Below are 115343 nucleotides of genomic sequence, written 5' to 3'. Positions count from 1 at the left end.
GCTGGCATCCCCAACCCCAGCCGTCACCTTCAAAGCTCACTTTAAGATTCTTACGAATTAGAACACCAGCTTGTTCCGTTTCCTTAAATTCTCCACCAGCAGCAAAGAGGCCTTCGCAGTCAATACCGCCTTCCCAACCCGGGCCACTGCAAATCAAGTCGCTCAAAGCAACACCCTCAGTCGGGTGAATCGTACGGAGACCTTCTGGAGTCGTCGTTTTTGAATTGTTATAATCAGGGCAGAAGAATACGGGGCCTTCAGCTCGACGTTTGTTTTCGGCTGCAGGCAGGCGTTCCGAGAGCATCACCGGCTTGGTAGGGTCTTTCATGCCCATTTCGAGAGGAGGTTCTTCCGCAGGGTAGAAGCCACCGACAGCAGTCGCACCTGGGCTCCTATAAGTATCTGATTCAAATTCGTACTTGCCATCAGGAGTCTGTTCAAAGGTCATGTTAAAGCAGTACTTTTCGTTCACGCCCGGCGTATAGTTGAACATGGCCTTGAAAGCGTTTTCGGCATCAGAACCGAAGCATGTCTTACCTTTAGCGGTAAGCTTCATGTATTTTTTGCCATTTCCATCACGGTAAAGCGTATCTTCGACCATGCCCTTTTTCACGCCAATACAAGGCACGACTTCCGAAGCATTCGGAACAACATTATACTTAGCAGTGCTATAGAAGCAGGAGTTGTTCTTACAAACATCAGGATTGCCATCACACTGCTGTTCATAATGGCTACAGGTAAATGCACCGTGGAGCGAAGCATCAGTATCGTAAATGAAAGCTGCCAAAGGATAGCTACAAGTTCCCGTAACAGGGGGGCGTTCGACATACCAGCCGGGCACATCACTAGGATTGTCTTGGGCTTTTGCACCATCAGCAACAAAGAAAACACCACCTTGGAACTTAGCATCCTTTTCGAAAGCCTTGTAAATAGAACCCAACGCAATAGGAGTCAGGGCCCCGGCCGCACCAGTTTGAGCATCACCATCCATGCCCATCATATCGGCTTTATCTTCATCATCATCACGACGAATAAAAATGCTGGACGGGAGAGCTTCATCCACATAGCGCCTGAAATACCAACCGCAGTTGTCCGGGTCGATATTCATTTCGTGATCCTTGCCATCTTCAACAAGCAACGGCACGGCGCTCTTCCAAGTTTCGTTATTCGGCAAGAACACATAGAAATACTTTACGTCAGGAGGTTCTCCTTTGACATAAGGCTTGGTAGGATCGTCAAAATCAGGCTGAATCCAAAGTTCATTTGTATTCTTCCCGAAATCCTTACAGGTAAAACCCGTTCCAGTTCCAAACTGAACATTGGAACCGATTACAGTCCTCGTTATGCCACCGGTCTGACCATAGTCATTCAAAGCCTTCGAGATATTGAATTCATTTTGCGGATTCGCGCCACCAATTAAAGCAGAAGAAATTTCATACCAACTTGGGTATTGCGTACTCTTTTTGAACCCAATGAACTGACCTCCAGCAACGGAATAAGCGGTCGTCCAACCTTCAGGGAGCTTGAGATAAACGGTTCCCTCGCACCCAGCCAAGGATGCCGATGCACTTTGGACACCGGCAATGAGCATTGCACAGCTCAACACCCACAATCTTAAGGATTTGATTCTGTTCTTCATTGTATTTCTATCCATTTCGGTTCTCTCCGACCACGCGGAATATCAAAAAGACCAGCCTTCTTGATAGACCACACCATGCGAAATCTACTTTTTTTAAGGAAAAAAGGAAATTTTTTCTATTAAAGAAATGTGAAAAAAAATTTATATAAAGAAATCCACAGACTTAATCACATTATTTCAACAATGTTTGTATTAAATATTTTACAAACAAAAATTTAGTAACAGAAACTTTACAATCAACGTTGCATACGCCGTATCATAAGCGTATTATATATAGTTAGCTGTTTTTGATTTTAGAAGGGGGAACGACAGCTCCGAAGGCGAGGACGACATTGTCAAAAGGTCCTATATTTGGACAGGGATTAACAAGGGATTTTATGGAAATTTTAAAACCGATGACCGTTCATCCGCACTTGATCGTGCTGTACCCTCAAAGCGAGTTCGCAGAGCTTCCGCTCGAATTAGGGACCGTGGTGCTCGGTCGTGGGCAAGACGCCGACATCCGCTTTGAGGACGAACTGGTAAGCCGCAGGCATTGCGCGCTCACGTTCGACGGCCAGAGCGTGACCGTCGAAGACCTCGGCAGCACGAACGGAACATTCGTCGACGGCAACTACATCCACAAGCAGATTCTCGATTCGGACAACAGGCTCCAGATTGGCAAGATGGTGCTGAAGATTGCCTACAAGGATCCGAACGAGGAGGCTTTTAGCCGCGAACTTTACGAAGCGGCAACGATGGACTCGCTGACGGGAATTCTGAACCACCAGGCGTTCATGGACCGCTCGGCAGGTGAACTCGTTTGCGCCCGCCGTGTGGGCGCATTTATCCATGTGGCATTGATCCGCGTGGACGACTTCAAACGTTTCACGGATTCTTGCGGTGAAATGTGCGGTAACCTGATTTTAAAGGAAGTCGCGAGGCTCTTGAACGATGAGAAGCGCGATTCCGACCTGCTCGCACGATACGACGGCGAAAAGTTTTTGCTCCTCATGATCGGGATTTCTCCCGATGACGCAAAGAAACGCATCGAGAAGTTGCGCCTTGCCATTGAGCGCCATATATTCTCGTGGATGGATTCGAGAATCCCGGTGACGATTTCAGTAGGGCTTGTGTCGCGCCAGAGCGCCGAAGTCACGCAGATGAACGAGATCATCGCCGAAAGCGATGGATTGCTCAACACTGCGGGATAAACGCGACAAGATGGAGATTCCCGCTCGGAGGCGGGAATGACAAAGGAGCCGAGTGATGCAGAAACATGCTTGCATGTTTCTATATCCGAGGCGAACAAGTCAAGCCCCGTTAGGGGAATGACAGGGCTAGATGCGCGGGATGTTCTTGAGTTCGGCGCGGAGCATGATGATGGCGATGAAGGCCGTCACAAAGTCAGCGATAGGCTGCGCCATGAACACGCCACGAAGCCCGAAGAAACGCGGCATAATAAACAGGAACGGAATCAGCAAAATGAGCTGACGGCAAGCGTTCAGGAACATCGAACGCCAAGCCTTGCCCGTTCCCTGGAAAAAGTTACCCGACACCATACCCAGCGGTACAAACGGCATCATGCAAATGAAGGTGCGGAGCGCCTTGCACGTGAGCTGTTGCATGTTCTGGTCGTTCGGCACAAAAGGCGCCACAAACGCAAGCGTATTCGTCATCACGAGAATCCACGCAATCACGATGAAAGCGGTAGCATAGAGCATGGTGAACTTGAGCGTGTCGCGGACACGGTTATTGTACTTTGCGCCGTAATTGTACCCGATAATCGGTTGAGAGCCCGTCACAAAGCCCATGAGTGGCAAAACAATCATGGAAACGATGCTCATCAGGATTCCAAATGCGGCAATTGCCTGGTCTCCACCCGTCATACCGTTCACTATCGGCAAGTCACGAGTACCATACGATGTGAGGCTGCGGGCCAAAATGGCGTTCACAAGGCTGTTGCTAATCTGCATGATGCTCGGCGGAAGGCCAAGAATGAAGATTTTGCGCACGTACGGGAGGCGAAGCTTCATGTAACGGCGGTTGACCTTGATAGGCGTCGTCTTTTTCACGAAGAACTGCATCACGGCAAGGCCGCCGATGAACTGGCTCAAGACAGTCGCCCAAGCAGCGCCCTCAATGCCCCAGTTGAACTTCATGATGAAAAGCCAGTCTAGAATCACGTTACTGCCAGCGCCAATCATCACGCGGGTCATGGCCGTTTTCGGGTGGCCCATACTGCGAATAAAATGGTTCATGCCAGGGACAATCGTCTGGAAAATCGCACCGCACAAGATAATGCGCATGTAGCTCGAAGCCACGGGCAAAAGCTGATCGCTTGCGCCAAAGAGCTTGAGGAGCGGCACCATGAAAATTTGGCCGAGCGTAAAGGAGCTCACCGCCATCATGATGAGCAATACAAAGGAGTTGTTGAGGATGATGGCCGCCTGCTGGTACTTGCGTTCGCCGAGGCGGATGGCAAAAAGCGTGTTGCCGCCCACGCCAATCATCATGGACATGGCCATAATGAAAAGGGCAATCGGAAAGCAGATGGTGATGCCGCCGATGCCGAGGCTACCGACGCCCTGGCCTACGAAATAGCGGTCCACAATGTTGTAGAGCGCTTCGACGAGCATACTGATGATAGCCGGGACCGAAAACTGCAAGACAATCTTCGGGATGCTAGCCGTCCCCATCGCGTTAAGCTTTTTGTTGTTTATGACATCTTCCATTAAACACCCGTGAGGCCAGCAAGACGCAAATGGGTGGCGCTGGATGCGCAGAGCCGCTCAAGATAACCGCAAAATGCGGAAAACGTTGCAAAATCCTCGTTTTTTCGCGCGCAAAGATAGAAAATTTGGGGGCAATTGCCAAGCTTTTAATTTGAATATTAAAAACACCTCTTAGCTGTCATGCCCGCCAATGAGCGGGCACCTCCATTCCTCTAAAGGAGATTCCCGGTCAAGCCGGGAATGACAAGGTCAGCAAAGCCTAGTGCTTTTTCTCAAGAATCTGGAGGGCCTGCTCGATGATGGAAGGCGAAAGCTTGAAGATATCGCTGAGGGTCTGCACGCGATCGGCGGGCTCAATGCGCTTCATTTGCGAGCCTGTGCTGCTGCGAACGACGAGGTTTCCCTTCTGGTAGTAATACTGGATGCCTTTTTCGCGGTCAAGGCGGTTCAAGACCGGGTAGGTCATCATTTCGCGGTAGAAACTCTCGTTCCAGTGGTGCTTGAATTCTTCGACAGCGACGCCTTCAACGGGGTACTCGAAGCGGAGCTTCATTGGCGCGCCTGCGCCACCTGTCCAGAGTTCCATCGATTCAAGCGTCGGGCGCACGAGACGCACGCAGTTCGGGGAAAGCGGGAAAAACGCTTCGCCGGTGCCAAAAGGCTGCGGGAGCGGCATCTGGAGCGGATCGAAAATCAAATAACCGGGATCGAGGAGGTAGGAATTAGACGAGAGACTAGAGACTAGAGATGAGAGAGGCGCATGCAGCGCAGTGTCATCCTGAGCGGAAAGCCGCAGGCTTGGAGTCGAAGGATCTGGATCGGGCAAGATAAGCGCGCAGTGGATGTTGCGTTCCTTGCGTTTGTGGCCCATCACAAGGCGCGGCTTGAACCCCATGTCCGTGAGTGCCTGATACATGTGCCACGTCATGCTGAAGCAAGTGCCCCCGCCCATCCAGGAATCGATATCGTTCTGGTCGCTATCGTCGAGCTTGCGAGCGCCGGTGGCGCTCCCCGTCTGTTCCAGACGGATGATTTTCGTCAAATTCTCGTAGGTGATGTTCGAAATCTGGTTGCAGAGATCGACGACCTTTTTCATATTCTCGGGAGTCATTGTCGCACCTAGTCCATTTCGGTGGGAATGCCACCGAGCATGCTGCAAATTTCAGGGCCGATGACGCCATTTTGGATAGCGATGGTGAGCAAGCGCTGTTCAATTTCTTGCGGCGGAAAGCGAAGTCCGGCGGAATTTTCAGCAGAAGCAGCATCGGAAGAGTCTTCAAGAGTCGCGGCTTCTTGAACCAAGCGTTCGGCAAGGGCAGCATGGAGCGCAAGTGACGTATCAATGTACTTCAAGTGCGTAGGCTCCTCAAGAATGAAGTTCAGCGGACCTTTATCATTGAGCACTTTTTCGGCGGGAACTGATTCGCCGTATTCATCTTCAACGCCCATATTGGCGAGATTTGCCTGGGTCGAGAGAAGTGCTTCCGTCAATTCCGGGGCAGCAAGGGCATTTTTGACACCCGTCGCCGTCACAACAAAATCCGTATTTTCAATCAAGGCGGCGACCATCGCATAATCGTGGCAATCCACGACAGCCACGTCATTTTGCTCAAGGACGGCAGAAAAATCGCCTGCGGGCATTGTTTCAGGAGCCGCGGAATGTTCAGCGTTTTCGGAATTCGCGGTTTGAGATTGTCCGCGTTTTAGGTCCGTCACAACAGTCACATTGCAGCCTCGGCGCACACCCTGGAGCGCAATTCCCGAACCGACTTTGCCACTACCAAAAACCAATAACTTCTTGCCTTCGAAATCGCCACCAAAGCCCAGCTTTTCGAGAGCGCGGAAATAGCCATCGCCCGTGCCCAAGGAGGTTTCGATTCGCTTGACGATACCGCTATCGGCAACGTAAACCGGTTTTTCGGCATTTTTATAATAGTGTACACCCGAACGCGTGAGTTCCACAAAGCCAATTTTCGGATGGAGCACCGCAAAAGGCCCCGCACAGTCGAGCACCAAGTCCACAAATTCGCCGCGAGATTCCGCTTCGAGCATTTCGGCAGGCGTTACCACAGGCACGCCCCATTCCCTCATAAAGTCCACGACATCGGGGTCGTTCATTCCCGAAAAGCCCACGAGAAGGTCCGCACCGCCCGCCACGAGAGCACGGTATTCGGTCATAGTGTTGCGGTAAATCGGAGTCGCCACCAGCACACGGAAGCCATCAAACGGGCGTGTGTGCGTCCATTCGCTTTCGAGCGCCGCAAGTGCAGGGTATTCATTTTTTTCGTAAACTTCATCCAGAACGGAGGAGAGAATCGATTGCAAGTCCATGCGCGGAAATATAGAATTTAGAGCGACTCTTTAAACTGTCATGCCTGCCACTGAGCAGGCATCTCCTATTTCTTCAAACAAGTCTTTCCATTGCGGATTAAACTTTTCAATCAATTCCATCTTCCATTTACGTTTCCAACGCTTTAGTCTTTCTTCTCGCTTTATAGCATCTGTAATATTGAAAAAGAGTTCATAGTAAACAAGACAATCTGCATTATACTTTTCAGAAAAGCCATCATTAACTTTCATTTTATGTTCAAGAGTTCTTCTATACAAATCATTAGTTACACCTGTATAAAAGACGGTCTTGTATTTATTCGTCAATATGTAAACGTAATAGTTATTATTCATTGTTTCTCCTAATGTCTACTTATTTAACACGCTTTTTTCAGAGAAATTGATCAAGATTTATTGATAAATAAATGTTACAAGAAGGAGATTCCCCATCAAGTGGGGAATGACAATGCAAAAACGCTACAAGAGGAGATTCCCGGTCATCCCCGTCAAGCGAGGACAGGCGCCGGGAATGACAACGCCTACCGTTGCATTACTATACAACAAAAATAAATTTAACATAGGACGCTTCCTTATATATGGAGCTAAATTACCTTTGCATAATACATATTAACAAGGTGTGGATATGAACTACAAAAAAATTTCTGTTGCCTCTGTCGCAGTTGGAATGTTCGCAGCAAGCGCTGCTTTCGCTCAGAATGCAGAAATTGCAACCTGGTCGGGTTTCCGCAAGGGCGCAGCGTCCTTTACATTTGACGATGGCGCACCGAGCCACGTGACCGATGCAGGTCCGACATTCAAAAAATATGGCTACAAGGCCACCTTCAACCTCGTTGTAAACTGGAACCCCAACTGGAGCGGATTCCAGGGTTTGGCCGACGAAGGTCACGAAATCGCAAGCCACAGCAATAGCCACGGCAACAACATGAGCGGCGAAGAAGCCTCCTCCAAGAAAAATATCGAAGGCAAAATCAAGCAGAAGTACGGCATCGTTACGGTCGCCTACCCGAACTGCAACGTACCCAACGAAAGCGCTGTTCTCCAGAACTACATCGTGGGCCGTATCTGCAACGGTAGCTGGCAAGGCATGTCCGATGCCATGGGCAAGGACGGTCCTTCCAACTGGGCAAAGACCCCGGCAATCATGACAGGTTCCGAAGGCCAGCTCAAGAGCACAAACGACTTTACCGGTCAAATGCAGAACGTCGTGAAGAGCAACGGCTGGGTCGCATTCCTCACGCACGGATTCCAGGGCAAGACCAACGGCAACGCCAACTACTCCCCGACCGACCTCAACGCTATCGATGGAGCCCTCAAGTGGGCACAGCAGAACGACAAGGACATTTGGGTTGCCCCGATGGGCTCTGTCGCCATGTACATCAAGGAACGCAAGGCTTCTAAGATTGAACCGCAGGACGGCGGTGCCGCAAACACCATGACGTTCGAACTCAAGCACAGCATCGCAGACAACATTTCCAAGTACGACTATCCGCTTTCCATCAAGGTGAAGACCGACTGGAGCAAGGTTGAAGTCACGCAGGGCGATGCCAAGCTCGAATCCAAAGTCGATGGCGGTTATGTTTACTTTGACGCCGTTCCGAACGCAGGCAAGATTGTCGTGAAGAACGCCGACGCCGCCGCTCCGGAATCTTCTAGCAGCGCTCCAGAAAGTTCCTCCAGCGAAGCAGAACTGTCTTCGAGCAGCACAACAGGACTCATAGAACAAGCATTTGACGGTCGTCATCTCGCCGCATACGTAGACGCTAGCGGTTACATCACCGTCCAGAACGCACAAGGATTAAATATCACCGTATTCAACAGCCTCGGAAACATCATTCGCACAACGAAAGGCATCGGTTGCGAACAGAAGGTTTACACTGGCGCGAAGGGTGTATATGTGGTAAAAATCGGCAACAGGGCCTGGTCTTTAAAGATCAAGTAAAAAATTGCTGATTAAGGAAAAACTCCCGCTCAGTTGAGCGGGAGTTTTTTTGTTTTAAGGAGTTATAGGATTATGACATTGCAAGCGACAGACATGACGTTCTATTTTCTAAATTTTGAACATGAAACCGTGGAAATTGTTGAGTTCGGAATTTTTGGTGGATGCGCCGTGGTTAAAGGTCGCAAAAGAAACATGCGAGCTGCCAAGCGGCAAGGCTTGGACCTTGAATATCAAGTAATTCAACAAAATTGTGGTTTAGGGAAAGCCCGCTCCAATCGGAGCGGGCTTCTACGTTTTCAAGGAGTTCTTAGAGGATTTCCTCTTCGGTTTTACAATGATCAATAAGCTTTGAAACCCATTTTTTCCAATATGGATCATAATAGACATCCGTTTTCGCAAAAACTTTGCAAACAGCATTCGCTCTAAAGGTTCCATCATCAAGATCAACCCACCCTACTGCAGATTCTGAATAAGAGCCGTTTTCGATAATACAATCCGCCTTAAATTCCATCTCATCGTCAAAATCGTAAGTGTACAAGGACTTGTAAAAAACGACTCCATCCGCAGTAGCAACCGCACCAAGCTGATACAATTCGGGTCGTTTTTTTTCAAGTTTAAACTTCAAACTACATCTAAATTCTTTTAAAGAAGCATAACTTATCATTTCCACAGGCAAATGCACAACACCAGATTCTTCCTTCATCGAGACAAAAGAAAAATAGTACAGCGGATCAAGATCAGGATTATCAGCCGGACTCGGTTCGCAAGACATACAAGAATCAACAAAACCATTTTCCAAAAACGACTGAACCAATCTATTATAGGATTCTTGAGCATCAACAGAATCAATAAATTTCTGACTGCCTACGCCTCCCATAGCATACGCTTTACCAGATTGAGTTTTATAAATATCAACCATCATTTCTGGTGCTGTATTTTCCAGATTGGAACAAGCACAGAATGTCGCCATGACACTCAATGTTACAATCGAAAGAAAAATGTTTTTTGAAAGATTCATAGAAATTTGTATTCAAATGAAAGCCCACTACGATAGAAGTGGGCTTCTTGTTATGGTGATAAGGTTAAATGAACAGCCCCCGCTCTCATGAGCGGAAGCCTGCTTTATTTCAGGAGATATGGGATACTAATTTTTAAAGATCGATCCAATCAAAATATGAATCAAGATTTTCCGTGGTGGACACGCAACCTTCAGCAATACCCGTTGCGAACTTTTTCCAATTAGGATCCTTGTAAGTCGGATCACTATCTACCTTTTGGGGCGCAACCGTACAATATATTTCAGGAATATAAAAATCAGCAGAGTCCAATATTCCATTTTCAAGGGCACAATCTTGCTTGAACAGTTCCAACAAAGTAGTATCGGCCGAACGCAAGTATTTATTAACTTCAGTGAAGTTGTTTTCGTTCCCCCAATCTACACTATAGATGCTCCTTATATCTTTCTCTCCATTGCAATATATACTATAGGACAATGGAGCTATATCTCCATGCAAGGCAATTTCTCCATACGTCAAGCCATTTTCGTCCTTCATTATCGCATAGGTTGAGGAATTAAAAGGATGTTCAAAAGCAGGCATAGCAATGGTATCGTACTTAATATCAAATTCAGCAACTCTTAACGTTACATCGTAATCAAGTATTGATTGAACCGTCCTGTCATAAGATTCACGAGCCGTCACAGAATCGACTTCAACAATAGAGCTTCCCATCATATGAAAGACAGTTGCCGCAGTGCCTTGCGACACGCTTCTGAGAATGGTCCTAGCAGACCATTGAACCCCATGTTCATCCAAAGAATTCGATGACCCCGGCCCTACAGACGAACTAGAACGTTCAGCCACAGTATTAGACTGTTCATCAGCCCCCACCACTTTATTATCGGAACAAGCGGTAAAGGCGCCCATCACGCTCATGGCTGCGAGCGAAAGCAGAATGATTTTTTTGATATTCATGGTTTCCTCCTTATACTTTTTCCGACAGCGGGAAAAGCTGTAAATTTAAACGATAAACTTGGTTGATTTTTTTTGATTCGCCAGCAATAGCAATAACTTGTTTGCGGAAACGGTCCACCTCTTCGGAGAGGCGTATTACCGTAGCTTCGTCCACGCCAATCGTCACACCCGAGATGTTGCGTTCGCCCGGAGCGATTTTTTCAATAGCTTCGCGGGCAAGATCAATCATTTGACCATTCATGGAACGGAGAGCCAGCGTAAGAGATTCTCCAGAACCCGTAATAACTTTATCCGTTTGTTCGTAAACGTTTTCACCAAGCGCCTTGAGCAAATCGAATTTCACCAAAAGCTTTAGCGAATCGCGGACTTGCTGCGCCGTAAACGTATGCTTGATTTTCTTGGCAATTTCACCAGGGAGCGCGCCAGGCATCATCGGCGCAAGTTCACGGACAACAGAATTCACCGCCGATTCATAATAATCAAATGCATCCGCATTCAACACTCGAGCATGCTGTTCACTTGCAAGCCCCTTCATCTTGAGGAACGCCTCTTTTTTCTTGTCATCGTCTTTGGCATTCGTGAATTCAACCATGAGCTTGAAATACTCGCATTCAAATTCATTCAGCCCCATCGCAGCAGCCACAAGCGGGACGCCCACGCGACTCAGCGAGCTCTTGCCATCACATACAAGTTTTAAGTATGATGGCGACGAGAACCCGGCGATCTTGGAAAATTCGCGCCACGAAAACGCAGAACTTCTCTTTCGCCAGTCAAAATAATCAAGCATGTACTTTCGGTAATCTTGATATTCGGTTATCGGTTTCATGTTTTAACCTCCTTACAAACTCAAATATACGTCATTTAAATGCGCCTTACAATAGATAAAATGATACAAAAATCTCGATTTTTCGCCGAAATACGCAAATTTTGCAAATTTCAAAAATTTTTAAAATTTAATGAATCAGTAGTAAATGTAGATGAATCAGAGACGAAAAGGAGATTCCCCATCAAGTGGGGAATGACAAAGCCGGGGTTCGCTCAAGATGACGATGCATAACGAGGGGGTGGTGCCCGCTTACTTCGACTGCGCTCAGCACAGGCTCTGGCGGGCATGACGTTCTATTTTCTAAATTTTGAACATGAAACCGTGGAAATTGTTGAACTCAGAATTTTTGGTGGATGCGCCGTGGTTAAAGGTCGCAAAGGAAACATGCGAGCTGCCAAGCGGCAAGGTCATCGACGATTTTTATACGTTGTGGCAACCCGACTGGGTCTTGATTCTTGCCCGCACGACAGAAGGCAAGTGGGTCATGACGGAACAGTACCGCCACGGAACAGGCAAGATTGCGCTCGAGTTCCCGGCAGGGATTATAGACAAAGGCGAAACACCGAAAGAAGCGGCCATAAGAGAACTACAAGAAGAATGCGGTTATTGCCTCGAAGAAGGGAGATGCCCGCTCAGTGGCGGGCATGACAAATCAAACGGAGACTTTACTGGATCCTTCGCTTCGCTCAGGATGACGAATAGCGCTGTAACATACATCGGGTCGTTCCCGGTGAATCCGGATAGGCATCGCGGAAAATTCCATGTTGTGTTCATCGACGGTGTGAAACGCCTTGGCAAAACAAGCTTCGACGACACGGAAGATATCGAGACGTTCCTGTACACGGACGAGGAATTTCAAGCAAAAGTTGCAGACGGCACGTTCAATCACCCGCTTCAAATCGCAGGCTACTTCAAGTGGAAATTATCGCAATCCGCCTCCCGATCTTAATTCTCGGGCTGAATGGCGTTCCCGGCTTTGCGCTTTTTAGGCATTTCAACAAGCTGTACGGCAGCGTGACCGTTCGCGAGAACGTGCCGGGCGTTATTGGAATCCGCCCAATCAAGCATCCCTGCGTTTTTGGCGAAAACGTCTTTGGCGTAGATGCCGAAGAAACAGAACGCTTAGGTGAACTTTTCGAGAAATTCCGCTTTGGGACCGTCATTGACGCCAGCGGAAACTGCGCGCTCAAAGCTTGCGAATGCGACCCCGCCCGCAGCAGGCTTTTGAATTACAGCCAAGGAGTCGATGCAGCCACGTTTGCGGCCCGCTATAACGCGACACTTATCCGCATTTCAGCCGACATGGTCTTTAGCGGTGACGAGAAGACAAAGCCAAACCGCCCTTACGTCGAGACCGACCCGAAAGACCCCATCCACAATTACGGCAAGCACCAGGCCGAAGCCGAAGATGCAATTACCGCCATCAAGCCTGACGTCGTGATTCTCCGAGTGCCACTTCCAATGGACTACGCACCTGGCGGATGCGCCGGCGCCATTGACTGGATCACGTACCGGTTCCGCCCCGGCCGCCCAGCGACCTTGTTCACCGACGAATACCGCAATCCGCTTTCGGGTCCGGACCTTTGCCGCACCGTACAATACATCCTGGAACATAAATTTCCCGCAGGCATTTACAACTGCGGCGGTCCACGTCGCGTTTCACTCTACAATGTCGGCCAAATCGTAAATGCCGTTGGCGGCTACCCCGCCGAACTCCTCCACGGAGTGCCGCGAATTGAAGGCGGTCCGATGCCTCCACGCGTGGGAGATATCAGCATCAATTCAGAAAAGCTCTACAAATTGCTGCCGCCAGGATTCATTAAGCCTTGGCCCGCTTTCGACTGGCTCGTGCCCGACAGTTTCGACTGGCATAAAACTTTTGGACGCAATATTAAAGACAAACGTAAAATGGGCAGCGACGAAGCAATCACCAACTTACTTGTCAACGGGATCGAAGTCCAATAACAGCAAGCTTAGCACAGCACAGAAAATTATTCTGAAACGGTCAAACGGCCACCACCCCGCTTTTTCGAAGTCCTCATAAGATTCTCGGCGGCTTCGATGAGTTCATCATAGTTCTTCGCCTGGTCGCAATCAAGAACGGCACCCATCGATAGCGTCGGCGCATCCGCCTCCGACGAAACAGTCACAGAAACTTTATCATAAATCTGCTGCGCACGGTCGTACATATAACCCGGTGGAGAGTTCTTTTCAAAGAACAGCATTGCCACAAAAAAATCTTTGCCCAAACGACAAGCCATATCATGTTCGCGCAAGGAATCATTCAACGCTTCGGAAACAAGCAGCAAAAAGCTCTCGCCCGTCTCGCGTCCCTTGCTTTCGCAGAACTTTTCATAGCCGTCCACATCGACAGCCAGCGCCATCACCCTGTATTTGCCATATGTTATTTTTTCTTCGGCATCTCTCCGGAATGTTTCTGGATTCAGGAATCCCGTAAGCGAATCCCTGCTGGACGGATTTTCCAGAAGTTTCATACGGGCAGCAGCAGATTCCTTCGCTTCGCCCTTCATCATCATCATGGCATAGGTGTTAGAGCTGTTCGTAACGATAATCTCGGAACGCGTTTCACGGCTAACGGAATCATAGAACACCTTTCCAATACAGAACACGTAAATAACGGTTCCGTCCTTACGCTTGAGGCGGTGTTCGCAATACAGCATCGGACTTTTGGCAAGGACTTCGGAAACAAGGCAGAGGTACTCCGTCAGGTCTTCTTCTGGAATCAAGTCCAGCTGCCTCAACGATTTCGCCCTGACATCATCCATCGTAAATCCCGTCATTTTTTCGAAGTTTTCATCCACTTCGATAATGGAGTTATGAATGTCTAGAACGTATCGGGTAAACATCACATTGTGGACACGATGCAACGATCTATTATTTTCATCCCCGTTCTTTTTCGTCCGATTGACAATTTCATCAAAAATGGGATCGAACCTGCCCTCGTCAGGTTTTACATCCTTCGCTATGTCACGGCAGATTGCAACAAACTCAGAAACAAGATACGGATCGAACTGCGTACCGGCACAACGTTCAAGTTCAACTATCGCTTCTTCGATAGGGCGCGCCGCCCTATAAGAACAATTACTGACCATAGCATCGAACGAATCGACAACAGCAATAATTCTGGACAAAAGCGGAATCTGTTCGCCCTTGAGTCCATCGGGATAACCGAGACCATCCCAGCGTTCGTGATGGTGCAAAATCATATCTGCAATTTCGACCAGCCCCTTGGAACTCTTTGCAATCTCGTAGCCCTTTTTCGCATGGGTCTTGATGGTATTCCATTCTTCTTCCGAAAGCTTGCCCGGCTTATTGAGGATATCCAGCGGGATACCGATTTTACCGATGTCATGCAGCAAGCACAGGAGCGAAAGATTACTTTGCTGCTTATCGGACAATCCAATTTTACGACCCAGCGCGGCCCCCATACGCTGCGTACGTTTCACGTGAGCCTCGGTATCGCTATCACATTCTTGCAAGGCACGCACTAACGAAGTCAAAAGTTCCGAATGGGCAGAACTCCTGTCAAGCAGCTTCTTTTGCATCAACGTGTGCGTTGCCGAATCAATCGCATCAACAATGTCTGTATTCCACGTTGTGGCGCCATCGACAGCATACTGGAAACTCGACTGCACCTTTTTCTTTACGATTTCCATTCGCTCGTTGACTTCGGCAAGTTCCATATAATCGCAAATGACGATGAGCTTTGCATCTTCACCACGTACAAAGCAGGAACCCTGCGGGAAAGCCTCGCGTAAGGCATCAGCCATACCGATCAGCAAACGGTCGCCAACGTTATGGCCCTTCATATTATTTAAGCGGGACAGGTTATTCAGATCACAGACAACAACCGTCAACGGATAAGTAAACTGCGAAGCGTCCTTGGCCACAAAATTCTTGAAGTGTTCCCAGCTATGGAACCCCGTCAATAAATCCGTACGAGCCACAGTATCAGAAATTACAAATAAATTCCCTACCAAACAGTCGCCATCCCCTTTGATTTTACGGAAATCACAACGTATTGGCTGGATTCTATCGTCACGGTTCACGAAGCCCTGAGTAGAATAGACCTCGACCGACTCCGAATAGAAATCCGAGATATTGCAAAACTTCATAAAATCTTTTTGCGTCAACGATACATTAAGGTCAATCCCCGCCAAAAGCTGTTCCGCCATTTTATTGAAAACAACCAATTTGCCCTTATAATCAAAAAGGACTACCCCTCGATCAATATTCTTAAAAATGTTGTCATTAAAGTAATTGATCAGGTCAATCACTGCAAACCGACAAGAATACCAATACACGCAAACCGGGAGCAGGCAATAAAATTCAATGGAATAATCCAGCTCAAGATCCGTAAACTCATCCAGCAGGACATTAATCAAAAGCAAAACGGCCACAATGATGCTCGGCCCGATGTAACGTTTTCTGTAGACCTTGGGCTCGCGAGCATAACGGAAGAGCATGAGTCCAATGGAAGTTGCAAACATTGTAAACACAAGCGCAAGATGAAAAACGTAAAATGCATTTTTGTCTGAAACGGACAGGAGCATACGCTCTGAAACCGATTCAAGCCTAATGGCCCACGGGTAAAACGGGTTGACAACCCAGATAACAGCATCGAGAACAAGACCCAACGAAAAACAGCGCAACAACAAGCGAGCCCACTTATTCTCGGACAGGCAGGTAAAATGCACCGAGAACTGGGCAAAACAGAACATCGCCACGGCAACGCTTATAAGGCAAAGGCTAGTCCACACCATGAAGGCGCCGCTACTTTCAATAAAAAGTCGCCCCATGTAAAAAACGACAGCAAATACGCCAAAAACGGTCCCGGTCGCAAGACGATTCAGCTCTACACGCTTTGACCGAAACGAAACTACAGCCTGATACAATGCTGCTGCAATAAATACAAGGGATATAACTATAAAGGTAACAGTACTTCTATCCATAATCTCCCCGTCCGATTATTTTCTGAAACTCTTTTTGAAAATAATCTTTTCTAATCACATGTGAAAAAGAAATCGCACAAAAAGGCGTTTTTTTAAGCCCTAAAACGGTGTTTTTCGAGCAGGACCGCCGTTTTAACGAAATTTTTCAATAAATTCGTTATGGATTTTCTTGTCGCCGTACTTATCTTCGGGCGAGTAGAGTTCTTCGGGAGTGTAACCGCTGCGGAGGCTTGTCAGGACAATTTTTCGCGACAATTCATCGTAGCTGAAATCGACGCGGAACGTGCGGTAGGCAAGTACGCCCGTTTTTGCAGTTTCATCGATTTCGAGACGGCGGCGGGTATCGTCAAACGGGCCACGCGTGAGCTGGATTTCGACAAAGCTCAAGATGTCGAACGGTGAATTTTCGCAGAGCCATTGGATGCGCTCGTCGAAATCGGGAGTCGTCTCGATATTCCACAAGTCGCGTTCCTGGTCTTCGACCCAGCCCGCCTTTGCATCCGGGAAAGCATCGGCCATCGGGATGTACGGCTTGATATCAAGCACAGGCGTTCCGTTCAACAAGTCCGCTTCATCGACATAAAGCGTAAGCCCTTCAACTTTCAGGAGTCGCACACAGCTAAGTCCAATCGGATTCGGACGGTACGGGCTGCGGCTTGCAAAAGTGCCCACGCGATCTTTGCCCTTGGGCGGTACCGGCGGACGCGTCGTCGGGCGCCAACCAGCGTTTTCGTGGAACTGGAAAATCACCCAAAGGCGCTCGAAGCCATCAAGGTCGCGGAGGGCCGTTTCGAAATTCATCCCCGGATTCAGCACAATGCGGCCGGGATGCCCAGCAAACAAGCGCCCCTGTCGAGGAGCGTCATACTTGTAAACGGCATCACCGTAAAATTTACCTATCGGACAAATCTGCACAGCGGAAATATAGATAATAGAGGGCGCTGCAAAGATGTAGAGGATCAAACGCCTTTATGTCATTTGCTGTAGTAACCGCGAAGGTCGTAAACCAAGTTGACCGAAATTCGGCCAGATTCGGAAAAAGACTGGCTCAAAGTCCAATCGTAGCGCAACATCAAGGACAGCCAATGAGACTTGGAACTAGACGCTAAAAAGTTATACCCTATATCGCCACCCATGAACCAGCCTTTATACACTCGATCATGTGCGCCGCCCCAAACAATATCGACAAAAAGCCCCTTACTCTGCGAGAACCTGTGGACAGATTCAAACGCCCATCTGGATTGAGTCTTTCCCATGGTGCCCGCATAATCCAGTTCCCAAAGCCATGAGTGATGATCCGAAAAGCCCCACACAAAAGCGAATCGCATATTCGGGTACCATTTACCATAAAGATCCTTACCACCAGCGGCCACTTCAAATCCAACATAATCAGAAAGATAGCACAACAAATCAACGAAAAGACCAGCAAAGACTCCATCGACGGAACTTGCAGATTGCGTAGCGCGGCACCGAGCCTCATGGGTATTGGAGTAATCTACCACTTCGGTATCAGGGCTATCGAGTTCCACATCCTGATCCATGACCAGACTCGTCAACGAATAAACGATAGATTGCAGATTTTCGTCTTGCGAGAACTTTTTATGAACGCCCTTGACAACCTTGGAACCGTGCAAGCGCACCATCCCCGCCCAATAATAATCTTTCAATTTTATCAGGAATAGCTGAACATTGACCTTGTTGCTGTTTTCGGAAAGCTTATACCCAAGCACCCCAAGAGCCGATTCCGCCCTTTGAGTTGCAAGATTCGCCTTACGGTCTTCAACATCTACAAATACGGGATCCATAAAATATACTTCGTCCGGTTTTTCGCCTTTGTAAATCTTTGACGCCTTTCCAAAAGACATCTTGAGCATGGTTTCCACGGCGTTGTCAACGTCATCCACTTCCGCGACCACAGAAGAATCCGTTTCGATTTGACCATCTGCCAAGAACTTTTTCATCTGTATATGATGCATCACAGGGTTCGTTGATGAAAAAGAAACCCCAACCTTTTCAATATGATGGCTAGGAACATAGCCCAATTCCGCCAAATAGACCGTCGCCATAGCCTTCAGCTTTTTCGCCGAAAGGTCTCGTGGACCACGGCTATCGCCTTCAATGACCTGCACTTCAACCGCTCCCGCAAATGCAGCAAGGAACACCAACAAAGAAAAAATACGAGAAAACAAGGACATTGGATTAAAATACTAAATATCAATTGCTAATTCGCACAAAATATAGATAAAAGAGATGAGTGGTAAATTAGGATAGATGATGTACAAAAAAAGGACTGCAGAGATGCAGTCCTTTGAATGTTTTGATACGCTTTGTTAGAGATTGACGGCTACGCCGTCCGTGGCTTCGGCTCAGCCATGCCAGAGTGCAAGCACTCTGTCGCGGCGTTCGCCTTGCACACTTTTGCTTCGGGGCTATTCGCCCCTCGCAATGACGCACTGAAGCGGCCCTTCGGCGGTTCGACAGGCTCACCGACCTTAGGGACCTTACACCTCTTCGATGCTTGCGTGATACTCTTGGAGAGACTTCACAGCACCATGACCATTACGAGCGGCGGCGATGCCCTTGACGGTGTTGTAGGCACCGGCGAGGGTCGTGATGTACGGGACCTTGTACTTGATGGCGGCCTTGCGGATAGCGCTTTCGTCCTTGATGGCGTCGCGCTTTGCCCACGGCGTGTTGATGATGAGGTTCACCTGCTTGTTCAGGATGATATCGAGAACGTTCGGGCGACCTTCAGCAATCTTGTTCACCACTTCGCACTTGACACCGGCAGCTTCGTAGAACTTGGCGGTACCTTCGGTTGCGTAAATCTTGAAGCCAAGCTTCTGGAATTCCTTACCGATTTCAATTGCCTGTTCGGAGAGGTTCACCTTGTCAGAAAGGCTGATGAGCACAGCGCCTTCGGACGGGAGGAAGGAACCGGCGGCTTCCTGGCTCTTGTAGTAAGCGAGGGCGTAGTCGTCGGAGAGGCCGAGGACTTCGCCGGTGGAGCGCATTTCGGGGCCGAGAACCGGGTCCACCTTCGGGAACTTGTCGAACGGGAACACGGCTTCCTTGGCACCGTGATGCTTGAACTTCTTGTCCTTGAGCTTCAAGTCTTCGAGCTTGGCGCCGAGCATCAGGCGGGTTGCGAGGCGGGCCATCTGCGTGTTACAAACCTTGGAGACCAGAGGCACCGTGCGGCTTGCGCGCGGGTTTGCTTCGAGCACGAACACCTTGCCGTCTTCGATGGCGTACTGCATGTTCATGAGGCCGCAAACATGGAGGGCTTCGGCAATCTTCCTGGTGTAATCCTTGATGGTTGCGAGGTTTTCCTTAGTGATGGTCACCGGCGGGATAATGCAAGCGGAGTCACCGGAATGGACACCGGCAAGTTCGACGTGTTCCATCACAGACGGGATGTAAACATGTTCGCCGTCAGAGAGGGCGTCGGCTTCGCATTCCAAAGCGTTGTGGAGGAAGCGGTCGATGAGGAGCGGGCGATCCGGGGTCACGCCCACGGCCTTCGCCACGTATTCGCGGAGCATGTTTTCATCGTAAATGACTTCCATGCCGCGGCCGCCAAGCACGAAGCTCGGACGGATCATCACCGGGTAGCCGCCGATCTGCTTGACGCAAGCGAGGGCTTCGTCGATGTTCGTGGCCATGCCGCTTTCCGGCATCGGGATGCCGAGCTGGTCCATCATCTTGCGGAACAGGTCGCGGTCTTCGGCGATATCGATGGAGTCGATGCTCGTACCAAGAATCTTGACGCCTTCGTCGCTCAAAGCGCGGGCGATGTTCAGCGGGGTCTGGCCACCGAACTGCACGATCACGCCAGCCGGCTTTTCCTTGTGGTAAATCTGGAGAACGTCTTCGAGGCTGACCGGTTCGAAGTACAGCTTGTCGGAAGTATCGTAGTCGGTAGAAACCGTTTCCGGGTTGCAGTTCACCATGATGGTTTCGTAACCCATTTCGCGAAGAGCCATTGCAGCGTGGCAGCAGCAGTAGTCGAATTCGATACCCTGGCCGATTCTGTTCGGGCCACCGCCGAGAATCATGATCTTCTTCGGGTTGTTAGAAGCGGTAGATTCGTCCTTGCAGTTGTAGGTGCTGTAGTAGTAGTACTGGTCCTTCACGCCGCTAACCGGCACTGCGCACCAGCCTTCGACCACGCCGAGTTCGGTACGCTTCTTGCGCACGTCCTTTTCGCGGATGCCGAGAATCTTCGCGATGTACTTGTCGCTGAAGCCGTCCTTCTTGGCCTTGATGAGGAGTTCATCGGCAGGCAGGCGGCCCGGAGTCTTGAGCATTTCTTCTTCGAGTTCCACGAGTTCGCGCATCTGCTGCACGAAGTAAGCCTTTTCGTAGGTGGCGGCGAAGATTTCTTCGTCGGTAGCACCCTTACGGATGGCTTCGTACATCTGGAAGTGACGTTCAGAAGAAGCGGTCTTCATCATTTCGAGGAGTTCTTCCTTGCTCTTCTTGTTGAAGTCCTTCGCAAAGCCGAGGCCGGAGCGACCGTTTTCGAGGCCGCGGATAGCCTTCTGGAGGGTTTCCTTGTAGGTCTTGCCGATAGCCATGACTTCGCCCACGGCCTTCATCTGGGTGCCGAGGCAGTCATCGACGCCGCGGAACTTTTCGAATGCCCAGCGAGCAAACTTGAGCACAACATAGTCACCGCTCGGGGTGTACTTTTCGAGGCTTCCGTCGCGCCAGTACGGAATCTGGTCGAGGGTGAGGCCTGCGGCGAGCTTTGCAGAAATGAGGGCAATCGGGAAGCCGGTAGCCTTGGAAGCGAGTGCAGAAGAGCGGCTGGTACGCGGGTTGATTTCGATAATCACCACGCGGCCGGTCTTCGGGTCGTGAGCGAACTGGACGTTGGTACCGCCAATCACGCCGATGCTTTCCACAATCTTGAAAGCCTTTTCCTTCAGTTCTTCTTCGAGCTTCTTGTCGATGGTGAGGAACGGGGCTGCGCAGAAGGAGTCGCCGGTATGTACGCCCACCGGGTCGATGTTTTCGATGAAGCAGATGGCAATCATCTGGTTCTTGGAATCGCGAACCACTTCAACTTCGAGTTCTTCCCAACCGAGGATGGATTCTTCGATAAGGCACTGGTGCGTCATCGAGAGTTCAAGACCGTTACTGCAAATGGTGCGGAGTTCTTCCACGTTGTAGCAGAAACCGCCGCCTGCACCGCCCATGGTGTATGCCGGGCGAACCACCACCGGGTAGCCGATTTCAGACACAATCTTTTCGGCTTCTTCCACAGAGTGGCAAATGCCGGAGCGCGGGGTGTCGATACCGAGCTTCTGCATGGTTTCCTTGAAGATTTCACGGTCTTCGCCGCGTTCGATAGCGTCGAGATTCACACCGATGACCTTCACGCCGTACTTGTCCAAGACGCCAGCCTTGCTCAAAGCAGAGGCGAGGTTCAAACCAGTCTGGCCGCCCAAGTTCGGGAGGAGAGCCTGCGGGCGTTCCTTTTCGATAATCTGCGTGAGGCGGGCGACGTTCAGCGGTTCGATGTAGGTGGCATCGGCCATGACCGGGTCGGTCATGATGGTAGCCGGGTTAGAGTTCACGAGCACAATCTTGTAACCCTGTTCGCGCAGGGCCTTGCAAGCCTGGGTGCCGGAATAGTCGAATTCGCAAGCCTGACCGATCACGATCGGGCCAGAACCGATGATAAGGACTTTGTCGATGCCTTCAATCTTCATTTTTTATCTCCGTTGACTAATTATTTATTAAAAAACAAAAAAAGCTGAACCAAACGGCTCAGCATCTTTAAAATCAAAAATGGAAATAGAGAAACCAGCAAACGGCGCAACATTGTGCATGTCACAGGTGTACATTACATTTTTTGCAATCGCGTTCATCACTTTCCTACTTCGCAAAGACTTAAACTTGTGCAAATATAGAATATGTGAACGAACCTTTCAATAACAAGATATAAAAAGTCTTTTATAAACCAGACTAATTATAAATCTTCATTCATCGAAGGATTTGATTCCGGTTCTTCATCCCCTGGATTTTCTTGGCACACCGGAAGATTCGGATCCTTCAAGCACTTTTCATGAATATCCTCGTCGTCACCTTCATATTCAGCGCAACCTACAAATCCGCAAAGCGACACAGCGAGAATCATTCCCAAGAAAATTCGTTTCATAATAAACCTCTAAGTTGTTATCCCTCAATATAATAAACAATTAAAGTAATTTACAGGACATAACAAAAAAGCAACAATAAAAAAAGGGCCGCCGTATAGCGACCCACTCTTTGCCAAAAGCAAATCTAGCTCAGAAATTACTTCTTAGCCGGCTTGTTCTTAGCAGCAGTTTCCTTGAGAGCTGCACCAGCCTTGAAGCCGACAGTCTTGGAAGCCTTGATCTTGATGGTTGCACCAGTCTGCGGATTGCGGCCAGTACGTGCAGCGCGGGACTTCACAGAGAAAGTACCGAAACCGATGAGCTGGACGTTGCCATCCTTCTTGATGCCAGCGGCAATGCCATCGAGAACTGCGTCGATAGCGCGAGCTGCAGCAGCCTTAGATTCAATGCCAGCTTCCTTGTTAGCGAGCACGGCTTCAATGAGATCTTGTTTGTTCATTTTATAACTCCTTGAGTCAGATTTGTGAATTGTTTGGTAATATTATACTTTTTTTTTCTTAGATAAGATGGTTTTTTATTGAAAAAAGTTTTTAAAACCCTATAAAATCAAGCCTTTGGCGCCAGTCTGCCCGCATCCTCCACATATTGATCAGCCCTAGTCCTTAATTTCTCTACATACACAAGGCAGATGCACGTGAACGGGATCGCCACCAGAAGGCCCAAAAAACCAAGAAGCTTTCCCCAGATCGAAAGGGACAAAAGAATCCCAACTGGAGGTAGATTCATGGACTTGCCGACAATGTGCGGCACCAAGAAGAAGTCCTGGATGATCTGCACAACAAGGTAAATCGTGAGAATGATAAGAGCCACTTCCCAGAACGGCATTCCCTTGTCCAGAGCGTAAACCACCGCCAGTAGTAAGGCGAGCGGAATGGTCGTCAGCTGCATATAAGGGATCATGTTCAACGCCCCAGAGAAAAGTCCAAAAGCCATTCCCATCGGGAGTCCCATCACGCTAAAACCGATTGCATAAAGAACGCCGACCGTAAAAGCAACCATCGATTGCGCACGGAAGTACGTTCCCATAAACTTGTCCGTAGCGCTAGCAAATTCTCCAGCTTCACGACGGTAACGTCTCGGAATCAAGCGGCGAATTCCCTTTCTTATTTTATGCATATCGAGCATAATGAAGACAAGGTACATAAACACAACGGCCGCACTGGAAACGCCCATAATGATTGTCGATGTTTTTGAAAGGACATCCCAAGCACCTGGCAAAATTCTATCCGAAACAGTCTGGACAACGCTCCACACATCCAGCGATTCCATCGCCTCGGCAATGCTATTCCAGGAAATCATGGCCTTAACAGACGCCCACGTATCCGCAGGCAAGAAAGTCATGATACGGTCGCTCCAGGTCGAATCCGTAAAAATCCTGGAAATAAGTGTTCCAAGATATTGAACTTCATGCACTACTTTAGGAACAAAGAAATACATACAACCGCCAATAATTACGGCTGCGCCCAGCAACACTACCACAACGGCAATTACGCGATAGCGAAATTTTATCTGCAATCTACAGACAAGCGGGTCCATAATATAGGCAATCAAGAACGCCGCAAAAAACGGGAACAAGACCCCACTCAAATAATTAAGTACAACAAGGGAAACCGCTACAGCCGCAGCAATCAGCACATAGCGCATCACCCTATCAAGCGTCCAATTTCTTTGCATCTTCCCTCCTGCACAATTTCGCAGAACATCCTAAAAATAGCACAAATCCAAACAAAATGGCTCCTAGTACAATAAGCAGAGTTTTCTTTTCATCTGCGTTATGGCCCCAAATACGCACATAGCGAATTTCCATTTCATCAGGAATGCCACGAAGCGTCGAGGCGCCACTTACTATTTCAAAGAAGGCGGCACGGTTCAAGTACGTTTTGCCGTCGTCTTCTTCAAGCCCCTGCTGCGAGAGCCACCATTCCGGCACACGAAATTCGCTAAGCGAGAACTTGCTCACCGCAAAGCGCTCCTTCGAGCCGCCCATCAACATGTATGGCGCCGACGGGATTTCCTTTTCCAGAACGCGAAGCGTCGCATAATCGCCATTACGCGTATAGACCGGGTCATCCGTCAAAATGCGGAGTTTCATGGAATTCATACGTTTTGAAGCGACTTGAACTTCCATGGAATCAAACTTTGTCAGGTCAAAAACGCTACCGGGGCGTTTGTCCATAGACCTCAGATTAAAGCCGACGCCCGCATACGTAAAAGCCTTGCCAGAATGAATCACAACAGTAGAAGTAAGGAGAGTATCCACCGCCTGCACTTCACTTGTCGAAAATCCACCGACAACGCTATCGTTCAACGGGAAAAATTCAAACGTCCGCTCAGGGAAAAGCACCACAGCCACTCCCCCACAGCGTGAATAGAAAAAGCCCCAAGCAATAAGCAGGACCAGGAAAATCGAAATTCCAATCCACCTACTTTTTTTCATCGTACTCCTTCACTGGGTGGCTACGTCCAATCGCCACGATCATAAGTCCAAGAATAATAAACAGGAATATACCATAAGCCCTGTTGCTCGTCCCGCTCACCGAAATTTCACGGACATTTACAGTAAAATTTTTACCGCGTGGCTGATTCCAGCCTGCCGAGATTTCTACGCGCGCAACGCTCTCATGATGCGGGCGATTACGGGAACGCTTTACGCCACGGTCATTGTACCAGAAATCAGGAATATAAAGTTGTTCAAACGGAATTGCAATCTGGTTACGGCCCGGCTTTACCGGCACTTCCTTCAGCAACAACCGGAATGTCTCGGGATGCTTCAAGTCCGTCACGTCAGGGTCAAAAGTCCACGTCTTTACGTTGATTTCATTCGTCCCAGCAATATCGATATCCAGATAAAGCGTATCGACATTTTTCCAGTTGTGATACTTCTTTTCACCATTCGGGTCAAAGTTGAAAACAAGCCCACACCAGGCAGACTTCTTTTCGTCCAAGCCCAGCGCACACTGGAACGACACCAGTGAATCAGCTGACTTAAACTGGACCGCAGACATCCCCCCGTCTGCATTATCGTCATAAGCAGATACTTTTGCACCATCCCCTAGTGGAAACACCGTTTCAGCAAATCGCTCTTTCGGAAGCATGACATAGATGGCAACAACAATAATCGCAATGATTGCTAAAATCGTATATGATTTTTTCATTTACTCAAAAAATTTCCTTAAAGTTCTATTGTACTGAATGTAGTCCAGCGGATCTTCTTCCACAGGCTTTTCACCAAAAATCTTGTTCACAAGCGAATCAATCCAATGGATAAAGAAGAAGTGGTGTTTGCCTTCTTTTGCCTGCGGTGCGGCCTTGATATCCAAGGACCACTGCAAAAGCTGTTTCACCGTCGAAGGAGGCATGTGGAATGTCTCGCAGCAAGTCGTCACATAGCCGTCGAAACCGTAATGCGGAAGCTTGCCTTTCACAAGCGGCTGACCGTGATCGATGCACACCGGATTTTCGCAGGGCGGATCCTGCACGTTTTTCTTTTTCAAGTCGTTGAGCCACAGTTCGCGCGTCTTGTCAGAGAGTCCGCCGTAAAAGGCAAACGTCTGGTTGCACGGGAAATAGATGGAATAACACTTCGGGCAAATTCTCAGATCAAGATTGACAATTCTGAGGGACTCGACTTCTGAACCGCAAAAAGAACATTTACTCATGTTTAGGAATATAGTAAATAGAACATTTCGCTTTGAGCTATGAGGTCGTTCCCTTCGGTCACTTTGAGGTATGGGGTTTTTATGAGGCGCCTTTGGCGCGATTATAACAGCTCAAAGGCACGTAGTGCCGTGCCCATAGCCCAAAGGGGCTAGGCCCCGAGCCCATACCTTTCTATATTTACTCCCATGGCTAAAGTAGTTCAAATTACAGCAGAAAATTTTGAAGAAGAGGTCATCAAGGCCTCCGAAACGCGCGCTGTCGCGATTCTTTTCTCTTCCGCAGAATACCCGGATTGCGCCCCGTACTCCCAGTTGGTAGGCCAGCTATCCACAAGCATGGACTTTACGCTTGGTGTCGTAAGCTGCGACGACCGCGAAAACATGCGCCTTATCCAGATGTTCCGTGTGCAGTCCGTTCCCGAGATTCACGTGGTCGATAAAGGCCAAATTGCAGACGTCATCCAGGGAGTGCTCCCCGAAACAGACCTCAAGAAGCGTCTCGAAAAGTTCTACGTCTCCGAAGAAGCCCGCTTCCAGACCGCTCTCGAAGACGCTATCGCACAAAAGAACTTCGACCAGGCGCTCCCGATGCTCGACGAAGCTCTCGCCAAGAACCCAAACGACAAGAAACTCCAGCTCCTGTGGGCAAAAGCAAGCCTTGGTCTCGGCGATACAGCAAAGGCAAAAGATATCCTCTCCAAGTTTGTCGAAAGCGACGACCAGTACCGCGAAGCCAAATCGCTTTTGGAACTTCTCGACTTCCACGCTGAAGTTGCCAAGAAGGATGTCCAGGGTAAAGAAGCTATCGTCTATCACGAAGCTTGCAAGCTAGCCTGCGCCGAAGATTTTGAAAGTGCTCTCCAGGCATTCCTGAACCTGTATATCGAAGCTCCAGAATGGAATGACGGCGCCGCCAAGAAAGCCATGCTCACGCTCTTCGGCGTTCTCGGCCCAAAGCACGAACTCACCTGGAAGTACCGCGCAAAGCTCAACACGATGATGTTCATCTAAAATTAGACGAAAGAACGCTCACGTTGTTCGCTACAGACGAGAGACAAAAAACGCAGCTCATTGAGCTGCGTTTTTTAATTCGTTGACCCCGTCATCCTCGAACAGTCATCCTCGGAGCGAAGCGTAGGGGATCCATTATTTCTCGCATTTAGCGTTTCTTTTATCTGCACTTCGAATTTGCAAGGTCCAGCAAGTTCTTGTATGCAGCCATGCACCTTCTGTGGTCCTTAGTGCCTTCCATGTAAGAATAGCATTCACCAAGCTTATTGTTTGCCATATCGCGTTCCTTGCACTTTTTCGGAGCAGGTTCTGCAACAGATTGAGATTTCTGCTGAGAATTTTGCGGTTGCTTAGCCTGAGAAGGTGCATCAAACGAATACACAAACACTTCAATACGGTTATTCTTCATTCGGTTATCCGGAGTCGTATTCGGGACGAGCGGTTCATCGCCACCCTTACCCGTCGCGATAACATCCTGACCAGGAATGCCCGACATCACCAAGTAGCTTTTCACTTCTTCGGCGCGTTTCAGGGCGAGAACACGACTTCTTTCCGGGCGATCAATGTTGTCCGTATGAGAGACAATTTCAATTTTCTTGCCGTGGTAATTTCTCAGATGGTCAGCAAGCCTATTCAAGCCATCCGTAGATTCACGGGTAAATCTGGATTGACCAACGCCAAACGTCACGCCCTGCAAAATGAACTTTTCCAAGACAGTCTTATTCGCAGCATTATTAGCGGCATTTGCCTGAGATGCAGGCTGAGACGTCGTCACCTGTGGCTTCGGCGCACCGTAAGAAGGCGTGTTTTTGATGCAGCGGAGCTTGTTTGTATAAGCATCACCATGCTTAAAGTACGGCGTACCCTTTTCACGGATAGCATTGTACTTCCAGTCCACATACGTCATTTCGCTACCGTTCTTCGAAGAAGTCCAATAGCCGCGCTTGAAGTCAAAATTCATGCTGCACGGGTTCACCTTCGTATCGCGATTGTTTCTCACGCGCTTGTCATTTGCATGAATTTCAAATTCAGTCGCCTTCGAGAAGAGCTGTTCGTATTCATTCTGTTCCGGAACATGCCAACCACGCGGACAGGCACGGTCAAGATTGCGGGCTTCCATTTCATCCAGGCGGTCGAGAATCACGTCTTCAGCCATCCAAGTCTGATCACCAATCTTAAGGGTCCTGTAAGTCTTTCCTGCATTATCCATCACGCCACCAAGACGTTCCTTGCAAGCGGCTTCCCAATTCTGGATGCAGCGCACAGAATAAGCATTCGCCTTGCGTCCCTGGAACGCGAAAGTTTCAAGGTTCTGGCCTCTAAAGCTCATGGCATCGGCGCGATCACCCGGCTTTTCGTCGCCAAGCCAGAAGAACGCACGGTTTCCTAAATCAATATAGCGGTCACCATCAACGTAGTACCCCCCATTGACCACTCTAAAATTATTCAGATTGAAATCCTGGTAGTTGAGGTCATCACCCATCGGCAGGCTCCAACCATCAGGGCAAGCCCTCTTTGCGGCACTCCACGTATAAAGTCGTCCGTAACTATCACAGTTCTGGGTTACATTGTCATAGCAGTAACTTTCCGGCAAGCGGAACTTCAGGTTTTCAGCCATCCATACACGGCCGCCAATCTTCACCGTAGAATAGCGTTCGCCATCACGGTTATCGATCAGGAGATTCCTCGATTCATCATAGGTCGAAGTATTCTGGTACTTGTTCGAAGCATACTGATTCGGCTGGGCCGCAGGCTGAGTCGGTCGAGAAGCCTGCATCGCACGTTCTTCATCAGAAATACTACAATCAAATTCCTGCGGAAGCTTTCCAAAGTAATAGTTGTACTTATCCGGAGTAATCCAAATCTCGCTACTCCCCACAGACGAACGCATAAAAGAACGCGGATAATTGACGCATCTGAAAAGCACATTGGCGCAACGATTGTCCTTCTTTTCCGTTCTAAACGTATCGTCCATATCCGGGCAACGCCAGTAGCAAGAATTGCCGAACATGTCGTCAAAGCTACAGGCAATCACTGTTCTATCGCCTGACGGAGCGGCAAAAACCGATTCCGCGGCTAAAAAAGAAGTCGCTATCGCAAGAGCGTACTTTTTATTCATAAAGACTCCGTATTCCAACACAATTTGGTGTGTATTATATATGATTAGGACAAAAATACATTTTTCACAATGCGTATTTTTTAGATGATACAATTAAATAAAGAGTTTCTATAGTTCTCCGCAAAAAGAAAAGTTTTATTTACAAAACATAACGTGTACATTTCCTCTTCATTTCTCTTCCTACTTCCTACCTCCTACTTCCTACTTTTTCTATCTTTGCTCCCGTATTTTATTGTACAGTAAAAACAAGGGATTAAATCCCACAGGAAAACATTATGAAAAAGATCAAGTTCCAAGACACCTCGTTCCGTGATGGCTTCCAGTCCATCTTCGGCGCTCGCGTGTTCATGAAGGACTTCATGCCTGCCGTTGAAGCAGCTGTGAAGGCTGGCATCACCCACTTCGAAGCAGGTGGCGGCGCCCGTTTCCAGGCTCTGTACCAGAACTGCGGCGAAGACGCATTCGACATGATGGATGAATTCCGTCGCGTTGTCGGTCCGAAGATTCGCCTCCAGACTCTCGCTCGCGGTATCAACGTGGTCGCTCTCGCTCCGCAGCCGCGCGATATGATCAAGCTCCATGCCGACATGTTCAAGAAGCACGGCATGACCCGTATTCGTAACTTCGACGCTCTTAACGACGTCAACAACCTCATTTACTCCGGTAAGTGCATCACGGACGCAGGACTTGAACACGAAGTCGTCGTCACCATGATGGAACTTCCTCCGGGATGCGACCTCAACGCCGCCCACAATCCGGAATTCTACGAACGCATCCTCCGCAACATCTTGGACGCCGGTGTTCCGTTCGCTTCCGTCTGCTTCAAGGACGCTTCCGGTACGACGAACCCGACCAAGGTTTACGAAACATTCAAGCGCGCACGTAAGCTCCTCGGCGACAACGTTGAACTCCGCATCCACAGCCATGACACCTGCGGTACCGGTGTGGCTCAGTACAAGGCTGCTATCGAAGGTGGCGCTGATGGCGTCGACCTCGGCCGCAAGCCGCTTTCTGGCGGTACGGCTCAGCCGGACCTCTTCTCCATGTTCCACGCCCTCAAGGGTACGGACTACAAGCTCGCCCTCGGTGAAGACAGCATCGTTGACGATCACATTCCGGAACTCATGGAAGCCAACAACGTCGCTGTTGAATGCCTCAAAGACTACAACTTCCCGCCTGAAGCTCGTCAGATCACTACCGACGTTATCTTCAGCCCGATGCCGGGTGGCGCACTCACGGCTAACACGCTCATGATGCGCGAAACCAAGACCTTCCACCTCTTCCCGAAGGTTATCGAAAACATGAGTGAATGCGTACGCCGCGGTGGCTTTGCTTCCTCCGTGACGCCGGTTTCTCAGTTCTACTTCCAGCAGGCTTACATGAACACATTGAACCAGGCTGCAGGCCGCGGCACGTGGTTCAAGATGACGGAAGGCTACGGCAAGATGCTCCTTGGCTACCAGGGCAAGACTCCTTGCGAACCGGATCCGGAACTCGTGAAGATTGCAGCCGACCAGTTCGGCATGAAGCCGTTCAAGGAAGCCTATCCGGGCATCCAGTGCGCAGAAGAAATTCTCGAACCGGGTATTCCGAAGGCAAAGAAGCTCCTCGAAGAAAATGGTCTCCCGGTCAACGACGAAACCATCTTCATCACGGGCTGCCTCCAGACGAAGGCTGGCAACAAGGGTATCGAATTCCTCAAGGGCAACCGCCACATTGGTGTGCCGAAGAAGGACCCGAATGCAGCACCTGCTGTCGACACCAAGAACATGAAGGCAGGGGCAGCAAGCACCTACCGTATCGCCCTCGGCAACCAGAGCTGGGACGTTCAGGTTCAGACCCTCAGCAAGTAAGAGGCTTTCGCGAAAGTCTAAAGACTTCGCCCCAAGCATTGAAAAGGCTTCGAGCAAACGCTCGAAGCCTTTTTTGCGTCAATCCAGCAAGGACGTTTAGCCTGTCGAACGGTGCCTTACTTTACGACCTATCAAAAGCTAAATGTCTTGCCGACATTCACGCCATAGCCAACCTTTTGCGCCGCAAAGATACCGCCATGGAATCCAGACGGATGGAAGTAATTGAGCATAAATCCGACATTCAGCGTCTTGAGCCACATGAAGTCGGCATCAAAAGCAATCACGCCATATTGCCCAAGTCTTGCTCCAATGCGAGCCGTAGAATAAAGTTTTGCACCATACCCTTCGTCGTCATTTTCAGCAAGACTATTCCCGAGATAGTCGCGAATATCGTCATAATCGCCACCGCCTTCAAATGTCTGGATTCCAGCACCCACGCCTAAGATTACAGGGCCTACGTCAAAGTCAGCGCCGATGGCGATACGTTCTTGCACGTTCCAGAACGAATACTTTTTCCTGCCGTCCGGAGTTTCAAGCCAGGCCATATAGCCGTCATTGCACTTGCCCGCCTCTGAGCAATCGAGCGATACATTGCCACCCTTGCCCCCAAAAGCGGCCTCGACATATAACGGTGAAGAATATCCGAACGGTCTGTAATTCAGCGCAGCCGTTGCCCCAGCGGAAAATCCGTCCTTAACATTTCGCCCTTGCATCTTGGCTCCGCCAAAAGCATCAACAGACAACGTCATCGCAGAGGAATCCCCGTTAACAGCAAGTCGTGGCTGATGAGCGACAATCATCGTCGAAGCCCCCATCGAACCCAAATGCGGGTTCAGGCAGCCGCACAACGACATCGCAACTGCAGACAGCATTCCTAAAAGAATCGTTTTTTTCATTTTTTAATTCTCCTACTTATTTGTTTTGCAGAAATAATATACCATAATTTGTTTAGCATATCAAGACAACGTTACTCCAGCCTTATTGACTTTACAACACATCGTTCATTTGCAAAAGACGATTGCAAATTCAAGCGGTGAGCGGATTTGGAGCCATGTGGCGTAACATTCAAATCCATGATTTCGGCCAAAGGTAAAATTTTGCGTACAAAGCCATTTTGCAAACTACCGTTTGCAAGATTAGCCTCAGTCAATTTTTTCGAATCAAAATAAGCATACGTCCGCTGGCAAGTTCCAGGCCAATAATCAACAACAAGATTTCTATAGTCATCCATCGAGACCTGCTTTCCAAAGTCCAAATGCGCACCTTGTCGAGCCCTGTCATAAAGGATCTCAACTCCAGAACCACTCCCATCCACATACGGATTCACATGGACTTCAGAACTCCACGGAACAAATTCATAATTACCCGGATATATACTTGCCGAACTGATCTTTGGCGGAACAGGGACATCTCCGCGTGTATTCAGGACCATGTGCGGACTTGCAATGGTCACATCGCCACCATCAGAATTAAGCACTAAGCGAAACCAACGCATTCCATTTAGCGCCCCATCATTTGCGGGCATCTGCCAACGAAGTGTATGCGTTTTTCCATCAACAGGGACAGGCACTTCCGTCAACTGCAAATAGCCCGAACAACTTTTCAGTCTGCAAACCAAAAGTTCCGCCTTCATCCAGTTACCGTTCAGGTTATTCACTTTAACATCCACTTCAAATGAAGAATTTGCCTGAATGTTTACACCATGGTCCCAAAGAGACACCTTTTTCCAGCCTGCCGGAAGCTTAAACCTCACAGCAGCATTCTTTTCCGAAGCATCTGCATTGTAGTCATAACGCGCATAGGCAAAAGGATATTCTTGGACAGCGCCCGCATTTCGGATGACATCTGGCATCTTGTTCGCATCCAGGCACTTTGTATCTGGAGAAAAGAACCCAACCAGCTTAGGATTTCTGAATTGCCCCAATTGCGAATCAAAATCATACTTGGCAACCTCGCATAGGATTCTCCACAAATCGACCTGCATGCCATTCAGCACAGAAGCATTGACACTTCCATTTTCAAAAGGCATTTCCACATGACGTCCGCTAATCGCTTCATTATAACGCGGATGCGTCGGATCCACAGCAAAAGCAGCATTCGCCGTACTTCTGTTGCCCGGATTTTCAAACGGGAACCCTACAGAAGACTGCGTAAAGCCACAATCCGACTTGACCGCCAAATCGCCATTGCATTTCAAGTCCATCGCACTTACGGTCGGGATAAACGTGCTGCGATCTTGAGTCAGAATATCCTTAGTCCAGGAAGCATTCAATTTTATGCTTATCCCAAGCAAATTCAATTTCATGTCTTCCGGCATCGCATCGAGAAATCCCTGACGGAACGAATTGTAAAGCGTCGCTGCAAAAGGATACGTAGAACCTTGAATAAAATCATACTCCGTCCTTCCGCGAAAATCAGACTTGCTCTCATCTTCCGTTTTTTCCTTCTTGCGATTATAGGCTATCTGACCGTTTTCCGCGTCCGAATAAAACATACGACTAATAGCAGATCCAAGCGTAAAAGGACCTTTTTCCACATGACGTTCCAAACGGAAATACTCATCCTTATGTTCAGGGCTAAAACCTTTCAACTGTCCCTGGGCAATCAGCACTGTCGGAAATCCTTTGTATTCCGCCGCTTTACGATAATCCTCAAAAAGGAACCGTCCCTTCGTATTCACTTCCGACTTACAGGATTTTCCTTCACACTTGTTTTCATACAGCAAAAGATCTGCGGCCCCTTTCGCAAGCAAGACATCCTTAAACATCTCCGCAGCAGAAGAACCTCCCTCATCGCTCCAGAAAGCAACTGTATTAAAAAGGCCCTTCGGCATAACGGCGCCCTGATGAGGAGAATCCAGCGATGAGAACAGCCGAATCGGAGCATCCTTTTTACTGCGATGAGTATCGTACAGATATGCACCATAACGTCCAATAACGCCACCTTGGCTTATGCCCATCACAACAAAGCCGTCTTCTTTTGCACCCGGAAACGGAATTTGCTTATTGTTATTCAAGAAAGAAAACAGCAGACTCAGCACCTTCGAATTTTCCTGTAATGAACGACGCACCGTTTCCGTAAATTGGACAAGGACCGGCGTATAGCCAAGACTCTTGAGAATCTTTGGAAGACCGACCTGCTGGACTTCACCTTCTAAATCCGTCAAAGTTTTCTTTTCGACCGGATCCAAATTGATACCATCAATAATCATAAACGGACGTTCCAAGTACACGCCTTCTGAAGAACTTTCATCAACAGGAGCATCAACAATTCGGATCCGAACCGATTCCGTTATACCATGGCAAACTTCTCCGACAGCATCAACGCCAAATACATTTATAAAAAATTTACTCTTTTCCATGCATAGCCGGTCTTGACTATCAACAAAGAACGAATAATCTCTATTTTCTGCCATAGCATTTGTCGAAAGCATGGCAACAACGGCAAGCCATATATAGCGCATCATTATTTTACCTCCACAAAAAGATTCTGTTCAACAGTTCTTTCACCGCGCTTCATCTTAACAACAATCTTTTGCGTTCCCGTCGAAGGAAATTCCAATTCAAGCTTTCCATTAACCGAAAGGACATTGCACTTTCCAGAAACGCAAACAGAAATAGAAGGCAGATCCCTCTGTTTCGTCACAAAAAAATACGGGTCCAGCACAAGAATCATTTTCGACCCCCGCACAAAAGAAGTCGGCAATCCCGCCGTAAGTAAATGCACATTCACGTTTTTAGACGTCGAGCAGTCCGCATCGGCACACGCCCTATATACATAATCCAAATCAGCAACAAGCAATGGGATTACCGTATAATCAGATCTCGCGGCAATAGCCTCTGCCTCAAAATAAAGCTGCTTTGGGTTCGCAATTACATTTTCGCGCAACCGGTTACGTACGACTGAGTACAAATTATCATACCATGTTGTCCTTGATTTTTGGGGAGACATTTCAGCTGCGTGAACAGTATTCACAATTTTCATATGCTCTAGTTCACTTACCAGGAAATCACCATTCGTACTTGAAATAAGCGCGTTTCTCAATTGTGGAGAATACGCTGCGCTAAATTCCGTTTCCACGGTCGGTAAAAGTCGCGCATTACGTTGACTAGACCATGCATCTACATTTGAATATTCATATTCCAAATCGCCCGGTGAATCTGTCGCCGTGACTGAAGACGAAGAACTTCCTGCACTAACGCCGTTCTTGACACAGCTGAATTCAACATCGTCGATAAAGAGCGTTGTATATTGGTACTGCGGAACATTAAACAATCCCACACCAATATTTGCAACTTCAAACGTCCCCGCCACGCCAAGACTTGCAAGCGGAATTTCAAGTATTTCCGTTTTTTCCGCAATCAAATTCGTGTAGTAAACGCGGCTCTCCGAAGCCTTGCCTTTAAGCCAAACTCCAAAAGTTGCATTTTGTGTAGAACGTACTTTTAAAAGCAGTTCTCCTGCATCAACGCGCAATGGCAAAGCTGGAAACCAAAGCAGGCCTTTCCAGTCATCCTGCACGTTCTTTATGCCCGACAATCGGATATACGGGGCATTCATTGCACCGAAATTTCCCCAGTTCGCCCTCCATTCCGGCGGCTCGGGGAATGTCCTCCCCGTTTCAAGCATTTGACCTCTGTTGCTGCCGTTCGAATACAGCGCAACGCCCTTACATTCTTCGGCATGGCTATTAAGAAAGCACAAGGCTCCCGCTAAGGCCATACCCTTAAACATCCTACAAAGCATAGGATTTTCCTTCTATTGATTTTGAGAATAAAAAGGCTTATTCAGCCGTAAGGATTTATCAATTGATGTAAGGAAGGAATGTAAGCAAGAATATAATAAACCGCCCCGGCAAAAATGGAGCGGTAATTAAACTACAATAATTTTTTTAAAGTGTAAAGGGGATTTTTAATAATTTACGAATTTTCTTCTTTTAGATGAATAATCAAATCGCTAATATAAACATCATCGACAATATTCACAGAATACTCATAGGAGCCAGAATAAATTAAATCCAAACGCTTTTCAAAAGTCGAAAGGCCAAGCCCGCTATCCTTGCGACTGGACTTCCTCGGGAAATTAGAATTCTCGGAATGGAACCGAAGCTCATTTCCCTTTTGCACAATTGTCACATGCGCAAAGCTTTTGCCTTTGGGATTAACGCAATGCTTCATCGCATTTTCCATCAAAGGCATTATCAATAAAGGTTCAATCATCAAGTTTGGATTTTCGAGATGCACATTAAATGAAAAATCAAAACTGTCATCCAGGCGCAACTTTTCCAGATCTGCATACTTTTGCAAAATATCCACATCCTCCTGCAACGTGATATATTTATCCTTCACCTGATAAAGCATGACTCTCAAAAGCTGCGAAAGCTTATTCATAGAACTTTCAGCGCGCTTCGAATCGATCTGGATAAGCGCAGAAATATTATTCAAGGTATTAAAGAGAAAATGCGGACTCAGCTGGTTCTTCAAGAAATCAAGTTCATACTGCAATTCCATCCGTTTCCGTTCACGCAGCACAAACGCGCGCACAATCTGGCGAAACATCAAATGGTACAAAACACATAGCACACAGACAAAGCAAACCAATATTACAAAAGATACAACGGCACTTAAACTAAAGTGCCCTTTAACAAACGAAAAACAATATGTTTTAAAAAATTCGCTTACACCTTCGCCAGGCATTCGCTCCATTAAAAAGTACGTCACCTCACGAATAAACAGCGCAACGACCACGAGTAATGAGTTTAGAGCAAAATAACTAGCATAGCGTTTTTTAAACACATACGATGGAACAAGGAATTTTTGGTTCAATGCGAAAATAAACAGAGAACTCAATAGCGGAAAGTAAAAGCGGATTATACCTTCTAAGCGAATAGCAAAGTGCGTCGAGTTCGACGTATCAAGAATCAACACCAGCGGGAACAAAATCATAAAAAGCCAGACAAAGAGGACCGGCATGAACAAAGGAATCGGGAACTGGATCAATTCTCGTTCGTCTTTCAAGAGTTCGCGCAACTTCTTTTCATTACGTTCAAAGTCACTTTCTTGTAATACAGCAAGCTTATCGCGTGTCTTTTGGAAAAATCCAGCACATTTTTCTGTGCAATTTGTAGTGCAATTGTCTTTCATAGCAAAAAATTTAGTCATTTGACCACTATTTTTGACGGTCATGACAATTTCGTGACAAAAATCACGAACTTTTTTAACAAAAACTCAATTTAACTTTTGCACGCAGCACTCTAAGTAATGACACAAGGATTTCAAACTAGAGGTAAATTTGATGATGTAAAAATGAGGAGGTCACCATGAAAACCCTTAACAATCGAGATCAGAAAGACATCTACATGCAATACCTGAATGACATTTCACGCTATCCTTTGCTCACTAGAGAACAGGAAGCCGTATTGCTCCAGAAGTCCGCCGAAGGCAACAAGACCGCTTTGGATATGTTGGTCAACTCCAATCTCCGCTTTGTCGTGAACATCGCAAATCTCTATAAGGGCCGTGGTCTCGACATCATGGAACTTATCAACGAAGGGAACATGGGACTCATCGAAGCAGCACGTCGATTTGACCGCTCCCAGAAAATCAAGTTTATCAGCTACGCCGTGTGGTGGATTCGCCAGAACATCACTCGCGCCCTTTCTGAAAAAGGCCGCATGATCCGTATCAGCGCCGAAAAGGAACTGATGCTTCGTCGCTTCAACCGCCATGCAAAGGACATGCACCAAGTGATCGGCGGAACATTCACCGTCAACACCCAGAATCTCGAAGGGCTCTCCAAGTACAAAGCCGATGAAATCGAAAAGATCCTGATGATGGGCAGCTCCGCTTCTTCGCTCGACGCTCCGGTCAATGAAGATGGCGATGCAACGCTTGGCGATACCATTTCGGATACGCAGAACCGCACCGACGAGCTTGCCGACAACAACAACCGTGCAGAAGTGTTCGACAAGGTGATGGACAAGAACCTCTCCAGCCAGGAAAAAGAAATCATCAAGCTCTATTACGGTTTCAAGATGGATTCCGACCTGAACTTGAAGGAAATCGCACCGATGGTGGGCCTTTCCAAGGAACGCGTACGCCAGCTCAAGGAAAACGCCTTGAACAAGCTCCGCGAAGCCGACGTCGAACGCCTCCTCTGCGAAGCTGCATAACGCCCTTATTGCTCCAAACAAGTTTCATACTCTCTCCTTTCATAAAAAACCGGCTATTCATAGCCGGTTTTTCCTTACAAGGTGGTGTTTTTTTTTAGGAAATTGTATTTTTAACGTATGATGTTTAAATCTTTTTGTTTCCGCTCTGTATTTATGGCAACGCTGTCCGCGCTTTGCATCGCGAACGCAGCAACCGACAAGAAAACTCCTCCCGGAGATTTCTACGACGAAGTTTCACGATTGAACAAGGTCCTTTCCGAAGTCAACCGCAAGTACGTTGAAAACGTCAACCCGACGGAACTCACGGACGCAGCCATCAATGGCATCAGAAACATTCTCGACCCACACACGACTGTATTCTCCCCCAAGGACTACGAAAGCCTCCGCGTTTCCATGGAAGGCAAGTTCGGTGGCGTGGGTATTACCATCAGCCTCCGCGACAACATCCTCACCGTCATTTCGCCGCTCTCTGGCACACCGGCATTCAAGCTCGGCATCCGTGCGGGCGACCGCATCCGCAAAATCGACGGCAAGGAAACGAAAGGCATGTCGCTTGATGACGCCGTCAACAAGCTCCGTGGCAAGATCGGCACAGACGTGACCGTCGCCATTGAACGCGAAGGCGTTCCCGACCTCATGGACTACACCATTACAAGAGCCGAAATTATTGTACATGCAGTTCCTTACTACGGCATGGTCACTCCGGAAATCGGCTATATCAAGCTTGCGACCTTTAGCGACAAGACCACAAGCGATGTCGAAAACGCCATCCGTGGTCTCCAGAAGCAGGGCATGAAGAAGCTCATCCTCGACATGCGCTACAATCCGGGTGGACTTCTGAACCAGGCTATCGAAATCAGCGAACTTTTCCTCAAGCCGGGTAACGTGATCGTGAGCACTCGCGGCCGAACCCAGAAGACCGAAAGCGCCGCCCGCAGGACTCCGCTCGTGAAGCCCGAAGTTCCGATGGTCGTCCTCGTAAACCAGGGTTCCGCAAGCGCTGCAGAAATTGTTTCCGGCGCACTGCAAGACTGGGACCGAGCCTTGATCGTCGGTAAGACCTCATTCGGCAAGGGTTCCGTGCAGACAATCTTTCCGCTCGACAATCAAGGGAACGCCCTCAAACTCACAACTGCATTCTACTACCTCCCCTTCGGTCGTTGCATCAACAAGCCTGAAAATGGCATCAAGGGCCTGACCTTGCAAGACGAAGAAATTGAATCCGAAGAAAAAGATGAAACTAAAGTCGATTCCGTGAAGGCCGATACAGCAAAGCGCGACACGTTCTACACGAACAACGGCCGCATGATGTTCGGCGGTGGCGGCATTACGCCGGACGTCGATGTGGAACTCGATCCGATGCCGTGGGTCGTCCAGGTGCAGGAACGTATGGCCATGTACTTCAAGTTCGCCGTCAAGATCCGCCCGAGCCTCGAAAAGGCAGGCGTCAAGGTAAACTCCGAATGGACCGTGCCGGATTCTCTCTTTACGCAATTCAAGGCATTCTGCAAGAAAGACACGAACTTCATGAAGGTGAAGAGCAACGCGCTCGTCGGCGTGGACCAGCTTGAAAAGAGCATCATCCGCGAACAGAACTACATGGGCGACAGCGCAAAGACCATCTCGGATTCTACGCTCGTGAAGCGTATCAGCGAAATGCGCAAGGCTCTTGAAGACAACCGCGACGCCCAGTTCGAAGCAAACAAGGACTACATCAAGGATGGCATCAAGCGCGAACTCCTCACGGCATTTGTGAACGACTCCGTCAGCACGGCATTCTCGCTCAAGCGCGACAAACAGCTGAACGAAGCCATCAAGTACCTGAGCGACACGCAGCTTTACAAGAAGGCCATCAGCGCTCCGCCGAAACAGAAGAAGAATGCTGCAAAGCCAAAGAAATAACGGTTCAATTTGATTTCTTTAATGAACAAAATGGCCGAGGGCCTCGGACGAGCAGTAAGACGCTTCCTCAATAAGGTTGTAGGTTACGTGCTGTTCATCTGGGAACTGTTCAAGAACATTCCCGGGGCTTTCACCAACTTGCACACGACTGTGGAACAGATGCACCACGTGGGCATCACGAGTATTCCCGTGGTGTTCGCCGCCTCGCTTGCAACAGGCGCCATCATGTCTTGGCAGCTAGCCTACCAGTTTGGCGACATGATCCCCATGATGTTTGTGGGTATGGCCGTCGGAAAGTCCGTGATGGTGGAACTCTGCCCAATCCTTACGGCGATGGTGCTTGCAGGGCGTATCGGCGCTTCGATGTGTTCGGAACTTGGTACAATGGCGGTTACAGAGCAGCTTGATGCATACAAAGTATTAGGACTCAATCCTTACAAATACTTGCTTGCGCCAAGACTCATTGCAACCGTCATCATGCTTCCGGTGCTTACAATTTTGAGCATCTTTATCGGCATTGTCGGCGGTTACGAAGTCGCCCACCTCTACAAGGAAGTTTCGTGGTCGGTGTTCTTCTACGGCGTACGCATGTTCTACCAGAACTGGGACCTGGTCGTTGGCCTTATCAAAGCAACGCTTTACGGATTCTTCATTTCGAGTTACGCTTGCTTCTTCGGATTTTTCACCCATAGCGGTGCAGAAGGTGTGGGCAAGAGCACCAAGGCAACCGTGGTTGCAGGCATGACAAGCATCCTTATTGGCGGGTTCACCCTCTCCAAATTGCTGCTTGTTTAACGCGATAAATTTGTACAAATGTTCGAAACAAAACGCACGAGCAACAAGAGCTATACGGGGAACAAAGTTCAGGACATCCAGGTCCTTTTAGAGCGTGTTCTCCAGAAGAACCATATCACCGAAGATATCAACTTCAAGACCATCTCGGAGCGGTTTTCGGAAGTGGTTGGTTCCCTCCTGGTAGGCCATGTAAAGCCCGAAAAAATCGACAAAAATATATTGGTGCTCAAGGTCGCCAATTCGGCGTTAAAGTTCGAAATGAACCTCCAAAAAAAAGCTATTATTGGTAAGTGTAATGCCCTCTTAGGGAAGCCTTTTATTCAAGGAATACGATTCATCTAAGAGGGGTTTAAAGAGGAATTATGGCAGAAGAAACAGAAGAAGTAAAGAAGGCGGAAGCAGATTATAGCGGTTCAAGCATTACCGTTCTCGAAGGTCTAGAAGCAGTTCGTGTCCGCCCTGCAATGTACATTGGTTCCACCGATATTCGCGGGCTCCACCACCTCGTTTGGGAAGTGGTCGATAACTCCGTGGACGAAGCTTTGGCTGGCTTCTGCAACCATATCGAAATTTCGATTTTGCCGGGTAACGGCATCCGCGTCACTGACAACGGCCGTGGCATTCCGACCGACATCCACCCAAAAGAAAAGGTGGGCACCATCCAGGTCGTGATGACCAAGCTCCACGCCGGTGGTAAGTTCAACAACAGCTCTTATAAAGTTTCCGCCGGTCTGCATGGCGTGGGCGTGAGCTGCGTGAACGCACTTTCTAACAAGCTTATCGTAACCGTGCGCCGCAATGGCCGCGTTGTCCGTCAGGAATTCGCCCGTGGCATTCCATGCGGCCCGCAGGTCGATATCGGAGAATCCGACGGTACGACCGGTACATCTGTTGAATTCTATCCGGACGATACAATTTTCTCCGAAACCGTTTACGTGTACGACACGCTCGCCACGCGTTTCCGCGAACTCGCATTCCTCATGAGCGGACTTCGCTTGACGCTTACCGACGAACGCGATCCGGAACACAAGCAGACCGACACGTTCTGCTTCCCCGGTGGCGTTTCTGAATTTGTGCGCTATGTCGATGAACACCGCACTCCGCTCTTTAACGAACCGATCCACTTGCTGCTCCCGGATGGTCAATACCCGCTCGAAGTCGCCATGTGGTACAACGACGGCTACCAGGAAAACTTCTTCAGTTTCGTCAACAACGTAAATACTTACGATGGCGGTACGCACGTGACGGGTTTCAAGACGGCCCTCACCCGCGTCATCAGCAAGTTTGCACAGGACATGCCGAAGGGCAAGAAAGAAGCCCAGATTACCTCGGACGATATTCGTGAAGGCCTTACCGCCGTTATCGCCATCAAGGTGTCGCAGCCGCAGTTCGAAGGCCAGACCAAGCGCAAGCTCGGCAACTCCGAAATCGCTGGTTACGTGGCATCTGCATTCGGCGCCAAGCTCGAAGAATACTTCCAGGAAAATCCGGCCGCTGTCAAGATTATCCTGGACAAGGTTTACAACGCCGCTGTGGCTCGTGAAGCAGCCCACCGTGCACGTACACTCGCCCGCCGCAAGAACGTCCTCGAAAGCGGCGGCCTTCCAGGCAAGCTCGCCGACTGCTCCAGCCGCGACCCGAAGGAATGCGAAATGTTCATCGTGGAAGGTGACTCTGCAGGTGGTTCTGCAAAGATGGGTCGTAGCCGTGAATTCCAGGCCATTCTCCCTATCCGCGGTAAGATTTTGAACGTCGAAAAGGCAAGCCTCCATCGCGTGCTCGACACCGAAGAAATCCAGAACCTGGTGAACGCTATCGGTACTGGCATCGGCACGGAATTCAAGATTGAAAAGCTCCGCTACGACAAAATCATCATCATGACCGATGCTGATGTGGACGGCTCTCACATCCAGACACTTCTCTTGACGTTCTTCTTCCGCTACATGCGCCCGCTCATTGACGCTGGGCACATCTTCCTTGCCATGCCGCCTCTGTACAAGTTAAAGATTGGCCAGAAAGAACGCTACCTGTTCGACGAAAACGAAAAGGACAAGGTCATGGCCGAAATCGAAGACAAGAAGAATGTCGCGATTACCCGATTCAAAGGTCTGGGCGAAATGTCGCCGGAACAGCTGAACGACACGACCATGAACCCGAAGACACGATTCCTCAAGCAGTGCCATGTGGAAGACAGCGTGCTTGCCGACCAGATTTTCAGCATGCTCATGGGCGAAGACGTGGAACCGCGCCGCAAGTTCATCGAAACGAACGCATATAAAGTCTTGAACGATTTGGATATTTAAATGAGTCCGACAAAGGCAGACTTCAAAGCCGTTTTATCCCAAGCTCGTGACTTGGTTAAAGTGGAGCTAGACAAGACAGAACAAGTCATCATGCAGGTGGCCAAAAACGCCCCCGCAGGGATTAGTGACCGACTTGTAACACTTTTTAGCCGCAAAGGCAAGCGCATCCGTTCGACACTCCTTTGCCTGCTCGCGAACTGCGGGACGCAAAAGCCGGACATCGACCGTGTAGCACACGCCTGCGCCGCTGTAGAACTATTGCACCTCGCCAGTCTCGTCCATGACGACATCATCGATGGGACGGACGTTCGCCGTGGGCAAAAGACGGCTCACCGTGAATGGGGTACTCAAGTAGCCGTGTTGATTGGCGACTATGTGCTTTCGCAGTCTATGCGCTGCGTCATTGACGAAAAAGCCCGTAACGTGCCCGTCATTATCTCCGATGCCGCAGACAAGCTCATCATCGGTGAAATCATGGAACTCGACCATTGCGGCGACATGGGACTTTCCCGCAAGTCTTACAACGAAATCATCGATGGAAAGACAGCAGCGCTCATTGACGCTGCAGCGCGCATCGGCGGCATTTTGGCAGGTTTCGATCAGCCGATGGTTGATGAATGCGCCAAGATGGGAACGCACTTTGGCATCGCCTTCCAGATTATCGACGACCTGCTGGACTATGGCTACGGTTCCGTGAACATGGACAAGGCGAAGTTCACCGACCTTTCTAACGGCCTCATCACATTGCCGCTCCTCTATTACTTCGAGGACTGCACCGTAGAAGAACGCCGTGAAATGGAAAGCTTTATCGCAAAGGCTTCTGCAGAAGGCATTCCCGAAAAGATTCAGGACCGCCTGTTTGCAAAGAAGAGCTTTGCGAAGGCAAAAGCCGAAGCCCAGGAACACTTGGAACAAGCGCTCGCCATTGCCGACAAGTTCCCGAAAAGCAACTTCACCGAAGAAATCACCGCCATGTTCGCCAGCATGTCGGAACGCGGGAACTAAGGCGGCTACGCCGCTGTAGACAGTAACTAGTTTTTTACAACGCTTTCTAAAAAAGACAACGTGACATGCGTTGTCTTTTATATTATTTTCTTTACAAGTGTTATGGGGAGCAAGAAGGAGATTTTATGAAAAACAAGCTTTGGGGGCTTGCCGTTTTGGCGTTTTTCTTTGTAGGCTGTGCACAAAATAATCCAACCGTATCTATAAACCCGACCTGGACTGAAAAACCAACAAAAATTACCGTTGTCTTTACAGAACCTTTTGTTGACAATGTTGACGACCTCGAAGACGATCTAGAAGAATACACCGAAAAATTTACCGACTGGTACAAGGCTGAACTTAAGAAAAACTACGACAGCCTCGTCCATAAATCCATCGACGTGGATTTCAGGCAAGTCAATATTGCAGGCATGAGCATTGAGCACGATTCCGTCGGAACAACGGAATTCAACATTCCAAAGCCGTCTACGATAAACATGAACGAAGGCTACTACATCGCCATTTCAAATGCGGGCTTCAGCCGCAAAGAAGAAACATACGCTTACCAGGCTTATAGCAATTCAAATTATTTATTCGGTAGCGCACTTGATTCTAGCTACGTAAAAAATTCAGGAAACGTCATTACAGACAGGGGACTTTGGTTCTTCGCCGATTACGCCATTTACAACCAGTCCGGCGAACGAGTCGCCTTTGGGCACGAAGCGTTCCACAACAAGTTCCCATACGCCATGCACCGCAAGCACTGGGAAAAATGCGTCGCTGAATTTGTGAAAAAGAGCCTCGAAGAGACTCCAATTCTGAATTAAGCCATCAAAAAACGCGGCCAGAACGGTCGCGTTTTCAATTCAAATGCCGAAATCCAGTTTATTTCTTGCGCATCCAAACAGCAAGGAAAACAAACACGGAGAGGAAGCAGATCGCGATAATAATCCAGAACGCCACCGGGGAGCCGACGGTCGCATCGCCGTTCATGCCAAACGGGAGCTTCACGTTCATACCGAACAAGCTTGCGAAGAACGTCGGGAGCGATATAGAAATCGTCACGATAGTGAGGTTCTTCATCAACTGGTTCACGTTGTTGTTGATCACGCTTGCGCGAGCATCCATCATAGATGTCAAAATGTTCGCGTAGATGTTTGCCTGTTGCAGGCTCTGCCCGTTTTCAATCTGGATATCTTCCAGGAGTTCACGTTCAGCTTCGGTCCAGTTGAGGCTGCGGCCAAGCTGCAACTTGCGAAGCAGCGTATCGTTACTGTTCAAGGCGCTCACGTAGTAAATCAAGCCCTTGTTCAAGCTGAACATCGAGAGCAAATACTTGTTTTCCATCGACGTGTTCAGACGCTGTTCCAAGTCGTCGTTGATGCGGTTGATGATCTTCAAGTGTTCATTGAAGTGTGCAATAGCAAAACTCAACACACGGAGCACAAACGTATTCAGGCTGTCGATTTTCGAGAACTTGCGTTCATCCATCACCGGGATGTCGCTGTCCGTAAGGAGCAAAACCCAGTCCTTGAAAATGAAAATGCCAAAAGATTCCACGCGGAACTGGAAATTATCCTCGGCAGAATAATTCTTGGGCTTCTTAAACACGATGGTCGTAAAATCATCGTCGTATTCGATACGGGAAAGTTCGTCCGAGTCAAATGCGGAGGCAATCGTATGTTCCGTTATCTCATATTCCTTAACAAGGATGCTGCGCTGTTCCTGGCTTAAAGAACCCATCATAACGATGTCAGCAGCTTCTTCGTTCGGAGCTACTGAGAGACGACCGGATTCGATTTTGTAATACTTGAGCATACCGCCCCCTTTATCGAACAGGCACAATATAGTAAATAGTGGGCAGTAGGAAGTAGGCGGTAGGAAGAAAAGCCAATAAAAAAAGCTGATAATAGTAAAAGCCCCGGCTTTCGCCGGGGCAATTTCTTAGATCCTTCGACTCCGTGCTTACGCACTTCGCTCAGGATGACACATGTGAATTACACACCCTTCTTGAACTTCTTGCTCCACCAGAGAACGATCGGAGAGCAGACGCACACAGAAGAGTAAGTACCGATGAGGATACCGAAGCACTGAACGAGACCGAAGTCGCGGATGGAAGAGCCACCCTTAACAGCGAGAACCACGCAAACGAAGAGCGTCGTGAGAGAGGTAATCACCGTACGGCTGAAGCACTGGTTCAAAGAGCTATTGATGGTCTGTTCGTACTTGGCAGAACCGAAGAGAGCGGTATTTTCACGGATACGGTCGAAGTTCACGATGGTGTCGTTGACAGAGTAACCAATCATCGTGAGGAGCGAAGCGATCAAGGCGCCGTCGAAAGAAAGGCTGAATGCCGAGATGAAGCCGAGCGTGATGATCGTATCATGAATAAGGCCAAGCACAGCAGCAACGCCGAAGCCAAGGCCGAGCTTACCGAATCGGAACCACACGTAGAGAGCGATACCGAGCCATGCAAGAATCACAGACAAAATAGCGTTGAAGCGGAGTTCCTTACCGATGGTCGGACCGACAGCGTCCTTAGCCACGATTTCGCACTTCTGGTTAGCGGCTTCGAAAGCCTTAGCCATGGCGAGTTCGAAGCTCGTGTCATCACCGCGAACGCTGATCTGGTAGGAGTTAGCAGACGTACCGCCGAGAGAGCGGACGCGAGCACCCTGGATGCCAGCCTTGCTCAAAGCCTTGTTCAAGTCGGTTTCGTGCTTGGCGTCATCCTGATACTGGATCGTATAGACCTGACCACCCGTGAAGTCGATGCTAAAGTCAAAACCCTTCACAGCGATGCAAGCGATGCTTGCAATAAGAAGGATGATAGAGAGAGCCTTGAACTTGCCGCGGTTCTTCATGATCTGGAGGTTAGCATTGTTCAAAGTCTTGAAGCCAGAACCGATAGAGAGCGTCGTTCTGTCGCGCTTAGCAAGTCTCCAGTCGAACACGGCGCGGGAAATCGTGATAGCGCAGAAGAGAGAAGTGAGGATACCGATCGTAAGAGTAAGACCGAAACCCTTGACGGAACCCGTACCAATCTTGTACAAAATAAGACCCGTCAAAACAGTCGTCAAGTTGGAGTCCAAAATGGCGCTGAAAGCACGTTCATAACCCTTGGCGACAGCGGCGCGAGCCGTGAGGCCGTTCTTGAGTTCTTCACGGATACGTTCGAAAATAATCACGTTCGCGTCGAGAGACATACCGACGACGAGAATGAAACCAGCAATACCCGGGAGAGTAAGCGTGGCGTTAAATACAGACATCACAGCGGCAGTCACGAGAGCGTTGACCATCACGCCGATACTTGCAATGAAACCACCGAGGCGATAGTAAGCAACCATGAACACCAAGCAGAGCAAGAGGCCGATAGCACCGGAACCGAAGCCCTGGACAATGTTTTCTTCACCGAGGGTTGCACCGACGCTACGGCTTTCGATGATCTGCATCGGAGCCTTGAGGGCACCAGCCTTGAGCACAACAGCGAGGCGGTTTGCTTCAGCCATGTCGTCGAGACCCGTAATCTGAGCTTCACCGTTCGGGATACGGTCACGGATAACCGGAGCGCTGATGACCTGGTTATCGAGAACGATGGCCATCTGCTTACCGACGTTAGCAGCCGTAACAGCAGAGAACTTCTTAGGACCGATGCCGCCGAACTTGAGGTTTACGGCAACTTCACCGGCGCTCATACCATCGCTGACGCGGTACGGACGAGCATCCGTGATATCGTCACCGCCCATTTCTGCACGGCGCTTGAGGAGGTAAAGACGCTTGGCCTTGATGTTAGCATCGCGGCGGAGCTTTTCAAGACCGCTACCGAAAGCGAAAGCGACATCGCGCGGGATGAGCTTCTGGACACCTTCAGTGGCGAGGAGCTTCTTCACCTTTTCGACGCTTTCTTCAGCAATGAAACCGCCATTGCCGAAAGAGATGAAGAAAGAGGAAAGGGACTGTCCGACCACGTCTGCCGGAGCGGCTTCAGCAGCAGCGGTGTCCTTCTTTTCAGCGGATTCAGCCTTTGCAACACCACCAGCGAGAAGTTCATCATCAGACAAGGTTTCCTTCTTCACAGAGTCAGTCTTGACGGAATCTGTCTTAGCGGAATCAGCAATGATGTCGGTCGTCTGGCGAGTGAGGTACTGGTCGATAAGGCCAACAACCTGCGTAAACTTTTCAGATTCGGCGAGAATCTTGAATTCGAGCTTAGCCGTAGAACCCACAAGAGCCTTAGCCGTAGAGTCATCCACACCAGCCAGTTCAACGACAATGCGGTCGTCGCCAGTCGGAGAAATCTGCGGTTCAGAAAGACCATACTGGTCAACACGGTTACGAATAATTTCAAGAGACTGAGCCTGGATGTCCTTAATATCTTCGCCATCCTTGAGGCTAGACTTGTCGATCTGAAGCGTAATGCTCGTACCACCGGCAAGGTCCAAACCGAAGTTGATGGACTTTGTGCCCAGCTTCGGATTTTCCTTGAGGAAGGTCTGCTTAGCTTCACCCTTCTTGGAGTGAACCTGAATAGAAGGCCATACAGTGTAGGCCGAAAGAATGATGACTGCGAGAATGATGAATTCTCGGAAGCCGAATTTATTTTTTTTCATTTGTAATCCCTTAATAAGGCATTATACATACTAGTTGCGGGGTCAAATTTAGAAAAGTAGGAAGTAGGAAGTTGGAAGTAAGAAGTAATTTTAGGCTTAAAAAGGGGGAGAAGTCCCCCTGATTGCAGCCCCTACGGGTCTTCCATCACCCCTTCAAACGGGCTTCAAACGCCAGCCCGTAACGCCCGGCTTATTTTATCTCAAACGCAGGGTCCGGTTTTGCCGCCGAAATCGCAAGCGTCATCTTCTTCTTGCCGAGGGTACGGACAATATCCAGGCGCCCAGCACTATAAGCAATCTCCAGCGAACCATCGCGCAGCACCTGCGACTTTCTACGAAGCTCGATCAGCTCCTTGATAAAGCCGAAAATCGGCTTTTTCATGCCTTCCTCAAGTTTATCCCACGGGAATGCCCGGCGATTGTCAGGATCCTTGCCCCCCAACATGCCGATTTCGTCGCCATAATATATACAGGGAGCGCCCGGCAAAAAGAACAACAGCGTAAGCGCAAGCTTCACGCGCTGCAAATTTGAGCACGGAAGCGACGCCAACCGAATCGTGTCATGACTCCCGAGCAAGTTCATCTGCACACCGAAACGCCCTTCCGGGAACGCCTCACGCAAACGAGTCGCAAACTCAGCAAGCACAATCGGACTTTCGTCAAAGAGGTACTTAAGTACCGCCTTACGCAAAGGATAATTCATCACGCCGTCAAACTGGTCGCCCTGCAGCCAGCGCGAAGGTTCATCCCAAATTTCGCCGACAATATAGGCATCCGGGTTAATCGCCTTGATGCGGCGGCGGAATTCCTGCCAGAAGCTATCGTCGTCAATCTCGTTCGGAACATCGAGGCGCCAGCCGTCAATGCCGCGTTTCATCCAGTACTCGCCCACCGAGAAAAGGTAATCGCGAACATCGGGATTGTCGGTATTGAACTTCGGGAGCGCAGGGTAGCCCCACCAGCAATCGTAATTGGGCTTGCCCGAATACGCATGGAGCGGCCAGCCGTGCACATGGAACCAGTCCACGTACGGAGAGTTCTTGCCGAGTTCCATCAAGCTGTTAAACTGGAAAAATCCACGCGAGCAATGGTTGAACACGCCATCCAGAATCACGCGAAGCCCAAGCTTGTGCGCCTTCTTGACGAGCTTATCAAAATCCCTGAGCGTTCCAAGCACAGGGTCAATTTCAAAATAATCGACCGTATGGTAGCGGTGATTCGAATTGCTCTTGAAAATCGGGCAAAGGTAAATGGCATTCACGCCCAAAGACGCAATGTAATCAAGCTTTTCGCAAATGCCAGCGAGGTTTCCGCCGAACATGTTTTCACGGGTCGGGAGAGTATCCCAATCCACAAACTTTCCGACCGCCTTGTACTTTGCACTACGGCAAAAGCGGTCCGGAAAAACCTGATAGAAAACAGCGTCCTTAGTCCAGGCGGGAGCGTTAAATTTTCCAGAGGGCACGGGACTTACGTTCTTCGACAAGTTTGCTAATCTCCGAAATCAAGCCCGCATTGGCGAGCAAGTCCTCGACACTGCACGGAGTGCGATACGTCCAGTTCTTGCCACCGACCGTTCCCGGAATGTTGACGCGTTCTTCCTTCGGGTCACAATCAGAAAGCGAAGCCGAAAGCGCAAAGTAATCCTGAATCGGCGGGATGCAGAACAAACTATTTGCAGTAAACACATGCGACAAGATATCGTGCACCACCGGCGGCGTAAGCTTTTCAGGGGCAACGCCCGGCAAGCCTGCATGAGACCAGTAGAAGGCCCTATCAAAGTCCGGCTCTTCCCAAAGACCGCGGAGTGTCGAAGTATCGTGGCAACTTGTCGTGCAAACGGAGAGACGCGGGTATTCATCCATGCTGTAGTACGGAGAATACGGAACGCTCCAGTTGCGGGCCCAGCGTTCAATGCGCAGCGACATGATGTCGAGCTTCTTGAGCACGGTCGGCACACACGGCGGCACAGCGCCAAGGTCTTCGGCGCAAACGAGCATGTCGGTTTCGTTGGCGAGTACAGACAAAAGCTTCATGGCATTCTGTTCCCAGAGTGCGTTCTGGGCCTGTTCGTTCTGGCCAATCAAATCGTGCAATTTATCTTGTTCGTTCTGCGGGAGCGTAAAGAGCACCGGCTGGTTGTACCAGTACCAGTACGGGTAGAATGTATTTTCGTCACCCGTCGGGATAAACACGCGGTTCCAGTAAACGCGGAGCATGGAATCCTTGACTTCTTGCGGTTCATCCAGTGCAAGGATTGCGCGTTCGGACAAAAGATCAGACTTGATAACAAAGCGGTCGAACTTTCCCGGCAAATTTTCAAAATACAGAGAGATAAGCCTGTCCGTTTCGCTGCCGAGGAATTCGCGGAGCTGGTCCACAGAAAAATTCGGGCGACGCAAATATTCAAGCGTTTCGCGGTAGAAACCCGCATTGCGCAACACGTCCCACGTCAGCGGGATGGACGGCTGGAAGCGGCCCAGGATGCCCGTCGATTCAGATTCAGGAATCGCCCAGATGCGGAAGAATCCGAGCACGTGGTCAATGCGGTAAGCGTGATAGAACTTGCTCGCCTGAGCCAAACGGCGACGCCACCAGCCAAAGTCATCGGCTTCAAGTACGTCCCAGCGGTAAGTCGGGAAGCCCCAGTTCTGGCCACCGTAGCTGAACATGTCAGGAGGTGCACCCGCGCGGTCAGCAAGCGAGAAGTACTTGCGGTCAAACCACACGTCGGCACTGTCCTCGTTGATGAGGATAGGCACGTCGCCCTTCAGGCGAAGCCCGAGTTTAGAGACTTCGTTCACGGCTGCGGTAAACTGACCTTCGGCGGTGTACTGCATCCACGCCTGGAACAGCACGTCCCTGTAGTTTTTCATCCAAAGTTTATCGACATCGGCAGCGGAGGGATTCTGGAACTTTTTCCAGTCCTTCCAGCTTGCTTCGTTGTTTTGCGCCTTGAGTGTGCAATAGACACAGTAGGACTTGACCCAGGCATTCTGCTCAATCCAGGCAAGCAATTTCTTTGACGTCTTGAGATTTTCGTAACAGGAATCAAAAATCTTACGCAGAATGGTGCGCTTCCAAGTCGTAATGCGGTAGTAGTCTACACGCTCAATATCCGCAAACTGTTCGCGAGCCTTTTCAATTTCATTTTCAAAATTAGAAGCACCTTCAACAGACTGCACATTGATAAACACCGGATTCAACGCAAATGCGCTGCGGGCACTGTAAGGACTCGGCTCGGTGCCGGTATCGTTTACAGGCAAAAGCTGAATGATATTGAATCCGCAGAACTTGGCCCACTGGGCGAACGGAATCAAGTCCAGAAATTCGCCAACGCCAATGCTGTGCTTGCTGTGAAGACTGAAAAGGGGAACGGCTACGCCGGTTTGAAAGGAAGTTAAATCACCATATCGCATGCTTCAAATATAACTCTAATTTTGTAAAAGAATCTTTCAAATTGCTAGCAAATAAAAAAAGGCTCGGAAACCCGAGACCATTTCTTATTCTTAATCGACCTTTATAGAAATTAAGCGCGCTTAGCGTACTTTCTAAAGCTCTTGATCAAGAGGGCGGCGAGAATGCAGTACATTGTTTTGACTCCTTGTTTTGACGGCGCCAATATTAACAAATTTTTACTAACACGTCAAGGTATTTTAGTATATATTTCGGCAACTTTTTTGGACATTTCGTCCATACCAAAATGCATCGCCAACCTTGAACGATTTTAGCCCTTAAAAAAGCAAAGCCACGGCAAATCCGTGGCATCGCGATCGTTAATTGGAGAGAGAAATTCTTTTTCGATTAAGCACGCTTTGCGTATTTCTTAAAGCTCTTAATCAAGAGGGCGGCGAGAATGCAGTACATTGTTTTGACTCCTTGTTTTGACGGCGCCAATGATAACATTTTTTTACTAACGTTTCAAGGGGAAAAAGTATATATTCCGCGAAAATTTTTCGAAACCGTTTTTACGACTGTCATGCCCGCGAAAGCGGGCACCTCCTCCTTGTATTGAAAAGGAGATTCCCGGTCAAAGCCGGGAATGACAAAACCCAAAGAACACAATTCTTGCGATTGTTCTATATATATTGCAATCTCCGGGGTGGAAATTTGGTAAATTATGGGCTATGAAACGATTTTTGCTTTTATGTCTCGGTTTAACAGCATTTGTAAACGCAAAGCCATCTCTTCAAGTCGATAGCGACCGCATCGAAGCGGGTCAGACATTCAATTTGCAGTTCATCGTTCCGATTCAGGAACTGCCGCAAAACAGAGGCGCGCTCCGCCTCGAAACACGCAATAACTTTAAGCTCCTCGGGCTCGACAGTGCCGATCAGGTGATGCGCCCGGACATGGACGACATTTTCAACTCGTTTTTCGGCGGTGGCGGAAGAGCCTACAAAGCCCGCGTCTATTCGTTCAAGGTCAAAGCCCCGAAAAAGACAGGCACGCAGGACCTCGGTACACTCACATGGATGATTGGCGGCGAAGCCAACACCATCAGCAGCAAAATCCCGGTCACCGTGCAGCGCTCCTATAACGACGACGCTCTCGCCGCAAGCCTTACCCCGAGCAAAAAGTCCATTTACGAAGGTGAACAGTTCAGCGTCACCTTGAGCCTCCACACTTTTGAGCACTTCCAGGGCGGCCTCCAGGCTACCGACATGAGCACCGGCAACGACTTCATCGTCCATCGCAACGACCTTTCGAATCTAGATTTCAAGCCGGTCGAAGGCGCCCGCCGCGAAATGAAGGCATCCGCCAAATACGCATGGCTCAGCCCTACCAAGAGCGGTACGCTCCAAATTCCGTCCTTCAAGTTCAAGTACACCAAGCTCGGTGAACCCAAAGTCGTCGAAGAAAAGAAGCAAATGGGTGGCATGTCGTTCTCGAGCCGCAGCGTAAAGCAGGAATCCATCGAAACGGAAACCTCCACCGCCCCGCTTTCCATCACCGTTCTCCCGCTCCCGACCGAAGGCAAGCCCGCCGATTTCTCGGGAATGGTCGGCAACTACAGCTTTAGCGCCAACTTCGACCGTACAAACCTCAAGGTCGGCGAAGCGCTCACACTTGCGATTAGCATCAAGGGCGATGGCACTCCGGGAACCATCACGGACCCGAAACTCCCCGACTTTAGCGAATTCCGCTCTGTTCCACCCGAAAACAGCATCAACAAGAAAGTCAAGGGCAACAAGGTCATTACCTCGAAGGATATCAAGGTTTTCCTCTACCCGAAGAAAAAGGGAACTTTCGAAATCCCCGCCATTACCTATTCCTGGTTCAACCCGGCCAAAAAGAAATACGAAACCGCTTCAGCAGGCCCATGGACCATCGAAGTTGAAAAGAGCGACGCCCCCGCAGAACCCGTTTACCAAGCTCCGGTTTCCGCAGGCACTGGCTCCTCGGCACCAGTCGTCCAAAAGCAAGAAATTGAATTCCTCGGCAGCGACATCCGCTTTATCCATGCCATCACGGACAAGTCCGAATCTAGCGCCCCGCACAGGAGTGTGCTCTTCTGGATTCTATTTGCAGCCGCCATCCCGTTCTACCTGATTGCAAACTTTGCCATCACGAGAAACCGCAAGCGCAACAGCAACACGGCGCTCGTCCGCAAGGGCAAGGCTAACAAGCTCCTCAAGGAAAAATTCGCGAACGCCCGCACCGCCCTCAAGAACGGTGACGGCAAAGCATTCTTTGCGGCACTCGAAAATGGCCTCATCGATTACCTCAGCAATTTGACGAACGTCGAATTCAAGGGCATGACCCGCCCGCAAATGAAGCAGGAACTTTCAAAGCGCGGCGTCAAGGAAGAAACGATCGAAGCCATCAACAGCTGGCTTGAAAAATGCTCGTTCGTGCGATTTGCTCCGGTCACGGCATCAACCGAAGAACAGTCCCAAATGCTCGCAGATGTCGAAAAACTATGCGAGGCGCTGAAGCTATAAGAACATTTAACAAGTCCCGCCTACCAGTCCTCGCTTGACGGGGACGCGCGGGAATCTCCAATGGACGCTTTTATGAAACTGAATAGAATTATTTTGACGATCGCCGCAGCGCTCCTCCTCACATCCGCAGCAAGCGCCGCCGACAAATGCAACGGCCTCGAAGCCGGCACCAAGGCATATAACGAGAACGACTTTGAACGCGCAATTGACGAATGGCGCACATGCGTTGACGAAGGCATCGTCAATGCGGATCTCTATTACAACTTGGGCAACGCCTATTACCGCAGCGGCAAGCTCGGCTTTGCAATTTTCTACTACAAGTCCGCGCTGCGTTTGCACCCAAGCGATGACGACATCCAGCACAACCTGAATTTCGCACAGACTAAAACTCGCGATAAGGAAGGTGACGAAGAAGAGAACCCGATTCTCGAAGGCTTGATGGACTTGCACCACGCGCTTTCGCTCAAAAGCCAAATGAACATTTCGCTCATTCTCTTCTGGGCAATTGCGCTCGTGATTCTCGCCCGTAGATTCGTAAACGGCAGCCGCGGCAAGAACATCTGCACAGGTGTCGTATTCGGCATGAGCGTCATCCTCTGCACGATTGGCGCAAGTGCTCTCTACAAGATGTACACGCTCGAAACGGACATCACAGGCGTCGTGACCGCATCAAGCGCCGACGTGACAAGCGCCCCGAGCGACAAGTCGCAAACGCTCAACACGCTCAGCGAAGGCACGAGCTTTGAAGTCATCGGCGAACAAGGGAACTTCGCAGAAATCCGCCTCGGTGAAAAAATCCGCGGCTTCGTCAAGCTCAGCGAAGTCGGGATCGTGAAGTAAGTTAGTCCCAAGGACTAACCCATGTAGAATCATTTCGCGTAATAGGAATAGTTACTCCCGCAGGGAATTTTCCTGATTCCTTTGTCGGAATGATAGCTGTTGCAACAGCAACAGGAAGCGCAATCATATCAAGAAACGCAAAAGTCATCACAGTGCTTGGGTGGCCTCGACCATCAGAAAAGAACGGCCAGTAGCGCAACAAGCCTGCGCTAAAGTGATATGTGGACTCGCCGCGATTCACTAGCAAGCTGCCGTAAACAACTTCATTTTTTCGGGCTTCCAGATAAATCGTATCCTCGCTTGTTGAAGATTTAATGCGGCAATTATCGCTTGTCGGGCAAACCTGTTCCCCATCGCAATAAATGGAATAGTCTCCTTTGCCATCGGATACAGAAACCCACATCTCATAACTAGATGCACACCCTACAAAAAGTAAAGATATTGCAAACACTAAAACTGAAACAACATATCGAAACATATTGCGCTTAAAATACAAAGGTTAAACAATCTGGCCGCCGCCGAGGACCATGTCTCCATCGTAAAAGACGGCACACTGGCCCGGAGTCACGGCAAAGAGCGGCTCGTCAAAAACGGCGACCGCCTTATTTGTATCGACAATGGTAATTTCGCAGCCAACCGCCCGCTGGCGGTAACGCACCATGCCTTCGGCGCGGAACGTCGTCCCGACCTCCCGCGCGCCGCCGTGCCATTCGCAGTTCACCATTTCCACGCGGTCAAAGCAGACCGACGACTTGTCGCCCGTCACCAGAATGTCACCCGTTTCCGGGTCCACATGCTTCACGAACGCCGGCACACCTATCGCCACGCCCAGACCTTTGCGCTGACCGACCGTGTACTTGTGGAACCCATCGTGCGTATTCCACACCTTGCCCTTTTCATCCACGAAGCGGCCCGGGCGCGTCATCTCGCCAAAACGGTCCTTCAAAAATTCGGTGTATTGCGAGCCGTAAATGTCAAAGCAAATATCCTGGCTGTCGCCCGTCTTCGCGTTCACAAAGCCATTCTGCTCGGCGATTTCGCGCACTTCGCTTTTCACGTACGTTCCAAGCGGTGTAAGCACGTGATTGCGGCGTTCATCGGGAACCCAGAACAAAAAGTAACTCTGGTCCTTGCCGGGGTCTCGCCCGCGCAAAAGCCTGCGCACACCGTTCACTTCTTCGATGCGCACGTAATGCCCTGTCGCCAAGAAGTCCGCGCCGAGCGATTTGGCGTAATCCATCATCCAGCCGAACTTGATAAAGCGATTGCAGTAGCAGCAAGGGTTCGGCGTACGCGCATGCGAAAAATCCGCATGGCAGCGCTTTAAGACTTCTCCCGTAAAAGCATCGGAGCAATTCGCCACATGATGCTCGATGCCGAGCTTTTCGGCAATCGCACGTGCACGAACGACACTCGGGTCGTTTTCGGCGTCAAAGGCGCCATCGACATCAGGCAAAACGCGAAGCGTCACGCCCACGACTTCGTAACCCTGCTGTTGCAAAAGAAGAGCGGCCACAGACGAATCCACGCCACCGCTCATGCCGACTGCGACTCTAGTTTTAGACATGATGCAAGCGCTCCTAGTCAAAACGCAACATCAAAGCAAGTTCGAACTGGAGGATCTGGCGCATGTGAGCCGTTTCGTCATCCAGCTTTTCATAGATCTGCCTATACTCGATGTACGAACTCAGCGAAGCCATCTTGTTGAACGTGTAAGATGCACTCGGACGGATAAACCATTCATGCGTTCTCGACGGAACCGTGCGATAGCTAAGTTCAAGCTTCGGCTTATAGGCAGTAAAATCAACACCCCACTGCTTATAGATTCCATCCGTGCCGGATTCCTTGTTCGTCATCTCGTAGCCGTTCACAGGTTCATACTCCTTGCGAATGGTCTTCTTGTAATCATAACCGGCCGTAAGCTTCAGGTCGATATCGTTCTTAAGCTTAAAGAACCATTTCCAAAGCTGGAATCCCTTGTCAAGCTTGAGCGGGTACGAAATCGAGAAATCATCACCGATGTTGATACCAAAGTCGTTGTAAAGTGCGGTCGGCATCCACGGTGTTTCAAGGAAGTACTTCGTCGTATCAGAACAATCTTCGCGTTCAGGATCATCAGGCAGCCAGCACGGATTTGAAATTACTTCCTGCTTCGGACGGCGGTCTGTCGATTCGATTTTCATACGGACGCTATTTTCGATACGCAAATTATTCTGCGTAAGAATAGAAACTCGAATAAGCGGGTTAAAGTTCCAGACCCTGGCCCAAGAATCTTCGGCACTCTGGAACGGACGCCTAACCACAGTACGGGAATAATCAAAACGGCTATTCAAGCTCACACTGCGGAAGTCATTGAGGAACGACACCTTCTGGGAAATATTCGGAATTGAAATACCGATGCCAAATTTCGGAAGAGTCGTCGTCGTGTCAATGTACAACGGGTATTCACGGGACTGCGAGAAGTCCTCTTTCCACTGGAAATCAGTCGTCAATGAAATATCCCAAATCGGCAAAGTGAGTCCCGTGTTGATCTGCAACGAACGAGACACAGAATTGCGGAAGCTGCCCTGATAGACAAGAGTATCCACGTGCTTGTTACGATACTGGGCAAAGCCGGTATAATCACCACGATCGGTAAGACCCATGTTACCCGTCATGATATTCCAGAGGCCACGGCCGCCATGGCCATCGCCAAGACCCAGGCCATAGAGATAATACTGGAACGGAGTCACACCCTGTTCTTCATACAGCTGGGCAAGCGTAAAGTTTTCACCGATGGTATTGGTACTTGCGTTCCAGTTGAATTTGATTTCACGCCACTTCAGCTTGTCAAAGAAACCGGCAACCGCATTTTCCTTTCCAAACAAATTGGCAAGATCCATAATCTTAAGGGCCGGAGTAAACTCAAAACGGTTCGTCTGCGAAATCGTCCAGTAATTTTTCTCAATATTGGAAGGATCCTTGAAACTGAAGTCATTCGGAATGGTCTTCTGCTGGTTAAAGTCAGACGAGAACTGCATATTGAACGGAATGAAAGGAATCAGCTTGGGATTGAAGGTCAACCTGAACTGCTGATTTCTTGAACGTTCATTACGCAAAATTCCGTAAGCACGGCCATATTCGCGATGTCCGACGCTATCCACCTTGTAGAAGGCCGTCGTATCGTAACGAATCTCATAAGAATCCGGATTCTGCATGTCAATCGCAAGCGGCTTGCCATTTGCATCCGTCTTAGCAATCGTATCGACCGGGAAAACCACAAGGCTGTCACGAGAGACATAAACCTTTCTATCAGAATGGTCATGGTCAAAAATGTAGCCGCTTGCAAAAAGACCGCCCTCGGAGAACGTAAAGAAGTTTTCCTTTGTGAAAGCTTCACGGTCACCGCCGCCAAACATGTCACGCTTGATATTGACAGAATAGCTAGTCGTCAAGAACGAAAGAATATTCCAGCGCAAATTCAGCTTATGGTTGAGTTCTGCGGTGTAGGTCACGACCTTGTCCACCTGCGGTTCCACAAAGTCCGGATCGCGGGTCTGGTTCACATAGCGCACATAGTTAAAGTCAAAGAGCGTCAAGTCGAAAGTTTGCGGCCACGGCTCAAACTCCGTCTTTGCAATATCCTTCAACCAGGAATACTTAGCAAGCCCTTCGAACGGCTTGAACTTAAACATGCTAAACGTACCCAGCTTATATTCGAGCATCGTGTGGTACGAATAAGTAGAGTCCGACGCAGTCGTTGCGCGACCTTCGGTCTGGTGGTAAGAATAGCTAAGGGCCGGACGTTCCAGGAATGCCTGCGAGAAGAATTCTCCAAGCTTCGTTTCACTGGCCTTGTAATCCTTATGGTAGCTAACGCTAAAGCTCAAGTCCTGTTCATAAGATTCATAGCCCTTAGATTCCGCACTGTCACGCAGCGCGTTCTCTTCCTTGTCCGACTTCACGGCGAGATCGCTCTGGAACATGTCTCCCGTAAGGTCCACAAAGCTGCTCTTTTTAAGCATCATGTCATCCGTAGGCTTCATGTACGGGCGCTTTGTCGTGCTATGGTATCCGAACGACATCGGAATATGGAATCCCAGAGAATCGTTCAGGAACTTGTTCAGCGCAATCGAGATGTCCGCCGAGACGTCAAGCTGCGATGCGGCCGTTGCAAGATCCGGCTTCGGGGAGCGTCCAGAATTGGAAAGTGTCGCGAAGTCGCCATCCTGGTAGCGCACAGCGCCAGAAAGCGAAATGAAATCAGCAAGGTTCACCTGGGCATTCACACGGGCTGCATAACCCCATTCCGTATCCATGTCAGAAAGGCGGAGGTCATTGACCCAGAATGTACCCTTGAGGTCACTGGGCGAAGCCGATGAATCGGCGATAATCACAAAGCGCATCCAATCGACCTTGGTAATCGACGGGTTACCGACCAGGCGAATGACTTCTTCGCGATCGCCATCAAGCTTTTTCACAACAGGTTCCAAATACGGCGGGTGGCGTCCACGCTTGAGGTCCGAGAAATCAGACAAATTCATTGCAAAGGCATTGTCAAGCCAGTTCTGCTCGTGGCAATCTTCTTCACGGGAGCAGTCGTAACGCAAAGCCTTCGGACGGAAGCTCCATTCGTAATAGTCCTTCGAACCATCAATCGAGCCTTCACCAAACTGCATGGCAAAACGCACAGGCACCTTATCGGTCTTTGCGCCATTCACATAGTGAATTTCCATTTTCAGAGACTTGTACGACGAGAAGTTTTTCGTGTCCGTATCAAAAATTCGGGTCACGCCAACTTCCTGGCCTGGATTCATATTGTGGTAATCCAATACAAGCGCCGTTTCCTTGAGCGGGGCATTGGAATCGGCATCACGTTCCGTCACCGTATTCGGGGACTTGTAATACGTTTTTGCATTTTCACGGTTATTGATCGTAGAAACCTTGACATATGTCGTATCATGCGTCGAAACAGATTCGCTGATTCTATTTTCAGCACCATTAACTTCGACAATCTGCGAATTTTCATTCGTAGAAGTACGATAGAAATCGGCAACCGTAGTTTCTTCCCAGGCGTTACCCATGACGCCAAGACTTACGATCTGCACTTTCGCTTCGGAAACGCCCGGACTCAGCCTGCCAAGCCACATACGCGTATACTGGGCTTCCGAAAGAATTTCCTTGTAACTGTTCCCCGTCGGAGATACAATTGTATCGTACTGGTTCAGAGGAATACGCCACCTACGCCAGCCATTCTTCAGCTTATCCACATACAACGATGACGTATCCGTCAAGTCGATGCGGTAACGGACAAAGCTAATATCGGTGTCGAGGGAACCATTCTTGTTGATATCTTCGGTATCATACGCACGTTCACCCAGGTTACCTTCCGTTCCGTTAATGCTCTTCGGCGGATCGCTCTCATCGTCAAAGTCCTTGAAGTTATCCCCTGCAATGTCCCTTGTCGATGGATCGACATTTCCCTGGTTGTATTCCTTACCCTTACAACCGGCAACACGGCAATCCCATTCTATTCTAGTTTCATCGGCACCAGTCTTACCATCAAGGCCACGGTCATGCTGGGCGGTCGTCATGCCGATCTGGTTTTCGCCATCATAACGACCATTAGGTGCAGAACCGCTAATTGAAAGGTCTTCACTCACAAGGCCCAAATCAAGGAAGATGGAACCCGAATTACCGCGGGCGACAACTTCAATATACTTCATCTCGCTCATATCATGGTAGTACGAACTGTTCGCGCGCATGATACCGCCCCAAGAATTACCCATAAGGTTGTCATTCGGGCGAAGAGTCATCTTAAGGACAGTCAAATGCTGATTATCGACATCGGAGTTGCCGACATTATCATAGATGTACTTGTAAAGTTCCGTATTGTTGCTATGCCAGATAAATTCACCCTGGTGCTTGTAATCCTGACTTTCGATGTAAGTTCTAGAATCCAGGGTGTCACCACCCGGAGGAGAAGCCTGATACCATGAAAGTCTAGACAACGGATAAACAAGGCCCGTCGAAGTCGATTCAAAATCTTCCACAAGGGCGGTCCGAGTCTTGCTCGTATTGGCATTATGACGGCTACCCGCAAATTCCGCTTCAACGCGCCAGTTCGAAGCCACTGTCGTCTGGATTCCCGGAATAGCGTTCACCAAGTCCGTAAGAGCCTGCACAGAATCCTGCAAGCGGACGTTGAAGCCCCAGAGGAAGCTGGAATAAGGTTCGTTACCAAGCGTCGGAACTTCAGCCGTCGTGCTCTGGCTCTTATAAAGTGCGGTAACACCGAACACAGAACCTGAACCAAAACCGTAAAGATCCAGAGGCAATTCCGCACGGGCACCGAGAAGAAGCTTGTTATCGACCTCGAACATCGGTTCGCATTCAAACTTGACCTTGATTTCCTTATTCGGGTCAAGAGCGCGTTCACTCAAAAGCTCAATCTGGCCGAGTTCATAGTTGACTTCGTAGTCCGTTCCACGGATAAGAGTCGTAGAACCGGCAGTCACCTTTTCGGATCCCGGAGAGATATCCATGCAGCTTCCGCTGTTCACAGAATAGCTCGAATTCGGGTCACGCACACTAATCATGGAATTGCGGCGCTTACCAACAGATTCAAAGTAGAACTGGCTCGTGTAACGGTTCAAGTTATAGACCGGCAAAGTATAAAGCTGATTCACAGCCGCCGAAGAATCCAGATTGCGCAACGGTTCAAGACAGTTTTTCTTGGCAAGCTCCACTGCGTTTGAAAGTCCGCTATAAATGGAATCCGTCCACGGCCTACAGGGCAACCACATTTCGCCCGTATAGCTGCCCGAAGAATCCTTCTTAAAGATCGTAGCATCGTTTACTAAAGGAGTACCGTCATTTTCATCGGCAAGGCCAAGAGTCTTCAGATAAGTTCCAGAGATGCCCGACTTGTTCTTCATGCGAAGAACAAAGCTGTTCGCGCTTGCATCCGAAATGCCGATGGCATAAACATTGCGGAGCATCAATTTATCAATATCCTTGAGTTCACTGAGCGTTGCATCCCACTGGATAAGGACTGCTTCACCGCCATTGCGCAAGTCCTTACCCTTGCGCTGTTCATTCTCGCTGCTATAGTTTGCAGCAATAAGGGTATTGCGATTAACACCGTTAATCTTCAGGACACCCGTCTTAGGATCATACTTATAGTCCGAACGGGGAATTTCCACCATGCGGTCAACAGTCTTTGTAATAGGCGCGCCCTGCGGAGTCTTATAAACCACCGTAATATTCTTGAACACGTTGTCCGATTCATTCAACGCACTTCTCTTGTACAATTTCAGATCGGATACCGGATAATTGATGGAACCTTTTTTGACAGTAGCGTCAATGTAAGCGTTCCTCACATCGTGGTTCAAGAAGTAATAGCGGTATGCAACAAACTGCTTATCGGTCACCTGGAATTCAGTCGTCGATTCATTGGCCTTGATGGAATACTCTTCCTGTTCGCCGCCATCCTGGGATGCAATCGTCGTAAGTTTCCAGTCGCCAAGTTTCCAGTCCGCCTTGATACCAAAAAGGCCCTGGTGGTTTTCGGAGTAGCCCGTAAATTCAGTACCCGTAAGCGAAAGGTTCGTGGTACCAGCTTCAACGCGCTGCAAGATGTAATCTTCGAATTCGCCCTTGAACGATTCTTCATACACAACGCGAACTTCGTTCTGCGAACCGAGACCTTCATCGACATTCTTGATTTCAACCGTGATGTACGGACCAATCTTACCTTCAACCATGAAGCTCGGATTGTAGTCCAAAGACGGAGACGGCCAAAGGCTTGTCTTGGTGCTACCCTCGGCATCATCCTTTTCGCCATACCCTTTAAGACGGACATCCATCGTACCCTTGAGCATGAGCTTAGGCTTATTGAAGCCGAAGTCCTTCATCCAGGCAGGCATGTTCACCGGGATCGTAATGTCAAAGACGGAACCCGTCTCCGGAGCTTCGTAACCGCCGTCGTTTTGACCTACAAGGCCATTGAGCCAAAGACGCTTGCGTCCCACATCGTACATGTCCGAAACATAATCCGCAAGTTCGGGATAATGCGATGTCCAAAGCACAGTCGTATCCGTACGGGAAACCGTATTCACGCGCTTTTCGGTCACATCGATTTCACGAGTCGCCACGTCAATATCATGCGTAAAGACTTGTCCCTTCGAGGCATTCATCAACCCCGGACGCATTCCAATGCCACCTAGCGGGAGTAGGCCGTCCAACGGGGACGTGGACTTGGGAACAGGGATATACTTAATCGCAGGAGTCCATGCATCGGCCTGCCCTTCGGATGCAGGTTCGCCCAAGGAAGGATTTTCTGCAAGCGTACGCGATTCCTGGACTGTCGGCTGCTTGGTAGGAGCAGGCGCCACCGAAGAGGACGACAATTCAACCGCAGAAGAATATTCGACTTTAATCGACGAAGAAGACTCAGCCGCACTAGACAACGGTTTCGCCGAAGACGAAGCCGGAACCGCAGAACTCGAAGCCGGAAGCACAACACTTGAAGAAAGCTCCGCTGCACTAGAAGCAATCGCCACGGACGACGACGACATCACCGCAGACGAAACCGCCACAGTCGGTTGAGACGAAGACTTCGGGGCAGGCACATCCTGGAAAAGCTCATCGTCAAAAAGAGATTCATACGAGCTAAGCGTCCCATCCTGAGACCAGACGGAACCCACAGCCACAAAGCTGCATGCAGCAAAGCCCCAAAGGGCGGATTTAAAATACTTTCTAAAACGCAACGGTCACAAAATACAAAAACGGAACACTAAAAATTAACACCGATAACATAGAAAAAAAGAAGCGCCCACATTTAACGTGAGCGCTTCAAAATCGGCTTCTAGCCCCTATTTAAAGGATAAACTAGAGGAATACTTCAATGCCACCGCGGCACTTTTCCCAAGCCGGGTTCTTTTTGCACAAGAGATCGATCATCTTGTCGTAAGTAGCCGTATTGGAGAAGCCCTTCCACAGGCGACGTTCCACAGATTCACCAGAATCCTTGTCGATTGTCGTGATGGTATCGTAATAGGCCGTGTTGTCCTTGAATTCAGAAATCAAGATGTTCTTCAAGTCATCCGTGTAGATGCGGGATGCGTACTTGAGGATGGAATCGTTGAAGTTGAGTTCGTTTTCGACGAGCCATTCGAAATCCTGGATCGGATTGCCGTAGATGAGCCAGTGACGGAGAGCGAGAGCGACCACGAGGTCCTTCACGGCGCTGCGGAAGATGAACTTGTCTTCGAGGCGGCCATTCCACGTGATGCGGGTCAGCGGGTTATCGTCGTTAGCTTCGATAGACACGCCCTTACCCGGAGTAACCTTGCGGATCTTGATCGGGAGACGGCTAAGGAGCTGCCATGCCTTCGTGAAGGCGATGGTCTTACGGACAAAATCCTTTTCCTTTTCAGGGGCAACGCGCACAAACGCACCGAAGCAGCGCTGGTAGAGCGTTTCCTTGTCGAAGATGCAGTCGCTGGAGCGGCATTCGCTGAGCTTGCCATCCATCATGAAGAGGGTCTTTGCAAGTTCCGGACGCATGCGGACTTCGAGCTTACGGGTACGGGCCTTGAGGCGGACACCGTCCTTATAGACGTAGGTAAAGCCTTCTTCCTGGTAACGCTGCCAAATGAAGAACTGCAAGTCGTCAGCGGCACGCAGATGGTAGCTGAACACCGGGTTCTGGCGGTTGTTAGCCATGGTCACCTGGTTCAAGAAGTTGTCGGCGCCCTGGTACGGTACAACGACCTTCACGAGCACCTGCGGGTTCACCGGGTGCTTGCTCTTCTTGGCATACTGTTCGTACGTGAAGAGGGACTGAGCACCGTTGATGATCTTCGGGCGTTCAATGAAGAGGACCTTCTTGCCATCGCGTTCCTTGAGGCGCAGGTCATCACCCGTAAGGGTCATACCGTTGTGGAGGAACGGGAAGTCATCGACGTTCACGTTCTTGTCGTCATTCCTTTCCATGGTCTGGAAGGCATCGATAAGAGCGGCGTTCGTATGAGTGAGGTTACCGAGGTAAGTACGGATGTTAGAACTTACAATAGCCATGTTGTGCTTGGTCTTGAGGCGCTTACCAAGGGCAACGTGGTAGTCAAAAATCGTGCGGATCGGGCAGAAGCCGAGGAAAAGCTCGCCATGATCCGATGTGAGGTGGAGCGGTTCGGAATCCATCTCGATTTCAAGCTTGTCGTCTGCGCTGCGGAAGTCGCGGGTAAGGTCATCGTGTTCGGCAATGATTTCGAGCTTTGCCTTGACATCGGCCTTCCAGAGCGTGAGCTTTCTGCGCATGTCCTTGAGGGTACGTTCGAGTTCGGAGTCCGTGATGTCGCGGCTTGCGCGGGTGCGGAGCACGGTGATTTCGAGCGTTTCCATGTACGGACGGCTTGCCGGAGCATCAACATCTTCTTCAGCTTCTTCGTCAGAAATCTTGTTGACGGCCCACGGGTCAGCCTCTTCGCGAAGCGAGAGGAAGAACGGATTTGTAGGATCGCTTGTGCGGAACACCGCAATCTGGAGCTGTTTCAGGTCGGCATTCAGGTGAGCAACGACCTTTTCGAGCGGAGTATCTTCGTCCAGGAAGATGAAAAATTCCATGAAGCCCTGTGAATACTGGAAGCCGTGGAAGCATCCATTTTCATCTAGGTTCAGATGCCGGAGTGCCTTGATTCTATCGTTTGGGTCGTTAGGGTTCAAGCTCAAGAGGCTAGCGACAAATGCTAAGCGGCGTTCCTGCGATTTTGTTAGTTCCATTTTTTCCTCAATAATTACACTGAAAACCAATATACAATATTATTATATATTGGAATATTCGTAATTTGCTCCTTAAAAATAGTTTCAAATCATAATATTTGCGTGCAAAAAAGATAAAACATTTAATTTTTTTTTCTAATCTAGCAAATTTTAGGTGCTCAGATGTGCAAAATTCTCATTTTTTACATTTTTTTTTGCCAACTTTACGTTTTTTCGGACAAAAAAGCTATGATTTAAACATTAGGAGCTTTTTATGAATTTACTAGATGTTATTGCCAAAGCTAAAGCTGAAAAAGCAAAGACGCTCGACCTCTCCCAGAAGGGTCTGCGCCTGTTGCCCCCAGAACTGTTTGAAATTGAATCCCTCGAGGAACTCAACCTCGACCGCAACCTGCTTGTCGAGATTCCCGATGACATCGGTCTCTTGAAAAACCTGAAGAGCCTCTCCGTGAGTGAAAATGACCTCATGGAACTGCCGGAATCCATCGGAGAACTTACAAAACTTGAAAACCTCTACCTCGGCTACAACAGCCTGTCGGACCTTCCAGAATCTGTAGGCAAGCTTGTAAACCTCCAGACGGTAAACATCGCGAAAAACCAGCTCCTGGACCTGCCGCTTGAAGTCGGCAACTGGCAGAAAGTGGTCAAGCTCTCGCTCCACGACAACATGCTCTCCGAAATCCCGCCGACCATCGGCAAGATGAAGAGCCTCGTGAAGCTCTACCTCGACAATAACGAACTGACAACCATCCCGGCAACGCTCTCGCACCTCGAGAACCTCGAAATCTTCATGATTTCCGGTAACCGCTTGGGCGCCATTCCGTCGGAATTCAGCAACCTGAAGAGCCTCCGCGAACTCGTGCTCGATGCAAACCAGCTTGCCACCCTCCCGGAAAGCCTTGCCGAATGCGAAAGTCTCCAGACCATCTCCGTCATCGAAAACCCGCTCGAAGGCGGCATTCCGCGTGTGCTCCTCGACAAGAAGGGACTGAGCATCGACCAGTAACGGCTTCGCCGCAGTAACTAGTCACTAGTCCTTAGTTACTAGAGAATTGTCATTCCCGGCATAGACCGGGAATCTCCTTTTTAGGAGATCCCACAAACCAAATGTTCAAAGGATAAAGCCATGTTTCTCCGAATAATTCTAGCTGCTACGCTTTTGGGCTTGCTCGGATGTTCGGACTTTATCCATCCGGTCGAGAGTACTCCCAAACCGACGGAATACTCATTTAACTACTGGCTCCTTCAAAAAGTATATCTGTACGAAGATGAACTTGCAAACCTGCCCGAAGACGGGGATTCAGTCCAGGTCCTTTACAGGACGCTAGTAGACCCCTACACGCGATATACACCGCCATCCAAAAGCGATGATGCGATTACTGCCATCAACACGAGCAAGATTGTCGGTGGCGATATCGGGATGCGCTACTACAGCAACAAGAACTTAGAACACCCCATCATCATCACTCGGGTATACCCCAACAGTCCGGCAGCAAGGGCCGGAGTTCCAAGATTTGGGAAAATCATCAGCGCAAACGACATTGAACTTACCGGGGAAAAGGCAAAGGCCACCTACGACTCCATTCTAAGCTACAGTAAAACGATTGACTTGCTTGTAGAACATGACGACACAAGCACCTTATACAATCTCACAAAAGAAACCCTCTACGCGCCAACGGTCTTCGTCGATACGTTGTTCGTCGATTCCGCAAACGGCAACCCGGGCATCGTGTTTATCACGATCGAAGGTTTTAAGCCCACGACAGCCGACCAGAAAAATGGATCTTACGGAGAACTTAAGGCATATCTGGATTCAACAGCATCGGACAAACGCGTACGCGTTCTCGACTTGCGCAACAACCCTGGCGGGCACGTCAACCAGTGCATTGCGATGGCAGACCTTTTTGTAAAAGAGGGAACGCTTTCATCAAGGAACTGGCGAGCATTAACAGCCGACGGCGAATCCCAATACTATTCATCTACAGCAAAGGCAAAAGCCGGCGATCCGGGAGAAACCGGGAAATACCTAATTCTTGCGAACCGAGGCTCTGCAAGCTGCGCCGAAATATTCATTGCCGCCGTCACAGAAACGACCGACATTCCGCTTGTCGGAGAGAAGACCTATGGGAAAGGCATCGGGCAAACCAACTACAGCACATTTGCAGGCGGGCTTGCGACAATCACCGACCTTGAATTTCTAACCCCCAAAGGCAATTCCTATCACGGCATTGGGATCAAGCCAAAATACGATTGCGAAGGAAGCCCGAGCGAAAATTGCGCCGCACAAGTTGCAAACAAGCTCTACGGAGTCAAGATTCCCAACCTCAACAAAGTTCTTGCTAAACAAGCTAACCATTTTGTATATTATAACACCAGCCCGAATTTAGAGGGAGGAGCTATAGAATGGAACAACGAAAGCACTTATCTAAAGGCATTCAAAAATTCGCTTTTTTAAATTACGCGATAGTTTCGCTTTCTGTTTTTTGCTTGTTTTTTACAGCATGTGTGTCCGACAACGGAGTTTCATCGTCGGATAAAAAGACTCTTCAAAACACATCTAGAGAATTTCAGTACAACTACAGGCTTCTCTATTATTACTATGTAGACCAAGATAAATATCTAGGGGAACCGCAGGACTATGTCGATAAAGTCGACATGCAAAAAATGTACGAAAAAGAAATTCCCTGGGACTATTACGATCTTTACTACATGTATGCCATGATGAACGACAATTTCACATACTATGTAGACGCATCACGAGCATACAGCTTGTTAAACAGTTTAAGGCAATCCGACGAACTCACAGGCGCAGGATTTAGGCTTGACTCTCTAGCATTTCCAGACAAGTTTATTATTCAGAAGGTTACCAAGAATTCTCCAGCCGATAGAGCCGGCTTAAAAGCAGGCGACGAGATTGTCGAAATCGAAGGTGTCGCCCCAACAAACGAGACCGTCTTCAGAAGGCTCGCCGTTGCCTCTAAGGGCGAGACAATCACCTACACCATCAAGCGCGATTCTACTCGGATTACAATACCTGTCGTCATCGATTCTTACCTTTCTCCGACCGTTGAACTTTCATTCTACGACTCGATACCGGTCATTAAAATATCCGAATTTGTAGCCAATACATCTAATGATTCCGGCACATACGGAGAATTTGTCCAGTACCTCCGCGAAACAGAGAAATACAAAGCTACAATTATAGACTTGCGGGACAACGGCGGAGGAGATGGCGACCAGTGCAAAGCGATGACCAGAGCGCTCCTTTCGAAAGGCGACACCGCTATTGGAATCATCGAGACAAAAGCAGATACAATCCGCAAAAGGCAAGCTTTCGACACGACATTCGAAATCAACACCGCCGACGGAATCGCCAAAGACCGTTATTTCGTATTCCTGTCCAACAACAATACGGCCAGCTGCTCGGAACTCATGATTGCAGGAGTCGTATCGAACAAAAAGTATCCCATTGTCGGTTCAGTCTCATACGGAAAAGGCATTGGACAAACACGCTGGATTACACCATCGTTCTCTATAGCATCGATTACCAGCATGAAGGTCATTGACAAAGACCGTAATAGCTACCACAAGTACGGAATCGAGCCAGACTTTTCCATCCAGGACAATGACTTAATACTCGCAACAGCCGCAGAGCTTGCCAAAGAAATGAAATTCAAGCGAATTGCCGGCTATGGCAAGACCAATACGGGCCACTTCGCAAAGCAAGCGGTCGCGCAGGATACAATGCCTGGATTCTACCTCTTACCGGAAGAGTACAGAAAGAAGTTTGAATAGGTAAATTATTTCAATACACGCATGCGAACGAGAACATCGGTAGAATCGTTCGCCTTGACCGCAGGAGACGCAAGCGTAAGCTCGATTTCCTTGCGGATATCAGCCACTTGCTTTTTGAGGCGAGCGAGGCGCGCACCTTCAAGCTTCGGAGTCGCAATCATGGTCTTCTTTGCGGGATTCATCCAGTTGCCACGATTGTCCTTAAAGCCCAAGTGCAAATGCGGCCCTGTGCTGCGGCCAGTTGAACCAACCTTACCGATCACCTGACGCGGCGCGACCTTAGCACCAACATTGACGCCTCGCACAGAAAGGTGCATATACCAGCTTTCGGAATTATCCCTATGGCGGATGGCAATCTTGTTACCGCTCAAATCGTCATAACCTGAAACAGTCACAACACCGGCTGCAACAGCGTAAACCGGCGAACCCTTGGGGCTACCGTAGTCGATTCCGTGATGCACCGTGCGACGGCCCGTAATCGGGTGGATGCGGGCACCGTAGGGACTTGTGATGTGCAAACGGTCGAGCGGGTAACGGAGACCTTCGAAAACGAGAGCTTCGCCCTTTTCAGTGTAGTGGGCGTTAAACGTACTCTTCGGATCCGGGTCTTCGTAGCGGAACGCTTCATGATGGCCAACCGTATGGCCGTCAAATTCGGCATAGAGGACCTTGCCGCTAATCCAGATGGAATCCTGATAGAACTTTTCTTCGAGCAAGATGCGGAACTTGTCTCCCGGACGGGCAAGCTGGAAGGATACCTTGCACTGCAAAATGCCACTCACGACACCTACCATGCGACCCGGAATTCCCACCTTATAGAGAATCCCGTTCAATGTACTCCCCGCTTCAAGGGCACCTTCAAAAACAGACTTACGAACCGACACAGGCTTGTCTATACGGCTATAGGCAAATCCAGATTCAACCTTGCTCAACATGTGGACCGTCGCCGGGTTCGGTGCAAAGCGGAAGCGCTGGACATCGCCTGCGGAATCAAGAGCCGCATAAAAGACCTGCCCTACGCGAAGAGCCGACAATTCAACAGAGTCTTGCAAGGCAATCACAATCTTGCCGCGTTCCTTTTCGTTGATGTTCATGCGGTAAAGCACCTGGAAAAGTCCATCGCCGGCGCGAACGGTATCGTTCTTCACAAGCCACTTAGAAGTTGCACCCTGCGCTTTGGCAATCAAAGCCTTTAAAGAATCGGCCGAAGCTTCAAGCTTCGCATTTTCTTGCATCAGCGCATCAATTTTTTTCTGTTCGTTACATCCGGTAAGTGCTATAGCAACAGCGCACAGTAAAAAGAAAATTCTGGACATAAACACCCGCTCTTAAAATTTCAAAAGCAAAGATAAAATTTTTACACCACCAACGAGATGGTGATCCCGCACCAAACGTATCATGGATCCTATCGCCTTCGGCTCCAGGATGACGGCGAAAAAAATACCCCGCGCGGGTGGGCGCGAGGCATTCAAATTCTAGCGAAAAGCTATGGATTACTGCTGAGCAGCAGCCTTCTTGGCAGCCTTAGCAGGCTTAGCCGGCTTTGCAGCAGGCTTAGCTTCTTCGACCGGCTTTTCCGGAGCGATCACGTCGAGAAGTTCCATTTCGAACTTGAGAACGGAGTTACCCGGGATAGCGCGGTTGCCACGCGGACCGTAAGCGAGATCACTCGGGATCCATGCGATAACCTTTCCGCCAACCTTCATGAGCTTGAGCATTTCGGTCCAACCAGGGATAACGGCTGTCACCGGGAATTCGAGCGGCTGACCACGATCGATAGAGCTATCGAACTTAGTGCCATCGAGAAGCGTACCCGTGTAGTGCACCTTCACCTTGTCGTCATCCGTCGGGGTTGCGCCCTGACCTTCGGTAATGACCTTGTACTGAAGACCGCTCTGCGTGGTCACGACACCTTCGGCAGTCTTGTTCTGGGCAAGGAATGCTTCACCTTCGGCCTTGCTCTTTTCAGCAGCGAGGCTATCCTTTCTCATCTTTTCAGCCTGACGGTCCTGAGAAAGCTTGTTGAGCGTTTCCATGATGACGGAATCGTTCATCAAGAACTTAGCAGAATCGCTATTGTAGCGTTCCTTGAAAGCCTGAACAAAGAGATCCAAGTCGAGATCAATGGAATCACGAGTAACAAGCTGGAAACGAGCCTGGTTACCAAAATGGGCACCAAGAGCGTAGCTGTACTTGTCCTTTTCAGTCACAAGCGATGTTTTTTCGGTAGATGCGGATTTGCAAGGTTCGCAACCCGTCATAAGCATGGCAAGAGCGCCAGCTGCAACAATCAATTTAGTCTTCATTTTTATCCTCTATGAAAAAATAGACGTTACTTAAAATAGTAAAACAATCCCAATAAAGCTTACAATAATTTTCTTTTTACCTTTACTTTTAGTATATTTCCAGCTGACAATTAAAATATCAGGATCATTATGTGCGGAATAATCGGATACAATGGCAAAGGGGAAGCTATACCGGTTCTTGTTGAAGGACTGAAAAAAATGGAGTACCGCGGTTACGATAGTTCGGGTGTAGCCGTTTTAGACCACGACACAATAAAAGTTGTTCGTGCTTCAGGTAAAATAAAAGCCCTAGAAGACAAACTAAAAGGCACTCCGCTTAAAGGTTCCGTAGGCATAGCCCACACCCGCTGGGCAACGCACGGTGCGCCGACCGAAGCCAACGCCCATCCACATACAAGTTATGACGGAAAAATTTCAATTGTTCATAACGGCATCATCGAGAACTACGCAAGCCTCAAGGCAAAGCTCATCTCCGAGGGCATCGAATTCAAGTCCGAGACCGACACCGAAGTCGTAGCGCACCTCATTGCCCGCTATTATAACGGCGATTTGAAGTCCGCAGTTCTCAAGACGCTCAAGCAAATTGAAGGCACATTCGGACTTGGAGTCATTTGCAGCGAAGAACCGAATGTATTGATCGGAGCCCGCCGTGGAAGTCCGCTCATTCTTGGTATCGGAAACGAAGGTGACTTCTATCTCGCAAGCGATGTCTCTGCCATCATCAACCACACGCAGAAAGTCGTTTATCTTGACGATAATGACGTTGTCCAAATTAAGGACAACGGATATTCCATCGTGAACATGAGCAGCCACGAAGTGCAACGCGAAGTCCAGGACGTCGAGTTCGATGCTGACGCCGTAGCCAAAGGCGGATTCCCGCACTTCATGCTCAAGGAAATTTTCGAACAGCCCGAAGTGCTGCGCAACACCATGCGCGGACGCTTGCTCACCGCCGAAGGTAACGCAAAGCTCGCCGGCCTCGACACGAACATCAAGGAACTCCGTAACATCAACCGCATCATCATCACCGCCTGCGGTACAAGCTACTATGCAGGCATGGTCGGTGAATACATGATCGAAGACTTGGCCGGCGTCCCGGTCGAAGTCGAATACGCTTCGGAATTCCGCTACAGGAACCCGATCATCAAGCCGGGTACGCTCGTCATTGCTATCAGCCAGTCCGGTGAAACCGCAGACACGCTCGCAGCACTGCGCGAAGCCCAGCAGAAAGGCGCAACCGCACTTGCCATCTGTAACGGCGTCGGCTCCACAATCGCCCGCACAAGCGACGGTGGCGTTTACTTGCACGCCGGTCCGGAAATCGGCGTGGCCAGCACCAAGGCCTTCACAAGCCAGGTCACCGTGCTCGCCATGATAGCCCTCCTGCTCGGTCGCCAGCGCAGACTCAGCTTTGAAACAGGCGCCGACATCGTGAAGGACCTCCTGGAACTCCCAGATCTCGTGACGGAAACGCTCAAGCTCTCCGACAGCATCGCCGAAATTGCAAAGACGCTCTGCAAGGCAAACAACTTCCTGTACCTCGGTCGCCACTTCTGCTACCCGGTCGCCATGGAAGGTGCTTTGAAGCTCAAGGAAATCAGCTACATCCACGCTGAAGGCTACCCCGCTGCAGAAATGAAGCACGGCCCGATTGCCCTCATCGACGAAAACATGCCTGTCGTGGTCATCGCCCCGAAGGATTCACTCTTCGACAAGATCATCAGCAACATCCGCGAAATCAAGGCCCGCGGTGGTAAGGTCATCGCCGTCACAACGGAAGACTGCCACCCGCTCGACGAAATCGCAGACCACATCATCACGGTCCCGAAGACCCGCCCGATGCTCATGCCGATCCTCACTTGCATCCCGCTCCAGTTGCTCGCCTACCACATCGCCGTGTTGCGCGGAAACGACGTGGACCAGCCGAGAAACCTCGCCAAGAGCGTGACGGTGGAATAAGGCTAATTCGGAATTAAGAATTACCAAAGCGCAAACCCCTCCCTAACGGGAGGGGATTTGTTTGTTTTTAGAGAGATGTAGAGGGGATTTTGTTAGTAAAAAACAATCAATTGACAAACTCGCTCCAAATCAACCTTTCCTTATATTCGCAAGCAGGATAATTAGAACATCCTACAAAATAATGTCCATTGTAGCCCCTGCGTTTTATAAGGAACCCTCCACAAGCAGGGCATATTTTAGGACTTGATAAAATAGTTACGTCTCTTTGTGTATAGTGACACCGCGGAAAATTAGAGCACCCCACAAAAGTTTTTCCGTCATGCTCAACTTTCAACAAGTCTCCCGTTTTGCAAACTGGACATTTTGTCTGTCTTTCGCTTGTTCGTCTTCCTGTTGATTTAAAGAACACTGATGTAGATTCTGAAAATTCCTTGAAAAAAGACGATGGATTCTTGTTGTCCACAAGGACATAGGTTCTATTTTTTGTTCGAGTAATAGCAACATAAAACAAACGGCGTTCTTCCGCAAATCTGTAATCTTCTGCATTTGTAAGAACAAAATTCAAGACAGGATCATCAATTATCTGATTCGGGAAACCGAGCTTGTCATTTCTAAAATTCAGAAGAATAACATTGTCCGCTTCCAAGCCCTTTGATTTGTGAACAGAAAGGAATTGTATTGGCAGCATCGGATTTTGAATGTATTCTAACGTTTCCACACCGTTCTTCCAAGCTACTCGAAATAATCCAGTATTCTTTGCAATTTCTATATCGTAATTTGTTCGTCCCAAAAGTAAAATAGACGCGTTCGTTCCAAAATCCAAAACAATTTTATTGATTACCGCCTGCAATGCGATTCTCGGATTATCATCGAAACCCCAAAAAACAAGAGGATAATCCAGCTTTTTATCAGAGCGTAAACTTTTCTTGAGCTGGAGTGGATTTTGCAAGACAAAATGCGAAGCTTCATCAATTAACTTTTGCGAATTACGATACGTTTTTTCGATCTTCAGTATTTTCGTTTTTCCCAAATACTTTGCAATATCGGTGAATAATGAAATATCGCTACCGGCAAATCGATATATAGATTGCCAGTCATCTCCTACACAGAATAATTTCGCTTTTGTTTTATCGACAATCGCCTTTAACAAATTAAATCTCGCCTTCGAGATATCCTGATATTCATCAACAATTACATACTTATACGGAGAAATTTCGCAACCATTATTAACATCCTCAGTTGCATTATTTATCATGTCCGAGAAGTCAATTGAATTATTTACTATTAAGTATTTTTGATATTCTTCTAATACTACTTTTATTATATTTAAAAAGGTATAGCTTCTTCTTTTCGAGAAACAATTCTCTTCCAACGAAAACCAATCTTTCCAATCATCAATCGTTTCTAACGTATAATTATTAGACTTAAAAAGTACAATAAAAGTTCCACATAACTTTACAAACTCAGAGAAATACTTATTCGTTTTGGTCGCATAAACAGTATTGAAAACATCCATGAAATCTCGTGATTTCAGAATAACGCCATTTTGTTTCAAAATCTCTTCAAGTTTTTGTAAAAGCACTCCTTCAGAATTGTAGTATGAATAGGTTTCTATCAACTTGGTATTATTCTGCTTATGAAATTCTCTTTTCCAATCAATTCCATCTAAATATTTTTGAGCTTCAATAGGTGAAAGCCACGGAACAGTATAATTTCTTGTTATTCCAAAATGTTCCAAATAAATATCATAATCTTTCAAATAGAAGTCCGGTTTATACCCCTTTCGCAAAGGATCCTGACTTTCAAACGGATAGAGCTTTTCATATTCGTAATCAACACCATTCAGAAAAAAGAAATTTGCGATTTGAACTTCTTCGAGGCTTTTAACTTTTTCATTTTTTAACGTTGTATGATTCTGCGCTTTCTCTATTTTTTCTTCATGGATATATCTTTCTTGGTCATATTTTGATCTTAACGTTTCTAAGTCTACACTCTTTTCAGCCTCATACAGTTCGCCCAACGACGAATAATCTTCCATATTTTTAGGGATATCAATATAGTACGCAAAATACTCAATTAAACTTTTCACCAATTCAGGATAATTTACAAGATCTTTTTCAAAAAAATCATGTATAAATTTATTAAAGAGAGATTCATCAAGAACGTCGGGTCTTTTTCCATCAGCACTTTTGATTATATCAAGACCCAATTTGTGAAAAGTAGTCGATTTCACAGGGATACCCAACTTTCCCTGAATTCTATCGGTCATTTCTTGAGCTGATTTTTTCGTAAACGAAATAAGGAGTATATCTTCTGGACTTATGTTCTTTACATCACATAGATACTTTACCTTGCCTGCAATCGTAAGAGTTTTTCCACTACCAGCTCCGGCAAGCACAAGAATTCTATCTTCATCAGTTATGATCGCTTCTCTTTGTTGCATATCCAAAGACTTTCCATCTATGTTGGAAAATAGGGAATCATACTTTTGGGATTCTTGTTCAATAAACGATTTATTCGCTTTTTCTAAATAATTAAAAAGATCATCATAGATTATTTCAAAATGACTTATTTTCCCATACTCTTCATCATTCACATTCAAATTACAAATAGCAACATCTTGAGACAATTTTTTCCATTTCTGATAAAATATTTTTCCATCAGAGTCTGTAACATAACGACTAGTCAAGAAATCAAGTTCATCAAAAAAAATATTCACAAACTGCAAAAGCAACTTGAGATTTTCTTTACGTTTAATCTCTGCATTTGATTCTAAAACAAGTCTTGAGAAATTTTCGTATTTTCTTCTAAATTCTTCTAGTTTTACATAAGTTTTTACTTTTGAAGAAATACGACTACACTCTAACAATTCAAAATACAAAGCCTGATATTTTAGAATGAAAGTATCTCTTTCAGTATCGTGAATATAATGTTTAAACAATCCGTCGAATTCAATAAAAAATAATTCAACTTTGATTAAAAGCTTTTGGCATTTGATGTCCACATTTGATTCTAAGACAAGCCTCGGGAAATCCTTATACTTCTTCTTAAAATCTTCTAACTTTACAAAATCATCAACTTTTGACGGAATACCACTATATCTTTGCAACTCATGATATAGCGCTTTATATTTAAAAATTAAAACGTCCCTTTCTGCATCTTCAATATAGTGATTAAAGATTCCATCAAATTCTACGAAAAAAGAATCACAGACTTCTATGAAGCTCTTTATTTTTTCTTCAAATTCTTTAGCAAGTCGTCTCCGGCGAACTACGTAAAAAACAGCAAATATTACAAACAATAAAACTATTAAAACGAACATACTTATAAAACGGGGTCAACGATTTCTCTTAAATAAATTAATCAAATTTTTATTACCACAATCAATAGATACAGCCATGAGTTTTTAGATTTTATCAACCACTCTAAATTTATATAAAAAAACGCTAGATAAAGCAAACAAAAGAACAAACAATCACCTAAACACATCTACTTACATTCCCACACCATGGGAAATGGTCTTTTGGTTAGTAAGTGACGAAAAAAAAATGGAAATCGCAAATTGCGACATCCACGCTTTTTCTGTGAACATTCCTATGAACTTTCTATTTGTGGTTCATTTCCGTAATAGCAGGCAACAATTCCCCCAATCTCCTCCCATCTAATTTCTATATTTCAGCCCAAATGGTTGATTCCGAAGTTCTTGAACAAGATGACTACGAGGTGAAAATCGGTTCGTTTAACGGGCCGATGGATTTGCTCGTCTATCTCGTTCAGAAAAAGGAAATGACGCTCGACCAGATTCCCATTGCGGAAATCGCGGACGACTTTCTCAAGTGGGTGAACGAGTATTCCGAAACAGACCTTTCCAAGGCGGGCGACTTCTTGTTTATGGCAAGCCGCCTGATGGCGCTCAAGGTGCAGGAACTGCTCCCGGCCGAAGAACGCGATCCGGAGATGGAAGAGGAATACAACGAAGACCGCGAAAAACTCATGAAAGAAATGTTGGAATACCAGCGTTTCAAGCAGGTGGCAAGCGGTCTCCAGGAAATGGAAGCGAAGAACTTCGGAACGTATTCCCGTGGGCGCCTCGAAAAGACACAGAGCGATGACGACACGCTTGCCGACGCGAACATCTGGCAGCTTTTCCGCGCTTACCAAAAGAGCTTAAAGACAAAGATTTCCGAGACGATCCACCACATTGAATTGGACTACGTGACGATTCAGGACCGTCAGCAGGCGATCAACAACTTTTTGAACGTGCATGGACGTGCGCTTTTTGAAGACTTGCTCGACAACGATTCGCACCCGATTGTCGCGGCGGTGACGTTCATGGCTATGCTTGAAATGATCAAGACGGACGATATCGTTTTCCGTCAGAGTGAACTTTTCGGACCAATCTGGATTTACCGCAAGAAGAACAACCCCGAGTACGCCGATGAAATGGCGCACGAGACTGTGTTCTTCAGCAAGGATCCCGAAGTCAAGGCGGGGCTTGTGGAAACAATCCGCAGCCAGGCAATCGCGCGTTCCAAGGAAAAGAGCGTGGGCGACCTTGCCGCTACGATGCGCGAAGCCGTGCTTTGGACGGAACGCGGCAGGAACGTCACCGAAGAAGACCTCAACGCGATGTTGGAAGGTCGCGAAGATATTTCCGAAGTGCAGGACAATCCGTTTGCCGACATGATTGCGGAAGCTGACGCCGCCGAAGGTGCGCAGCAGGCTGCAAGCGCACCCGTTGGGGATGCACAGCAGCCCACAACTCCAGAAAGTGCAGAAACTGCACCGAATCAAGAATCCGTGCCATCCACAACTGAAGCAGCGCAGTCAACAATCCAAGTTCCCGCGCAGTCCGCAGAAGCATCCACTAGCGAAGATGCCGCAACTTCGAACCAAGATTCCACGCAGTCCGCAATTTTGGAAAGCGCTGACATTCCGACATTTGAATCGTCAAGCTTCGAAGACGAAGCCCCTGTGCTTAGCAAGAGTTCGATCCCTGAATTCGGCGCTAACGATGATGACGATTCAGAAGAACGCGCCCACACATTTGAGCCTGTAGACGAGACCGAAGAAATCGCGGACAATTCCAATAGCGCAAGCATTTCAAGCAATACAATTTACGGCGATTCCTGCAGCACAAACGTCAAGGAAGACAGTTCAATCAACGACATCCAGGAACTGAACGAGCAATCCGTCCAGCAGATGAGCGACGAGGAGTTTGCCGCCTTTATGCAGAAGGCCCAGGCTTTCTACAACAACGCAAGTTCCGCGCAGTCAAACGACACACAATCCGCCGCAACATCCGCACAGTCTAGCGACAAACAATCCGCATCAGTCTCGGCGCATTCAAACAACATTCAGCCAACTTACGCAGATTCTCGCAGCACGTCCTCTTACGGTTCGCCCGAACCAGAAGAAGACCGTTATTCCTCTTACAGTTTCGGCAACGAAATGACGGACGAGGAATACATCGCCTACCTGAACCGCAGCGCCCGCGCCAGCCGCAAAGAAGAATCAAAGTCCGCGGCAGTTCCCGAAAAGCCCGCAACATCTCCGGCGAATCTGGAAAAGCAAACAGAAAACAAGCCTGCGAAAAAGTCCGAGCGCAAATCCTTCATGCCCGAAGATGAAGAAGGCGGAATGACAGACGAAGAATACCAGGCTTACCTCGCCGAGCACGGCGACGATGATGATGACGATGAAGGCCCCGTTGTCTACGGAGCCGGTAAAGATTAATTTTTCATGACAGACTAAAGCGTTTTCTTCACGCTCCAGCTTCTCATTTTCAATCCATCTCGGACTGCGATGTCGCATTCATCAAAAACTTCAAATTTGCGATTCTTATAAAACGCAAGATTTTTCTCTGAATTTGTGAACAACGTCAGCTGCTTACCTCCGTGTTCACGAATGTATTCTTCCATAAAAGCAACAAGATGTGTACCAACGCCCTTGCCCTGAAATGGCGGGTCCACCGTCAGTGAACTACAATACCAAATATTTTCGCCACTGTGCTGATAATCGTGACAAGGTTTCCCGGCAGATTCATCCATATCAATCCAGTTTTTTACGCGCTTTATTCCAGCGTTAAAAAAGACTTTCCACCAGCCATGAAGCAGGAACTGCAAATCCGATGGTCTCCTGTAGCACGGATCTTCAAGCACGGCCAAGCCCACAACTTTCCCATCGACTTTAGCGATCAAGAAATGGGACTTTTGCAAAATCGTTTGCCACGTTCCGTACAGAACAGAACGTATCACCTTGCGCCTCATTTCCAGATCTGGGAAAAAATTTAAAAAGTACTCATAGTATTCATAGGCTCTAAAAGAAAGTTCCACAGCCTCTTTTAGCTCTTCCCGTTTCAGCACACCAAATTCGAATCCCATTGCGCAACTCCGTTCTATTTATATAAAATAGAAACTATTGTTAACTAGTTGCGCATTTTGATACAAATTATATGCAAAAAGACATAACTTTATCCAAACAATTTCGCAAGATACGGAAATGCTTTATCCGGCAACCGGAAATGTTTTGCTATGTCATACATATAGGGAATCTTGACGGCGGCGAACGGCAAAATCCGTTTCGTGGCTTCGGATATTTTCTGCGGATCAGTCGTTCCCAAATAAGCAGGGAAGAATATATTCCAATGAGCCTTAAGCTCTTCTTGCTTCATATGAAAAACAAGATCCGCCTTTTGCTCATCCATTTTATTCGTCATGCTCCATAGCATTCCCAAATCCCAGCCTGGTTCACCATAGCAGAAATCGCCCATATCAATCCAAAGCGTACGTTTTCCATCGGTAATGACATTGCTGATTTGCAAGTCTCCATGAACGCAATTTGGTGTATCGGGAACTTTTTCGATAAACTCCAGAGCCTTTTGTTTGTAGAAGTCAGGAACCAAATCCTTTTCAAGATAAAAGCGACGGAATTTTTCCTTTGCAGACACAAGCTTCGTCGTATCCGCTTTCGTCGAATGCAGTTTCCTCGCCATCTCGGCAAACGTCAAAGAAAGTTCCTGTAGCCGCTCTGGTTCCTGTGAAATGATTCTCGAAAACGAACGTTTATTCCTGATAAGCTCATATTCAGCACCATAACGTTCACCATCCGTCACCAAGCGGATTGGCTTTGGAGTAGGAATACCCAATTCAAAAACAGTACATGACGTCAAGAAATCCGCTTTAGCACGGTCCGCTTCGAATCCGGGATGGTAAAGTTTCGCAATCGTATCGCGAGTCTTGTGCGTGTACGAAATTGCCGTTGCCCCCTCCCCCGTCGCGACATAATCATCCAAATTGATTTTTTCAACTTCTTCAGTCATACTTTATTGCTCCCCAGAAAAAAGTCCTCTCTTTATAAAGATATCACTTTTTCGGCAAAAAAGAAAAAAAGCCCCACCGAAGCGAGGCTTAAAGGAGATTCTGTCCCCATTCGCGGATCATGACTACTAAGCAGCAAAACAGCAAGTAGTCAAAGAGATTAGAGTCCGGAATGACAAATTGACCGTTAATCGTCGTTGCGGCCGCCGAGAAGCCCCGCGCGGTACGCCCAGTAGAGCAACTGCAAAATAGAAGAAATTGCAGCCGCGACATACGTAAGGCCTGCGGCAAAAAGCACACCCGAGACGGTATTGTATTCGCGACCTGCGGCTACAACTTCCATGCGTGCAAGAGCCTTCTTGGCACGGGCAGAAGCGTCAAATTCTACAGGCACGGTCACAAGCGTAAAGAGCGTCGCAAGTGCAAAGAGCACTACGCCAACAACCGCGAGAGAGTGTCCAAGAGCCTTGCCCATGCCCATCAGCATAATGCCGATAATCACAAGCCACGGTCCAAGATTAGAACCGATATTTGCGGCAGGCACAATGGCAGAACGCAACCACAGCGGGAAATAGCCTTCAGCATGCTGGATGGCGTGACCGACTTCGTGAGCGGCAACGCCTGCGGCACTCGCATTACGGCCAGAATAGACTTCGGGTGACAAGTTGAGCGTCTTGTTCAGCGGATTGTAATGGTCCGAAAGGAACCCCTGGTGCTTAAGGATTTTCACATCGGTAATGCCCGCTTCCATAAGGATCGCCTTGGCGACATCGGCACCGGTGAGGCCGCTAGAAATCGCAACTTTTTGGCCAGCGGCAAAACGCGTCTTGACCAACAGGGAAACGGCGCCCGAAAGCACGAGCGTCACCACGAGAATCATCATGTATAAAGGATCGAACATCATAATAGTTATTAGTTGTTAGTCAGTGGTTATTAGTAATTAGTTACTGGTCAATAGTTATTGGTTATAAATCATTAATTCTAATGACTATGGACTAATGACCATTGGCCTCATTTTTCATTATTCAATTTACAAAAAGAATGACGAAAGCGTCTGTGACTTCGTCACTCTTTTCATGCTTGTTATCGCCGATTTTTACATATCACCAGTCTTAAAATGAGTCCGGTCACGGAAATGCGTGAGAATCATTCCAAGCACTAGGTAAATAACAGCCTGAAGAGCAAGCAAGTATAGCTTTGGCGCTACATCGTAAATGTCGCCACCCATCTGTTCAATCGAGAGCCACGCCGGCACAGCAAACGTACTCGGGAGGACATACGAAAGCCACACCATCCAGCCAGGCATCAAATAACTCGGCCAGCTGAAGTTCGCAAGGAAAAGTATCGGAATCGAAAGATTGAGAAACAGCTGCATGCTTGATTCACGATGCAAAAAGACCTGCGAGAGGCACATGCCAAAGTTGATAACCGACGCAAGGAATACGACTGCAAATACGGTCATCGGCAAAAGTTCTCCACGACGCGGGAAATCAAAAAGATTGTAAATAAAGCAATGATAGAACAAAATGAAGCAGCAATAATGCAAGAAATACGCAAGAGAACGCCCTAAGTAGCGATAAGGCATGCTCTCATTTTCTACAGCCGAGTAACGGTTGTTCTTGCGGAATCTGCGATGCCCACGGGCGCCACCCATAATGCAAATACCGATAATCAGGGACTGCTGCAAAATGATCACAAGTACGCTCGGAACAACGTAATTAGAATAGCTACCTGTATTATTAAACAACGTCTGGACCGATATCGGAATTGGGTCGCGCATGGCCATAGCCTTCGCCGAAGGCACGTGCTTACTGAGCGCAATTGCCTTGACCTTGCTTACAGCACCAACTGTCAAAGCGCATGTTGAAAAAGCCGTTCCAATAGTTCCATGCAACATCACATAGGCGCCATGCGTAAAGATGTTTATGGTCGTCGGCTTCTTTTTCAACAAATCCTTTTCCATATTCTCGGGAATGACCATAAACCCGAAAACATCTTCACGAGCCATCGCTGTTTCAGCTTCAAGAATGTCATTATAGACAGCCTTAACTTCGACCTGCTGCGTTGCCGAGGCCATTCTTGTAAGTTCACGGGACTTTGCAGAATGATCCAAGTCCACAATGGCAACAGGCACACGGGAAACAGTCTGGTTCACATACGCGGTCGGATAGTAGAAAGCATAAAGGATTCCCGCAACCACAAGCAACAGCACCGCAGCTGGATCCGTTACAAACAGCTTCCATTCAGTCAATGTCACTTTCAAAAGACGACTAATCATTTTTTCGCCTCCTGATACTGCTTACGAGCTTCCTGTAAAGCACGTTCAACGTCAATGGGAGTTTCATCAACAATCACGGGCAACATAGAAGCATGCTCCAATCGGTATTTCCAGCGATATGAAATCGTGAAGCATCCAAGAAGCGCCCAAAATATCGCCATCCCTCCCATAAGCTTAATTACTTCCCAGGATTCAGCCATGCCGACATCCCCAAGAAGCATCATGGACTGCACACGAAGCACATGCGTCAGCGGGAGCACAAACGCAAAGCAACGCACGGCAAACGGCATCGCCATCACGGGGAACGTCTGACCGGCAAAAGCAAAGGCAGGGCCGCCGATCACGCCGGCAACACCTGTTGCAATACGCATCACGCCAGTCACACCCACAAATGTCATGCCGGCACCGACACAGCAAACCACCATCAAAAGCTGGGCTACAGAAACCAGGACAAATTCATTAAAGCCCATCGGCATAAGCATACGGTGCGTATAAGCATAGCAGCCCATGTATTCAAGCCAAAGTATTACAATCATCGGAATAAACAGGGCCGTCCCCAGAGTCACCCAAGATTCTTCCGCACTGTGATAAAGCTCTCTTACGCGGCGATCGCGAAGCGGGAACGACCCCACATAAACGGCCACAAGCATCGCGGCCAGGTGAAACATTGCAGAAACAAGCCCAAGTGCCAAGAATCCCTGATAATTGCCTTCGATGTTCCCTACAGAATGAATTTCGGTCTTAATCGGATCTTCAAAAGATGCTGTATAAAGTTTTGCACCCACATCCGTAATGACCGCTCGAATTTCCTTTGTAGCAAACATGTTCGTAAGGTAGTTCTGGCCACTAGAATAAACCGGAATTACAGGAGCTTCAAGGCGCAAAGCACGACGTTCAAGTTCGGTCGGGATTATGATAAAAGTCTGCAAATCGCCACGTATGACAGCATGTTCGCACTCATTCATGTCATGGCAATTCATTTTTATGTCAAGTACAGGGCTAGCTTCAAGCGCCCTTTCAAGACGATCCGCAAGTAAGCTTTTATCTTGCTTTAGCACACCTATCGGTACATGCTGTACAATTTCGGACGAGAACATCTCCAGCATAAAAACGGAGACGCCTACGGGGAGCACAGTAAGAATCATCCACAAAACAATTTTGTGGCCAAAGTAAACTTTCCCGATTGTCCTTAAAAGACCTTTCAGCACGACAACAAACCTCTATCCGAGTATTACTTGAACGCTTCGACAGGGAACAGGACGCTCATGCCCGGACGGAGATTAGGAACTTTTTCTACCGGGCGCATGCGAACTTCGAAAGTCTTAAGATCGAAGCCAGAGCTTTCCTTAGAGCTACGCCATGTCGCATAGTCGCCAACAGAAGCAATGTAGCTTACGGTCATTTCAGCATCCCTGTCTAGTGCCGGGATATGAAGTTTGAACTTTTTACCTTTGTAGACATTCTTGAGATAATCTTCGCGAAGGTGGAACACAGCCCAGGAATCGCTCAAGTCCGTCACAGCGATGATCGGCATGCCAGAGCCAACGACTTCGCCTTCTTCGGCAAGCTTGAGAGAAACTTCACCCGTGATCGGCGTACGGATCTTGGTTTCTTCAAGGTAGGCATCGACTTCGGCGTTGGCACCCTTGGCCTGCATCACGAGAGCGTTTGCAGCTGCCTTGTCTTCGCTGCGGGCACCAGCAACAGCCTGGTTGTACTGAGCGCGAGCCGCATCAGCTGCGGACTGTGAAGCCTTCATCTGCGTTTCGGCTTCATCGCGCTTTTGGAGCGGAAGAACGCCTTCGTTGTAAAGCTTCTGCACACGGTTGTAAGTGTTCTTGGCAAGCGTTGCGGCTTCCTGTGCGCGATCGGCCATAGCCTTAAGGGCTGCAATATCTTCGCTACGGGCACCATTACGGGCTTTGCTTGCCTGGGCCTTTGCAGCCCCAAGGGCACCACGGGCCTGCATTTTCTTGGCCTCAATTTCAGGACTGCTGATCACGGCAATCAAGGAGTCCTTGTAGACTACATCGCCTTCGTGCACATACAAGCGTTCAATACGCCCAGGCACCTTTCCGGCCACAAGAACACGCCTTGCTTCCATCTGGCCCTGCAAGAACTGTTCTCGCGGCTGCGTTGCAAACTGTTGAAGCTGGGAGATGCCCATAATGACAAGCACTATCAAGGCAAGTACTACAACAACTTTTCCAATCATCTTTAATGCGTTCATTATTTATTCTCCGTTTCTAAATTCTGTTCAGCCGAGACTTCACTGGATCCTGCTCCTTCGAACCTAACTCCACTAAGGGGCTGAAGCCCCAAGTCTCGTATATCGCCCTGCTCAGGATGACGAGTTGCATCAGACGCTTCACTAGATCCTTCGCCCTGCTCAGAAAGACGAGCGTCTGTCGCGGATTCCGCGGACTCGGTTGCTGAGCTTGTCGAAGCAGCGACAGGTTTTTCAACAACAAGCTGCTTGGACACAAGGACATTCCCTGCGGTGGAAACTTCGCCGGCGGCTTCAAGGAGTCCAAGCCAAGCAATAACGGCATCGTAATGAGCCTTGATGTCAGCGACCTGCAAGCGGGAAAGTGCGAGTTCAGCATCCACCACTTCTAGACCAGTCGCAAGACCTGCTTCGTACGCCTTGTTCTGGCTACGCAAAGCTTCAACTGCAAGCTCACGCGTTTTGACAAGGCTCGAAAGCCTTCCCTTTGCGTGTTCCAGTTCGCGCCAGCGCTTTTCAACAAGGAGCTTCAAGTTGTCAATAGTCTCTTCTTCGAGGCTCCCCAAGGAACGGTCCATGGCCTTTGCAGAGCTTACCTTTGCACGGGTGTCGCCACCCTTGAAAATATCCCACTGCAACTTGGCGCCAACCGCCCATTCCGGTTCGAGAAGCGTCAAATCCTTAGTATAAAGTTCCTTGTAGCCAAACAGAGCGATTGTCGGGAAATAGTCGGCACGGGCAGCGCTAATGGCATTCTGGTTGCGCTTGCGCTCGATGCGCAATTGACGGAGTCCCGGATGATGTTCTATAGCCAGCTGCTTGAATTCTTCCATCGGTCGAACCCCTTCAGGTGCTTCCACCGGGGTCGTCGCCGTGAGGCTTGTATCCGTATGCAAGAGGCTTGCAAGAGCCATGCGGGCCAAGGACTGGTCACGGAGAGCATCTTCATAAGCGTTCTCGGCTTCGGCAAGGGCCACTTCGGCGCGGAGGCGCTCGGTCTTGCTGATCTGGCCACCTTCTTCAAGCTTCTTGGAGCGTTCGAGATGTTCCGCAAGGTCTCTCTTGGTCGATTCGCGCATCACAACAAGCTCTTCGCACAGGCGGAGCGTAAAGTACTTGGTCGCGACATCCATGAGGACCGTATTCTGCGCCATTTCGAATTCGGCCTTGCGCGCGTTCACATTTTCCTTGGCGGCATCGTAAGCGGAATAAATCTTGAGACCGGTAAAGATCGGCCACACAACAGTGAGACGGGCATTAAAGAACCAGTCGTCCTGCACTTTCATGTTGAAATCGGAGTTCTTGATTTTATCCGAAGATTCCTTCTCTTTGCTCTCCGCCATCTGCATGGCAGCGTCATTAGCGTCCTTGCTGTTGACAACGCCTTTCCAGATTTCAGCGGCCTTGGCATCCACAGCGGCTTTTGCGGTTTTGTCATCCAGTCCCGCGCTCTTAGCCTGAGTCAAGGCTTCCTGGTAGGCTTTGGCATAGGCGCCGTTGTACGTTGCCAGATAAGCCTTCGAGTAGGCAGCGGCCCCCGCAATATCAGTTAGAGGCTGCTGGATGCGCCCAAGATCGATATTGATGGGATCGTCGATTTTAGTGATGCCTGCAGACAGACTCACCGTTGGAAGGAAACGGGCAAAAGCTTCGTCCTTGCCGCTTTCAGCAATATCCACTTTAGCCTTTTCTGCCTTAATTTTTGAATTATTAGCCATGGCCATGTCCAGCGCATCCTGCAAAGAAAGAGCTGTCGCATTAGCAGCCACGCAACCACTGAGAATAAAAGCAAAGTACCGTTTCATAACTACAATAATAATACAAAAAGACGTCAACAGCAGCAATTCCAAAACGGCGCAATCCACTCAAGTAATAAAAAAAGTTCCGACAAAATGTCGGAACTTTTGGCTTAAAATTCAAAAAAGGCCGTTTTCGGGACTTTTCAGTCTAGTTTATTTGCCCGGAGTCGGAGCTTTAACTTCCCAAGCAGTATAACCGTAGCCCATCGTGGTGAAGTCCTTGCGGTTGAGGCTCATGCCCTTACCATCGGCAGCATACATGTTCGGCCAGCGGTCACTATAAAGTGTCGCATCGGAAAGTTCATAATACCACTGCTTTGTACCATCGGATTTCGTCACGTAAGAATACGGTTTCTTGACAGCGACCGTTTCACCGCGGTTCGAGAGCTTACCCGCATAGAAGCGAATAGGAACAGCAGCATCGATGGAATAACGATCGCGAAGCTGTGCTTCATAAGCCTTCAGGGAATCATCGAACAGGACCATCTTGCCACCGGCAGGAATGACATCGCCCGAAACAAATTCCATATTGATGCCTTCAATCTTCCAGCCCTGCGGAGTATTATTGACGCTTTCAACCAAGGCAACGTCAGTAGCACCCTTGTTCACAAGTTCCAGGAATTCCAGATCCTTGAGGTCCTGTTCATTTTCGTGATAATGAATTTCGCTGATGAAAATCGGGCCAGCCTTGAGTGCGGAGTTTGCAGCACCCGGCGTTTCAGTGGCCATAGCGCCCTGAGCAACAGAGCCAGCAACTTCAACAACACCGCTAGACTGCTTACCCGCAGAAATTAGCAAGCTCGATTCCTTACCCGTGCGGACACCGGCTGCGGCTTCGTACAGATAAATGTCATCGCCATTGTCGCTCAGGAAAAGACCTTCGCCAAACACGGTCGCACTCGCTTCGAGGAGCAAGTAGCCATTGGCAGGAACAACCGTATTTGCACCACCGATTGTCCACTTCTTGCCTTTCAGCTTGGATTCAAGTTCCCAACCGGCAACATCGACAGGAGCAGAGCCAATGTTGTAAAGTTCTATCCAGCCGTCCTTATTTTCTGTAGCATTAATGTCATACGGCTTGATTTCATTCAGGCGAACGGTCGAACCATCGATAACCTTGTCACCACCGACACACGGATTACCGTTTTCAACAGCGCTTGCGCCCCAGGAAGTCGGATCAGCTTCGTTGCCCGAGCCTTTATAGACAAGCGTACGACCCTTGCCATCTGCAAGGCTTGGCCAAGGCGGATTACTACTAAAGGCAGCGCTCACGTCACCTTCGCCCCTAACCTTGACATCAACGACATCACCTTCGTTCACAAGTTTTGCAACGGCGTTGGTCTTGGGATCCTTACCCCACGGGCCAAACACGCGGCAGCCGGCAGGCAAGCTCGGATAAGTCTGCTTGAACAAAGCCACATCATTAGTGACGATAACATATTCGTCTTTCTTCAAAGATTCAGCCGGGAAAGCGAACGAGACGGCACCATCCAGACGAACATTGCTCAACTGCATGTTGGTCAGATCCGGGCCGTTCTTGATGTAGACTTCAACCCACTCCAATACAGAGCCACCTGGCGCATTGTACATGATTTCGGAAACGCCCATATAGGTAGCATTCGAATCCAGGATAGTATCCTCGGGATTCGAACTGGAAGACATCAAATTTGTTACAGACGACGAAGAAGCCGTTGTTACCGAAGAAGAATTCGGATTGACTTCGCCACTGCTATTCGGAACTACTTCCGCAGAGCTGCTCGATTCCGGATCATCCGGAATGACGGGATTCTTTTTTTCATCGGAGCAGGCTGAAAACATGCCGAGCATAGAAGCACAAGTGCCAACGGCAAGCCATTTTTTAGTATTCATGAGCGCCTTCCTTATTTAATTGTTTAAACCTATGTTAGAAATTTCCGGCGAGAGAAGTCCAGTACGGACTCTTGAATCGACGCGGATTTTCGTAAACCCTTTTCCATTCCGCAGCGGCATTTCCGAACTTGGAAAATGCTCCATGCTTTAAATTCAATGCACGAATCAAGTCGAACATCCAGTACGGCATCTGTGCGGCCGGGCACTTGAGTTCGAGCACAGCATCGGCACCCGGCTGGAAGAATCGCGGGAGTCCCGTGGAGTGCATGTAGTGCGGATCCACGGTATAGTCAAAGCCGTTCTCTTCGCGGAAGCGCATGCCCGTGTCAATCGTCACGCGGGAATACTCTTCACGGAGCCCGAACCAGGCGCGGCGTTTGTACTGCGTGAGGAGTCGCGGATGGGCGTTATGGAGTTCCGTCTTGTACAAAAAGTCCTTGAGGTACATGCGGTCTTTTTCGCCCTTGCATGGCCATTCTTCGGGCTTCATGTGCCAGACTTCACCAGGGTTGATTCCCTTGATCGTCGCACGGCTCTTGTAGCAGATGTTGCGAATCTTGCGTTTGCACTCGAAGTGGAACGTACCATCTTGGGCCGGGTGTTCGCCATACGTGCGGATACGCATGTTGAAACGGTCCAGGAGCTGTTTCTTTTTCCAGCCAAGGAACGTCCACGTCGGAGAGTCCAGGTAAAGGTTCGTAATCCAGTAGAATCCACCCGGAGTAATCTTGGAATAGTAGTCTTCTTCGCAGTACGGCGCCAAGAACGCACCAATCCGGTCCGCCCATTCGACGGGGATATGGTACTTCAGTTCGAAGCGTTCAAGAAGACTAAATCCACGGGCTTCAGCCATAAACTACCTGATTCCTTCACGAAGATGGTTCACGACATCCTCACGGGCAAGCGCGCCGGAGTAATCCAGCAAAGCCAAATATCGAACGAAGATATCGTATTCAAGTTTTGCAGCCTTCAAGTCGCTTTCGAGAGCGCTTTCGCGGGCGCGGAGGAGCAGGAGCGGGTCGGAACCAGCCTTGTGCGCAAACTGTTCCATAAAGCCACTGGCGTTCACTTGTTCGGCATAGTCCTTCAAGACCTTCCACTGGTCGATAAGCGTAAGGACTTCTTCGGTGAGGCGGGCGACCTTCTGGTTCACTTCGCGGACTTCGTCCAAGTACTTGCTTTCAGCATCAAGCTTTTCGACCTGTTCGCGGAGCGACGCATCCTTATTGCTGTCGAAGAACGGCAAGCGGAAAGCGAGATTCAGGAAGAACTTGTCTGAAGTCTTACGGTTGTCCTGTTCCGGAACAAGCTTGCGAATCATGGCATTCGGGTCTGCCACACAATCACCACTCTTCTGGAAGAGTTCCCCTTGATATTTTTGGTATTCAGGCTTTAACACATCTGTGCAATTCAAGTCCTTGTACTTTTCCATCAAGGATTCAATCTGGAGCGAATAGCCAATACCGACATGAGAAATGTAGTTGCGGTCCTTGCTGGCGTCCTGCTGAGCCTTGGAAATATCGGAATCGCGCTTGCCCTTGGCGAGAGCCACGAGCGGGAAGTTTTCGTCAACAGTCACGCCATTCTTCAAGAATTCGGCAAGTTCTTCCATCGACGGGAGGAACGACGAATCCAAGGCAACGTTGTCATAATCCGGAGCCCAGCTCAACATCTTGAGTTCGGCATCGCGGAGCGCCGTGCTGTCCGAAAGCAGATTTGCCTTAAGCGAGGCGCTTTTTTCGAGTGAAGTCATCAAGTCTTCGGCATTGAACGAAGCAGAACCAGACTTAAGGTGGAGAACCTCGATACGGTCCTGGGTAACCTGCAAAAGCTGCTTGTTGATTTCGTTAATCTTCTGGCGAAGCACATAGCGCACGCCGCGTTCGTAACGGTCGTAAAGGAGGATTGAACGTTCAACGGCAAAAGTAGCCTGCTGGTAATTCTTAACGGCCTCATAGTGTGCCTTGTCGGCAGCGCGTTCGCCAAAAGCTTGCGGAGTCACGCGAAGTTCAAAGTCGTGCTTGGCAAAGCTAAAGCCGTCCATCTGGTAGCGGAGTTCCACCTTGTCCCAAAGCTTGAGGTTGCGTTCTTTCGCTGTTGCCTCGGCGCGTTTTGCGGCAGCCTCATACCTCGGATCTGCCTTAGCGGATTCGATAAGCATCTCCCAATTGAGGGGGAGTGCAAAAACAGCTGCGGAAAGCCCCAGTGTTATTAGCGTTACTTTTTTCATTTACTTCTTAGCCTTCTGTTGCTGCTTTTCCAAGTTGCGCTTGCTCGTTTCGGTGATGGTCACCATTTCGCCAAGCAAGAACATATTTTCTTCGGGAATCTTTATGGTCACTTCGCGACCGTAGACTGGAATTTCGGGCATCTTCCACATGCGGGTCGGGAACGGCACGATGCGGCTCGAAAGGCCAACCACTTCGCCAATCACGGCCTTGCCCTTACCGGTAAGAGAGGTGACCTTCACGGCTTCGCCGAGGTTAGTGTTTTCGTAAATCTGTTCGTTGATGTAGCCGCGGATAAGCGTCGGGGACTTGTGGGCAAGCGTCACAATAGGGGCAAAGCTAGAGACCTTTTCGCCATCGCGCACATTCACATCACCGACAACCCAGTTTTCCTTGGCAATCTGAGTGAGTTCCTTCTGCTGTTTGCGAAGTTCGGCGAGTTCCTTGCGGATGTTTGCAGCTTCGGTCTTGCCGCTAGACTTCTGGAGTTTGTTGCTGCCGCGGAGGAGGGCAATCTGTTCGTTGGCGCTCCTGGTTGCAACAGCAAGTTCGTTCTTGAGGCTCTTGATGCGCATAGCCATGGCATCGTTGCCATCGGCCTTGGACTTGGAGTTCGAGAGGCTCTTGAGCTTGGCAGAAATAGCCTTGTTGCTTTCGTATTCCGTTTCGAGGTTGCGAATTTCAGCCAAAAGTGTGAGGCGACGAGATTCGAGGTTAGCCTTGACTTCGGCCACCTTCTGGTCGATTTCGGCAGAACTCAAGTTGCTGCGGCCTTCGAGAGCGTCGAGTTCACGGGTGAGTTCGGCAACGCGGAGCGTGAGGTCCGGACGGTTGATAACCACGATAGTGTCGCCCGGCTTGACTTCCTGGCCCGGAACCACGTAAATCTTGACGATTTCGGTCGGAGACGGGAGGCTGATAATCGTTTCGCTAGATTCAGCAATGCCACGGAACATGGCGGCCTTGCCCTGGTAGATAAAGCCAAGCATCACGGCAAAGAGCACACAGAGAATCCAAGCAATAGAAAGCTTGTGGGTATAGACGTAAGCGACACCCGCATTGTTCTTGTGGGTATTCCAGAAATTGTCGAGAAGATCTTCGAGCTTATTCATTTTTCAAACCTCCTTACATTTCCGTCGTTGCGTCTTGCATCATGAACTGGACATCCGAAATGCCTTCGATCTTCGAAAGCATCGTGAGGATTTCGGCAGCAGGCTTTGTCGCACGGAGGCGGATCTGGTAGGCGACATCCAAGCGGGCACCGCCATCGACTTCGCGCATCGTGATCAAAATAAACGTCTTTAAGTTGCCCTTCATGATATCTTCAACCTGGCCACGGACCTTCGGTTCGTTCGGGAGGGCAAAGCGGAGCATGCCGTCAAAGAAGTGCTTGGTGCCAAGACCTGTGCGAGAGAGGAGGAATGCGACACAGCTGAAAGCGATCGTTCCACCGACGGCAGCACCCCAGGCGTAAACACCGCAACCGATACCGGCGCCGAGAGCGGCGAAGATGAACATGATATCGCGCGGATCCTTGAAGCTCGTACGGAAGCGGACAACCGAGAGAGCGCCCATCATGCCAAGACCACGGCCAACGTTATCGCCGATAGCCTGCATCACCATGGCAGCGACAACAGCACTGAGCACGATGCCCTGCACAAAGTTTCGCGAGTACGAAAGTCCGAGGAACGTCTTTTCGTAGGTCCATGCAATTGTCGAAGAGAGGACGAATGCGAGGATCAAGGTGTATGCAAGCGTAATAATCGTTGCGTTTGTTGAGCTGGACTGGACAGCAAGAAGGTCAAGCATAATAACTCCGTTAATTAATTCTTTTTTTCGCCTGTTCACCCAAAATCTACTTAAAAACAGGCTTTTCACACTCGCTTTTTTGTAAATAATGGACTAACAAAAAAAATACAATCCGCTTTTTTATTTCGGATTTGGGCGAAAATCACCCATTTTTCTTATTCCAGGCCGTATAACCCACGCTAAAAATAATAAAACTAGTTTTTTCAATTCTGAAAAAAATAATTACACGTTGGTTACTCTAACAACGCATTGTAGAAGTCGCAACGTATGTTTATTTTCGGTAACATAAATTAGACGAGAGAACGGGACTTCGCCCCTACAGACGAGAGACGAAAGAGGTATTCCATGACAAAAAAGTCCTCGCGGAGCGAAAACTTTCAGTTTGGAGCTTTTTCTGTTTTATGATTTTTACAATTCGATTTATCGGATAGAAATAGCCCTAATTTCATTCCCGTAACGGACTAAGAACCTTCCTGCACTGGGAAAATCGATATTCATCGAAGATTCCGTACGCAACTTGCGAAGAACTCTCCCCTGGACATCCATCACGAGGAGTGTCTTGCCCGGCATTAGCCCTGACATGGCGACAACGTTTCCACTTACGGCAATACGCCAAGTGCTTTTCGGCAATATTTTCGGAAGAGCAATTTTATTATTAACGACCGAGGCAATAACCAGATGCTCTACAAGGCCATCACAATACGAGTCGTTTACTTCTACATTAAAGATTTTTGCATCCCTTTGAACAGATTTAAACAGTCCCCCATATTTGTACGCATCATACGATTCATACCCATCACCGGACTTTAGGTACAAACCAGAAATGGAATGTCCATTCCCCAGAAATTTTCCTTCAAAATACGCTATCGGTCTCCAAACAAAATAACTATTTGTATCAAGATTCAGTTTAGAATCCTTTATCATGTTTTCATTGACAACAATATCGTTCTGAAGAGACGCACACCATTTTCTGTCGGCGGATTGTTCAATCCAATACAATTCCTCTTTTGAGGTAACTAGATAACACCCTGTTGAATCTTTTAATGGTTTTTGCGGAACAGGAATCCACTGTGCATAATAATCTCTATTAGTAGGCGGTTCCGGCCAAGTCGGATTCGCCCATTCATAAGGTTTTTCTACCCGCCAAGACAAAAATACGGCACCCTCACGAGTTGGATCTTTTACTTTGGGGCTTTCGAGAACCGTATAAGTTGTCGGGTTATCGTGATGATTTACACCACCAACTAGGTGATACGTAATCGTATATACGACAGGTTTCCACTTGACATACACGGTGATATCATCTGTATTATCTTCAGGAATTTCTTTAATTTCTTTCGTGAAGAGAGAATCCACATACCAGCCGTCAAAAGTATATCCATCAGAATACGCCTTTTCTAAAACAAACGTTGATGAATCCGTTGACCATTCAATTTTACACAAACCATAACAGTATTGTCTGTCATAAGAGCCACGATACAGTCCCATCTCTAAAGTGATAATAAAACGGCTTTTCCATTTTGCATACAAGATTCTATCATCGAGATTCCTTGTATCTATGGAATCCACTTTATTTGTAAAGGCGCTATCCAAAAACCAACCTTCAAACACATCGTTCGCCTTATGCGGTTCACTTAAAGCGATCGGCTTGTCGCCAACCGTAAAATAACGAGGATTCTTTTCATTGTTCTCGCCGCCATTCAAAACATAACGAATTTCGACTTTTACCCCATCGAAAACGGGATGCGGATCCGTACCGATTTTTTGAGTCCATCGCAAATCGTCATTCTTAGACAAAATATTCAACGCCGTTCCATCAGCAAATTGTTCTTTGCTTAGCGAAGTCGCTTTTGAAACAGAAGTATCCTTGGAATCCATGCACAAGGCGTTTTCTATCACAAAAACAGAATCACCCGCAGAGCAAACAGGTTCCTTTACAGCAACGATGCAGTCCGATTTCAAGCCCTGCAGTTTTCCGAGAAAAAAGACATTATTCAAAACAGCTTGATTCATGCTAGCAGCGATTCCACCAACAGTTCCACCTTCGACAATGCCTAAACTATAAGCGTTCTCAATCGAAGACGCATTGGAGCGTTTTCTATCCAGAACATGAACATAGTCCGCCGATATTGCTGGAGCAGTCAAAACACAATTTTCACTTATAACTTCTTTTCCAACCAAGCCCCCTGCATATTGAGTTCCATGAACAGACGCTTCAGAATAAACATTATATATCCAAGTTTCCCAATCAACCGTTCCGACTAAGCCGCCAGCCGTATTCGCAGAAAAATAGGAGTCTTTGATTCCCAAATTTCTCACGACACTTCTGCGTTCCAAAAAATCAAACAAGCCCCCTTCGCCTCTCAAGCCCGATATTGAAAAACCATTGCCATCAAACGTTCCAAAGAAGTTCAAACTCGGCCACCACACATAATCATCTAAAGATAGATTCCCTTCTGCATCCAAAAGATTCTTGTTCACAACAATGTCATTTTGGAGAGAGACACACACGGGATCAACGATAGAATACCGGCCATCAACATAAAAAACATCTCTAAGTCCATAAAGTTCCTCGGCAGAGTGGATTAAATAACAGCCACGTTCATCTATTTGCGGCGTTTTGGGAACAAGTCCCCATCTTGCCGAGACCGTAAAGTCACCGAGAATATGAGAAATATATGATTCCGGATCCCCTTTAAAAGAACGCTCAAAATTCAAATTCGGGCTAACAGTGCATGCACTAGCAGACTCGATATACCATCCCAAAAAAGCATAGCCTTCACGTGTAGCAGGCTTTAATTCGATTTTTTTAGTGATTTCATTGCCATAGCTTGTTGGATTATCCGGATGATTCGTTCCACCATTCAATATGTACGTGATGGTTCTAGCATCAGCAAAAGAGGTCACCAATACCAAACAAATAAACAGCACCCAAATTCTACGGAAGCAGCACAACATAAAGACACTCCTTCATTTTAATAATATACACAAATAAACATGCGAAAAATTTAAGTGCAATTTTTTTTACATGCAATGTAACTAGGAATACGAAAAAGTCCTCGCGGTTGCGAGGACTTCTTGGATTAGGAGTGTAGTGTAAAAGGAACTTTTATAGGCTGTTTTTATTGAACAGCGTATAACCGCGCACGAGACCGTCTTGGAAGAGGCGTACGACGTAGTTACCGTTCTTGAGGCCTGCAATATCGACGTTAAACTCGTTTGCGCCGGCGGGGAGCATTTGCGTGAGTTTGAGGCGCCCATCCATGGAATAAATTTTCACGTTCATCGTGCGGGCAAGAACGCTCGGAGATGCGATTTGGAGCGTTTGCGATGTTGCGCGTACACGGAGTCCCTGTTTTACGGCTGCAACCGGCTTGATGCTTATCGGAGGATCTTCTACGACGGGCTTTGGCTTGTTGCGAAGGAGGCGTACGCCAAAGATACCGCCCACCATACCCGAGCTTGCCGTAAACGAGATGCGCACAATCTTTTTGCCCTTGATCATCGCGTCCGGAATCGGGTATGTGACATTTACAAATTCATCCTTTTTCCAGCGGTTCGAAATCGTTTCGGTCGTGAGCTTTTCGCCGTCAATGGAGATGTCGAAAGTGCGCGTGCAACCTTCGTTACCCCAGTAACGCACCATGAGGCTGAGGGAATCTTCGCTGTTCGTCTCGAATTCGTAGCTGATGAGGCCGCCATCGCCGCCAGAGCACTTGCCCGCGTCGCGATAGAATTCGCCTTGGTGCGTACCCGAAGTAGAATTTTCGATTTTCATCTTGTGATCGACTTCTGGCTGCTGCTCGCCTGGAGCAACTTTATCGACAGTCTTTTCGTCAAGCGCCAAAGCTTCTTTTTGCTCTTTTTCCAAGCGGTCGAGAATGCTCGGGTCCGTAAGCACCATCCAATACATCATGTAACGCGCGTCATGCACTTCGTAGAAGGGCTGCAAAAGCAGGTTCGCGTCCTTTTGCTTCGCAAAAAGATAAGGCGCCTTAAAGTGCAGCGGTTCGCCTTTCACGGGTTCCACTTTCGACGGGATATCCTCTTTTTTGCTAGCAAGCATTGGCGCCTGATCGAGCGATTCCAGCGCACCGGATGCAATGTGGCTCCAGCGGCCATCATCAGCAACAAGGCCGTTCAAGTTCGCCGTTCCCGTCTTTGCCGAAAGTACTATCGGGCCATGCAAAAGCGCCACATAATCCGTCACGCCCGGCAAATCTTCGACATGCGTGTACATCGGGTAAAGCACTTCGACGACATCGCTCGACTTCCAGGATTTTCCGGCAGAAACGTAACTCGACGGTGTCGATTTTTTCACGACGGTATCGCCATTGACGATGACCTTGAATTCACCTTCCTTGACCCAGTACGGATGGCGAATCTGCATATCGAATTCCCCGCTGCCGGTAATCGTGAACTTGGAACTTTCACCCTTCGGGAACGCCGTTTCCTGCTTGATTTTCACGCTCTTGTCTTTCCAATTCAAGATGGATGCGGCAAAGAGGTTCACGTAAAGCGAGTTGCCATCTTTCGTATAAATAAATTGATTGTACTTGGCAGGATTTTCCATGCCCGAACCCACGCAGCACCACATGCCCGCATTGACCTTGGAATACACGCGGTAATGGCGCGGACGAGCCGGCGTGAAGTAGACATAGCCGCCATGCGTCGGATGAATCGTCGAAAGGATATGGTTGAAAAGGGCGCGTTCGTAAAAGTCGGTGTAATGCGCATCGTGCTTGATGTTGAACAGACGTTCCGTCAACTTGAGCATATTGTAAGTATTGCAAGATTCCGGTCCTTCACGTTCTTCGATGAATTTTTTGTGATTGTTGAGCGCCGGGAAATGTTCAGAAATGCTGTTGCCGCCAATCGCGATACTGCGTTTGTTCACGACCGTCTGCCAGAAGAAATCGGAACCCTTCTGGTACTTTTCATCGCCCGAGAGTTCCGCAATTCGCGCAAAGCCCACAACCTTCGGCACCTGCGTATTCGCATGGACGTTCGTCAAGTTGTCATTGCCCTGCGACATCGGATTCAAAAGCCACTGGTGCGACCACTTCTTGGCCGCATTCAGGTACTTTTCGTCTTTCGTGAGCTTGTAGGCGTCGGCGTAAACTTCGGGCATACCGCCGTGTTCCGTGCCAAGCATCTGCTGCATCTTGGAATCGTTCAGGCCGTTCGTTATCGTGATGCCCCAGTCGCAAAGTGCCAAAAACATCGTCTTTGCCTGTTCATAACCAGCATAAACGTAAGCGTCACGGAGGCCCGCATAGAGCTTGTGGATATTGTACCACGGCACCCAATAACCGTTCTGTGCGCCGGCATCGCCATTCTTCATTTTGAGCCACATTTGCTTGCCATTCGGCACACCGCTAATGTAGCCCTTGAAGTTGTTGTCCTTGGAATTCTGGTCCTGAATCGTCTTGAGTTCTTTCAAGATGTATTCGAGGCGCTCCTTGACCTGAACATCGTCATTGTCCGCGTAATGCATCGCGAGAGCGCTCAGATAATGCCCGAGCACATGGCCATCGAGGCCTGCCCAGTTCGGGAACTTGCTCGCCTTCGGCTTCATGCCCGCTTCTTCGTAAAAAGGCGCGAGCAAGCGGTCCACATCGTAGCTGAGGAGCGTTTCGACGTTCAAGTCCTGGCGTTCCTTCAAGACGCCGTCCAAAAGCTGCACATCCGACAAAGCGAACATGTCGGGGTAAAGCACATCCTGAGAAAATCCGAGACCGCACACAAGCCCCGTCAGCGCGAGAGCCGTGCGAAAATGTTTACCAAACCATCCTAACTTCATAAGAGCCACCTTTTTTTGCGACTTCATCTTTTTTGTCATAAAGGAGATGCCTGCTCGGCGGCAGGCATGACAAGTTCAAAGAAAAAGTACCGTCTCTGCTTAGAAAATAGATTGCAGAGTGGGCGTTAGGAATGGGAATAAATCAATTAGTTTTGCTGATTTGACAAAGGACTAAATTCCAAAAGAATCAATATGGACGCCACTTTCACCGCAATTGACTTTGGATTCATCGGTAAAATCGTCCAAAAGGGTGTCGAATACGGCCGACTCGTCAAAATAGGCGCAATAGGCTTCGAGGGTTCCGCTTTCGTCGCAGGCGCCACTAAATTCATCACTTGCATTTTGGAGCAAGCAAAGATTTTTGAACTGTTCGAAAAGCCCGTCGCAGCCGCTGCCAAAATTCTCAAGTTTTATACTTCTTTCCATGCGGTTATTCCGCCCAAGCTTAAACTGGGACAAATATTTTTTTTCGCCAATTGTACAAGATGCCGAGGCGCCCTTTTCTTCGGAGTACACATCTATTTGGCCCTTATTTTTTTCAACATTTCCCTTTGATTCTTCGACAATTGTATATGTCGCCGAAATCCCGCATTCAAAACTGACGCTCAGCATTTCTTCATCTTTATTCACGACACTCTTGTATTTCACAACAAAAATTTCACCAACAGACGAACTACTACCCAAACTGCTATTTGAGTCAGAGCTATCATACACAGAGCTACTTGAAACCTTGTCGCCTTGCGCTATTCCCGGACCTGCATTGGGGTCCACCGTTCCAGTGGCGTAATTATCACTAGAGCAAGCAACAAGAACAAGTAAAGGAAGGACTATTAAATAGAGATTCTTAAGCACGGCCGTTACCTGTTATTTTGTCTGTGAGTGGAAAGAACTGAAAATTGATTCGGCAAACCTGATTATAGTTTCCGCACTCGTTAGCAATGGCTACAGCCTTCTTGCAACAAGCCTTTATTTCTTCGACTATTTTATTATACGCATCCTGGTCGACGCTAAGCGTTGCACCATTAAAAAAACGTTCATTTGCAGTATAACGATCAACAGCCCGGGCCGCCATAATGGCCATTTCCTTGTGCATCGCACGGATGGCGATTGGGAGAGCGTCCTTGGAACCAATGACAGTCTGTTCCGTCTGCACATAGTTTTTTTCGCCTTCCTTTTTCAGGAATCCCGCCTTCACAAGAAATTCCAAAACATCGCGGACTTCTTCAGCAGAAACATATTCCTTGCATTCTTCAGCAAGGTCACGGGGGGTCGCCCCAGGCATTAGCGGAGCAAGTTCTCTAATAACGGGGTATTTCCAGGATTCATAATACTGAAACGCTTCCTTGTCAACAACACGAACCTGGTGTTCTAACGCGATTCGCTGCATTTCAAGAAGAGCCGCTCTCTGGACTTCGCTGTTTTCTGCATTACCCAAAACAACAAGCTGATAAAAATACTGTTCTTCGTAATCAACAAGTCCCATCGACTTGGCAACTTGACACGCCTTAACCTTGCTGAGCTTGCTTTGCCCCATAGCAACAAGCTTCAAAAAATTCGGCGAAGAAAAGCCTGCGTTCCCGCAAAATTCACGCCACGAAAAAGAGCCTTGACGTTTGCGCTCATCGTAGTAATCCTGCAAATAGAGGTGGTAATCGCGGTACTCGAAAATCGACTTCATGGATTTTAAAATAAATTTTCACAATACAAAAGTCAACATTCGTATTATACGGGAAATGTTATTTTGCTGTCAGGAAAACAATATTTTCGATTTTTTAGGAGCAGCAAAGTCTATATTATACAGTTTGTATAATAGCGGGAAAGGGCAGCAAAACACCGTCCCTTTTAAAGAAGATTAAAGCTAGTCTTCATCCTTAATACAACGGACGGAGCGCCTTCCAATTCTTTTCGATGAACAGCCATATCCAGCTTTAATTTGATCATAATAAAAATACCAAACACATGCATTTTCTTGATCAACCGATTTGGGCATCCAAAAAGACGAAAATTTTCCAACACCATCATAAGAAGGATCACGCTTATAGCCCGCAGGTAAAACAGTAAAACTATAAGAATCTAATCCTTTTTCACCATACTTTTCCCACCCACTATTGGATTTTAGTTTTACTCCAGCAATACGGGCACCCCCTACAACGGCAAACAAAGCTCCCCATTCAGTGCTATCCGGCAAATGCCAACCACTTGGACAAACTCCACGAACAATCCCCTCCACCTTACATGTTGAATAATTTCCACATCCCTTACCAGCATCGCTGAAAATAGCAGCAGCATCCATAGCAGCGGGCCAACTATACAGACGACCATACTTACCACAAGAGTCCGCAACATCCTCATAGCAAGAACTATTTGCCGAGCCTTCATTGTATTCAAAATTCAGGTTTTCCGCCATCCAAGTCTGAGTCCCAATAGTTACAGTCTTGTAAGTATTACCATCTCGTTCATCCGTCATCGTTCCTTTTATAACAGTTGATGGATCAACCAAGGTGACACTAGACGAACTACTCTTTTCAGAAGAACTCGACAAAAGATCTACGTATTCAGCATCTTTTATGCAACGCACAGAGTATAAATCATCCTTATCAGTCCATTGTACATCCGAATCTTTAAAGACATCGGCATAAGATATATAATACGCCCAACGCCGATCATACTCATGCTCACTCGCAGTCCAAAAATGAGCCCACCCACCTACAGACACCATAGAAAAGCCAAAAAGGTCTTCCCCTATTCTATCAGTCCACCAACTAACATCCCAGCCATTAGCAGATCTCAATACTTTACTACTAGAGCGATTATAACCATCGCTATCTCTAGCTTCTGTCTCCAAAATGTTCCATTCATCTTTCGTCGGCAAATGCCAACCACTTGGACAAACACCGCGAACTACACCTTCTGGATTGCATAAGATTCCATTACCGCAAAACTCACCAGCAGGACTAAACTTTGCGGCAGAATCCATAGCAGCAGCCCAAGTGTACAGACGCCCGTAATAGGCACAAGAATCCGCATCATCTTTGTAGCAAGAACTTTTTGCTGAGCCTTCATTGTATTCAAAATTCAGGTTTTCCGCCATCCACACCTGATCATATATTTTCACAGTTTTGTAGACCTGACCATCGCGTTCATCCGTTATCTCACCATACTCTCTATTGGGGTTTAGATATTGCCAATTCACTTTCCCAACCAAGTCACTCCTGACGCTACTGCTTGATTTTTTTACGCTACTAGAACTTGCAGTATTTTTCTTAGAAGACGAACTGTTTTTTTCACTACTGCTCGATGGAGTTTTCCCACTAGAACTGGACTTGGCTTTACTGCTACTAGATTTTGCTTTGACCTCGGCGCATGCGTCGTTCGGTTTGGAGGCAATGACCGTTTCCCATTTGGAATCAATACATTGCACGTAGTCGTCGTGTTCCTTGATGTAAATTTGGGCGCATTCGCGTTCTTCGTTACATTCAATATTTTTGATGTCGCTGAATTGTTCAACACGCTCGGGGAGTTCGTCATTAGCCGAGCTGCCGGAATCGCCACCACAGGCAGAAATCATTAGTGCAATAGCGGAAAATGTGGCAATAATGCCTGCAGAAAATTTAAATTTCACGACTCACTCCTTTTTTGTCCAAAAATACAAAATAATCATATATAGGACAAAATAAAGGGGCGGTTTATGCCGTCCCTTATTATACCGAAGCTTAGCTTTTATTCAAAACGACGCTAGGAAAAGCCCGCAAAAGACATTGTTTGAAATGCCCGCGGGGTGGTTTTGTTAGCGAATCTTGACTTGCAAAACACTATTCTTGCATTTGGCGATGTAATTGCCTTGGCGGAGACCATGCAGCTGCATTTGGACCTGCCCGGCGGACACGTTATTCGTGAAGCGGACGAGATTTCCGTTCATATCGAACAGCATAATCTTGCCGGAGCCGTAAAGCGTGTTGCCGTCGCGGTGGAGTTTCACCGGATCCCTAACAAGGACGGTCGGCAATGCAGTGCCATCGCAATATTCCGCAAAGCCAGCCTTACAAAGTTCTTCTGGGGACCAGCCACATTCCGGCATCATAGCATCACAATTTTTCTCTACAGAGCTACTTGATTGAGGGGTTGTGCCGGAACTGCTCGATTTAGATTCAGCGCCGTTGCTGGAACTAGACTGCGTTTCCGAGCCGCCATTGATAAAGTCTTCCACGTGGGTGACGCCATTGTTCACGTAATTGCCGAGGCCATACACACCGCGCATAGCATTGATAACGTCCGTTTCGAGGACCTTCCCCACCGGCGAAGATTGACGGCGGAGGTAAGCCATGTTGTCGTAGCCCGAATTGCTTTCGTTGCCCATATCCCAAAGAATCGGGGTGAGGCCATACTGCTTTGCGGCAGAAACAACATCCTTGTGCCACTGCACGCGACCCTGCTTGTGGAGATTCAGATCTGAACCGCTCAATTCCGGAGAGCGGACGTTTGCACCGAATTCGCCGACAATGACCGGGTAACCCTTGTCCACGTAATTCGTCTTCATCTTGGCGAACTGTTCCTGCGGATGCACGATGCTCCCAAGCTTGGAATCGACAGAGCCCGCCCAGGCATTGTAACCCGCGTTGCGTTTGGGTTCGCTAGCCTTGGTGTAGTCGCCATAGTAATACTGCGGCTGAATCGGTTCGCTAGCGCCCCAGTCCTGTTGGCTCGTCATAAGCGTGTACTGGTACGGATCGTAGTAGTGCACTTCGAACATCAAGCGACCTTCGACCTTATCCTTCGGGAAGGTGCTTACCGGAGCGCTTGCGACGGACTTGTCGATGTCAGTATTGAGGCCCTGGATAATCAAGGTTCGGGTTTCGTTGTTGCCGCCCGTAGCGCGGACAGCATCAATGAACGTCTGATAGTAATGCATAAGCGTAGACACATGCTGCGAGGTCCACGTATTCACATTCGGGCCAGGTTCGTTTGCGCCGGCGAAGAGCAAGCGTTCGTTGTAGTTTTTAAACTTGTTCGCAATCTGCGTCCAGTAAGTTTTCATCTTGTTGTCGATAGTGTTATCAACGCTCGTGCCGATGTTGCTCTGGAACCAGCCGCCTTCACCTTCATGGTGGATATTCAAAATCGTGTAGAGACCAGCGCGCATGGCGTAATCGACAACCGTCTTCACGGAATCGAGCCAAGTCTCGGTGACCTTGCCGCCACTCGTATGGCTATCCCAAGCGCAAGGAATGCGCACCGTATTGAAGCCCGCCGCCTTCACGGAATCCAGCAAAGCCTGAGTCGGGTAAGGGTTGCCCCACAAGGTCGGGTTGTTCGGCACTTCCATCGAGTTACCGATATTGAAGCCCATGCCCATCTTGGCCTGAACATCCTTTGCGGTCGGAAGAGTCGCTGCAGAAACTGCACCTGCAAGCATCGCTACGCCACAGGCAATTCCAAAAAATTTTGATTGAACCATAACATCTCCTTAAATACCCCCACTATGAATATAATCAAAAGATTCGCAAAAAGGCGATGTCACAAAAAAGGAAGAATTGACAAAAAGGAATGGAGGTAGAAAATACAGGAAAAATTCAAATATTCAGCAGCCCTGAATCAAAATTCTAAAATAAGTCGGTTTACCGTTAATAGCCAAATCCCGATCATCATCCCCCTTGCGGAACTTGATGATTTTGAATTGGTTTGGATTGAATTTATGAAGGAATGTTATGGGAACGCCCATAATTCCCTTATAATCCACAGGGATATCTTGTGTTTTATTCACATTAATCGCATCATAATTGTCAAAACGAGGATAATCGCGTTCATTACCGTTGTATTCCTTAGTCAATGGAATAAACTCATGTCTTTGCGCATTATCGAGATTTGTAAGCCACATACAGTTATTGGGAGATACGATTCTTTCACCTAAATCATTTATTTTCGTTTCAAGACCATAGAGTTCATAATGTTTGGGAACGATAAAACCAGATATACCTCGTCCCATGTTTACACCCATCCAAACCTTATTTTCCTTTATCAAAGCAAAAACCTCTTTATAGGTAATCGCATTGATATTACTAATAACCAAAAACTTTTTTTTGAATTTATCTAACTGTGAAATAAAGTCCCTAAACAACGAAAATGGAGGATTTGTAACGACAATATCCGATTTTTTTAAAAGATCTATACTTTCTTTACTACGAAAATCACCATCACCTTCAAAATAAGTCACATCTTTCAATGATGGACGTTTTTTTTCTATCCCCGTATATTCATAGTAAAATGCGGATTTCGATTTCAAAGATTCTTCGAAATCGACTTTTTTGTAACACGCACAAATAACCTTTTTCAGGCCCAATGATTTAAAATTTTCTACAAAATATTTGTAAAAATTACTAATTCGAGCATCATCACAATTGCAAAAAACAGTTTTATTCTTAAAATGCTTCTTATAATACTGCAATTCCCTCTCAATATCTGAAAGTTGAGTATAGAATTCATCTTTTTTGTTAATCTTAGCTTTATCCAACAAGGAATGATCAATTTTTCGAACCATACAGAACCCTCTAATTCGATTTCGTCAATTGATTAAACAAGTCTCGTCCAAGCATTTTCAAAGATGTTTTCGCAACATCAAGCATAATCTTAATTTCATCTTTGATGCTCCAACGTCGACCATCACCTTGAGTGAAGAGAGATGCAGTCTGAAGCATAACACAAGCATCACCAATTTGAATCATTTTATTTTTACAAAGATTTTTATTGATAGGCATTCCATAATTCGCAGCGGTCAAACGATCAAGCCTATTAATAGCACCCGAATTGTAAGTCAAGGTAACAGACCTTCCATCAGGTCTAGTCACAACAACATCCTGTGTTAAAAAGTTAGACCCCTCCAAAAATAGAACATATGGGAAATACGCTTCGTCCAACATATAATTTGCAATTTCAGATATATTCTTATGAGCACGTTCAATCGCATTCCCCGCATTCATTATATCTTGATCATTTTTCGTACCTACTAATTTACCTTGTTTTATATTCTCAATATCTTTTCCTTGACGTTTTGCCTCAGAAACCAAAACGACACGCCATTTTCCATTATCATCCTTAACTTCAATAATACCACCATCAGGTTTAATGCTAGAATCTTCAACAAAAAGAGTTTGACCTAATTCACTATCAATTTTTTGAAGAGCTTCGTTTATTTCCTTTTTAGAAATACTCTTTCGATACCGGAAAAGAAGTTGCGGATAATCCTTTTCTAGAAGCTGCATTGCGATAAGGGATAAATCAGAAACATCCATATCATGATACTTAGCTTCATCTCCAAAAATGCCAACAGCACCTTTGGAATCTTTATGCTGGTCAGTCAAACGTCCCGATTGATTCTTCTTCGCCATAAATGATTTCCGTTCCTACTATCTCTCTCAAATATACATTTAATTCTTGACAGTAAAATGACAAAAAGGACGGTTATGAAACCGTCCTCTTTTTGCATAATGCGATTCAAGATTTAACTGGATGGGGCAAGCCCCAACTCCTTGGCTCGGTCATGCCCATGCAAGCATGGTCGCGACGCTCGCCTTCTGAGTTGTCTTCGCTTTGCTCAGGATGACGAGACTCGCGAAGGATATCACCAATTACTTCTTGAGGAATTCGTTGATGCCTGCAGCAGCACGACGACCTTCGCCCATGGCGAGGATCACGGTTGCAGCGCCGAGCACGATGTCGCCACCGGCATAGACCTTTTCCATGAAAGTCTTGTTGGCGGTTGCATCTTCGAGAAGGATGTGACCCTTCTTGTCAACGGAGAGTTCCGGAGTGGTGTTGCTGATAAGCGGGTTGGAACCGTTACCGATAGCAACGAGCACGGTGTCGCATTCAATTTCGAAGCTTGCGCCTTCGACCTTGACCGGACGCGGACGGCCCTTTTCATCGGGTTCGCCGAGTTCGTACTTGTCAACGAGCATGCCACGGACGTGACCGGCTTCGTCGCCAAGAATCTTGGCCGGGTTCTGCAAGACGCAGAATTCGACACCTTCTTCCTGAGCGTGGAGAACTTCTTCCTTACGGGCCGGAAGTTCGTTCATGCTACGACGGTAAATGATGCGGACCTTTTCTGCACCGAGGCGGAGAGCCATACGGGCAGCGTCCATAGCGACGTTACCACCACCGAGGACGACAACGTTCTTGCCCGGCCACATCGGCGTATCGGCATTTTCCTTGTCGTAGGCGCGCATGAGGTTTGCGCGGGTGAGGTATTCGTTAGCTGCGAACACACCGACGAGGTTTTCACCTTCGATGTTCATGAACAACGGAAGACCAGCACCGGTACCGACGAACACAGCGTCAAAGCCATCCTTTTCGATGAGGTCCTTGAGCTTGCGGGTACGACCAATCACAAAGTTCGTTTCGAACTTCACGCCCATAGCGGCGAGAGATTCAATTTCCTTGTCCACAATCTTCTTCGGAAGACGGAATTCAGGAATACCATAACGGACCACGCCACCGAGCTTGTGGAAAGCTTCGAAGATGGTCACGTCGTGGCCTTCGCGGCGGACGTCAGCAGCGACAACCAAGCCGGCAGGACCGGAACCGATCACAGCCACCTTCTTGCCCGTAGCAGGCTTAACGGCCGGAACCGTAGCACCACCGTTGTTGCGTTCATAGTCAGCAGCAAAGCGTTCCAAACGACCGATTGCGACAGCCTGGTTCACATCCTTGTGCATCTTGCCCATCGTGCAGTTCATCTGGCACTGGCGTTCCTGCGGGCAAACGCGGCCGCAGATTGCCGGAAGCAAGCTCGTTTCCTTAATCTTTGCAATAGCAGCCTTGAAGTCGCCTTCAGCAATCTTTGCGATGAAGGCCGGAATGTCGATGTGCACCGGGCAGCTTTCGACGCAGAACGGCTTCTTGCAGTTAAGGCAGCGGTTAGCTTCGACGATAGCCTGAGCTTCGGTATAACCCTGAGCCACTTCTTCCATCACGCGTGCGCGATAGGACGGTTCGAGCTGCGGCATCGGCTGAGCCGGAATAGCAGTCTTGTCCTTCGGCTTGAGCGGCTTCGGAAGGGCATTAATCTTTTCAAGTTCCACCTTGGCGGCGGCGTCCAACTGTTCGCGAGTCATATGTTCAGACATTATTTGCTCTCCTTAGCCTTGGCATCTGCCATCTTGTCGATATTGCACTTGTGGCCGTCATTTGCACCGAAGCGATGCAAAGCTTCCTGTTCCTGGGGCTTGAATGCACCCATACGCTGGAGCATGTTGTTCCAGTCGACTTCGTGGCCGTCGAATTCCGGACCATCGACGCAGACGAACTTCGTCTTGCCGCCGATAGTGACGCGGCAACCACCGCACATGCCAGTACCATCGACCATGATGCTGTTGAGGCTAACGACAGTCTTCACGCCATACGGCTTGGTGGTAAGGGCGCAGAACTTCATCATGATCGGAGGACCGATAGCGATGACCATGTCCGGCTTGCCCTTGGTGTCTTCGCAGAGTTCCTTAAGCGGTTCAGTCACGAGACCCTTGCGGCCATAAGAACCGTCGTCGGTCATGAAAATGATGTCGTCAGCGAGAGCGGTCATTTCTTCCTTCATGAGGAAGAGGCTTTCGTTACGGGCACCCATGATGATAGTCACCTTGTTGCCAGCAGCCTTGAGAGCCTGAACGATCGGGTGCATCGGGGCAATACCGACACCACCGCAAACGCAGACCACGTGACCAAAGTTTTCGATATGGGTCGGAGAACCGAGCGGGCCAACCAAGACCGGGATATCGTCACCGACTTCGAACTTGGAGAGTTCGGTCGTCGTCTTGCCAACCGTCTGGAAAATGAGGGTGATAGAACCTTCATTCGTATCGGCGTCAGCGATGGTGAGCGGAACGCGTTCACCATTGTCCTTGTTCGTCTGGAGGATGATAAATTGTCCTGCCTTACGTTCTTGCGCGATCAGCGGGGCGTGGACGCGGAATTGGAATACCGCGGGAGATAACTGCTTTTTAAAGAGAATTTTTGCCATAATGCGAGGCAATATAGAAATTTTTTTTGACCACTGATAGTAAAAAAATATGTAAAGGGAGGCTGTAGAGCTGAAAAAAGCCAACTAAAGTTGTAGGAAAAATTTTACAATAATTGTAATTATAATTATATTGTAGTCTAAAGGAGTCATGAATCATGAGAGTATCTACGAAAAGTCGATACGCCATTCGCGTTATTATTGATATGGCAGAAAACGGCGAAGCCGAATTCCACCCGCTACACAACCTGGCGGAACGTCAGGGACTTTCCGAAAAATATCTCGAAGCGATTCTTGGAGTCCTCGTAAAGAACAACGTGCTCGAAGGCGCACGCGGCAAGGGCGGTGGCTACAAGCTTGCAAAGCCAGCGGCTGAACTCACGGTTTGGGAAATCCTGAGTGTCATTGAGACTTCCATTAGCCCGGTGGAATGCGTTGCTGACGGGAAAAACGGTTGCGACCGTGCAGACGTCTGCCCGACACTCCCAATGTGGAAGGACTTGGCCAAAATCATCAAGGACTACTTCACGGGCATTACGATCGAGCAATTGGCCCGCAAAGCCCCCAAAATTGCGCGCCCGCTCTGCAATGAAAAATAAAAAAGTGAAATCTAGTCACTTTCCGGACTGAACATCAGCGCTGCGCTCTGCGCTTTTTAATTTCGTCCAGAGAAATACCGGAAATAATAGCGATTTTTTCAATAGGAATATCATTAGCAAGCATCGCATCGACCATTTCAAATCGAGTCTCAATCTTGGCACCAGCCAAACGACATTCTATTTCTTCTTTTGCAATCATTTCTCGCTCCAGTTCGTTCAGAGTGGTTTTGTCCAAGTTTTCAATTTTGATGCGGTTCAAGGCGTCGTTGACGATTCCATTCCCAAAGTCAGGAAGCGGTTCGCCCTCATGCGCGTGTTTGAGCACATAGAGCCAAGCGTCAACAGGATCTTTTACCTCGTCTGCGGTTTTATTAAACTTCGGCAGACTTACAATAATATACTTATTTTTGGGGAATAACGTCTCGACGACTCCTCCATTCAACACTTCCTTGCTATAAATAGCCCATTCATCAATGTATTTTTCCATGCAGTACGGCAATTCAAAATCACAAATCCAAATGGATATTGTTTCGGGAATTTCATAACGCCGGTATTCCTTTTCTTCTTTTGTGAGCGTTTTAAATTCTTCTGATTTATCCATTTCATGCTTGCCTTTTATAATCAAGAACGCTTTGTACAATATGGTTCGGTCGATAAAGAAACTGTGGTCTGCCTTCTGCATTTCAATATTAAGGAAACGCTTAGAACCCGTAGTCGCGAAAGCATCCAAAATGACTTTCCGCTCTTCGGGAATCATAAATCTTAACGTATGTTCAAACGAGTAATTCAGATTCTTGATTTGGTCGTCGCCTTTCAGGTGCAAGATTCCATCAACGAAGTCCTTGATGGCATCCTTGCTAGCGAACAGGCTCTTGAATCCGGTATCGGTTCTCGGGTCGATGTAGGTTTTGCCTTTTAGCTTTTCAGGAATAGATTGATTCATAATTACACCTCCATTAAGTTTGGAGGTTCTAATCTACAATAGAGAATTTTCAAAAAGCGAAACTTTGCAAATTTTGCAAACAACCGTTAGCAAAATCGTTTATTTTGTCAACTATGGATTTCAACACTTCACTAGCAAAAAAGTACAAAGCCTCCCCAAAATTGGCCCAAAATACAAGAATCTATTCAATTTTTCTGATTTTTCCAAAGCAAAATCGTTTGCGAAGCCGCATAAAATAAGGTATATTCAGAAGCAGGTCTTATAGGGGCTCTTTTTGAGCGGAGTTAAAACCTATCTTTGCGCTCGGAGCCTTAGCTCAATCGGTTAGAGCGTCGGACTCATAAAAATTGTGGCACCAGCTTGAAAGAGCTGGATGCGAATGGGAAGAAATCGGTGAAACCTAACCAGCGGAAACGCTGCACGGCAACGCCGAGCCGAGCCAGGGGTACACTCCTGGAAGGTGTAGAGACTAGCGGAGCAGTAGAGCCTGCTTAATGACCGCACAAGCCTCCCACGTCTAAACCCGCAAGGGCATGGCGAAGACATAGTCCACGGAGGTGCGAAAGCATCACAAACGTAAACCCGTTGGTTCCCGGTTCAAGTCCGGGAGGCTCCACGAAAGAGGATGAGTTGGAAAACTCACCCTCTTTTTGTTTATCTTTAGGGTTGACCGAATCGGTTATTGGTGTTATATTATAAATAACCGATTCGGTTATTTCGTTGAAAGGCAGGGATCAAAGTGGAAAAATTTTTGGCGCTGACGGAAGAAAAGAAAATGACGATCCTGAACGCAGCACTTCAGTGCTTCGGAAAATTTGGTTATGAAAAAGCATCCGTCAATGATATTGCAGTGGCTGCTCATATCTCCAAGGCATCCATGTTTCAGTATTTCGGAAGCAAAAAACAGCTCTATATTTATCTGCTGGAATACTGTAAAAAGGTCATTGAAGAAATATTTGAAAAAGCACATCTGGATTCCAAAACGGATTTGTTCGACAGGATCCTGGCATCCAGCCGCATGGAAATGGAGAGCTTCCAAAATCAGCCCTTCACCCTGCAGTTTATTACCAGCGTCTGGGAAGAAACTTCTCCCGAAGTAGCCGATGCGCTGGTGATTCTGACAGAGGAAGCCTGCAGCTTCAGAAACGATATGGTTCTTCGGGAGGAGGACGCTTTGAAATTCAAAAACCCGGAGGATGCCCGGCCGGTATTTCAGATGCTGCTTCTGATGGGCGAGGGATATGCGGCCCGGTACCGTGGGGCAAATGCTTTTGACTTTGAGACCGTCATGGATGATTTTGAGAAGAACATCGCAATTCTGCGGAAAAATTTTTATAAGGAGGAGTATCTGAAATGAGCGAGCCAATCATTGTTTTGGAAAAGCTGACCAAGCACTATGGGAAACATCGGGGAATTGACGGACTTAGCTTCTCTGTTGACCAGGGCGAGTTTTTCGGCTTCATTGGCCCAAACGGTGCGGGAAAATCCACCACCATCCGCACCCTGATGGGCCTGATCCATCCCAGCGGCGGCAGCGCATCTATTTTCGGCCTGGACTGCCAGACCAAGGCCAGTGTCATTGCCAGAGATGTGGGCTATCTTCCCAGCGAAAACAGCTATTATGAAAACATGAAGGTGCGGGAACTGCTGCAATACAGCGCAGACCTGTACGGCATGAATTGCGAAACGAAAATGTATGAGCTCTCCGAGCGCCTCAATCTGGATCTGACCCGGAAAATCGCAGACCTGTCTCTGGGCAACAAGAAGAAGGTGGGGATCGTGTCTGCCGTCATGACCTCGCCCAAGCTGCTGATCATGGACGAACCCACCAGCGGCTTAGACCCGTTGATCCAGCAGGCTTTCTACGATATTCTGAAGGAGGAGAACAGCCGGGGAACCACCATTTTCTTCTCCTCCCATGTCCTCAGTGAGGTGCAGAAGCTGTGTGACCGGGTGGCGATCTTAAAAGAGGGCAAGCTCGTGGGCATTCAGTCCATCCGAGAGCTGCGGGAAAGCGGCTATAAAAAGGTCAGCCTTACCGCTGAAACGGCCATCCCCCGTGAGTTCTGGGGCCTGCCCGGCATTGCCAACTACACCGAGAGTCCTGACAAGACCTCTGTTTCCTTTGTGTATAACGGCAATATCACGGCGATCATTGACAAGCTTCACCTGCTGCATTTGGACGATGTGCTTTTGGAAGAACCCTCTTTGGAGGAGATCTTCCTGCACTACTATGCGTAAGGAGGTGTCAGGCATGGTCATTTTGAAATATGAACTGAGAAGGCATCGAACCTATATCCTGGGCTGGGCCATCGCCTTGGCTGCGTGCATCTTTTTCATGACACCGACTTATTACAGCTTTCTGGATGCGGCCTCCGTGGAACTCTTTGAAACCATGGGCACCACGGACTTTTACAGGAGCGTCGGCGTATCGATGGAATACCTGACCTCTCCGCTGGGTATTTACGGGTTCCTGACCAGCTTTTTCATGATTGCCTCCGGCGTTTTCGGGATGCACTTCGGCATTTCCATTCACACCAGAGAATGTACGGAAGGAACCTCGGAATACCTGTTTACAAAGCCCTTTCCCCGGAAAGCAATTTATTGGGCAAAGGCATGGACGGTGTTTGTCGGCGTGGCGATCGTGGGTGCGGCGTATCTGCTGGCTTCCCTTTTCGCCATGGCAACATTCCGTTCCGGAACTCCTTGGGGAGAGTTTTTCCTGATTGCCCTGTCCCTGACCCTTGTGACGCTGTTCTTCGCTGCAATGGGGCTGATGGTGGGAGTTTTGTTTTCCCGCAACCGCAGTCCGCTGCTGACTGCCGGTTTGGTTGTGTTCGTTGAGTATTGCATTACCAGCTTCTCCAACATCGTCAGTAACCGGGCTATCAGTTTTCTGTCTCCCTACTCGTTCTTCGGAGCCGCCGAGATCTCCAAAGCCGGCTTCTATGACCTCCGGTATCTTGGGTGGTGCGTGCTGCTGTTTGCCTTGTTTTTGGTGCTTTCTTACGGTGTCTTTCTGAAAAAAGACATTCAGTTCCGCAGCTAAGGAGGTGTGAACATGAAAACATTGATTAAAAATGAATTCCGCCAAACCAGAAGACTTTTGCTGATCTGGCTGGGAATCATGCTGCTTCTGTGCGGTTTCTGCTATTTTGAGCTTCTGTCCCTACGGGACAGTCTGGATGAAATGGCAGCGATGGTCAGCCAATTTCCGAGACTGATCATGATCATGTTCGGAGTCAAAGGCGACTTGACGACATCCACCGGCTGGTATGTGTGCATCTATTTCTGGGAGGGACTGCTGGCGTTTCCTTATGCCATGTCTTTGGGACTGTCCTGTGTGGCAAGGGAAAAGAAATTCGGAACATCGGAATACCTGTTCACAAAGCCTGTGAAGCGGAAAACCATTGTTCTGGCGAAGGTGATCGTTTCGGCAGTGAACCTGCTGGTGTTCGCCCTGTTCAGCGGCGTGTGTAATTATTTCACGATCGTTCTTCCTTTGGGCGGTCTGGATCAGCCGGGAGCGGTGCTTTCCACAACGATGGGAATGTTCTTTACCCAGACTCTCTTTTTTGCCCTGGGTCTGCTGTTTTCCAGTGTGCTTCGATCCTATAAGGCTGCGGTGCGGACAGGAACAATTTCCATGCTGGCTGCCTATGGGTTGGCCTTTACTGCCGAGTACACAGGAAATCATTTCCTGGACTACCTGACCCCATTGCGTTATTTTGATGTGTACGAGGTAGCACTGCACGGTTTCCACCTTCCCTATCTCGTCTTAACGATCGTTGTGGCAGGTATTTGTGTCGCAGCTGCCCTGGATCAGTGGAAACGGCGGGAATTGTGATGTTACATGAATCGTGT

General features: G+C 48.3%; 83 protein-coding genes (1 of these 83 cut by a window edge). 25 read left to right on the top strand and 58 right to left on the bottom strand.

What is annotated here, in order from left to right; genetic code table 11:
* On the bottom strand, nt 1-1654 hold the start of the coding sequence (locus B7990_RS07695) for a fibro-slime domain-containing protein (protein ID WP_088640407.1). The gene continues 3146 nt to the left of window position 1, outside the view; 1654 of the gene's 4800 nt are visible here — the first part of the coding sequence; the start codon lies at nt 1652-1654; its stop codon lies beyond the left edge, outside the window.
* Between the two features lie 362 nt (nt 1655-2016).
* Between B7990_RS07695 and B7990_RS07690 the strand changes: the two genes are divergently transcribed.
* Entirely contained in the window at nt 2017-2832 is an 816-nt protein-coding gene (locus B7990_RS07690) for a GGDEF domain-containing protein (protein WP_088640406.1), read from the top strand.
* A gap of 126 nt (nt 2833-2958) precedes the next feature.
* Here B7990_RS07690 and B7990_RS07685 read toward each other — a convergent pair whose 3' ends face one another.
* The 4 genes from B7990_RS07685 to B7990_RS07670 all read right to left on the bottom strand — a co-directional run bounded on the left by B7990_RS07685 (nt 2959) and on the right by B7990_RS07670 (nt 7035).
* A complete protein-coding gene (locus B7990_RS07685; RefSeq protein WP_088640405.1) occupies nt 2959-4353 on the bottom strand; it encodes an MATE family efflux transporter in 1395 nt (464 codons plus the stop codon).
* Between the two features lie 259 nt (nt 4354-4612).
* Nucleotides 4613-5449 carry a hypothetical protein gene (locus B7990_RS07680; RefSeq protein ID WP_254917392.1) on the bottom strand — a complete coding sequence of 279 codons (837 nt, stop codon included), beginning with the start codon at nt 5447-5449 and terminating at the stop codon, nt 4613-4615.
* Between the two features lie 23 nt (nt 5450-5472).
* A complete protein-coding gene (locus tag B7990_RS07675) occupies nt 5473-6684 on the bottom strand; it encodes an NAD(P)-dependent oxidoreductase (RefSeq protein ID WP_088640403.1) in 1212 nt (403 codons plus the stop codon).
* Between the two features lie 30 nt (nt 6685-6714).
* Nucleotides 6715-7035 (bottom strand): GIY-YIG nuclease family protein, encoded by a 321-nt coding sequence (locus B7990_RS07670; RefSeq protein ID WP_088640402.1) that lies wholly within the window; start codon nt 7033-7035, stop codon nt 6715-6717.
* A 289-nt stretch (nt 7036-7324) separates the two neighbouring features.
* Between B7990_RS07670 and B7990_RS07665 the strand changes: the two genes are divergently transcribed.
* On the top strand, nt 7325-8641 hold the full coding sequence (locus tag B7990_RS07665; RefSeq protein ID WP_088640401.1) for a polysaccharide deacetylase family protein: 1317 nt from the start codon (nt 7325-7327) through the stop codon (nt 8639-8641).
* Between the two features lie 307 nt (nt 8642-8948).
* Here B7990_RS07665 and B7990_RS07660 read toward each other — a convergent pair whose 3' ends face one another.
* From B7990_RS07660 to B7990_RS07650, 3 genes are all read right to left on the bottom strand, one after another.
* Nucleotides 8949-9659 carry a hypothetical protein gene (locus tag B7990_RS07660; RefSeq protein ID WP_088640400.1) on the bottom strand — a complete coding sequence of 237 codons (711 nt, stop codon included), beginning with the start codon at nt 9657-9659 and terminating at the stop codon, nt 8949-8951.
* A 133-nt stretch (nt 9660-9792) separates the two neighbouring features.
* A complete protein-coding gene (locus B7990_RS07655; protein ID WP_088640399.1) occupies nt 9793-10614 on the bottom strand; it encodes a hypothetical protein in 822 nt (273 codons plus the stop codon).
* Nucleotides 10615-10624: 10 nt separating this feature from the next.
* On the bottom strand, nt 10625-11440 hold the full coding sequence (locus B7990_RS07650; protein WP_088640398.1) for a TIGR02147 family protein: 816 nt from the start codon (nt 11438-11440) through the stop codon (nt 10625-10627).
* Nucleotides 11441-11753: 313 nt separating this feature from the next.
* Between B7990_RS07650 and B7990_RS07640 the strand changes: the two genes are divergently transcribed.
* Nucleotides 11754-12389, top strand: coding sequence for an NUDIX hydrolase (locus B7990_RS07640; RefSeq protein ID WP_088640396.1), 636 nt, complete (start codon nt 11754-11756; stop codon nt 12387-12389).
* On the top strand, nt 12356-13405 hold the full coding sequence (locus B7990_RS07635) for a sugar nucleotide-binding protein (RefSeq protein ID WP_088640395.1): 1050 nt from the start codon (nt 12356-12358) through the stop codon (nt 13403-13405). Before B7990_RS07640 ends, B7990_RS07635 begins: the two co-directional genes overlap by 34 nt.
* Before the next feature lie 26 nt (nt 13406-13431).
* Here the strand turns inward: B7990_RS07635 and B7990_RS07630 are convergent, their stop codons facing one another.
* The 11 genes from B7990_RS07630 to B7990_RS07585 all read right to left on the bottom strand — a co-directional run bounded on the left by B7990_RS07630 (nt 13432) and on the right by B7990_RS07585 (nt 26242).
* On the bottom strand, nt 13432-16413 hold the full coding sequence (locus B7990_RS07630) for an HD domain-containing phosphohydrolase (protein ID WP_088640394.1): 2982 nt from the start codon (nt 16411-16413) through the stop codon (nt 13432-13434).
* A 132-nt stretch (nt 16414-16545) separates the two neighbouring features.
* Nucleotides 16546-17376, bottom strand: coding sequence for a tRNA (N6-threonylcarbamoyladenosine(37)-N6)-methyltransferase TrmO (gene tsaA / locus B7990_RS07625; RefSeq protein ID WP_254917391.1), 831 nt, complete (start codon nt 17374-17376; stop codon nt 16546-16548).
* Nucleotides 17377-17387: 11 nt separating this feature from the next.
* Nucleotides 17388-18608: a hypothetical protein gene (locus B7990_RS07620; protein ID WP_088640393.1), complete on the bottom strand. Its 1221-nt coding sequence runs from the start codon at nt 18606-18608 to the stop codon at nt 17388-17390.
* A gap of 306 nt (nt 18609-18914) precedes the next feature.
* Nucleotides 18915-22133, bottom strand: coding sequence for a carbamoyl-phosphate synthase large subunit (carB, locus tag B7990_RS07615; RefSeq protein WP_088640392.1), 3219 nt, complete (start codon nt 22131-22133; stop codon nt 18915-18917).
* A gap of 27 nt (nt 22134-22160) precedes the next feature.
* The gene (locus B7990_RS15095) at nt 22161-22292 is read right to left on the bottom strand and encodes a hypothetical protein (protein ID WP_254917390.1); all 132 of its coding nucleotides are present in this window, start codon (nt 22290-22292) and stop codon (nt 22161-22163) included.
* Between the two features lie 101 nt (nt 22293-22393).
* Entirely contained in the window at nt 22394-22582 is a 189-nt protein-coding gene (locus tag B7990_RS07610) for a hypothetical protein (protein ID WP_088640391.1), read from the bottom strand.
* A 137-nt stretch (nt 22583-22719) separates the two neighbouring features.
* The gene (locus B7990_RS07605; protein WP_072827891.1) at nt 22720-23022 is read right to left on the bottom strand and encodes an HU family DNA-binding protein; all 303 of its coding nucleotides are present in this window, start codon (nt 23020-23022) and stop codon (nt 22720-22722) included.
* Between the two features lie 107 nt (nt 23023-23129).
* Nucleotides 23130-24257, bottom strand: a complete 1128-nt coding sequence (locus B7990_RS07600; protein WP_088640390.1) for an AI-2E family transporter — start codon at nt 24255-24257, stop codon at nt 23130-23132.
* The gene (locus tag B7990_RS07595) at nt 24235-25020 is read right to left on the bottom strand and encodes a hypothetical protein (protein ID WP_088640389.1); all 786 of its coding nucleotides are present in this window, start codon (nt 25018-25020) and stop codon (nt 24235-24237) included. Before B7990_RS07595 ends, B7990_RS07600 begins: the two co-directional genes overlap by 23 nt.
* Nucleotides 25007-25738 (bottom strand): CIA30 family protein, encoded by a 732-nt coding sequence (locus B7990_RS07590; RefSeq protein ID WP_088640388.1) that lies wholly within the window; start codon nt 25736-25738, stop codon nt 25007-25009. The genes B7990_RS07595 and B7990_RS07590 overlap by 14 nt, the downstream gene beginning before the upstream one ends.
* Complete coding sequence (locus B7990_RS07585) at nt 25739-26242, bottom strand: hypothetical protein (protein ID WP_088640387.1); 504 nt, start codon at nt 26240-26242, stop codon at nt 25739-25741.
* A 186-nt stretch (nt 26243-26428) separates the two neighbouring features.
* Here B7990_RS07585 and B7990_RS07580 point away from each other — a divergent pair, with 186 nt between their 5' ends.
* The gene (locus tag B7990_RS07580; protein ID WP_088640386.1) at nt 26429-27253 is read left to right on the top strand and encodes a tetratricopeptide repeat protein; all 825 of its coding nucleotides are present in this window, start codon (nt 26429-26431) and stop codon (nt 27251-27253) included.
* A 160-nt stretch (nt 27254-27413) separates the two neighbouring features.
* On the opposite strand, the gene B7990_RS07575 is transcribed toward B7990_RS07580, so the two are convergent.
* Entirely contained in the window at nt 27414-29372 is a 1959-nt protein-coding gene (locus B7990_RS07575) for an FISUMP domain-containing protein (protein ID WP_088640385.1), read from the bottom strand.
* A gap of 275 nt (nt 29373-29647) precedes the next feature.
* Between B7990_RS07575 and B7990_RS07570 the strand changes: the two genes are divergently transcribed.
* Nucleotides 29648-31225 carry a biotin attachment protein gene (locus B7990_RS07570; protein WP_088640384.1) on the top strand — a complete coding sequence of 526 codons (1578 nt, stop codon included), beginning with the start codon at nt 29648-29650 and terminating at the stop codon, nt 31223-31225.
* Between the two features lie 131 nt (nt 31226-31356).
* On the opposite strand, the gene B7990_RS07565 is transcribed toward B7990_RS07570, so the two are convergent.
* From B7990_RS07565 to B7990_RS07550, 4 genes are all read right to left on the bottom strand, one after another.
* Nucleotides 31357-32121 carry a hypothetical protein gene (locus tag B7990_RS07565; RefSeq protein ID WP_088640383.1) on the bottom strand — a complete coding sequence of 255 codons (765 nt, stop codon included), beginning with the start codon at nt 32119-32121 and terminating at the stop codon, nt 31357-31359.
* 71 nt (nt 32122-32192) lie between these two features.
* Nucleotides 32193-34691 carry a hypothetical protein gene (locus tag B7990_RS07560; protein WP_088640382.1) on the bottom strand — a complete coding sequence of 833 codons (2499 nt, stop codon included), beginning with the start codon at nt 34689-34691 and terminating at the stop codon, nt 32193-32195.
* Nucleotides 34691-35929: a hypothetical protein gene (locus B7990_RS07555; protein WP_176407245.1), complete on the bottom strand. Its 1239-nt coding sequence runs from the start codon at nt 35927-35929 to the stop codon at nt 34691-34693. Before B7990_RS07555 ends, B7990_RS07560 begins: the two co-directional genes overlap by 1 nt.
* Nucleotides 35930-36144: 215 nt before the next feature.
* A complete protein-coding gene (locus tag B7990_RS07550) occupies nt 36145-37386 on the bottom strand; it encodes a sensor histidine kinase (RefSeq protein WP_254917389.1) in 1242 nt (413 codons plus the stop codon).
* Nucleotides 37387-37544: 158 nt separating this feature from the next.
* Between B7990_RS07550 and B7990_RS07545 the strand changes: the two genes are divergently transcribed.
* The 7 genes from B7990_RS07545 to B7990_RS07515 all read left to right on the top strand — a co-directional run bounded on the left by B7990_RS07545 (nt 37545) and on the right by B7990_RS07515 (nt 45207).
* Complete coding sequence (locus B7990_RS07545) at nt 37545-38396, top strand: RNA polymerase sigma factor RpoD/SigA (RefSeq protein ID WP_088640379.1); 852 nt, start codon at nt 37545-37547, stop codon at nt 38394-38396.
* Between the two features lie 153 nt (nt 38397-38549).
* Nucleotides 38550-40298 (top strand): S41 family peptidase, encoded by a 1749-nt coding sequence (locus B7990_RS07540; RefSeq protein ID WP_254917388.1) that lies wholly within the window; start codon nt 38550-38552, stop codon nt 40296-40298.
* A gap of 21 nt (nt 40299-40319) precedes the next feature.
* Complete coding sequence (locus tag B7990_RS07535; protein WP_235002871.1) at nt 40320-41093, top strand: ABC transporter permease; 774 nt, start codon at nt 40320-40322, stop codon at nt 41091-41093.
* 18 nt (nt 41094-41111) lie between these two features.
* Nucleotides 41112-41435, top strand: coding sequence for a DUF721 domain-containing protein (locus B7990_RS07530; protein ID WP_088640377.1), 324 nt, complete (start codon nt 41112-41114; stop codon nt 41433-41435).
* 20 nt (nt 41436-41455) lie between these two features.
* Entirely contained in the window at nt 41456-43396 is a 1941-nt protein-coding gene (gene gyrB, locus B7990_RS07525) for a DNA topoisomerase (ATP-hydrolyzing) subunit B (protein ID WP_088640376.1), read from the top strand.
* Complete coding sequence (locus tag B7990_RS07520; protein ID WP_088640375.1) at nt 43397-44401, top strand: polyprenyl synthetase family protein; 1005 nt, start codon at nt 43397-43399, stop codon at nt 44399-44401.
* A 125-nt stretch (nt 44402-44526) separates the two neighbouring features.
* A complete protein-coding gene (locus tag B7990_RS07515) occupies nt 44527-45207 on the top strand; it encodes a hypothetical protein (RefSeq protein ID WP_088640374.1) in 681 nt (226 codons plus the stop codon).
* 58 nt (nt 45208-45265) lie between these two features.
* On the opposite strand, the gene B7990_RS07510 is transcribed toward B7990_RS07515, so the two are convergent.
* The 4 genes from B7990_RS07510 to B7990_RS07495 all read right to left on the bottom strand — a co-directional run bounded on the left by B7990_RS07510 (nt 45266) and on the right by B7990_RS07495 (nt 52409).
* Nucleotides 45266-46198, bottom strand: coding sequence for a magnesium transporter CorA family protein (locus tag B7990_RS07510; protein ID WP_074209060.1), 933 nt, complete (start codon nt 46196-46198; stop codon nt 45266-45268).
* Between the two features lie 179 nt (nt 46199-46377).
* Nucleotides 46378-48990, bottom strand: a complete 2613-nt coding sequence (secD, locus tag B7990_RS07505; RefSeq protein WP_088640373.1) for a protein translocase subunit SecD — start codon at nt 48988-48990, stop codon at nt 46378-46380.
* Between the two features lie 190 nt (nt 48991-49180).
* Nucleotides 49181-50455 (bottom strand): glycoside hydrolase family 13 protein, encoded by a 1275-nt coding sequence (locus B7990_RS07500; protein ID WP_088640372.1) that lies wholly within the window; start codon nt 50453-50455, stop codon nt 49181-49183.
* Nucleotides 50436-52409 (bottom strand): 4-alpha-glucanotransferase, encoded by a 1974-nt coding sequence (locus tag B7990_RS07495; protein ID WP_088640371.1) that lies wholly within the window; start codon nt 52407-52409, stop codon nt 50436-50438. Before B7990_RS07495 ends, B7990_RS07500 begins: the two co-directional genes overlap by 20 nt.
* A gap of 708 nt (nt 52410-53117) precedes the next feature.
* Between B7990_RS07495 and B7990_RS07490 the strand changes: the two genes are divergently transcribed.
* Both B7990_RS07490 and B7990_RS07485 read left to right on the top strand, forming a co-directional pair.
* A complete protein-coding gene (locus B7990_RS07490) occupies nt 53118-54935 on the top strand; it encodes a BatD family protein (RefSeq protein ID WP_088640370.1) in 1818 nt (605 codons plus the stop codon).
* A gap of 72 nt (nt 54936-55007) precedes the next feature.
* On the top strand, nt 55008-55775 hold the full coding sequence (locus B7990_RS07485; protein WP_088640497.1) for a tetratricopeptide repeat protein: 768 nt from the start codon (nt 55008-55010) through the stop codon (nt 55773-55775).
* Nucleotide 55776: 1 nt separating this feature from the next.
* On the opposite strand, the gene B7990_RS07480 is transcribed toward B7990_RS07485, so the two are convergent.
* The 4 genes from B7990_RS07480 to B7990_RS07465 all read right to left on the bottom strand — a co-directional run bounded on the left by B7990_RS07480 (nt 55777) and on the right by B7990_RS07465 (nt 66539).
* Nucleotides 55777-56178 carry a hypothetical protein gene (locus B7990_RS07480; RefSeq protein WP_254917387.1) on the bottom strand — a complete coding sequence of 134 codons (402 nt, stop codon included), beginning with the start codon at nt 56176-56178 and terminating at the stop codon, nt 55777-55779.
* A 96-nt stretch (nt 56179-56274) separates the two neighbouring features.
* Nucleotides 56275-57342, bottom strand: a complete 1068-nt coding sequence (gene mnmA / locus B7990_RS07475) for a tRNA 2-thiouridine(34) synthase MnmA (protein ID WP_088640368.1) — start codon at nt 57340-57342, stop codon at nt 56275-56277.
* A 13-nt stretch (nt 57343-57355) separates the two neighbouring features.
* The gene (gene sprA / locus B7990_RS07470) at nt 57356-64525 is read right to left on the bottom strand and encodes a cell surface protein SprA (protein WP_088640367.1); all 7170 of its coding nucleotides are present in this window, start codon (nt 64523-64525) and stop codon (nt 57356-57358) included.
* Nucleotides 64526-64646: 121 nt separating this feature from the next.
* The gene (locus B7990_RS07465; protein ID WP_088640366.1) at nt 64647-66539 is read right to left on the bottom strand and encodes an AIPR family protein; all 1893 of its coding nucleotides are present in this window, start codon (nt 66537-66539) and stop codon (nt 64647-64649) included.
* 253 nt (nt 66540-66792) lie between these two features.
* Between B7990_RS07465 and B7990_RS07460 the strand changes: the two genes are divergently transcribed.
* The 3 genes from B7990_RS07460 to B7990_RS07450 all read left to right on the top strand — a co-directional run bounded on the left by B7990_RS07460 (nt 66793) and on the right by B7990_RS07450 (nt 70334).
* Nucleotides 66793-67545, top strand: a complete 753-nt coding sequence (locus B7990_RS07460) for a leucine-rich repeat domain-containing protein (protein ID WP_088640365.1) — start codon at nt 66793-66795, stop codon at nt 67543-67545.
* Nucleotides 67546-67665: 120 nt separating this feature from the next.
* Complete coding sequence (locus B7990_RS07455) at nt 67666-68994, top strand: S41 family peptidase (protein WP_088640364.1); 1329 nt, start codon at nt 67666-67668, stop codon at nt 68992-68994.
* Nucleotides 68995-69044: 50 nt separating this feature from the next.
* Nucleotides 69045-70334, top strand: a complete 1290-nt coding sequence (locus B7990_RS07450; protein WP_254917386.1) for a S41 family peptidase — start codon at nt 69045-69047, stop codon at nt 70332-70334.
* A gap of 5 nt (nt 70335-70339) precedes the next feature.
* Here the strand turns inward: B7990_RS07450 and B7990_RS07445 are convergent, their stop codons facing one another.
* A complete protein-coding gene (locus B7990_RS07445) occupies nt 70340-71650 on the bottom strand; it encodes a M23 family metallopeptidase (RefSeq protein ID WP_088640362.1) in 1311 nt (436 codons plus the stop codon).
* Nucleotides 71651-71827: 177 nt separating this feature from the next.
* Entirely contained in the window at nt 71828-72640 is an 813-nt protein-coding gene (locus B7990_RS07440) for an FKBP-type peptidyl-prolyl cis-trans isomerase (protein WP_088640361.1), read from the bottom strand.
* A gap of 129 nt (nt 72641-72769) precedes the next feature.
* Here B7990_RS07440 and glmS point away from each other — a divergent pair, with 129 nt between their 5' ends.
* Nucleotides 72770-74599: a glutamine--fructose-6-phosphate transaminase (isomerizing) gene (gene glmS, locus B7990_RS07435; RefSeq protein WP_088640360.1), complete on the top strand. Its 1830-nt coding sequence runs from the start codon at nt 72770-72772 to the stop codon at nt 74597-74599.
* Between the two features lie 106 nt (nt 74600-74705).
* Here the strand turns inward: glmS and B7990_RS07430 are convergent, their stop codons facing one another.
* On the bottom strand, nt 74706-77921 hold the full coding sequence (locus B7990_RS07430) for a UvrD-helicase domain-containing protein (protein WP_088640359.1): 3216 nt from the start codon (nt 77919-77921) through the stop codon (nt 74706-74708).
* Between the two features lie 362 nt (nt 77922-78283).
* Here B7990_RS07430 and B7990_RS07425 point away from each other — a divergent pair, with 362 nt between their 5' ends.
* Nucleotides 78284-80335, top strand: coding sequence for a segregation/condensation protein A (locus B7990_RS07425; RefSeq protein ID WP_088640358.1), 2052 nt, complete (start codon nt 78284-78286; stop codon nt 80333-80335).
* A gap of 14 nt (nt 80336-80349) precedes the next feature.
* Here B7990_RS07425 and B7990_RS07420 read toward each other — a convergent pair whose 3' ends face one another.
* The 22 genes from B7990_RS07420 to B7990_RS07310 form a co-directional block, all read right to left on the bottom strand.
* Nucleotides 80350-80982: a GNAT family N-acetyltransferase gene (locus B7990_RS07420; RefSeq protein WP_088640357.1), complete on the bottom strand. Its 633-nt coding sequence runs from the start codon at nt 80980-80982 to the stop codon at nt 80350-80352.
* Nucleotides 80983-81071: 89 nt separating this feature from the next.
* On the bottom strand, nt 81072-81920 hold the full coding sequence (locus tag B7990_RS07415) for a TIGR02172 family protein (RefSeq protein ID WP_088640356.1): 849 nt from the start codon (nt 81918-81920) through the stop codon (nt 81072-81074).
* A gap of 185 nt (nt 81921-82105) precedes the next feature.
* Nucleotides 82106-82822: a zinc metallopeptidase gene (locus B7990_RS07410; RefSeq protein ID WP_088640355.1), complete on the bottom strand. Its 717-nt coding sequence runs from the start codon at nt 82820-82822 to the stop codon at nt 82106-82108.
* Nucleotides 82823-83014: 192 nt separating this feature from the next.
* A complete protein-coding gene (locus tag B7990_RS07405) occupies nt 83015-84196 on the bottom strand; it encodes an ABC transporter permease (RefSeq protein ID WP_088640354.1) in 1182 nt (393 codons plus the stop codon).
* Nucleotides 84193-85341: an ABC transporter permease gene (locus B7990_RS07400; protein WP_254917385.1), complete on the bottom strand. Its 1149-nt coding sequence runs from the start codon at nt 85339-85341 to the stop codon at nt 84193-84195. The genes B7990_RS07405 and B7990_RS07400 overlap by 4 nt, the downstream gene beginning before the upstream one ends.
* An 86-nt stretch (nt 85342-85427) precedes the next feature.
* Nucleotides 85428-86426, bottom strand: coding sequence for an HlyD family secretion protein (locus tag B7990_RS07395; protein WP_088640353.1), 999 nt, complete (start codon nt 86424-86426; stop codon nt 85428-85430).
* A complete protein-coding gene (locus B7990_RS07390) occupies nt 86426-88228 on the bottom strand; it encodes a TolC family protein (RefSeq protein ID WP_254917384.1) in 1803 nt (600 codons plus the stop codon). The genes B7990_RS07395 and B7990_RS07390 overlap by 1 nt, the downstream gene beginning before the upstream one ends.
* Nucleotides 88229-88375: 147 nt before the next feature.
* Complete coding sequence (locus B7990_RS07385) at nt 88376-90091, bottom strand: lamin tail domain-containing protein (RefSeq protein ID WP_088640352.1); 1716 nt, start codon at nt 90089-90091, stop codon at nt 88376-88378.
* Nucleotides 90092-90125: 34 nt separating this feature from the next.
* A complete protein-coding gene (locus tag B7990_RS07380; protein WP_088640351.1) occupies nt 90126-90944 on the bottom strand; it encodes a polyphosphate polymerase domain-containing protein in 819 nt (272 codons plus the stop codon).
* 3 nt (nt 90945-90947) lie between these two features.
* Nucleotides 90948-92321, bottom strand: a complete 1374-nt coding sequence (locus tag B7990_RS07375) for a TolC family protein (protein ID WP_088640350.1) — start codon at nt 92319-92321, stop codon at nt 90948-90950.
* Nucleotides 92322-93431 (bottom strand): HlyD family secretion protein, encoded by a 1110-nt coding sequence (locus tag B7990_RS07370; protein WP_088640349.1) that lies wholly within the window; start codon nt 93429-93431, stop codon nt 92322-92324.
* A gap of 13 nt (nt 93432-93444) precedes the next feature.
* Nucleotides 93445-94128: a DUF4956 domain-containing protein gene (locus tag B7990_RS07365; protein WP_088640348.1), complete on the bottom strand. Its 684-nt coding sequence runs from the start codon at nt 94126-94128 to the stop codon at nt 93445-93447.
* Nucleotides 94129-94548: 420 nt separating this feature from the next.
* Complete coding sequence (locus B7990_RS07360; RefSeq protein ID WP_088640347.1) at nt 94549-97086, bottom strand: InlB B-repeat-containing protein; 2538 nt, start codon at nt 97084-97086, stop codon at nt 94549-94551.
* Between the two features lie 151 nt (nt 97087-97237).
* Complete coding sequence (locus B7990_RS07355) at nt 97238-99931, bottom strand: beta-L-arabinofuranosidase domain-containing protein (RefSeq protein WP_088640496.1); 2694 nt, start codon at nt 99929-99931, stop codon at nt 97238-97240.
* A 171-nt stretch (nt 99932-100102) separates the two neighbouring features.
* Nucleotides 100103-100783 carry a hypothetical protein gene (locus B7990_RS07350; RefSeq protein WP_088640346.1) on the bottom strand — a complete coding sequence of 227 codons (681 nt, stop codon included), beginning with the start codon at nt 100781-100783 and terminating at the stop codon, nt 100103-100105.
* The gene (locus tag B7990_RS07345; RefSeq protein WP_088640345.1) at nt 100776-101609 is read right to left on the bottom strand and encodes a TIGR02147 family protein; all 834 of its coding nucleotides are present in this window, start codon (nt 101607-101609) and stop codon (nt 100776-100778) included. Before B7990_RS07345 ends, B7990_RS07350 begins: the two co-directional genes overlap by 8 nt.
* Before the next feature lie 180 nt (nt 101610-101789).
* Nucleotides 101790-103553 (bottom strand): FISUMP domain-containing protein, encoded by a 1764-nt coding sequence (locus tag B7990_RS07335; protein WP_088640343.1) that lies wholly within the window; start codon nt 103551-103553, stop codon nt 101790-101792.
* A gap of 165 nt (nt 103554-103718) precedes the next feature.
* The gene (locus tag B7990_RS07330) at nt 103719-105386 is read right to left on the bottom strand and encodes a glycoside hydrolase family 5 protein (RefSeq protein ID WP_254917383.1); all 1668 of its coding nucleotides are present in this window, start codon (nt 105384-105386) and stop codon (nt 103719-103721) included.
* 123 nt (nt 105387-105509) lie between these two features.
* On the bottom strand, nt 105510-106466 hold the full coding sequence (locus B7990_RS07325) for an adenine-specific methyltransferase EcoRI family protein (protein ID WP_088640342.1): 957 nt from the start codon (nt 106464-106466) through the stop codon (nt 105510-105512).
* A 10-nt stretch (nt 106467-106476) separates the two neighbouring features.
* A complete protein-coding gene (locus B7990_RS07320) occupies nt 106477-107313 on the bottom strand; it encodes an EcoRI family type II restriction endonuclease (protein WP_088640341.1) in 837 nt (278 codons plus the stop codon).
* 240 nt (nt 107314-107553) lie between these two features.
* Entirely contained in the window at nt 107554-109053 is a 1500-nt protein-coding gene (gene gltA, locus B7990_RS07315) for an NADPH-dependent glutamate synthase (RefSeq protein WP_073423617.1), read from the bottom strand.
* Nucleotides 109053-109940 (bottom strand): sulfide/dihydroorotate dehydrogenase-like FAD/NAD-binding protein, encoded by an 888-nt coding sequence (locus tag B7990_RS07310; protein WP_088640340.1) that lies wholly within the window; start codon nt 109938-109940, stop codon nt 109053-109055. The genes gltA and B7990_RS07310 overlap by 1 nt, the downstream gene beginning before the upstream one ends.
* 155 nt (nt 109941-110095) lie before the next feature.
* Here B7990_RS07310 and B7990_RS07305 point away from each other — a divergent pair, with 155 nt between their 5' ends.
* The gene (locus B7990_RS07305) at nt 110096-110536 is read left to right on the top strand and encodes an Rrf2 family transcriptional regulator (protein ID WP_088640339.1); all 441 of its coding nucleotides are present in this window, start codon (nt 110096-110098) and stop codon (nt 110534-110536) included.
* Nucleotides 110537-110570: 34 nt separating this feature from the next.
* On the opposite strand, the gene B7990_RS07300 is transcribed toward B7990_RS07305, so the two are convergent.
* On the bottom strand, nt 110571-111479 hold the full coding sequence (locus B7990_RS07300) for a PD-(D/E)XK nuclease family transposase (protein WP_085491170.1): 909 nt from the start codon (nt 111477-111479) through the stop codon (nt 110571-110573).
* Between the two features lie 739 nt (nt 111480-112218).
* Here B7990_RS07300 and B7990_RS07290 point away from each other — a divergent pair.
* The 4 genes from B7990_RS07290 to B7990_RS07275 are packed head-to-tail and all read left to right on the top strand — an operon-like array spanning nt 112219 to nt 115326.
* Nucleotides 112219-112836 carry a TetR/AcrR family transcriptional regulator gene (locus B7990_RS07290; protein ID WP_073053488.1) on the top strand — a complete coding sequence of 206 codons (618 nt, stop codon included), beginning with the start codon at nt 112219-112221 and terminating at the stop codon, nt 112834-112836.
* Nucleotides 112833-113720, top strand: coding sequence for an ABC transporter ATP-binding protein (locus tag B7990_RS07285; protein WP_073053486.1), 888 nt, complete (start codon nt 112833-112835; stop codon nt 113718-113720). Before B7990_RS07290 ends, B7990_RS07285 begins: the two co-directional genes overlap by 4 nt.
* A gap of 13 nt (nt 113721-113733) precedes the next feature.
* Complete coding sequence (locus B7990_RS07280; protein WP_035769273.1) at nt 113734-114528, top strand: ABC transporter permease subunit; 795 nt, start codon at nt 113734-113736, stop codon at nt 114526-114528.
* A 12-nt stretch (nt 114529-114540) separates the two neighbouring features.
* Nucleotides 114541-115326, top strand: a complete 786-nt coding sequence (locus tag B7990_RS07275; protein ID WP_026667057.1) for an ABC transporter permease subunit — start codon at nt 114541-114543, stop codon at nt 115324-115326.
* Nucleotides 115327-115343 lie beyond the last annotated feature (17 nt).

This window comes from Fibrobacter sp. UWB4 (genome assembly GCF_002210345.1).
Classification (GTDB): domain Bacteria; phylum Fibrobacterota; class Fibrobacteria; order Fibrobacterales; family Fibrobacteraceae; genus Fibrobacter.
This window is presented reverse-complemented; position numbering and strand designations above follow the sequence as displayed.

Excerpts from the sequence above, each read along its gene's own strand:
- B7990_RS07275 (WP_026667057.1), top strand. The coding sequence starts at position 114,541 with ATGAAAACATTGATTAAAAATGAATTCCGCCAAACCAGAAGACTTTTG.
- B7990_RS07465 (WP_088640366.1), bottom strand. The coding sequence starts at position 66,539 with ATGGAACTAACAAAATCGCAGGAACGCCGCTTAGCATTTGTCGCTAGC.
- B7990_RS07365 (WP_088640348.1), bottom strand. The coding sequence starts at position 94,128 with ATGCTTGACCTTCTTGCTGTCCAGTCCAGCTCAACAAACGCAACGATT.
- B7990_RS07375 (WP_088640350.1), bottom strand. The coding sequence starts at position 92,321 with ATGAAAAAAGTAACGCTAATAACACTGGGGCTTTCCGCAGCTGTTTTT.
- carB (WP_088640392.1), bottom strand. The coding sequence starts at position 22,133 with ATGAAGATTGAAGGCATCGACAAAGTCCTTATCATCGGTTCTGGCCCG.
- B7990_RS07690 (WP_088640406.1), top strand. The coding sequence starts at position 2,017 with ATGGAAATTTTAAAACCGATGACCGTTCATCCGCACTTGATCGTGCTG.
- B7990_RS07620 (WP_088640393.1), bottom strand. The coding sequence starts at position 18,608 with ATGTCCTTGTTTTCTCGTATTTTTTCTTTGTTGGTGTTCCTTGCTGCA.
- B7990_RS07655 (WP_088640399.1), bottom strand. The coding sequence starts at position 10,614 with ATGAATATCAAAAAAATCATTCTGCTTTCGCTCGCAGCCATGAGCGTG.
- B7990_RS07600 (WP_088640390.1), bottom strand. The coding sequence starts at position 24,257 with ATGCAAAGAAATTGGACGCTTGATAGGGTGATGCGCTATGTGCTGATT.
- B7990_RS07490 (WP_088640370.1), top strand. The coding sequence starts at position 53,118 with ATGAAACGATTTTTGCTTTTATGTCTCGGTTTAACAGCATTTGTAAAC.
- B7990_RS07430 (WP_088640359.1), bottom strand. The coding sequence starts at position 77,921 with ATGTTCGTTTTAATAGTTTTATTGTTTGTAATATTTGCTGTTTTTTAC.
- B7990_RS07320 (WP_088640341.1), bottom strand. The coding sequence starts at position 107,313 with ATGGCGAAGAAGAATCAATCGGGACGTTTGACTGACCAGCATAAAGAT.
- B7990_RS07330 (WP_254917383.1), bottom strand. The coding sequence starts at position 105,386 with ATGGTTCAATCAAAATTTTTTGGAATTGCCTGTGGCGTAGCGATGCTT.
- B7990_RS07420 (WP_088640357.1), bottom strand. The coding sequence starts at position 80,982 with ATGGGATTCGAATTTGGTGTGCTGAAACGGGAAGAGCTAAAAGAGGCT.
- B7990_RS07285 (WP_073053486.1), top strand. The coding sequence starts at position 112,833 with ATGAGCGAGCCAATCATTGTTTTGGAAAAGCTGACCAAGCACTATGGG.
- B7990_RS07370 (WP_088640349.1), bottom strand. The coding sequence starts at position 93,431 with ATGAATAAGCTCGAAGATCTTCTCGACAATTTCTGGAATACCCACAAG.
- B7990_RS07660 (WP_088640400.1), bottom strand. The coding sequence starts at position 9,659 with ATGAATCTTTCAAAAAACATTTTTCTTTCGATTGTAACATTGAGTGTC.
- B7990_RS07305 (WP_088640339.1), top strand. The coding sequence starts at position 110,096 with ATGAGAGTATCTACGAAAAGTCGATACGCCATTCGCGTTATTATTGAT.
- B7990_RS07390 (WP_254917384.1), bottom strand. The coding sequence starts at position 88,228 with ATGAAACGGTACTTTGCTTTTATTCTCAGTGGTTGCGTGGCTGCTAAT.
- B7990_RS07515 (WP_088640374.1), top strand. The coding sequence starts at position 44,527 with ATGAAAAACAAGCTTTGGGGGCTTGCCGTTTTGGCGTTTTTCTTTGTA.
- B7990_RS07650 (WP_088640398.1), bottom strand. The coding sequence starts at position 11,440 with ATGAAACCGATAACCGAATATCAAGATTACCGAAAGTACATGCTTGAT.
- B7990_RS07630 (WP_088640394.1), bottom strand. The coding sequence starts at position 16,413 with ATGGATAGAAGTACTGTTACCTTTATAGTTATATCCCTTGTATTTATT.
- B7990_RS07510 (WP_074209060.1), bottom strand. The coding sequence starts at position 46,198 with ATGCTCAAGTATTACAAAATCGAATCCGGTCGTCTCTCAGTAGCTCCG.
- B7990_RS07415 (WP_088640356.1), bottom strand. The coding sequence starts at position 81,920 with ATGACTGAAGAAGTTGAAAAAATCAATTTGGATGATTATGTCGCGACG.
- B7990_RS07560 (WP_088640382.1), bottom strand. The coding sequence starts at position 34,691 with ATGATGCGCTATATATGGCTTGCCGTTGTTGCCATGCTTTCGACAAAT.
- B7990_RS07680 (WP_254917392.1), bottom strand. The coding sequence starts at position 5,449 with ATGAAAAAGGTCGTCGATCTCTGCAACCAGATTTCGAACATCACCTAC.
- B7990_RS07595 (WP_088640389.1), bottom strand. The coding sequence starts at position 25,020 with ATGAAAAAAAGTAGGTGGATTGGAATTTCGATTTTCCTGGTCCTGCTT.
- B7990_RS07565 (WP_088640383.1), bottom strand. The coding sequence starts at position 32,121 with ATGAAAAAAACGATTCTTTTAGGAATGCTGTCTGCAGTTGCGATGTCG.
- glmS (WP_088640360.1), top strand. The coding sequence starts at position 72,770 with ATGTGCGGAATAATCGGATACAATGGCAAAGGGGAAGCTATACCGGTT.
- B7990_RS07355 (WP_088640496.1), bottom strand. The coding sequence starts at position 99,931 with ATGAAGTTAGGATGGTTTGGTAAACATTTTCGCACGGCTCTCGCGCTG.
- B7990_RS07400 (WP_254917385.1), bottom strand. The coding sequence starts at position 85,341 with ATGATTCTTACTGTGCTCCCCGTAGGCGTCTCCGTTTTTATGCTGGAG.
- B7990_RS07585 (WP_088640387.1), bottom strand. The coding sequence starts at position 26,242 with ATGAGTAAATGTTCTTTTTGCGGTTCAGAAGTCGAGTCCCTCAGAATT.
- B7990_RS07640 (WP_088640396.1), top strand. The coding sequence starts at position 11,754 with ATGAAACCGTGGAAATTGTTGAACTCAGAATTTTTGGTGGATGCGCCG.
- B7990_RS07460 (WP_088640365.1), top strand. The coding sequence starts at position 66,793 with ATGAATTTACTAGATGTTATTGCCAAAGCTAAAGCTGAAAAAGCAAAG.
- B7990_RS07345 (WP_088640345.1), bottom strand. The coding sequence starts at position 101,609 with ATGAAGTCGATTTTCGAGTACCGCGATTACCACCTCTATTTGCAGGAT.
- B7990_RS15095 (WP_254917390.1), bottom strand. The coding sequence starts at position 22,292 with ATGAACGCGATTGCAAAAAATGTAATGTACACCTGTGACATGCACAAT.
- secD (WP_088640373.1), bottom strand. The coding sequence starts at position 48,990 with ATGAAAAAAAATAAATTCGGCTTCCGAGAATTCATCATTCTCGCAGTC.
- B7990_RS07445 (WP_088640362.1), bottom strand. The coding sequence starts at position 71,650 with ATGTCCAGAATTTTCTTTTTACTGTGCGCTGTTGCTATAGCACTTACC.
- B7990_RS07455 (WP_088640364.1), top strand. The coding sequence starts at position 67,666 with ATGTTTCTCCGAATAATTCTAGCTGCTACGCTTTTGGGCTTGCTCGGA.
- B7990_RS07530 (WP_088640377.1), top strand. The coding sequence starts at position 41,112 with ATGTTCGAAACAAAACGCACGAGCAACAAGAGCTATACGGGGAACAAA.
- B7990_RS07360 (WP_088640347.1), bottom strand. The coding sequence starts at position 97,086 with ATGTTGTGCTGCTTCCGTAGAATTTGGGTGCTGTTTATTTGTTTGGTA.
- B7990_RS07280 (WP_035769273.1), top strand. The coding sequence starts at position 113,734 with ATGGTCATTTTGAAATATGAACTGAGAAGGCATCGAACCTATATCCTG.
- B7990_RS07685 (WP_088640405.1), bottom strand. The coding sequence starts at position 4,353 with ATGGAAGATGTCATAAACAACAAAAAGCTTAACGCGATGGGGACGGCT.
- B7990_RS07325 (WP_088640342.1), bottom strand. The coding sequence starts at position 106,466 with ATGGTTCGAAAAATTGATCATTCCTTGTTGGATAAAGCTAAGATTAAC.
- B7990_RS07380 (WP_088640351.1), bottom strand. The coding sequence starts at position 90,944 with ATGGCTGAAGCCCGTGGATTTAGTCTTCTTGAACGCTTCGAACTGAAG.
- B7990_RS07575 (WP_088640385.1), bottom strand. The coding sequence starts at position 29,372 with ATGAATAAAAAGTACGCTCTTGCGATAGCGACTTCTTTTTTAGCCGCG.
- B7990_RS07425 (WP_088640358.1), top strand. The coding sequence starts at position 78,284 with ATGGTTGATTCCGAAGTTCTTGAACAAGATGACTACGAGGTGAAAATC.
- B7990_RS07520 (WP_088640375.1), top strand. The coding sequence starts at position 43,397 with ATGAGTCCGACAAAGGCAGACTTCAAAGCCGTTTTATCCCAAGCTCGT.
- B7990_RS07495 (WP_088640371.1), bottom strand. The coding sequence starts at position 52,409 with ATGCGATATGGTGATTTAACTTCCTTTCAAACCGGCGTAGCCGTTCCC.
- B7990_RS07310 (WP_088640340.1), bottom strand. The coding sequence starts at position 109,940 with ATGGCAAAAATTCTCTTTAAAAAGCAGTTATCTCCCGCGGTATTCCAA.
- B7990_RS07440 (WP_088640361.1), bottom strand. The coding sequence starts at position 72,640 with ATGAAGACTAAATTGATTGTTGCAGCTGGCGCTCTTGCCATGCTTATG.
- B7990_RS07540 (WP_254917388.1), top strand. The coding sequence starts at position 38,550 with ATGGCAACGCTGTCCGCGCTTTGCATCGCGAACGCAGCAACCGACAAG.
- B7990_RS07675 (WP_088640403.1), bottom strand. The coding sequence starts at position 6,684 with ATGGACTTGCAATCGATTCTCTCCTCCGTTCTGGATGAAGTTTACGAA.
- B7990_RS07485 (WP_088640497.1), top strand. The coding sequence starts at position 55,008 with ATGAAACTGAATAGAATTATTTTGACGATCGCCGCAGCGCTCCTCCTC.
- gltA (WP_073423617.1), bottom strand. The coding sequence starts at position 109,053 with ATGTCTGAACATATGACTCGCGAACAGTTGGACGCCGCCGCCAAGGTG.
- B7990_RS07605 (WP_072827891.1), bottom strand. The coding sequence starts at position 23,022 with ATGAACAAACAAGATCTCATTGAAGCCGTGCTCGCTAACAAGGAAGCT.
- mnmA (WP_088640368.1), bottom strand. The coding sequence starts at position 57,342 with ATGTCTAAAACTAGAGTCGCAGTCGGCATGAGCGGTGGCGTGGATTCG.
- B7990_RS07395 (WP_088640353.1), bottom strand. The coding sequence starts at position 86,426 with ATGAACGCATTAAAGATGATTGGAAAAGTTGTTGTAGTACTTGCCTTG.
- B7990_RS07665 (WP_088640401.1), top strand. The coding sequence starts at position 7,325 with ATGAACTACAAAAAAATTTCTGTTGCCTCTGTCGCAGTTGGAATGTTC.
- B7990_RS07300 (WP_085491170.1), bottom strand. The coding sequence starts at position 111,479 with ATGAATCAATCTATTCCTGAAAAGCTAAAAGGCAAAACCTACATCGAC.
- B7990_RS07610 (WP_088640391.1), bottom strand. The coding sequence starts at position 22,582 with ATGAAACGAATTTTCTTGGGAATGATTCTCGCTGTGTCGCTTTGCGGA.
- B7990_RS07670 (WP_088640402.1), bottom strand. The coding sequence starts at position 7,035 with ATGAATAATAACTATTACGTTTACATATTGACGAATAAATACAAGACC.
- gyrB (WP_088640376.1), top strand. The coding sequence starts at position 41,456 with ATGGCAGAAGAAACAGAAGAAGTAAAGAAGGCGGAAGCAGATTATAGC.
- B7990_RS07545 (WP_088640379.1), top strand. The coding sequence starts at position 37,545 with ATGAAAACCCTTAACAATCGAGATCAGAAAGACATCTACATGCAATAC.
- B7990_RS07535 (WP_235002871.1), top strand. The coding sequence starts at position 40,320 with ATGAACAAAATGGCCGAGGGCCTCGGACGAGCAGTAAGACGCTTCCTC.
- B7990_RS07480 (WP_254917387.1), bottom strand. The coding sequence starts at position 56,178 with ATGTGGGTTTCTGTATCCGATGGCAAAGGAGACTATTCCATTTATTGC.
- B7990_RS07570 (WP_088640384.1), top strand. The coding sequence starts at position 29,648 with ATGAAAAAGATCAAGTTCCAAGACACCTCGTTCCGTGATGGCTTCCAG.
- B7990_RS07385 (WP_088640352.1), bottom strand. The coding sequence starts at position 90,091 with ATGAATACTAAAAAATGGCTTGCCGTTGGCACTTGTGCTTCTATGCTC.
- B7990_RS07550 (WP_254917389.1), bottom strand. The coding sequence starts at position 37,386 with ATGACTAAATTTTTTGCTATGAAAGACAATTGCACTACAAATTGCACA.
- B7990_RS07580 (WP_088640386.1), top strand. The coding sequence starts at position 26,429 with ATGGCTAAAGTAGTTCAAATTACAGCAGAAAATTTTGAAGAAGAGGTC.
- B7990_RS07590 (WP_088640388.1), bottom strand. The coding sequence starts at position 25,738 with ATGAAAAAATCATATACGATTTTAGCAATCATTGCGATTATTGTTGTT.
- B7990_RS07405 (WP_088640354.1), bottom strand. The coding sequence starts at position 84,196 with ATGATTAGTCGTCTTTTGAAAGTGACATTGACTGAATGGAAGCTGTTT.
- B7990_RS07410 (WP_088640355.1), bottom strand. The coding sequence starts at position 82,822 with ATGATGTTCGATCCTTTATACATGATGATTCTCGTGGTGACGCTCGTG.